Origin of the sequence: Anaerobacillus sp. MEB173, assembly GCF_052119505.1 — a bacterium.
Taxonomy (GTDB): domain Bacteria; phylum Bacillota; class Bacilli; order Bacillales; family JBJMAU01; genus JBJMAU01.
The window spans coordinates 1-115343 of the sequence record NZ_JBJMAU010000004.1 but is presented as its reverse complement, the minus strand read 5'-3'; the positions used below and the strand labels follow the sequence as shown (position 1 = coordinate 115343).

Below are 115343 nucleotides of genomic sequence, written 5' to 3'. Positions count from 1 at the left end.
TTCGATGAATATAGTCGTATTAGGGAATTTGATTCTCCTGGCTTTATTACAGGAAAACCGATTGTATTAGGTGGCTCACACGGTCGTGAATCCGCTACTGCAAAAGGAGTTACGATTTGTATTCGTGAAGCAGCAAAGAAAAAAGGAATTGATATCAATGGTGCTCGAGTTGTTGTTCAAGGTTTTGGAAATGCAGGCAGCTTCCTGGCAAAATTTATGCATGATGCTGGAGCCAAGGTAGTTGGAATTTCAGATGCATATGGTGCCCTGCATGATCCTGAGGGACTTGATATTGACTACCTGCTTGATCGTCGCGATAGCTTTGGAACGGTAACTAAGCTATTTAAAAATACGATTACAAATAAAGAACTACTCGAGTTGGATTGTGATATTATTGTTCCGGCAGCTATTGAGAATCAAATCACAAAAGAAAACGCACATAACATAAAAGCCAGTATCGTGGTCGAGGCTGCTAACGGTCCAACAACTCTTGAAGCAACTTCAATATTAACAGAGCGCGATATTCTAATAGTTCCAGACGTACTAGCAAGTGCCGGTGGTGTTACAGTCTCTTATTTTGAATGGGTACAGAATAACCAAGGATATTACTGGACTGAAGAAGAGGTTGAACAAAAGCTTGAAAAAGTAATGGTTAATGCATTTGAAAATATATATAATCTATCAAAGTCAAGACGAGTTAATATGCGTTTAGCAGCATATATGATCGGCGTTCGAAAAATGGCAGAGGCTTCTAGGTTCAGAGGGTGGATCTAATATTTAAACGTCAGAAAACAAGTGGAATGGTAAAATGATTTCACTTGTTTTTTTGTTGTAAATCACCATCTTCTTTGATTTTTTTAAAAGGGATGATTACTATAAAAGAGGGAGGCGAATTGGAATGGAAGAGGTAATTATTATTGGAGGAGGTCCATGTGGTTTAGCGGCTGCGATTGCTCTTAAAAGCCATGGGATAACACCATTAATTATTGAAAAAGGAAATGTCGTCAATGCATTGCATCGTTATCCAACACACCAGCAATTTTTTAGTACAAGCGAAAAATTAGAGATTGGCGGGGTTCCATTTTTAACTGTTGAAAGAAAACCAAAGCGAAATGATGCACTTACATATTATCGTGAAGTTGCCAAACGGGAAAAGCTCCGTATTCAAACATATGAAGAAGTTGTAAAGGTTGAAAAAGCGGAGAATAGATTTGTTGTCGAGACGTGGAATCGAAAGAAGGAACGTTGTACATACGATGCGCAATTTGTCATTGTCGCCACAGGTTATTATGATCATCCAAATCAATTGCATGTTCCCGGTGAAGATAAGGCACATGTATTTCATTACTTTAAAGAAGCGCATCCGTATTATGATCAGGATGTTGTTGTAATTGGAGGAAAAAATTCGGCTGTAGATGCAGCGCTTGAATTAGAGAAAGTCGGTGCACGTGTAACTGTACTTTATCGTGGCAATGAATTTTCTAGTAGTATTAAACCGTGGATATTGCCGGAATTTGTTTCATTAATCAATCATGAAAAAATAAAAATGGTGTTCCGTGCAAATGTGAAGGAAATTTCAGATGATACTGTCCTCTATAAGCACGATGGTCAAGAACATTATGCAAAGGCTGATTTTGTCTTTGCCATGATTGGGTATCATCCAGATCACATTTTTTTGAAAAACATGGGTGTCGGAATTGAAGCGGAAACAGGACGTCCATTATTTAATGAAAAAACGATGGAAACGAATATACAAGGAATATTTATAGCTGGCGTCATTGCAGCTGGTAATAATGCAAATGAGATTTTTATTGAAAATGGCCGGTTTCATGGAGATTTGATTGCAAAGGAAATCATGTTAAGAAAACTCGGTTAAAAGTTAAAAGTTAATTAAACATTATAAGAAAATTAACCCACCCCCCTTAAAGGAAGAAACACAGGTATCGCAACTGTTTGACACCTGTGTTTTCTTATTTAAACTTTAAACTTCACCGTTTTTAAACTTATTTTAGAAATAGTTCTTGGAGTTTGGCTTGTTCGTTTGTTTGTTCTAATGTGACCATCAGTTTCAGTCTTGCTTTTTGTCCATTTAATCCATTTGAAAAAATAATCCCCATATCCTTTAATTGTTTACCCCCGCCTTCATAACCATAAGTATCTTGCACAATGCCATTAAAACTTCGGGAGACGAGAACGATAGAGATTTTTTTATCCAACAGTTTTTTTAAATCAGGGACAACAGCCGGAGGTAAGTTTCCTTGGCCAAGAGCTTCAATCACTAACCCATCAATATTCAATTGGTTAACAGCCTGAAGTAGTTCTTTGTCCATACCTGCATAGGCTTTTAAAAGGATCACTTTTTTGGATAGTTGCTTAATTGTATAACGGTCCCTTGATTTTGGAACGTGATGGAAAAAGACACCGCGTTTTGTCACGATCCCAATTGGACCGTATTGTGGACTTTGAAACGTCGAGACATTACTTGTATGTGTCTTTGTTACATTCTTAGCTGTATGTATTTCATCATTAAAGACGACAAGAACCCCTTTACCATTCGCTTCATCATGGGCTGCAACTTTGACGGCAGTAATTAAGTTATGTGGACCATCTGATCCTAATTCATTACTTGAACGCATTGCTCCAGTCACGATCACAGGAACTTCAGTTGGTAACAGAAGATCAAGTAAGTACGCTGTCTCCTCTAATGTATCGGTCCCGTGAGTAACAACGACTCCATCGAAATGCTCAGTATCAATTCGTTTGGTGATACGTATCATTAATTTAAACATGTGATCAGGTGTCATATGCGGAGAGGGTAAATTAAGAAAATCCTCTTCCGTAATATAGGCAAAGTTAGCTAATGATTGTACAGTTATATGCAAAGGATTTTTTTCGCCCGGTTTTACAGCACCAGTTTCCTCATCTTCACTCATCGCAATCGTCCCGCCAGTATGAATGACTAAAATTTTTTTCATAATAGACCTCCAATGATTTGGTAATTCATAGATAGTTCGTAACAGTTGTACATTTTCATAATAAAAATTACATGATACCATTAGCATAGATGATGTTTTTATTTCATTATTCATACCATAATTTTCTACATACGACAATCAATAAATTCAATGAAAGCTAAGGGGAACGTTTACTCATGTTTGCTGTTATTTCCGCTGGGGTTGCACCTGGAGTTGCATTACTCTGCTATTTTTATTTGAAAGACCAATTTGAATCAGAGCCTATTGGTATGGTGATACGCAGTTTTATTATAGGGTCACTATTAGTATTTCCGATCATGGTTATTCAATATGCTTTTCAAGAAGAGGGTCTCTTAACATCTTCATTAGCTCAGGCTTTTATTATTGCTGGGTTTTTTGAGGAGTTTTTTAAATGGTTTATCCTATACTATACTGTATATAAGCATGTGAAATTTAGTCAGCATTATGATGGGATAGTATACAGTGTGGCGATTTCTTTAGGGTTTGCAAGTATAGAAAATATTTTTTACTTAGTTGCCTATGGACTTGAACAAGCGTTAGGACGTGCTTTATTACCAGTCTCAAGTCATGCTCTGTTCGGTGTGCTGATGGGTTATTATTTAGGAAAAGCAAAGTTTGATCAAAAAGGACACCGGAAAGGATTTTGGATTGGCTTATCCTTATTTATTCCTTGGCTTTTCCATGGCACATATGACTATATTCTGTTATCGTTTCATACGAATTGGATTTATATAATGATACCGTTTATGGTATTCCTCTGGTGGCTCGCACTGAAAAAAGTGAAAGCAGCAAATAGAGTGGAGAGTTTAGAGTGAAGAGTTTAGAGTTTAGAATATTGAAAGTTAATTCAACGAAGTTTACTTAAGAAGCGTCTTTGAAATAGCATGAAAATAACTCTAAACTCTACATTCGAAACTCTAAACTTGATTTTTAATTATAAATTCATCCGACTTTGGTCATTATGTTAATACGTACTAATATGAAGGGGAGATGTGTTTTATGGCCGCGGAGCGTTATCGAGTAGTCATTCGTTGTAATGAATGTGGAGAAAAGTTTATATTGAGAGGGCGACCTAACAAAGAGGGTGGGTATGACACGGGATTTAAACGATGTGTTTGTGGCAACGAGGAGAAACTGGAAATTGATGTTTCACCTGAATAAAGTATAAGCCGTTTCGCTTTCGTATATTAAAGCGTTTTCATGATAAAAACTTAGAAAAATGATGTAAATACTATTGCATTAATTCAAAATTTAGTGTAATTTAATTACAACATATTAATATTCAGAATTTAAAATTATTCTTATCAAGAGAGATGGAGGGAATGGCCCTATGATATCTCAGCAACCAGCCAATTTTTATATTGGTCAGGTGCTAATTCCACCAAGTTGCTGAAGCAACTTGAAAGATAAGAGGAGTGACGTAACAAAGTACGCCTTCTTCTTATTTTTTAGAAGAAGGCTTTTCTATTATAATTTTCGTTTATAACATACGAGGAACTACATAGGAGGAGAGCATAAATGAGTAAAGAGAATGTACAAACGACATTAGCGCAAATCGGCAATCGAAGTGAAACAAGAACAGGTACAATTAATCCTCCTGTTTATTTTTCTACTGCATACCGGCATGAAGGGATAGGTCAATCAACGGGATATGATTATCAGCGAACAGGTAATCCAACTCGTGAGATATTAGAGCAGGCAATTGCCAAATTGGAAGAAGGGGATAGAGGTTTTGCCTGCAGTTCAGGGATGGCTGCAATTCAAACCGTTCTATCATTATTTGAACAGGGAGACGAAATTTTAACATCCCAAGATCTTTATGGCGGTACATACCGCTTGTTTGAACAGGGGTGGACACGATGGGGACTATCGTTTACGTATGGTGACAGTAGAGACATAGAAGAGTTTGAAACCTTAATTAACGAAAAGACGAAAGCAATTTTTATTGAAACCCCAACAAATCCATTAATGCAATCTACAGACATTGCGGCAGTAAGTAAAGTCGCTAAGAAACATGGTCTATTACTCATTGTGGACAATACGTTTTATACCCCGTATATCCAAAAGCCAATCCTGGATGGAGCGGATATTGTGATTCATAGTGCAACAAAATATTTAGCTGGTCACAATGATGTTCTAGCTGGTCTTATCGTTGCAAAAGGGGAAGAACTTTGTGAGAAGATCTTCTTTTACCACAATGGAATTGGAGCGACGTTAGCACCTTTTGATTGTTGGCTTGTCATTAGAGGGATGAAGACATTAGCTCTTCGAATGGAACAGCACGAAAAGAATGCAAAAAAGATTGTTGACTACTTGTCTGAGCATGATTGCATTACAGATGTTCTTTATGCAGGTCGAGGCGGGATGATTTCCTTTAGAGTGAAAAATGAGAATTGGGTCAATCCATTTTTACAAAACTTGCAACTTATTTCTTTTGCTGAAAGTTTAGGTGGAGTTGAAAGTTTACTAACGTATCCCGCTACGCAGACTCACATGGATATTCCTGAGGAAGTTAGGATGTCATACGGGGTATGTAATCGACTTCTCCGTTTTTCAGTAGGAATTGAGCATTATGAGGATTTAATAGCAGATTTAAATCAAGCATTTGCGAAAGCAAAGGAAGCGGGTGGAGAGAATGAGTAACGAAACTTACAGTTTTCAAACGAGATTATTGCATAACAATCATAAATACGATGAACTAACCGGAGCAGTTAGTGTACCGATTCAGCATGCATCAACGTTTCATCAGAAAAGTGTTGAAGAATTTGGACCATATGATTACGGGCGTTCTGGTAACCCTACGAGGGAAGCTCTTGAGGAGACGATTGCCAGTCTTGAAGGAGGCAGCCACGGTTTTGCTTATTCTTCAGGAATGGCGGCTATTTCTCTTTCATTTATGATTCTATCACAAGGTGATCACGTCGTTTTAACGAAGGATGTATACGGCGGAACATTCCGTTTTGTAACCCAAGTTCTAACTAGACTCGGAATTGAACATACATTTGTTGATATGACTAACCTTGAAGAAGTCGCGGCTAATATTCAAGAAAATACAAAAGTTCTTTATGTGGAAACACCGTCAAATCCTACATTAAAGATTACCAATATTCAAGCAATTTCGAAGTTAGCCAAACAACACAATTGCTTAACATTTGTTGATAATACATTTATGACACCTGCCTTACAACGTCCATTAGAGCTTGGGGCAGACGTTGTCCTTCATAGTGCTACGAAGTTCATTGGTGGCCATAGTGATGTAATTGCTGGTTTGGCTGTAGTCAATGATGATGAATTAGCCAGTCAGTTTAAGTTTTTACAGAACTCGTTTGGGGCAGTGTTAGGTGTTCAAGATGCTTGGATTGTTCTGCGCGGGTTAAAGACATTACACATACGTATGGAGCACTCATCCAAGGCTGCTGACGTTCTTGCAAAATGGCTAAATGAAGTACCTGAAGTAAAGAATGTCTATTATTCCGGGCTTCCAACTCATCCGGGCTATCAGCTTCAAGCAGAGCAGGCAACCGGGCATGGAGCGGTATTTTCATTTGAATTAGAAGACTATGAAGCTGTTAAGAGGTTTGTAGAATATGTAAAAATTCCTGTTTTTGCTGTTAGTCTTGGTGCAGTTGAATCCATTCTTTCGTATCCGGCTACAATGTCACACGGTTCAATGCCGAAAGATGAGCGTGAAAAAAGAGGCATCAGTGATGGATTATTACGTATTTCAGTCGGTTTAGAAAAGGTTGACGATTTAATTGCAGATTTTGATCAGGCATTTGCAAAATTGCGTCAAAAAGAGCAAGTTTAATGGTTAAAAAGTTGTATGATAGATTAGGATGAGACGTCTTTTCATATGGGAGAGGGTAAAAATATGGGACTGTTAGAAGATTTAAAAAGTAAGGTATTGATCGGGGACGGAGCAATGGGGACGCTCTTGTACTCAAAGCAAATTGACCGCTGTTTTGAAGAGTTGAACCTTTCCCATGGTCAACAAATTAAAGAGATCCACCAAGCTTATGTTAAAGCTGGGGCTCAAGTAATACAAACAAATACGTATGCAGCAAATACCATTAAATTAGCTCGCTATGGTTTGGAGAAAGTTGTAAAAGATATCAATAAAGCTTCTGTAAAGTTAGCAAAAGAAGCGGTTGGTGACGAAGCTTATATACTCGGTACCATAGGTGGAATTCGGGGTTTTCAGAAGGAAGCAATTGATTTAGAAGAAATTAAACAAAGCTTTCGGGAGCAGTTCTTTTCATTAGCTGAAGAAGATATTGATGGTGTTCTTTTGGAAACATACTATGATTATCATGAGCTCAAAGCAGTATTGGAAATCGCTCGTAGTGAAACGAATTTACCCATTATTGCTCAACTTTCACTTCAAGAGGTTGGGGTGCTCCAAAATGGTGTAGAACTTTCTAAAGCCTTTGATTCCTTAATTGATCTCGGTGCGGATATTGTCGGGTTGAATTGTCGAATGGGCCCGTATCATATGATTCGTTCACTCGAACAAGTGCCACTGCCGGATCGTGCTTTTTTATCAGCCTACCCAAATGCGAGCTTGCCTGATTATCGTGATGGGCGATTTGTTTATCAATCAAATCCGGATTATTTTGCCGAAAGTGCATTGAGTCTGCGTGAACAGGGAGTCCGATTAATCGGTGGTTGTTGTGGAACGACGCCAGCCCATATTGAAGCAATGGCAAATGCTGTGAAGGGATTAGCTCCTGTTACACATAAAGTCGTAAAACGACATAGTGTTCCTAAAGAGTCAATTACTATTTTGGAGCAGCGTGAAAAGCCGCTTCATGCAATTGTGAAGCAGCGCTCTTCTGTTATCGTTGAATTAGATCCTCCGAAAACTCTGGATACATCACAATTTATCGAGGGTGCAAAACAACTGAATGCTGCAGGCGTAGATGCTGTGACAATGGCTGATAACTCATTAGCATCACCAAGAATTAGTAATATGGCATTAGGTTCAATTATAAAAAATGAGTTAAATGCAAGGCCACTTGTCCATGTTACTTGTCGTGACCGTAATTTAATTGGATTACAATCCCATTTACTTGGACTTCATACGCTTGGTATTGATCAAGTATTAGCGGTTACAGGAGATCCAACAAAGGTTGGAGACTTTCCGGGAGCAACATCAGTATATGATTTGTCATCGTTTGATTTGATCCATTTGATGAAGCAAATGAATGAAGGAATATCATTTTCCGGGAAATCGTTAGGGCAGAAGACTTCCTTTTCAATAGCGGCTGCTTTCAATCCGAACGTCCGTCATCTCGACCGAGCAGTTAAACGTTTAGAGAAGAAGATTGAATGTGGTGCGGATTATTTTATGAGTCAACCAGTCTACAGTGAAAAGCAAATAGTTGAGATTTATGAAGCGACTAAGCATTTAAATGCACCGATTTATTTAGGGATAATGCCATTAACAGGTACTAGAAATGCGGAGTTCCTTCATAATGAAGTACCTGGCATTAAACTAACGGATGAGATTCGCCAAACAATGGCAGCATGCGGGGAAGATCGACAAAAAGGTGAACAAGAAGGTTTGGCCATTGCCAAATCATTAATCGATGTTGCCTTTGAATATTTTAACGGATTATATATTATTACTCCGTTTTTCCGCTACAATATGACAGTTGAGCTTACAAAATATGTAAAAGAGAAAGAGGAAGCTAGAGCGAAGAGTCGAGTTAGAAGCTTAAAGTAAATGTATAATTTATAATTTACATTATAAATTATAAATTGTTTTTTAATGAAGGGACGATCATCAATGGATGTTACTAAATTTGAACAACAATTAAAGAAGAAAATTCTTGTTTTAGACGGTGCGATGGGAACTATGCTTCAGCAAGCCAATTTATCTGCAGATGATTTTGGCGGAGAAGAGTATGAAGGCTGTAATGAATACTTAAACATAACAGCACCTGATGTGATCGAAACGATACATCGTGCTTATTTTGAAGCAGGTGCGGATGTCGTTGAAACGAATACGTTTGGGGCGACAAATATTGTTCTTGCAGATTATGATCTTCAGCATCTCGCAGAAGAAATCAATATTAAATCAGCACAAATAGCTCGAAAGGTTGCAGATGAGTTTTCGACACCTGACTGGCCTCGTTTTGTTGCGGGGGCAATGGGACCAACAACGAAATCACTGTCAGTTACTGGAGGTACAACTTTTGAGGAACTAATTGCTGCTTATGAAGAACAGGCAATCGGGTTAATTAAAGGCGAAGTTGATGTCCTTCTTCTAGAGACAAGTCAAGATATGCGTAATGTAAAAGCAGCGTTCATCGGTATTGATCAAGCCTTTACTAAATTAAAGAAAAAGCTTCCGATCATGGTCTCTGGGACGATTGAGCCAATGGGGACAACTTTGGCCGGTCAAAATATTGAAGCATTTTATGTTTCGCTTGAGCACATGAAGCCAGTTGTTGTTGGTTTAAACTGTGCAACTGGACCAGAGTTTATGAGAGATCATGTTCGTTCACTATCTGAGCTGGCAACAACTGCAGTTAGCTGTTATCCTAATGCAGGTCTACCTGATGAGGAAGGGAACTATCATGAGTCACCTGAATCACTGGCAACAAAGCTTGCTGGTTTTGCTGAAAAAGGCTGGTTAAACCTTGTTGGTGGATGTTGTGGAACGACGCCAGAGCATATTAAAGCGATCGTTGAAACAATGAAAAATTATCAACCAAGACAGCTTAAGGAGAGTCATCTCCCTGCTGTAGCTGGAATTGAACCGTTACTTTATGATGATAGCATGCGTCCATTATTTGTTGGGGAACGTACAAATGTTATCGGTTCAAAAAAATTCAGAACACTTATTGCTGAAGGCAAATATGAAGAAGCTTCGGAAATTGCTAGAGTTCAGGTGAAGCGTGGTGCTCATGTCATTGATATTTGCTTGGCAGATCCAGATCGTGATGAACTTAAGGATATGGAAGAATTTTTAAAATTCGTCATCAATAAAGTTAAAGTTCCTCTCATGATTGATTCTACAGATGATGTTGTCATTGAAAAAGCATTAACGTATTCGCAAGGAAAGGCGATTATTAATTCAATTAACTTAGAAGACGGTGAAGAGCGATTTGAAAAAGTAGTACCGCTTATTCATAAATTTGGTGCTGCTGTTGTTGTAGGTACAATTGATGAAGAAGGAATGGCTGTTACTGCAGAGCGAAAATTGGAAGTTGCCAAGCGTTCGTATGACCTGCTCGTGAACAAATATCATATAAATCCTCAGGATATTATTTTTGACCCGCTTGTTTTTCCGGTTGGAACGGGTGATGAACAATATATTGGTTCTGCAAAAGCGACGGTGGAAGGAATCCGCTTAATTAAAGAGGCGATGCCAGAATGTCTGACAATACTCGGTGTTAGTAATGTTTCCTTTGGATTGCCACCAGTTGGCAGAGAGATTTTAAATGCAGTTTATCTGTATCACTGTACACAAGCCGGACTTGATTATGCAATTGTTAATACTGAAAAACTGGAGCGCTATGCCTCCATTTCTGATAAAGAAAAGGACATGGCTAAACAGCTTTTATTTGAAACAACGGATGAGATATTAGCTGAATTCACTGCTTTTTACCGTGGAAAAAAAGCAGTTGATAAAACACCAAAAACAAATATGACACTTGATGAGCGCCTTGCTAATTATGTTGTTGAAGGATCAAAGGACGGTTTAATTGATGATTTAGCTAAGGCATTAGAGGTATACGAAGCACCACTTGACATCATTAATGGGCCATTGATGACCGGAATGGAAGAAGTGGGACGACTATTTAACAATAATGAGCTGATTGTTGCTGAAGTTCTGCAAAGTGCGGAAGTAATGAAAGCCTCAGTTTCATATTTGGAAACATTTATGGAGAAAAAAGAAGATGCTGACGACAGTGGTAAAGGAAAAATTTTACTTGCTACTGTTAAAGGTGATGTTCACGATATCGGGAAAAACCTCGTTGAAATTATCCTTGGTAATAATGGATTTAAAGTTGTCAATTTAGGGATCAAAGTAACATCAAATGAATTAATTGAAGCAATTAAACGAGAAAAACCTGACGCAGTTGGTCTTTCAGGGTTACTTGTGAAATCGGCACAGCAAATGGTCTTAACCGCACAAGACTTACGTCAGCAGAATATCTCAATTCCAATTCTTGTTGGTGGTGCTGCGTTAACTAGGAAGTTTACCGACACAAAAATTGCCGCTGAATACGAAGGTCTTGTCCTATATGCAAAAGATGCAATGAATGGTTTGGATATCGCCAACCGTCTCTATAAGGAAGAAGAACGTGCAAAATTAATGCAAGAAATGAAAGAGAAAAAAGAACAACAAAGTATGAATGTACAAACTGAAGTTCTTCCATCATCTAACACAGCAACAGCAGTTGCAGTTCGATCTGATGTGTCAACTGCAGTCGCTGTTCATACACCTCCAGACTTGAAACGTCATGTATTACGTGATTATAAACTTACTCATTTGAAACCGTACATTAATTTACAAACGTTACTTGGAAAGCATTTGGGCTTACAAGGAAAAGTAAGTCGTCTCTTAGCTGAAGGTAATGAAAAGGCCGTAGATTTAAAAGAAAAAGTAGATGAACTGCTAGTTGAAGCAAATGAAACTGGTCTACTTTCGGCAAGTGGGATGTATCAATTTTTCCCTGCGCAAAGCGAAGGAAACGATATTCTTATTTATGATCCTAATGACGCCAAAACAGTGATTGAGCGATTCTCATTCCCTCGGCAAGAGAAAGCGCCGTATCTTTGCTTAGCTGATTATCTTCGTTCAGTTTCAAGTGGAGAAATGGATTATGTTGGTTTTCTTTCAGTTACGGCAGGGAAAGGTGTACGCCAGAAAGCAACAGAAGCGAAAGAGAGTGGCGACTTTTTACGAAGTCATTTAATTCAGGCTGTTGCATTAGAGCTGGCAGAAGGGTTTGCTGAACGTACGCATCAGCTTATGCGTGATAAATGGAGCTTTCCAGATTCGCCTGATTTAACAACGCAAGACCTGTTCTCAGCAAAATATCAGGGCATTCGAGTGTCATTTGGTTATCCAGCATGTCCTAACTTAGAAGATCAAGAAAAGCTTTTCCGTTTAATTCATCCAGAGGATATTGGTGTGAAATTAACTGAAGGATTTATGATGGAGCCGGAAGCATCCGTTACCGCGATGGTCTTCGCCCACCCAGAAGGGCGATATTTTAACGTCGGTCAATTTGAATAGGAAATTGTTAAAGAGTTATTGCTGAATGGAGCAATAACTCTTTTTTTGTTTTGCAACCAGAGTAAGCAAAATAATTCTAAATTCTACATTTTAAATTCTAAATTGCAATTCTCGGTTAACTTGTATAAAAATTGGTTGGATACAAACACTATCCATATCATTTTTTACTAGCATAAAAAAGCAAATAAAAAAGATTAGGGAGGCTATGCAGCATGAGCAAGACATGTCAATTTATAAAGTTCCCCCTTATTTGCCTAATGCTTGTTGTACCGTTATTTGTTTTGGCTGAACAACACCCAGCTGAAGCATTCACAGACCAGGTGATACAGCAGGGGGCAACAGGAGATGATGTTGTTGAATTGCAAGCGAGGCTTCAGTATATCGGTTTCTATAATGGAACGATTAATGGAGTTTTTGGTTGGCAGACGTATTGGGCAGTAAGAAACTATCAGCATGAGTTTGGCCTTGAAGTTGATGGACTTGTCGGGCCTAAAATGAAAGATATGCTAATGCGTTCAACGAAGTATGACAAGGAATTTGTTCATAAGGCATTGAATGAAGGGCGCAAGTTTACTCATTATGGCGGGGTGCCAAACCATATTCAGAAAGGTGAAAAAGGAAGTAAAGATCGTGCGAAAGGTCAAGGTGGGGTGAGATCGCCACAGAAAGGACAACAAGGAGGTCAAACACCTCAAACGGGTCAAACGCCACCACAACAGGGTCAAGCACCACAACAAGGTCAAACGCCACCACAACAGGGTCAAGCACCACAAGGAGGTGGTCAAACACCTCAACAAGGCCAAGCACCACAGGGAGGTCAAGCGGATCAAGCGCCGCCACAGCAAGACCAGCCACCACAAGGAGGTCAGACGCCTGCAGGGGAAACACCGCCACAAGAAGAAACACCAGCACCGGCACCTGAACAAGCTGAACCTCAGGATAATGAGGCGAATATTCAAAAAGCAATTAATGTACCTCAAGGTTTTTCGGAAAATGATATTCAGATTATGGCAAACGCTGTTTATGGGGAAGCAAGAGGTGAACCTTACATTGGACAAGTGGCAGTAGCAGCTGTTATTTTAAATCGCGTAAATAGTCCTACATTTCCAAATACAGTACATGGTGTCATTTTTGAGCCGAGAGCATTTACAGCAGTAGCAGACGGTCAAATTTGGTTAACTCCAAATGATACAGCTAGACGCGCCGTTTTAGATGCGATAAACGGTCAAGATCCAACTGGTCATGCTTTGTATTATTTTAACCCGGATACGGCAACATCAGGATGGATATGGACAAGACCGCAAATTAAAAAAATCGGGAAACATATTTTCTGTAAATAATGGAGGTGAAAAAGAATGATACGATCAATCTTAATTGGTATTTTAGCAGTAGCGATCGTTTCTACAGGGTACTGGGGTTATCAAGAGCACCAAGAAAAAAACCAAATACTAATTAATGCCGAAAATAATTATCAGCGGGCTTTTGGTGAACTTACATATCATATTGACCAGCTGCATGATGAAATCGGTTCAACATTAGCGATGAATTCGAGAAACCATCTATCAAGCTCGTTAGCAGATGTATGGAGAATAACATCACAGGCGCAAAGTGAATTAGGGCAACTTCCACTTGCATTGATGCCATTTAATAAAACAGAAGAGTTTCTTCATAATATAGGAAACTTTGCTTATCGTACAGCAGTACGTGATTTAAATGATGAACCATTATCCGACGCCGAATATAAAACATTACAACAGCTTTATAAAAATTCAGGAGAGATTCAAAATGAACTTCGTAATGTTCAATCGCTAGCACTAAAAAATAATTTGCGTTGGATGGATGTAGAGTTAGCGCTGGCGTCATCAGAAGAACCTCTTGACAATGAAATCATCAACGGGTTTAAGTTAGTCGATGAAAAAGTAGAAGGATTCAGTGAAGTAGACTGGGGTGCAGATATGGCTGCAATGCTTGAAAATGATGAGGATCTAAGTAAAAACTTAAAAGGTGAAGACATCAATGAAGAACGTGCAAAACAAATCGCAATGGATTTCTTTAATCTAGATGATCATGTAAAGATTGATGTAAATGAAACAGGTGATGGATTAGAGTACAAAGCTTATAGTTTATCGGTCGATGATCCAGAGACTAAGGCCAATATGTTTCTCGATATTACAAAGAAAGGTGGACACCCAGTTTGGGCACTCCAACATCGTGATGTTAAAGAGCAGCAGATTAGTTTAAACGAAGCATCTGAAAAAGCGAAATCTTTCCTCGAACAACGAGGGATTGAAAATATGCAATTAGTTGATAGTAAACAGTATGACAAAATCGGTGTCTTTAATTTTGTATACTTGGAAAACAACGTAAGGGTTTATTCCGATTCAGTCGTTTTAGAAGTTGCTCTTGACAATGGTGATATAGTGGGATATGAAGCAATGAGTTATTTATCCAATCATAGGGATCGGGATCTTAATTCACCAAAAATAGACATTGAAGAAGCAAAAACAAAGGTTAATCCAAATTTAGAGGTAATGGAAGATCATATTGCTTTAATTAAAAACGATATTGGTGAAGAAGTTCTTTGTTATGAATTATTCGGTACAATCAACAATGATACCTATCGTATATTTATAAATGCCGAAGATGGCAGTGAGGAACAAGTAGAAAAGTTACGAAATGCTGAGCCGGTATACGATAATGAGAACGCCGCATAAGATGAGTTGATATACCTAATAATTAAACGGTTAATACCATATTTATCATTCGAATGACCTATTTATGATAAGGGGATGTAGTGAAGAAGCCAACTTTTGGCTTCTTCTTTTATTAGAAACATGAGATAATAGATACAGATAGAGTGTTTACCTATATGATGAGGGGAAGTTTTTTAATTGTTAAAAGTGGGAGATACGATTTTTCTTGAGGTGCTTGAATCAGAATCTGAAGACAAAAAACGTTTTAGATGTAGGCTTGTAGATCGAATAAATGAGAAACTATTAGTTGATTATCCCATAAATGAGAAAACAAAAAAAATAGGTTTTTTTAATAATGGAACAAAATTTAAGGCATGGTTTATTAGTAAGGATCGTTCGATCTATTTATTTGAAACTGAGGTGGAAGGTAGAAGGCACGATAATATTCCGATGCTAATTTTAAAGGATCCTGGCAGCAGCACATATAGACGTATACAACGCAGACAATATGTAAGAGTTAAGACAAGTATTGATGTAGCAGTTCACCCGAAAAATGATGAGTTTTCACCATTTACAACAATCACAATAGATATTAGTGGTGGAGGTCTAGCTATTGTTTTACCAGCAAACCGGCAGTTATATCCGAACTCTGCAATTTATTGCTGGTTAGTACTACATACGCAATCAGGGGAAATTCATTATATTCATAGTGAATGCAAAGTAATTCGGGTATACAAAGATAAAAGTGGGGACATGGAGAGGGCCTCCCTGCAATTCGTAACTATTTCTGAACAGGATAGACAAACTGTTATTCGCTATTGTTTTGAAAGACAATTACAACTTAAAAGGAAAAAGAATAAAGAAGATTTTTAGAATATTATGCCTAAAAGTGACAAAAACTAACAAAAAATCTTTGCAAAAAGAGGAATGTTTAATGAAGAAGCAAGAATATATAAATAAAATAGAAAAATTCATCCTAAAGCTACTTATTATTCATTTGCTTTTTTTAGTCTTATCTCAATTTCTCGTACAAGAAGAGGATATTAAACCATATGTAAGTAAAACAGTGCAATATGAAGGGGTGTTTAATCAATCTTTGGAAAAGCATTGGAAACATTAGACCATCTTTCATGAATATGGTATGATTACTATTAACTTACTAGATTTTTAACATTGAGTTACAATAATTAAGTGTGCAGTTCGTTGATAGACGAGATCAGTTTTGATTTTTAATTTGAAGTGAAAATCGTAAATCAACACAATTTTCTCGTACTTATACCCTTTAGGATAGGGTTAGAACTTGTAACTCACATAGGGGTGTATCATGAAGAAAATTAACATTGCCATAGATGGGCCTGCTGGCGCTGGGAAAAGTACTGTAGCGAGATTAGTTGCACAACGCTTATCCTACTTATATATTGACACGGGTGCGATGTACCGTGCATTAGCTTATAAAGCTCTACAGCATCAAGTGGATTTGAATGATGGTGTGAAATTAAAAGAATTATTAGATCAAACAAAAATTGAGCTTTATCCTCTAGGTACTGGTAAAAGTCTTGAACTAGATAACATTGATGTCTCACATGAAATACGTTCCCAGGAAGTGACAAATAACGTCTCCATTGTGGCAAGTCATGCAGCTGTTCGTCATGAAATGTTGCGAAGACAACAACAATTGGCAAAAGCTGGCGGCACAGTAATGGATGGACGGGATATTGGAACAGCAGTATTACCAGAGGCTGAGGTAAAAGTTTTTTTAACTGCATCAGTTGATATACGTGCGAAGAGGCGTCATGAGGAAAATATTGCTAAGGGGTTTGATTCTAACCTGCAGCAATTAAAAGAAGAAATTGCATTAAGGGATAAGAGAGATTCTGAGCGAGCAGTGGCCCCATTGCGAAAAGCGGCTGATGCTGTTGAAATTAATACGACTGAGATGTCGATTGACCAAGTGGTTGAGGATATTTTAGCTCTCGTTAAGGAGAGGGCATGATGCTATGAATCTATATGAAATTGGTCGGACGATTTTCCGGGGCTATTTTAATGTAATGTCCCGTGTAGAAATTATTGGTGCTGATAATGTCCCTGCAGATGGTGGGGTCATCCTTTGCTGTAACCATATTAATAATTTGGACCCGACATTACTTGGGACGTTTTGTAAACGTAAGGTTTTGTTTATGGCCAAAGCTGAACTGTTTTCAATCCCAGTATTAAAAACGGTGCTAACAAAGATCGGAACGTTTCCAGTAAAGCGGGGTATGAGTGATAAGCAAGCTTTACGACATGCTATAAAAGTTTTGAAAGAAGGTCATGTTCTCGGTATCTATCCTGAAGGAACGAGAAGTAAAACCGGGGAGTTAGGGAAAGGATTAGCCGGAGTTGGTTTTTTCGCCTTAAAAACCGATGCTGCAGTCGTGCCTTGTGCTATTGTTGGTGATTATAAACCATTTAAAAAGCTTAAGATGATCTACGGTAAGCCGTTAGATTTTTCAGCGTACCGTGAGCAGAAAATTTCTGCAGAGGAAGCAACTGAATATATTATGTCAGAAATAAAAAAGTTAATTGAGCAACATAAAAGCGAGATATAATTCTCGATTTGCTAGAAATACATATAATTTTATAGTAAACAACAGTTGAGAGCAGATTTAGGTAAATCTCTTTCGCAGATAGTGAAAGTTATTTATAAAATTAGTTGATGTTCCCGATCAAACGGGTCTTTGAAGGAGGCAAATTGGAATGGTGGAAGAAATGAATAATGAAATGACAGAAGTGAAATCTTTTTCTGTAGGAGATGTAGTAACAGGGAAGGTTACTAAAGTAGAAGATAAACAAGCTTTCGTTGATGTTGGTTATAAAGTCGATGGTGTGATCCCGATCAGTGAACTTTCTAGTCTTCATGTTGAAAAAGTCAGCGATGTTGTGTCAGATGGTGAGGAGTTAGAATTAAAAATCTTAAAGGTATCAGACGAAGAGCTTGTTTTATCAAAACGTGCTGTACAGGCTGAAAAGGCCTGGGCTGAATTACAGGAAAAATTGGAAACAGGTGAAATTATCGAAGCAGTTGTTGCTGATGTTGTAAAAGGTGGTTTAGTTGTTGATCTGGGTGTTCGCGGATTTATTCCAGCATCACTTGTTGAGCGTCATTTTGTTGAAGATTTCAGTGAGTATAAAGGACGTACTCTTCGTTTGAAAGTTGTTGAACTAGACCGTGAAAATAACAAACTTATCCTTTCTCAACGCGCTGTTCTTGACCAAGAGGCAAAAGAAGCAAAACAAAAAACATTAAGTGAATTAACACCAGGTGAGGTTGTTGAAGGTACAGTTCAACGCTTAACGAACTTTGGAGCGTTTGTTGATATTGGTGGAGTTGATGGGCTTGTACATATCTCACAATTGGCTCACCATCATGTTGAAACCCCTTCAGAGGTCGTCAAAGAAGGAGATAAAGTAAAAGTAAAAGTCCTTTCAGTTGATGTGGAGAATGACCGAATCTCTTTATCAATTAAAGAAACATTACCAGGACCATGGGAATCTGTAGCATCTACAATTTCCCAAGGCGATGTTGTTGAAGGGGTTGTAAAACGCCTTGTGTCATTTGGTGCTTTCGTAGAGGTAGCTCCAGGGGTTGAAGGACTTGTTCATATTTCCCAAATCGCTAACCGTCATATCGGTACTCCTGGCGAAGTTTTAAAAGAAGGTGAATCAGTTAAAGCGAAAGTTCTTGATGTGAATATTAGTGAAAAGCGCATTTCATTAAGTATTCGTGAACTATTAGAAGAAGAGACGGTTGTTGAATCTAATGAATACCAGCGTGAAGAGGAAAGTACTGGTTTCTCTTTAGGTGACATGATTGGTGACCAACTGAAAAAGTATAAATAAAATTGTAAATAGGTGATGACGTGTGAATCGGACAGTACGAAAAATTGACCATCTTGAACATGCATTAGCAGTCGGACAAGAGCGGGCTCATGGGTTTAATGATGTACAGTTCGTTCACCAAAGCATGCCAAATTGCTCTGTGGATGAAATCCAGTTATCTACAAAAATCGGTGAACTCGATCTTAGTTCACCGATTTTTATTAATGCAATGACTGGCGGTGGTGGTGAGCGAACGAAAGAGATCAATGGTCAATTAGCTCAAGTGGCTGCAAAATGTAACATTGGAATTGCTGTTGGTTCGCAAATGAGTGCAATTAAAGACCATACACAGCGAGAAACGTATGAAATCGTTAGAAAAATGAATCCAAATGGGCTTGTACTTGCTAACTTAGGAAGTGAAGCAACCGTTGAACAAGCGAAACAGGCAGTTGATATGCTTGAAGCAAATGGATTACAAATTCATTTAAATGTCATACAGGAGCTTGTTATGCCTGAGGGAGATCGTGACTTTACAGATGCACTTAAACGGATCGAACAAATTGTTACTGCATTATCGGTGCCAGTAATTGTGAAAGAAGTCGGATTTGGGATGAGTAAAGAAACCGCTCAACAATTAGCAAACGCTGGCGTAACGATAATGGATGTTGGTGGATTTGGGGGAACCAATTTTTCAAAAGTTGAAAATTGCCGTCGTGAAACACCACTTTCATTTTTTGATGACTGGGGAATTAAAACAACTTGTTCAATTGTTGAAGTGAAGTCAAATCAACCGTTTGCTTCGGTTATAGGTTCAGGCGGGATCCAAACAAGTCTGGATATCGCCAAATCAATTGCTCTAGGTGCCTCGGCCGTTGGATTAGCCGGATATATACTAAAAGTATTAACGGATAAAGGGAGCGACGGGGTATTAGCAGTTTTGGACGAACTTCATAAGGACTTAAAATTAATCATGACGGCATTAGGTGTAACAACAATACCCCAACTCCAAAAAGTCCCATTAGTCATAAGTGGAGATACGTACCACTGGCTCGAACAAAGAGGATTCAATACAAAGATATTTGGCATGAGAGGGCAGAAGAAGTAACAAAAACAAAATTTAGAATTGAATATGTAGAATTTAGAATTAAATCCTCTTTGGTGAATTCTAAGTTGACATAAATGAAAAAGATTCCAACAAATTTGTTGGAATCTTTTTTTAGTTCTTCAAAGAAAGTGCAGGCGAAGGTTTTAATTCTAAATTATACATTGATCTTTAACGGTCTCTCTGTCTTTTTCTCGCCTCTTCTGGGCTTTCCATTTTTGCGGCTCCTGGATAGTGCAGGCTTTGGTCACGGTCTGATTCATACTTTCGTGATTGTTTTGATTTTTTTACTTGACGATCTTGTCCCATAGAAAAGCCTCCTTTCTTTAAAAGTATTCGTAGTTGTTAAAGTGTCTATGCAATCGATCATGTTGAAAGAAAAATTCTGAAATAAGATTATTTTTCATGAAATGTAACCATAATGGAAATGATAGGAGGTGAGTGTTCATGGATGGGATTTATTTTTATTGGATTGGATGGGGTGCATGGGTTATTGCAACATTTTTTATGGCAAAAACAAAAAGCCGAATGTATACAGCAATCGTTATTCTCGTAACCATTGCCCTTTCAATAACAGAACTTAGAATATTTGGATACGAAGTAAGTGCAGCATTTGTTTTTAGTGTTATTATTGGATATTTCTTACTATCGAAGCTGGCTTTTCTGAAGTTACTATATTACTTCATAACTTGTATTATTTTAGCGTTTGCCTATGTAAGTTTTTCATTGTTTGCACTGTATGACCCCGTATGGGTAATTTTCGATTATTCGTTAATGTTGGCAACTACTTTAGTTGTTTTGACATTATTCTTAGTTAAAGACCAATACTTGAGGGTTGTTTCCCTTACAGTTGGTGCTATCCAAGGTGAAGTGGTTTATTCTGTCGTGTTACATTCCATTTATTATCAAAAGCCGATCGGAACACTAGCTTTCTTTGATATGCTTGCAATCGCTATAATCTTCACTTACTTATGGTATTCCTTTGAGCTATTTGTTGAGTACACAGATTCATACTTCAAAAAAAAACAAAGGAAGAAGGACGTGGTTATTAATGGATGAATACACATACCCGATCATTTTTGGAATTGTAGTAGGCTTTATTTCTCGAATTGACATGCTAAAGACAGATTACCGACAATATCCTACATATCCACACGGAAGGGTCATTCATTTGGCTTTAGGCTTTTTAGCAGCAGCTCTTGGTACGATTGCAGTACCGTCAATTATGGAAAGGGAATTTACCGCTGTGACATTTTTGACGATTGCTGCATCACAATTTCGAGATGTCCGTAACATGGAGCGAAATACATTAGAAAAATTAGATGAACAGGAACTTGTGCCAAGAGGTAAAACATATATTGAGGGAATCGCTATGGCTTTTGAAGGGCGAAATTATCTCGTTATATTTACCTCACTTACGACAACGATCGCCTATGTTGTCTTTAATTTTTGGGCAGCGGTAGTTGTTGGAATTATTACGATTCTAATATCTAAAAAGTTTATGTCAGGGAAAAAACTGAAGGAAATCGCTGATATCAGAGCTGGTGAATTAAGGTTTGATGGTCCTAACCTTTATGTTGAAGATATTCACATTATGAACATTGGTTTAGAGAATAAGCAAAAGGATATTATGAAGTATGGAATGGGGTTCATTGTTGAACCGAAGAATTTTAATGTGCGAGCGACACTTGCCAACGTTGGTCAACGTCAAGCGATTCTACATGACATGTCTGTTTCGCTCGGTGTATTTAAAGATGATGGTACACCTTCATTAGTGCCATTAGTCCGGCGTGATTTAGATGACGGAAGAATAGGTGTTTTTACACTGCCGCAAGTTAGAGATACCGAAAAAGCAATCGCAGTTATTGGGGAGGTTCCAGTCCTTGAGAATGCAATCCGTATACCGTCCGAGTCAAAGGCAAATCAGAAAGGGCGTGAATTAAAGTAATTATGGAATTAGATAAGTTTATTCTTGCCGTTGTTACGACAAAAAGAGAGAAAGTGTCAGGAAGTGTAGTGACCTTCCATTGTGATACAAAGGATGAAATGGAAGTAATGTTATCAACACTTGAAGCAATTACAGACGGCATTGCCCATGAAATAAGTGAAGAATTGTTTATTGTCGTAAAGCATTAAATGATCAGTGTTGGCGAAGCTTGCTTATTTTTGGTAAAATAGATTAGCTATGCCCTTCTGAATTACAGGAAGGGTTTCTTTTATAAAAGTTTGTATGTGTAAAGTAGAAAGGTAGTGAATGTATGCCAAAACCAGTTGTGGCAATAGTTGGCCGACCAAATGTAGGGAAATCAACAATTTTTAACAGAATCGTTGGTGAGAGGATCGCCATTGTTGAAGATATGCCTGGAGTAACCCGTGACAGACTTTATAGTTCTGCGGAATGGTTAAACAAAGATTTTAATCTTATTGATACAGGTGGAATTGAAATTAGTGATGAACCGTTGTTGGAACAGATGAGGGAACAAGCAGAATTAGCGATTTCAGAAGCTGATGTTATTATCTTTATTGTCAATGGTCGGGAAGGAATTACCTCTGCCGATGAAGAAGTAGCTAAGATCCTGTTTCGATCAAAAAAACCAATCGTGTTAGGTGTTAATAAAATTGATAACCCTGAAATGAGAGATCAATTATATGAATTTTATTCCTTAGGAATGGGGGATCCAATTGCAATTTCAGGATCTCACGGTTTAGGGATAGGAGATTTATTAGACGGAGTGTGTAAACATTTTCCTAATGATGATGATGAAGATTATGATCAAGATACAATTCGTATATCTTTAATTGGTCGACCGAATGTAGGGAAGTCTTCGCTCGTAAATTCTCTTCTAGGGGAAGAAAGAGTTATTGTCAGTGACATAGCTGGAACAACACGTGATGCTATTGATACACCGTTCACGAAGGATGGACAAGACTATGTACTGATTGATACAGCGGGAATGAGAAAACGCGGGAAGGTATATGAGAGTACGGAAAAGTACAGTGTTTTGAGGGCGTTAAAAGCAATTGAGCGTTCTGATGTTGTTCTTGTTGTGTTAAATGCTGAAGAGGGTATTATTGAGCAAGATAAAAAAATTGCCGGATATGCTCATGAGGCAGGACGAGCACTTGTTATTGTGGTCAACAAATGGGATACGATTGAAAAAGATGATAAAACAATGCGCGAATTTGAGCAGAAAATTCGTGATCACTTCCAATATTTATCGTATGCACCGATTCTCTTCCTTTCAGCAAAAACGAAACAAAGATTACAGCACGTGTTACCGACAGTGAAGTTGGTATCAGAAAATCATTCTTTACGAGTACCGACAAATGTATTAAATGATTTGGTGATGGATGCAGTAGCCATGAATCCGACACCGACAGATAAAGGGCGCAGATTAAAAATTAATTATACAACTCAAGTGGCTGTTAAACCGCCTACTTTTGTTTTCTTTGTAAATGAACCTGAGTTAATGCATTTTTCCTATGAACGCTTTTTGGAAAATCGCCTTCGGGACACATTTGAGTTTCAAGGAACGCCAATTAAGATTATTGCAAGAAAGAAAAATGATTAGTAGATATGGAGGTGGGTTCCATGGGGCTCGTTTTATCTATCATTATCGCCTATCTCCTAGGTTCGATCAGCTTTAGTTATATTATTGCTAAAAAGATTAAAAAGGTCGACATCAGGCAACATGGGAGTGGGAATGCCGGTGCTACAAATACTTTACGAGTATTGGGGGTTGGACCGGCAATTACAGTTTTATTGCTTGATGCAGGAAAAGGGGTAGCAGCAGTATTTATTGCCTATTGGATTACTGGATCACAATTCGTTTCATCCTCTTCAATATTGGTAGAGACTGGTATGATTGCTGCTTCTGCAGGATTAGCAGCAATCATTGGTCATAATTGGCCAATTTATTATGGTTTTCGTGGTGGCAAAGGAGTAGCTACAACAATTGGTGTAGTTGCAAGCTTAACATTTTTTCCGGCATTAATATCAGGAATTATTACGATTATTATTATCGCAACAACTCGATATGTTTCATTAGGATCGCTTGCTTTTATGACATTAACACCAATATTGTCGGTTACTTTATTTGATCATTATCCTATTGGTTATTTTTATTTATTATGTATTGTGGCTTTACTTTCTTATTGGCGCCACCGTTCAAATATACAGAGGCTATTAACAGGGAAAGAAAGTAAAATTGGGGAAAAGAAAACCGTTTGATCTATCACGTTTCATAATCATTTACTAAAGGATGTGATTATATGGCCAAGATTGCTGTAATTGGAGCAGGAAGTTGGGGGAGTGCACTGGCGCTTGTTTTGGCAGATAATGGGCATGCTATTCGAATTTGGGGAAGAAATAAAGAGCAAATTGAAGAAATTAATGAAAAACATACAAATCATAAATATTTGCCAGAAGTCACCTTGCCAGCTACAATTGTTGGCTATACAGATATTGCGAAGGCGGTTGACCAGGCCGATACAATTCTTCTTGTTGTTCCGACAAAGGCGATGCGTGAAGTCTTACCACTTATTCGTGAGAAAATAACAAAAGAAGTAATGATTGTTCATGCAAGTAAAGGGATCGAACCAGACAGCTTAAAACGGGTTTCAGAGGTCATTGAAGAGGAAATACCAGATGAATACCGGGGACCGATTGTTGTCCTGTCTGGGCCAAGTCATGCTGAAGAGGTAAGCCTTAGACAGCCGACGACTGTGACCGTGTCTTCTACTGACGTTGATGCAGCAAATCGTACACAAGATTTGTTTATGAATCAAAACTTTCGCGTGTATACAAACGATGATCTGATTGGTGTTGAAATTGGCGGTGCACTCAAAAATATTATTGCACTTGGTGCCGGCTTAACGAATGGATTAGGATATGGAGACAATGCGAAGGCAGCTTTAATGACAAGGGGATTAGCAGAGATCTCTAGGTTAGGTATTAAATTGGGTGCAAATCCATTAACATTTGCCGGTCTTTCTGGTTTAGGTGATCTTATTGTTACTTGTACAAGTGTTCACAGCCGTAATTGGAGGGCTGGAAACTTACTGGGACAAGGGAAATCCATTGATGAAGTGTTAGAAAGCATGGGTATGGTCGTTGAGGGAATCCGTACTACAAAAGCAGCTTATCAATTAGCAGCCCGTGAACAAGTGGAGATGCCGATTACGAATGTATTATATGATGTATTGTTTAACGGGAAGGAACCGAAACAAGCAGTAGAAGAATTAATGGGGCGAGTAAAAACTCATGAGGTAGAAGATTTAACTGGATTATTGTCTAATTAAGTGCCTAGGTGTATTTGTGGCAAAAGCCTTAGACAGGCACAAAGTCCTTTTCCTTGCATACGATATTCTGATCACAGTATGAAGGAGGACTTCACTTGCAAAATAAAAACAACCCGTTTTTTGATGATCTTCAGAAAAAAACGAATGTTAATCCGAATGATCTATTAAATCTGGCAAATTCAGTAAGTCAAGCTGATCTAAAAAATGAAAAAGCTGTTCGGCAATTAATCGCACAAGTAGCAAGGTTAGCTGGAAAACCCGTTTCTAAAGAAAAAGAAGATCAGCTAGTAAAGGCTATTGTTAATAATAATATTCCGATGGATTTTTCTACTCTTGCAAAGATGTTTGGGCAAAAATAAATGCGAAATTAGGCTGATGCTCGATACTCTATTCATTCCTAAAGCATATACTGAAACGAACCGACATCAAACTAGGGCTGTTTGAGTACGGAAGTATTTAGTTAAGTTGGAGATAGATGCCCCCTCTTCTCCAGCTTTTTTATTTTTGACGTTCGAACATAGGACAACCCTATAGCAATATGCTATAATATCAACGGAAATGAAAAAAATGTAGAATTTAGAATGTAGAATGTAGAATTATTTTGAGGTTATTCTTTGATGTTTTTATACATCTTAGAATCACTACCGCTTATTCTAAATTCTACATTCTAAATTGTTTTTGGAGGTTTTTTATGTCACCTGGAATGCTGAAGATGTATATTTCTTTTGTTGCAATGGCTCTTATGTTTGTATCTGTTATTGCAGCTATTTTTGGTCGAGAGAAGTTAAAGGGCTTTTGGAAAAATCTTGTATTAACGATTTCGTTTATATGTATGGTTATTTCCGGTCTTATTGTGTTCTTAGTTGTGTTTAGTGGGCCGATTGAAGGATAAAAACAGTAGCAGGGTTTAGGAATACTTATTTTATTGAAGTTGAAGGATGATTTTAATGAAAAACAGCATGATAGTAGTATTATCAACAGTTGCTCTTCTTCTTTTATCTGGATGTTTTTATCCGAGTGAACAAAGGGCAGAAAATCAAATTCCATATGAGGATCAAATTGTATCGGTTCAATCAGCAGTTAATCAGTTTCGAAAAGATACGGGTGTATTGCCAATAAAGACTCGCGACATGGAGACACCAATCTATCAAAAGTATCCAATTGATTTTGGACAACTTGTTCCTCGCTATATGCAAAATGCTCCAGGAAATTCTTTTGAGAATGGAGGAGTGTTTCAATATGTATTGATCAATGTAGAAACTGATCCGGAGGTAAAGTTAATTGACCTTGTAACATTACGTTATATTCAAGAGTTACAAATGAAAGTCAATCAGTATCGAAGTCAGCATCAATTTGCTCCTGTAGCTGAAGTTCTTGATGTCGGTATCTTTGCACTTGATGTAGAACAATTAGGATACAAAGAACCACCGACTGTTAGGAGTCCGTTTTTTCCAGATCACCAACTTCCGTTAATTATCGATAACCGAGGAACGGTCGTCGTTGATTATACAATTGATCTATTACAAGCACTAGAAAACTATGATCATAGTTTTGATTCAGGTGATGATATTCGTTCGATTTTAGTAGATAACTCTCATTTTGTCCCCGTGTTTTCGTTATCATACACAATTGAAGATGGAAGGCCCACTTTCTTGAGAGATTAGGAAAAAAAGTGATGTTCAATAAAATTTACTAGTTATATTCCCCCCTTCTTTTCATATAAATACAGAAAAGAAGGGGGTCTTTTTTATGTTTTTAAGGCAATTGAATAAATTGGAGTATATAAAAGTCCATCACAAAAGGTGAGCGATGTAAGAAGGTGATGCTTTTTTTGAGGCCCCGTTTTTCTACTTATCCGCTTAAGTTCGCTTTTGATCAAGAACTTTTCTTTAAAGCAGAAGTCATATTTGGTGGACAACATCATAAGTATATACTGTCAAAGTTAATAGGTGTTTCGAGGAGTATATCCCAAACAATAAATTGATCGGGAGGGGATCACGTGGAAAAGATTGATATTTTTAAAGATATCGCTGAACGAACTGGAGGCGATATTTATTTAGGGGTGGTAGGTTCAGTCCGAACCGGAAAATCCACATTTATTAAAAAGTTTATGGAGTTAGTCGTCATTCCAAACATTGAAAATGAATCAGATAGAGCTCGTGCACAGGATGAATTACCTCAAAGTGCTGCAGGTCGAACAATCATGACAACTGAGCCGAAGTTTGTACCGAATAATGCCGTTTCTCTGCAGGTTGATGAAGGAATAGATGTGAATATCCGCTTAGTTGACTGTGTCGGCTATGCTGTTCCAGGGGCTAAGGGATATGAGGATGAAAATGGCCCTAGAATGATTAATACTCCATGGTATGAGGAGCCGATTCCATTTCAAGAGGCAGCAGAGATTGGTACAAGAAAAGTAATTCAAGAACATTCGACTTTAGGTGTTGTTATCACAACGGATGGAACAATTGGGGAAATTCCACGAGCCGATTACGTAGATTCTGAAGAACGTGTAATAGATGAACTTAAAGAGGTAGGAAAACCCTTTATTGTGGTCATTAACTCGGTTCGTCCGCAACACCCTGAAACAGAACAACTGCGAAATCAGTTAACGGAAAAATACGATGTCCCTGTGTTAGCGCTAAGTATTGAAAGTATGACTGAACATGATATTAATAGTGTTCTGCGTGAAGTATTATTTGAATTTCCAGTTCATGAGGTCAATGTGAACTTACCAAGTTGGGTTATGGTACTCCGTGAAGATCATTGGTTACGCCAAAGTTATGAGGATTCTGTAAGAGAAACTGTTCAAGATATTAAGCGATTACGAGATGTAGACCGCGTTGTCGGCCAGTTTAGTGATTATGAATTTATTGAACGAGCTGGCCTAGCTGGTATTGAAATGGGGCAGGGTGTAGCTGAAATTGACCTCTATGCGCCAGACGATCTTTATGATCAAATCTTAAAAGAAGTAGTTGGAGTTGAAATTCGTGGAAAAGACCACTTATTGCAGCTGATGCAAGACTTTGCTTATGCAAAGGCAGAATATGATCAAGTTGCTGAAGCACTTAAGATGGTGAAACAAACAGGGTATGGTATAGCAGCTCCGTCTATTACAGATATGAGCCTTGATGAACCTGAGATTATCCGTCAAGGATCACGTTTTGGTGTTAGATTAAAAGCAGTTGCACCTTCCATTCATATGATTAAAGTTGATGTAGAGTCTGAATTTGCCCCGATTATCGGTACTGAAAAGCAAAGTGAAGAGTTAGTGAGGTACTTAATGCAAGATTTTGAGGAAAATCCTCTTTCAATTTGGAATTCCGACATTTTTGGTCGCTCATTAAACTCAATTGTCCGAGAAGGTATCTCAGCGAAATTATCTCTAATGCCAGAAAATGCCAGGTATAAACTAAAGGAAACCCTTGAAAGAATTATTAATGAAGGCTCAGGCGGTCTTATTGCAATAATCCTATAATCTTTAAACTCCCTCTCCCGGGAGTTTTTATTTTTGTTAAAGTTTGCTAACGAATAAAGATTATGATACGATTCATTGAGGATTTTTGAAGTGAAAAATAAGAAAAACATGTAAAAAGCGGGGAAAATGTCTTAAAAAACCACTTTTTTCTTCAAAAGTTGTTGAATTATTACTTATCATCGTTTAATATAAGCGTTGTTATCCAATATTTTATTAGATACGTATAAAAAATGTGTATTTGGCTAAGAAAATGAATAACAGTTTTTATACTATCACTGGATTAACGAAAGGATAGTATAAATATCGCTAACCATAAAGGTTTTTTATATTTGGGAGGAGGTGAATGGCATGAATAAAACAGATCTTATTAATGCTGTTGCAGAAGCAACTGAGCTTTCAAAAAAAGACGCGACTAGCGCTGTTGATGCAGTATTTGAAGCTATTACAAATACTCTTCAAGAAGGTGACAAAGTTCAACTAATCGGATTTGGAAATTTTGAAGTTCGTGAACGTGCTGCTCGTAAAGGACGTAATCCACAAACAGGTGAAGAAATTGAAATCGCTGCAAGTAAAGTTCCAGCGTTCAAACCGGGAAAAGCCCTAAAGGATGCAGTTAAGTAAGGATACATATAGGGCCTAAGAGTCGCTTTTACGTAAAGCGGCTCTTTCTTTTTGTTTATGATTTTATATGCACGTTTTTAGTGGAAAGAACATGATTTTTTATTAGCTGGATACGCTAGTATGTAAGGGAGTGCCATTTTCTTTACTTTTAACTTTTACATGTGCTAGAATTTTTTGACGAGTAATGATTTTACTATAGATAATGGATGATGTTGAATGGAGGAGCAAATGTTGAGTAATGTCAATCATGATAAAATTGAACAAGCTGTTCGTATGATTCTTGAAGCGATTGGTGAAGATCCTAACCGAGAGGGATTGTTAGATACACCGAAACGGGTAGCGAAAATGTATGCTGAGGTTTTTGAAGGGTTAAATCAAGATCCAAAAGAGCATTTTGCTACAGTATTTGGAGAGGAGCATGAGGAACTCGTACTAGTGAAAGATATCCCATTCTTTTCGATGTGTGAGCATCATCTTGTGCCCTTTTTCGGTAAAGCACATGTAGGCTATATTCCTAGAGGTGGCAAAGTGACTGGGTTAAGTAAATTAGCTCGTGCAGTTGAAGCGGTTGCTAAACGTCCGCAACTGCAAGAGAGAATAACATCGACTATTGCGGATTCCTTACTGGAAACGTTAGACCCCCATGGTGTGATTGTTGTTGTTGAGGCAGAGCATATGTGCATGACGATGCGCGGGGTAAAGAAACCTGGAGCTCAAACAGTAACATCAGCTGTTCGAGGAGTATTTGCTGAAGATGCATCAGCGAGAGCTGAAGTGCTTTCTTTTATTAAAGGATAATGAACTAAGGCATTTTGCCTTAGTTTTTTTTGCGACTATTGTTCAAATATTCTTCTTTCTTTTGGTTACCCTACTAACGAGGTGAAGGTGATGAATAATAATGTCAGATCACAATTGTTTACTTGGTTATTTCCGATTGCCCTTATCATACTTGGGGTGATCGTTGCTTATGTAATTATCATGTAGGATGGTTGTCTTAAAAGGTTGGTAATTGTATTGACAACGGTTGCCTTTTGGGCCATATTAGAAGAATAGCAAGTTGCGTAGAGTACTTCTTATAGCTCAACATAGAGGGAGGGGTTACCGTGAGTTCAAATGATTTTATAGTAATAAAGGCAAAGGAAAATGGTGTAAATGTCATTGGCTTAACGAGAGGTTCAGATACAAGGTTTCACCATTCTGAAAAATTAGATAAAGGTGAGGTCATGATTGCTCAATTTACTGAGCATACTTCAGCAGTTAAAATTAGAGGGAAAGCAATTATACAGACAAGCCATGGTGAAATGGATACTGAAGTTTAATTAAAGCAGGATAACCTGCTTTTATTTGTTATGTTAATAATCACTTTCATGTGATTTTAATTACAGCAGTAAAGTTTCTCCTTTTTTATACTGGACTTATTGACACAAAATAATTGTGTTATAATAAACGTTGTTGAAAAAAATCAACATAGAAAAAGTACTCTAGTTGAGATACTGTCTGATTTGGTTTGTTACCTATTTCACGTTATTTCAAAGAGAGAAGGATGAGAAACAATGGAGAAACAAATATTGGGGGATTAATGTATGACCACAGTAAAAGACTACAGTAATGAGATTATACAATTAAAAGATAGACTTTATAAGCGATTACAACACCCTTATTTGATGAAGTTTATTGATCCTCCATTTGTGGATGATGATAAATTCTTTTTTTTGTATACGATGTTGCAAGACAATGAAGAATCGAAAGAATGCATAAAAGAATATGTTTTGACTACGATGCTCGTGCAGGCAGCATTAGATACCCACGAAAAAGTTTCCCTCAGTACAATTTCTACTAATGTAATCAAGAAACATCGACAATTAACGGTTCTTGCAGGAGATTATTATAGTAGTCTATACTATTATCTTCTTTCAAAAATTGATGATATAACAATGATTCGTATATTAGCGTTATCAATTAAAGAAATTAATGAAAGTAAGATGAGCTTTTATAAAAATGACCAGTCTCTTCATGAAAGCTTTAATAATATCCGAATGATTGAGACCGATCTATTGCAAAAGGTTGCTGATCATTATAATATTTCAAATTGGAAATCGATTTTGGGAGAGTTCTTTTTACTAAAGCGATTACTTGGAGAAAGAAAACAATTAGCAATCGGGCACTATGGTCCACTTATGTCAAAAATTTCTCAGGAACATTTTGGCCAGCAACGTCGTAAGAAAACTCATTTATTTCAACAAGAGCAATTCGATCAGCTACTGCAAATGTGTGATGTCTATATTGAGCGTTCAAGAGAAACCTTACTCAATCAATTACATCCGTATCAGTCATTGCATTCATATATTCACGAACGAGTCGAGCAATTATTTGTCGAAGCAGGCTTAATAAAGGAAAAAGTAGCGGAAGAAGGGTAAGAGGATGGCACAATCAAAAGAAGAACGAGTACATCAAGTATTTGAATCGATTTATAAAAAATATGACATGATGAATTCCGTCATTAGCTTTCAGCGGCATAAGGCATGGCGTAAAGATACAATGAAACGAATGGATGTCCGAAAAGGTGCAAGTGCTCTTGATGTCTGCTGCGGGACAGCTGATTGGACAATTGCTTTGGCAAAGGCTGTAGGACCTAGTGGAAATGTGAAAGGTCTTGATTTCAGCCAAAATATGCTCAAAATAGGTGAGCGAAAGGTTACTCATGAGAATCTCGGTAATACAGAGCTTATTCATGGAAATGCAATGGAGCTGCCATTTGCTGACAATTCCTTCGATTATGTTACGATTGGATTTGGACTTCGAAACGTACCTGACTATATGCAGGTATTAAAAGAGATGAACCGGGTCGTTAAGCCAGGTGGAAAAGTGATCTGTTTAGAAACATCGAAACCTACGATTCCTGGATTTAAACAGCTTTATTATTTTTATTTTCAACGAATTATGCCTGTATTCGGAAGAATGTTTGCAAAGAGTTATGAGGAATATTCATGGTTGCAGGAATCAACAATGAACTTTCCAGGAAGAGAAGAGTTAGCTCAATTATTTAGGGACGCTGGGTTTGTAAATATTGAAGTGAAACCATATTCTGGTGGAGTAGCTTGCATGCATTTAGGATATAAACGAGGAGAAAATAATAAATAGAACTGGAGTCATCGTTGTGATTAGAAAGTTAAAAATTATTCTGGAAATGATTAAATTTGAACATACTATTTTTGCGTTGCCATTCGCCTTCTTGGGAGCCATACTTGGGAGCATTGTCATAAATGATACATGGCCTACAATGCAACAGTGGTTATGGATCACATTAGCAATGGTTGGTGCAAGGAGTGCAGCAATGTCTCTAAATCGTGTTATCGATGCTAAAATTGACAAAGCAAATGCGAGAACTGCTGGCAGAGCAATTCCTGCTGGTCTTATTTCACAAGTAGAGGTTATTTTGTTTATTATTGTTTCTTTTGCCTTATTACTTTATTCATCTTATCAATTAAATTTACTTGCAGTTTATTTATTACCCGTAGCTGTATTCTTTTTAGTGATTTACTCCTATACGAAACGCTTCACATGGGCTTGTCACCTCGTGCTAGGGATTACAATTGGACTTGCACCACTCGGTGGATGGGTAGGGACAACGGGAACGTTAACGTGGGAAGCATTTTTATTATTCATTGGTGTGGCCTTATGGACGGCAGGGTTTGATGTTATCTATGCAACCCAAGATGCGGACTATGACCGTAGTGTTGGATTGTATTCAATCCCAAGTCGTTTTGGACTTGCAAAGGCGTTACAATTAGCTAAGTTATTTCATGTGATTAGTTTTATTGCTTTATTATCGCTATTTTTCATTACAAATTTAGGGTATGTCTACTTATTTGGGGTATTGGTTTCAGGTGTAATTATGTGGTATCAGCATTCCTTAGTATCACCTCAAGATTTATCAAAAGTTGATGTTGCCTTCTTTACAATGAATGGAATTTTAAGTATCGTAATGTTAGTGTTCACGATAGGAGATATGCTTTTATAAATAAAAGCAATTGCAGACTGTATTGATATAAAGGAATTAATCAGCAACCGGTACGTGTACGCGCCTGCATTGGTTAAAATTCAATCGGATAGTTGAAACATAATTATTTACCCATTGGGGGGAAGACATATGTCCTTAGTAGTTGGTGAAATTAGCTATACAAACATTTTACCGTTATTCTTCTATTTAGATCGAAAAAAATTGAATAATGAGGGATGTTCTTTCGTTCCTCAAATACCGGCTAAGTTAAATGAAGCAATGGAAAATGGGACTGTTAGTTTAGGAGGTATCTCTTCTTTTGCCTATGCCCAAAATGCTGACAAGTTTAGCTTAATGCCAAATTTATCGGTTTCATCTTACGGCGCTGTAGGTTCAATTTTTCTTTTTTCGAAACTTCCTATTGAGCAATTAAACGGAAAAAAAATAGCGTTAACTTCAACCTCAGCTACTTCTGTAAATTTATTAAAAATTATTTTAGGGAAATTTAATAATCTTTCCGTAACGTATAAGGTAATGAGCCCAAACTATAAAGAAATGATGTCTGATCACGATGCATGTCTGCTTATAGGTGACGATGCCATTTTAACAAGCTGGGAAAATGACAAGAATATTTATCGCTATGATTTAGGTGAACTTTGGCATCGCTATACCGGTTATCCTATGACATTTGCTGTATTGGCAGTACGAAATGAAGTGCTAACTGAAAACGATAAACTCATTTCATTGTTATATGAGGGACTATTAGCAAGTAAAAAGCAGAGTATCGAAGAAAAGTTTCAACCGATGATCACACACATCAAATCTATAATTGGTGGATCATCTGTATTTTGGGAAAACTATTTTAGCGGATTATGCTATGACTTTAGTAAGAAACAACAAGAAGGACTGATTTATTACTATCGATTAGCATATGAATTAGGATTAATACCAAAAGAGGTCAAGAAACTTTCAATTTGCAATATGTATGACCTCAGTCACTCAATATAAAATGTATAACAATTAAAAATAAAGATATCTAGCTTCTAGTGCCAGGCATTTTGAGGTGTGTAGGGACCGGGGGCTTATGCTTTTCAATATAAGGTGGACGAAATGAAACTGACAGATATTTATTGGTTTTTACGATCAGATATAGCAAAAATTGAAAAAGAATTAGAAGCAACAATACAAGCTAAGCACCCAATTTTAAAACAGGCGTCTACCCACCTTCTTAAAGCCGGAGGAAAACGAATACGGCCAGTTTTTGTTCTTCTAGCTGCGAAATTTGGGAACTATGATCTTGAGAAGATCAAAAAAGTAGCTGTGCCTCTTGAACTGATTCATACAGCATCATTAGTTCATGATGATGTCATTGATGAAGCGGATTTAAGAAGAGGGAAAAAAACGATTAAAGCGAAGTGGGACAATCGTGTAGCAATGTATACTGGCGACTATATTTTTGCGATTGCTCTCGATATGATCACATTATTTGATAATCCGAAGGCTCACCGTACGTTATCAAGTGCGATTTATGAAATGACAATTGGGGAAATCGAACAAATTCGTTATCAATATAATTGGGATCAAAATTTGCGTATTTATTTACGACGAATTAAAAGAAAAACAGCATTACTCATTGCGATGAGTTGTGAACTGGGAGCATTAGTATCAGAAGCATCAAATCGTGATCAGCAGTTACTTTACTCTTTTGGCTATAATGTTGGAATGGCATTTCAGATCACTGATGATATTCTTGACTTTACAGGGACAGAGAAAGAGTTAGGAAAGCCTGCTGGAAGTGATTTGCGACAAGGGAATGTAACGTTACCCGCACTGTATGCTATGAAGAAAGATCCAAGTATTAAAGAGATGATTGCAGTTACAGTAAAGCAGGATGAAGCTGAATTGATAAATATGAACTCAATTATTACACGTATTAAAGAATCCGGCGGGATTGAATATTCGAAATCATTAAGTGATAAATACTTGGACCGGGCATTAGCTTCATTAGAACAGTTACCTGATATCCAAGCGAAATCAGCGCTGTATGAAATTGCGCAATATATTGGCAGACGCAAATTCTAACCGAAAAATAGTTTAGAGTTTAGAATTTAGAGTTTAGAGTTAAGTTGTTCTTAGTTAGATCTTTCGAGGATGACATCTTAGTAAAATCCATCAAATAACTTTAAACTCTACACTCTAAACTCTAAACTATTTCCGCTTTTCTTATCTATTGCGATTTTTTTGAACTTTTGTTACAATCAAAAAGTCTGCTAATGACAAAAAATACATACTAACAGCAATGTTTGTGGAGGTTATACAAATGGAAAAAACATTTTTAATGGTTAAACCTGATGGTGTACAACGTAATTTAATCGGGGAGATTGTATCTCGCTTTGAGAAAAAGGGATTCAATTTAGTAGGTGCAAAATTGATGACGGTTTCAAAAGAGCTTGCTGAAAATCATTATGGTGAGCATAAAGAGCGTCCTTTCTTTGGAGAACTTGTTGACTTTATTACTTCTGGACCAGTCTTTGCAATGGTTTGGGAAGGTGAAAACGTAATTTCTACAGCTCGTACAATGATGGGAGCAACAAACCCTGCTGATGCTGCACCAGGAACAATCCGTGGTGATTATGGTGTTCAAGTGGCTATGAACGTGATTCACGGTTCTGACTCTCCTGAAAGTGCAGAGCGTGAAATTGGTATCTTCTTTAAACAAGAAGAGCTTAACACGTATGAAAAAACAATTAGTACGTGGGTGTAAGATAAATATGCAAAAAAGCCATCACTTGGTGGCTTTTTTTTTGTGAAATTTTTTTGCCCAGTCCCATTTTGTTATTGATTATTTGCTATGTTTATCGATACACTCTACATATTGATTAATAGTTGAAAGTTGAAAGTTAATAGTCGTTGAAGATGAGGAGAACAGTAAATATGGATCGTGATTATGAGCAGTTTATAACAAATATTAAACGAAAAACAGGGATTGATTTAGCTCAATATAAAGAGGCACAAATGAAACGTCGTTTATCATCATTACGTGAAAAAAGAGGCTATAAAGATTTTCTAACTTATTTCGAAGGTTTGCTAAAAGATGAGGAAATGTTTGAGGAATTTCTAGAAAGAATGACGATCAATGTTTCTGAATTTTATCGCAACCCTAAACGGTGGGAAGTGCTCGAAAAGAAGATTCTTCCAACGCTTCTGTCGCGTAACAAACGTTTAAAAGTATGGAGTGCAGCTTGTTCTACAGGTGAAGAACCGTATACATTAGCAATGATCTTATCGAAATTTTTACCCATTCGTGAAATTTCCATATTAGCGACTGATTTAGATCGTGCCATTATCGAGCGAGCAAAAGTTGGTTTTTATACAGACCGTTCACTGAAAGAAGTTCCGGATGAAATGAAAAAAAAGTACTTTAAAAAAGATCAAATGGGCTATAAAATTAGCGACGATATTAAGAAGACAGTGACGTTCAAACAGCATAATTTATTGGCGGATCGTTTCGACATAAACTACGACCTTATTGTCTGTCGTAATGTTATGATTTATTTTACTGAGGATGCGAAACATGAACTTTACCAAAAATTTAGTAGTGCATTACGACCAGATGGTATTTTCTTTGTTGGCAGTACGGAACAAATCTTTAATCCACAGAGCTATCAATTTTTTACGGAAGATACGTTTTTTTATCGAAAAAGCAATTAATTTCGGAAAATTCTTGCACACTTTCATTGACGAAGCAGTTATTTTTCGTAATAATAGGATAAATAGTTTTTTAGGAATGAATGTAATGAAATAATTAGCAGATGTTAGTGAAGAAATGGTTTAAAGCACTTGACGCGAACATAGTTCTCTTCGGTTGAATTTGTGAAAGACAAATAAAAAGAGGTATGTTATAATTTAGTGCATAAAAGCGTTAAAGACACGAGGAGGAGTGGAGATCATTGAGATACTTAACTGCAGGAGAATCACACGGACCACAATTAACAACAATTTTAGAAGGAATCCCTGCTCATCTTGAACTAGAGCAAAAAGATATAAATGAAGAGTTAGCTAGACGTCAAAAAGGTTATGGACGTGGCCGCCGAATGCAAATTGAAAAAGACCAAGTTCAAATTCTAAGCGGTGTTCGACATGGAAAAACAACAGGAGCACCAATAGCGCTCGTAGTTGAAAATAATGATTGGAAAAACTGGCAGAAAATTATGGGTGCTGATCCAATTCCAGAGGAAGAAAAAGACGAAGTGAAACGTCAAGTAACTCGTCCGCGTCCTGGTCACGCTGATCTGAATGGTGCAATTAAGTACGATCATAGAGATATGCGTAATATTTTAGAGCGTTCTTCGGCTCGTGAGACAACAGTAAGGGTAGCTGCCGGAGCGGTTGCAAAGAAACTTCTTAAAGCATTTGGTATTAAAGTGGCAGGACAAGTGTTAGAAATTGGTGGCGTCCAAGCAAAAAATACCAAATATTCAACAATAGAGGAATTACAGGAACGTGCAGAGGCTTCTCCAGTTCGTTGTTTAGACGAACAGGCTGGCGAAGAAATGATGAGAGCCATTGATAAGGCGAAGGAAGATGGAGATTCTATCGGCGGCGTTGTTGAAGTTGTTGTTGAAGGAGTACCGATTGGTCTTGGCAGTCATGTTCATTATGATCGTAAATTAGATGGAAAACTGGCTGCAGCTGTTATGAGCATTAATGCGTTTAAAGGTGTGGAAATTGGAATCGGTTTTGAAGCTGCAAGAAGACCTGGAAGCCAAGTGCATGATGAAATCCTTTGGGATAAGGAACATGGGTATACAAGAAAAACAAATAATTTAGGTGGTCTTGAAGGCGGGATGACAAACGGGATGCCGATTGTTATTAAAGGTGTAATGAAACCAATCCCAACTTTATATAAGCCGCTTCAAAGTGTTGATATTGAAACTAAAGAACCATTTGCTGCGAGTATCGAGCGTTCAGACAGCTGCGCCGTACCAGCTGCGTGTGTTGTAGCTGAAGCTGTTGTTGCTTGGGAAATCGCGAATGCAATACTTGAAAAGTTCGGTCATGATCAAATTACAGAGATTGCTGAAAATATTCAGAAGCATAATGAGCGCGCGAGGCAGTTCTAATGGAAAAGTTAACAATTACAACATCAACAAAACAATATCCGCTCTATATTGGTGAAGGACTTCGTTTTCAATTAAAGCAATTACTAGATGAAGTGCAATTGACTCCTTCATCAGTGCTAGTAATTACAGACGATGTCGTTGCTCCCCTTTATTTGAATGAAATTAAAGGGGGACTATCTGACATTTATACAGTATATGAATATATCATTCCTAGTGGTGAAGCAGCAAAATCCTTTCAAAATTATTATGAAATCCAGACATTTGCATTAAGTAAGGGGTTAGATCGCCATTCGTTAATTATCGCCTTAGGTGGTGGAGTTGTTGGAGATTTAGCAGGATTTGTCGCTGCGACATTTATGAGGGGGATCCCTTTCATTCAAGTACCGACAACATTACTTGCCCATGATAGTTCAGTTGGTGGAAAGGTGGCTGTGAACCATCCTTTAGGAAAAAATATGATCGGTGCATTTTATCAACCTGAAATGGTCGTCTATGATATCGAAACGTTAAAGTCCCTTCCGGAAAAAGAATGGCGGTCAGGCTTTGCTGAAGTGATGAAACATGCTTTCATCTGGGATGCAAAATTTTATGAGTGGTTACAAGAAAATATTATTTCGCTTGAGATGATCGAAGGAAAAATAGCTGAAGAACTCTTAAAGAGATCAATCTCAGTTAAGGCCGAAGTTGTTCATGAAGATGAAAAGGAAACTGGCATCCGTGCATACTTAAACTTTGGTCACACACTTGCTCATGCAATAGAAACTGAATTAGGCTATGGGAAAATCAGTCATGGTGAAGCAGTAGCGATTGGGATGATCTTTGCGATGAAACTTAGCGAAAGAATTTTCGGAATTGACTTACACGTAAAAAAGATTGAAGACTGGTTTATGAAATATGGCTATAAGACAACCATTCCAAATGAATTGTCACCATCCCGATTACTCTCAACGATGAAAAAGGATAAAAAAGCACAAAGTGGAGCAATCCGGATGGTTTTGATCAAGCAAATTGGAACTGTTGAAATGGTTACAGTTGCTGAAAAAGAGCTATTGGCACTGTTAACTGAAGAAACAGGAGGGGATTTAGAATGATTCGAGGAATTAGAGGAGCTATTACAGTTCCAAAAAACGAAGAGAATGTAATTTTAGAGGCGACAAAACGATTGTTCGATGAAATAATTAAAGAAAATCATGTGAAAGCAGAAGCGGTTGCTCAAGTATTAATCACTGTTACACATGATCTAGATGCTACATTTCCAGCCAAGGCAATGCGAGGATTAGAAGGATGGCAGTATGTTCCTGTTATGTGTGCACAGGAAATACCCGTTCCTAACAGCTTGCCAAACTGTATCCGTGTCATGTTAACTGTGAATTCAGAACAAGCTCAATCTGAAATTAAGCATGTTTATTTAGAAGACGCTACAAAATTACGACCAGATTTACAATTGACAAAAGATAGGTAATCAAGGTAACATAGGTTTATCATAAGTAAAGTTTTTAGAAAATATAGTGAATTCATGACTTATTTTTGATTACAGTGTATTTAGTTAAGAGTTAGAGTTTAGAAGAGTTGAGAATGTAAGAGTTGAGTTGAGGAGAGTAGAGTAGAGCTGAGCTGAGGAAGTAGAGGATGTAAACGGTCTTTTCTACCCTAAGGCTTATTTGGTCTTAGGGTTTTTTATATTTAATAATGCATACTTCGGCCCATACTAGATGCTGTTATTTCTATTTCTGAATAGCTACCTTATTCCTTCATATTTTTTTCCTTCAATTCTTTCTTCATTCTCACAATCCATATGGAGAGGTGAGAATTACATGAATCAAACTACATTACCTTCATTTTTAGCTGATGCAAAAATGTATCATACAATTCCTGTTGTCAGCCATTTCTTTGCTGATACATTAACCCCTATACAGATTTTCCAACAACTCGAAGGCGAAGCTTCTTTTATACTGGAGAGTAAAGATGAGCAATCACCATGGTCACGTTATTCATTTATTGGGCTGGATCCATTTTTATCATTGGAAGAACATGATGATCAATATGTCTTAAAAGACAATCAAGGCCGTGATTTGTTTGCAAAGGAAAGCTTCCAACAAGCTTTTGATGGTGCCATTTCCTACTTGAATGTGAAGCCTGTAAATACACCGATTCCATTTCGTGGTGGAGCTGTTGGTTATATTGCTTACGACGCAGTTAGTAAGTTTGAGCCTGTACTGAGAAAACAACAAAAAGGAGCGCAAAAATCAACCCATCATTTTATCTTTTGTGAGACGATTATTTCATATGACCATACAAAAAAGGAATTATATATGATTCATCATGCACGTGTTCAAAATAAAGATGAGCAACAGCGTGAAAGTATTTATCATCGTGCAATCGCAAGAATTGAAGCAATTGTAAGTAAGATAACTTCTATGAAGAAAGAGACGAAACTGTTTAGTCCGCCATCTGAGGTGACCGATGTTGACTTTACATCCGTAAAATCAAACTATGAACGAAGCAAATTTTTGCAAGACGTTGAAAAAATTAAAGAATACATTCGGTCAGGCGATATTTTTCAAGCGGTCCTTTCACAACGATTTGAAAAAGAAATTACAGTAACAGGATTAGAGCTGTATCGAGTTCTTAGAATGATTAATCCTTCTCCTTATCTGTTTTATTTAAAAATAGGTGATCAGGAGGTAGTTGGTAGCTCTCCTGAGAGGCTGGTTCAAATCCAGGACGGTCATGTTGAAATTCATCCAATTGCGGGTACTAGAAGGCGTGGTCAAACAAAGGAAGAAGATCAACAGTTGGCAGAAGAATTATTAGCTGACGAAAAAGAGAGAGCAGAACATTATATGCTTGTCGATTTAGCAAGAAATGATGTAGGCAGAGTTGCTGAATATGGATCTGTTCAAGTTCCGGTACTAATGGAGATAGGAAAGTTCTCTCACGTTATGCACATCATTTCCAAGGTAACCGGGCAATTAGCCAAAAATGTTCATCCAATTGAGGCGCTGCGAGCATCGTTTCCAGCAGGGACTGTTTCAGGAGCGCCGAAAATAAGGGCAATGGAAATTTTACAAGAAATTGAGCCAACGGAACGGAATATTTATGCCGGGGCTATTGGCTATCTTGGTTATGATGGGAACGTCGATTCGTGTATTGCAATTAGAACGATGGTGATCAAAGACAACAAAGCTTACGTGCAAGCAGGGGCTGGAATTGTTGCTGATTCTGTTCCAGAACTGGAATATGAAGAAACGTGCAATAAGGCAAAAGCGTTACTTAAAGCGATCGAAACAGCTGAAAACATGTTCGGAAAAAAGGGGGCAAATACTCATGCTTAAATCAGTGTTAAAAAAATGTGTTGAAGGAGCTACATTATCTGAAAATGAAGCAAAACAAGTGATGGATGAAATTATGAGCGGGGAAACAACACCTAGTCAAATTTCAAGTCTTTTATCAATTTTACGCTTTCGCGGCGAGACGGTTGATGAAATGGTTGGCTTTGCTCGTTCGATGCAAGAGCATGTTATTACAATCCCTCATAACGAAACGAACATTATTGATACGTGTGGTACAGGCGGGGATGGAAGTGGGACATTTAATGTATCTACAACAACGGCAATCGTCTTATCGGCAAACGGAGTAAAAGTAGCTAAGCACGGTAATCGTGCCGTTTCCTCGAAGAGTGGAAGTGCGGATGTTTTAGAGCAGTTAGAGATTGATATTCAAGGTTCACCGAAAGAAGCTGTAACAGCCCTAAAAGAAAAGGGAATGTGCTTTTTATTTGCCCCACTCTATCATGTGGCGATGAAGCATGCAGTTACACCTAGGCGAGAAATTGGATTTCGAACGATATTTAATTTACTTGGACCATTAACGAATCCAGCTAGAGCAAAACATCAGCTTATTGGTGTATTTGATACAAAATTTGCTGAAAAAATGGCACATACATTGAATCGACTGGGGACTAAGCGTGCATTATTTGTTACTGGTGGAGAAGGGATTGACGAATGTTCGATAACGACGCATACCGATGTCGTTGAGTTAAACGATGGCATAGTTAACCGATATGTGATAACCCCTGAGCAGTTTGGTTTACCAAGGGGGAATATGGCAGACATTCAAGTGAAGAATAGCAGTGAAAGCGCGAAGTTAATTCATTCGATATTAAGAGGAGAGAGTAACGAAAGCGCTCGTAATATTATCATTTTAAATGCTGCATGTGGACTGTATGTTTCTGAAAGAGTAGAATCAATTCAAGAAGGTATCGACCAGGTTAAACACTCATTAGAATCAGGGCAAGTGTTACAGCAGTTTCAGAAATTACAAAAGACTGGAGAGAATCAAAGCTATGCTTAATCAAATTATTGCGACAAAAATAGATGAGCTTGAAGTGCTATCCCTTCCTGAGGAAAAAGAATTTTCACATGTATCTTTATATGAAGCTATTAAACAACCGAACCGACAGATTGGTTTAATTGCCGAAATAAAAAAAGCTTCGCCATCAAAGGGAATCATCAAAGAAGATTTCCGACCGCTAGAGATCGCCAATGGCTATGAAAAAGGTGGCGCGGATGCGATTTCAATATTAACTGATCAAATATACTTTAAAGGTCATCGTGATTATCTGACTGCTGTAAAGCAGGCAGTTAATCTACCGATTTTGAGAAAGGATTTTATAATTAGTCCTCTGCAAATAGAAGAGAGCGTTAGAATTGGAGCAGATGCGATTTTACTTATTGGTGGTATTTTTGAAGCGGAACGGTTACATGAGTTGTATGAATTGGCCTACGAGAAAGGACTCGAGTGCCTTGTTGAAGTCCATTCCGAAGCAGAATTAGAAGAGTTGTTGAGTGTATTTACACCAAAGATCATTGGTGTAAATAATAGAAATTTAAAAACATTTACGACAAGTCTAGAACAAACGAAGAAGATGGCTGACCTTCTTCCTAAAGATAGTCTGTATATAAGTGAAAGCGGAATCCATACGAAAAAAGATGTCGATTTTATTACCAAAGCCGGAGCTAACGGGATGTTAGTTGGGGAGTCGTTGATGAGAGCATCTACACCGGAACAAGGCATTGTTGACTTATTTGGAGGGAATGCTGTTGACACGCCCACTGCTTAAATATTGCGGGAATCATTCATTAGAAGATATACAAGTGACTGTGGACAGCGGTGCCGATTATATTGGGGTTGTATTTGCGAAAAGTAAACGGCAAGTTGAAGCAAAACAGTTACAGGAATGGCTCAAAGCAACAGCACTAAGAGAAAACCAAAAGCTAGTCGGTGTATTTGTGAATCCTACCTTGAAGGAATTAGATAAGGTATTTGCTTCTGTATCCTTAGACATCCTTCAATTACATGGACATGAGTCGATTCAATTTCTGAAAAGCGTGAAAGAACGATATTCATGTCCAGTTTGGAAAGTCATTCATCATACCGAAGAAAGCTTTGAATTAATGAGATCATTTGCCGGGGTTGCTGATGGTTATGTGATTGACAAAAAAACAAGCAGCCAGTGGGGTGGAACGGGAATTCGCTTTGATTGGTCATATGTTCCGGCCTATATAGAAGAAGCGCAAAAGCAAAGTGTACCGATCATGATTGCTGGAGGAATTAATCCTGAGAATATTGGTGACTTGTTACCGTATAAACCAATTGGGATTGATCTATCAAGTGGAATTGAACAAGACGGACGAAAAAACAGGCAGAAGATTGAACAATTAGAAAAGAGGTTGACATAAATGATGAACTATCCGGATGAATTTGGGCGCTTTGGGCAATTTGGTGGAAAGTATGTTCCAGAAACATTAATGAATGCCCTTGATGAGCTAGAACAAGCGCTGGAACTGGCAATGAATGATGAAAGTTTTATTGCAGAATACCATGAGCATTTACGTAAATATTCAGGACGTCCTACTGCATTAACATTTGCTGAAAACCTTACTGAGAAGTTTGGCGGAGCAAAGATTTATCTAAAGCGTGAAGACTTAAACCATACTGGTGCCCACAAAATCAATAATGCAATTGGGCAAGCGCTATTGGCAAAAAGAATGGGAAAGAAAAAAATTATCGCTGAAACGGGTGCCGGACAGCATGGTGTTGCTTCTGCAACGGTAGCTGCAAGGTTCGGGCTGGAATGTAAAGTATTTATGGGAGAAGAGGATATTGAAAGACAGGCGTTAAATGTTTTTCGCATGGAATTGTTAGGTGCAGAAGTGATTCCCGTCTCTTCAGGCAGTAAAACATTGAAAGATGCAACAAACGAAGCGATTCGTTACTGGGTTAGTCACGTTGAAGATACATTTTATTTAATTGGTTCTGTTGTTGGACCGCATCCATATCCAAAAATGGTCCGTGATTTTCAACGGATTATCGGAGATGAAGCAAGGAAGCAGTTTTTAGAGCTTGAAGGTCAGCTACCGACTGAAGTTGTTGCTTGTGTAGGAGGGGGAAGTAATGCGATCGGGATGTTCTATCCTTTTTTACAAGATGATGTGAAATTAATCGGGGTTGAAGCAGCAGGACTTGGTGTTGATACTGACAAGCATGCGGCTACCATTACAAAAGGACGTTTGGGGGTTATTCACGGTTCATTGACGTACTTAATCCAAGATGAAGTTGGTCAAATTATCGAGCCTTATTCGATCTCTGCCGGCCTTGATTATCCTGGTGTTGGTCCAGAGCATGCGTATTTGGCAAGTATTGAACGGGTTAAATATGAAAGTGTAACGGATCAACAAGCGCTAGAAGCACTTTCACTGCTTTCAAAGACTGAAGGAATTATTCCTGCCATTGAAAGCGCTCATGCATTAGCGAAAGCTTTCGAGCGAGCGCAGCAATTGACACCTGATGATGGCGTACTTGTTTGTCTTTCAGGGAGAGGCGATAAAGATGTTCATACGCTAATGAAACGGATAGGAGGAGAAGCTGGTGAGTAGTAATGAACGTTTTCAACACTATGTACAAGACGAAAAAAATCTATTTATTCCATTTATCATGGCCGGTGACCCTCATCCTGAGGTATCGATAGAACTAGGTTTAACTATGGAAGAGGCGGGTGCTCATGTATTAGAGTTAGGAATTCCTTATTCTGATCCATTAGCTGATGGGCCTGTGATTCAGGAATCTGCTAAACGGGCGCTCGCTCAGGGGATGACACTTGAAAAAGGAATCGAACTTGTTTCGCAAATGCGTGAGCGAGGTTTGAAAATTCCGGTCGTTATTTTTACTTATTATAATCCGCTATTACAAATGGGCATCGAAAAATTCTTTGGATTAGCGAAAAAGAATGGAGTAGATGGATTGCTTGTCCCTGACTTGCCATATGAAGAAAGTCGTGAGCTAGCAGTTCGATGCCGTGAAGAACACATTGCATATATATCCCTTGTTGCACCTACATCTGATCAAAGGATTGAGAAGATTGCCAGAGAAGCAGAGGGGTTTCTCTATTGTGTTTCCTCACTTGGGGTCACAGGAGTTAGAAAAGAATTTGACCCGAGAGTAAACTTGTTTTTAGAAAAAGTTAAAACACATAGTAAGATACCAGTAGCTGTAGGCTTTGGTGTTTCTAATCGAAGTCAGGTTGAGGCCCTTGAGCCTTATTGCGATGGAGTTATTGTCGGAAGTGCAATTATTAAGCAGGTCGAAGCACATCAAGATCAGCTGCTTGATAAAAATTGTCGAGATGAAGCGCTTTCACGTATAAAAAGGTTTGTAGTCTCGCTCATTTCATCGTAACATAGAGATAATAAAAGAAAATTTAAAATTTAGAAATTATAATGTATAATTAAAAAAACTTTAGGCGGATTCATAGTATATGCTGAATCCGCCGTCTCGCTATATGGAAAAGCTTATTTCCATAAAAAGTATGGAAGATGAATGATGAGAGAGGTGCAAGGAATGAAAGCGAAACAACAAATAATTGGCTTACCATCGTACAAGCCTGGGAAGCCTATGGATGAAGTGAAACAAGAACTAGGATTAACAAAAGTAATCAAGCTGGCTTCCAATGAAAATCCGTTTGGATCATCAAAAAAAGCTCAGAATGCAATCTGTGAGGCGGTTAGCGGCCTAGCAATTTATCCTGATGGTTATGCGAGAACATTAAGGGAAAAGGTTGCTGCCCATTTAGGTGTGAATGGAGAACAGCTGATTTTTGGTAACGGTTCGGATGAAGTGATCCAAATTTTATGTCGAACATTTTTAACTCCTGAGACAAATACAGTCACAGCAACACCAACTTTTTCCCAATATGGCCATAATGCTATCATCGAAGGTGCGGAGATTCGTGAAATTCCTTTGAAAGATGGAGTTCATGATTTGGAAGCAATGCTTGCGGCCATTGATGAGAATACACGTATTGTATGGGTATGTAATCCGAATAATCCTTCTGGAACATATAATAATGAAACAGACTTTCTCTCTTTTCTAAAAAGAGTACCGAAAGATGTTCTTGTCGTTTCTGATGAAGCTTACTATGAATATGCAGTTGCTGATGATTATCCAAATACGATTCCATTACTTGAGCAATATGGAAATTTAATGGTGCTCCGAACTTTTTCAAAAGCTTATGGACTAGCTGCACTGCGTGTTGGTTATGGGGTAGCATCAAAAGAGTTAATTTCTTTACTGGATCCTGCGCGACCACCATTTAATACAACATCATTGGCTCATGTGGCTGCATGTGCTGCACTTGATGATCAAGAATTTATTAATGAATGCAAAAAGAAAAATCGTGAAGGATTGGAACAATATTATCAGTTCTGTCAAAATTTTAATTTATCTTATTTTCCTTCTCAAGGGAACTTTATTTTAATTGATTTCAACCATCCAGGTAATGAATTATTTGATTATTTATTACGACGTGGTTACATTGTCCGCTCAGGTGAAGCACTTGGATTCCCGACATATATCCGTATAACGGTTGGAAGTACAGAAGAAAATGACGGAATCATTCAAGAATTAACGGCATTTATAGAAGAGAAAAAGAAAAGCTAGGTGGTGCTACCGTGAAGCGAACTGTATTTTTAATTGGGCTTGGCTTAATCGGCGGGTCAATAGCGCTAGCGATTCGAAAAGAGCACGATGTTCATATGATTGGCTATGATGTCAATGAACAGCAATTGCAAATAGCAAGCTCATTGAAAATCATTGATGAAACAGTAAATTCGATTGAGGAAGGCATTAAAGAAGCTGATCTTGTTGTATTGGCAACACCAGTAAAGATTACAACAGACATTCTTTGTGAAATCGCAAAGTATGACCTGAAAAAAGATGTAATTATTACGGATGTCGGAAGCACAAAACAGCAAATCTTTGAGAAGGCGGCAATTCTTAAAGAAAAGGGTGTGACATTTATAGGCGGGCATCCAATGGCTGGTTCGCATAAAAGTGGGGTAGAGGCAGCCAGACCACACCTATTTGAAAATGCCTTTTATATTCTTACTCCAATGGAGAATACGAATATTAATAAAGTCATTCAATTACAGAATTGGCTTAAAGGAACAAAAGCAAAATTTATTGAGCTTACACCAAAACAGCATGATATGCTTGCTGGAGCGATTAGTCATTTTCCTCACATTATTGCAGCAAGTCTTGTTCATCAGGTTGCCAAAATTGAAAACGATGATCCATTAGTCTCACAATTAGCAGCCGGCGGTTTTCGTGATATTACTCGAATTGCTTCAGGAAGTCCGGTGATGTGGCGGGATATTTTATTACATAATAAAGACTGTTTGTTAGACATGCTTGATAAATGGCAAACAGAAATGGAATATGTAAAGTCGCTTATCAAAGATTCAAAGGAAGAAGAGATTCAACAATATTTTTCCGAAGCAAAGCAATTTCGTGATGATTTACCAGTACGTAAAAAAGGTGCGATTCCTTCATTTTATGATCTTTATGTCGATGTTCCAGATCATCCAGGGGTTATTTCTGATGTTACAGGAATATTAGCGAATGAGAGTATCAGTATTACAAATATACGAATCATCGAAACAAGAGAAGACATTATGGGGGCATTACGGCTAAGTTTCCGTTCGGATGCTGATCGCGAAAATGCGAAGCAAACCCTCGAAGGTCAGCTTTATGAAACATATTTGTCGTCTTAGGAGGTGTAACTGTGTCAAAAAAAACAGTTGAACGAGTAAGCAAAGGTTTATCAGGGACGATCCGTGTTCCTGGTGATAAATCTATATCGCATCGTAGTGTTATGTTTGGGTCAATTGCCAATGGTACGACAACGGTTGAAGGGTTCTTACCAGGCGAGGATTGTTTGAGTACGATTTCCTGCTTTCAAAAGTTAGGTGTTTCAATCAAGCAAAATCAAGATACGGTTACGATTGAAGGAAATGGCTGGGATGGATTAACTGAACCGGCTGAAATCCTTGATGTAGGAAATTCAGGAACAACAACCCGGCTTATGCTTGGCATATTAGCGACACGACCATTTCATTCTGTTCTTATTGGTGATGAGTCAATTGCGAAGCGACCAATGTCAAGAGTAACTGTACCATTACGAGAGATGGGGTCACAAATCGATGGTCGTGATCACGGTAACCTGACACCGCTATCCATTCGTGGTGGTCATACGAAGGGGATACGATTTCAGTCCAAAGTTGCAAGTGCACAAGTGAAATCTGCGATTCTTTTAGCAGGACTGCAAAGCGAAGGAGAAACATCTGTAACGGAGCCGGAGAAATCCCGTGACCATACTGAGCGAATGCTGGAGGCATTTGGTGTAGAAGTTACCTATGATGGATTAACGGTTTCGGTTACTGGGGGACAACAGCTAAAAGGACGTCATATCGTTGTTCCTGGAGATATTTCTTCTGCTGCTTTCTTTTTAGTCGCTGGAGCCATTATCCCAAATAGTAAAATTACACTTACGAATGTTGGGATGAACCCAACGCGTACGGGTATTATTGACGTAATGCTAGAAATGGGTGCAACACTAACGATTGAGAATGAAAAAGATGTTAACAATGAACCAGTAGCAGATCTAACAATTGAAACATCCACTCTAAAAGGGATTGAAATAGGCGGAGGGATTATCCCGAGATTAATTGATGAAATTCCAATTATTGCATTATTAGCAACGCAGGCGAGTGGTGAAACGATTATTAAAGATGCTGAAGAATTAAAAGTTAAAGAAACGAATCGGATTGATACAGTTGTTTCTCAGCTTAAAATACTCGGTGCAAACATTGAAGCGACTGAAGATGGAATGATCATCCGAGGTGGTAACGCACTGCATGGCGGTGAAACAGACAGTTTTGGTGATCACCGGATTGGTATGACAATGGCGATTGCTGGATGCATTACATCTGAACCGGTAACGGTTAAGCAATCTGAAGCCATCGCGGTATCTTATCCAACATTTTTTGAACATCTCAAGAGTTTACGTAAAGAATAGCAATAGAAAGAAAAGTAGGTGCCTAAGTCACTTACTTTTCTTTCTTTATTTTAACTTCATGGAATACAATCAATAATTCTAAATTCTAAATTCTAAATTCTACATTCAACATTCTACATTTTAAATTTTTAATTATATTTACATTCTAATTTTTCGGAAAATGGTATTGACTATTTTTTCTACTTCGATATAATTAAATCAGCGTATGGTTTCTCTCCACTCCTATCCATACTACTATTTTTAGCATATTATATGCTAACCCTGATTGAAAGCGCTTACTGTGTTCGATCAGGGTATTTTTTTGTTTTAGCTCCATTAAAGTTTGATCTTGTTTGGGTTCGTTTTTCTTGATTACCTTTGCATAGTCTTCGTTTTTCAATCATAGCTTGTCTATAAGAAGAATGAAGGGAGCAGGGGAAATGAAGTATATTATTGATAACGTTATGAAAGCCGAAGAGGATCGATTTGTCAAAAAAGCTTTTCTAGTAACAGACGATAAAGTGTCATACTTTTCTGATCGCATGCCCCGTTTAAAATACATGCGGCTAAATATGTCGGGTTTTCTATTAACACCAGGTCATATTATAGTAGATTCACAACTGTTAGAAATGGATTCTTACTGCAATTATAAAGAAGAAATGAAAACATTAGTTAAGAATGGATGTACAACAGTGATTGTTTGTTGTAAAAATGACACTGAAAAAGATTTGAAAGCCGATATCAAACGGGCCAGGCATAAGATGATTAATAGTCCAATTGATTATGTTCTCAGTCTCTCTGTATCACTACGTAACTTAACGCCAAATCTAATTAGAATTTGTAAAAAGGAGCGAATTCCAATTATTTTTGTCTCCTTTTCTGAATTAGAGGAGATTGATCTTGTTCAATGGGAACGAATACGTGAAGCAATGTTCCCTCTGCAAATTTTAATTATTCCTCAATATGAAGAACACTCTTCGTTAAATGAAAACCCTAAAAAGGTTTATAACTATTGGAAAGTAATCATGAATAGACAAAGAATCTCTACGACACTTTCATTTCCAGAAGATTATGTACCATTATCAAAACTGCTCATGAAAATGATTGGATTATATCCCAGAAAAGGGGAATTGCTCGTTGGCAGTGATATAGATTATCTGCTCTATCATGATTCATCTGTTGATCATTTTGAAAATTTTCGATATGATAGGGGCAATCCTACGTTAGTTGTCCTGCGTGGTGTGGTTTTAAAAGCTGGAGAACAAGTTTTTATTCGTCCTGGATTTGGTAAAGAAATACAAATAAAAGTACCAGGTCACTTTGTCCCCATATCAGAGGCGCATTATTATGGTGTTGATTCATGACTTCATTTGAATGTCACATAAGGATGTAAAAACAATTTTTAGTACGTTCTCCATTTCAAAATGGAGTTTTTTTCTTTTTTGATTAACAGTTACCGTTTGCTTATATTTTTACATAGAGGAAAAGGATATTGAGGAGGGATAGAGTTAATGACGACTACAACGTTAAATCAAGCGATTCAATATGTTGAAAATGGTGATGTAGATAAAGGGCTCTCATTGATAGAAAGTATTGAGGCTACAGCTGACCATGAAACAAAATATACAATTGCAGAATTGTATTATAACTGGGGCTTAGTAGATAAGGCTAAAACAATTATTGATGAGCTTATTATGTTATACCCTGATGAAGGTGAGCTGTATGTGTTTTCAGCAGAATTATTGATCGATCTTGATGAAGAGGATGAAGCCATTGAAATGTTATTAGAAATTAAGAGTAATGATCGTGAATATTTGAGGGCACAGTTATTATTAGCCGATCTCTATCAATTACAAGGGTTAGACGAAGTGGCAGAACAGAAGCTGCAACTCGCTAAACATCACGCTCCAGAAGAACCAATTATTTCATTTGGATTAGGGGAATTTTACCTTGACCGTGGTGATTTTTTGAAAAGTATTCCTTATTATAAACAGGCACTATCGAAACGAGAGCAATTACCGGACTGTAACATTGAGCTTCGATTAGCAGAGGCATATAGTGCAAGTGGACAATTCGAGGATGCAATTACCTACTATGAACAGGGGTTAGAAGACCAAGTTGACGTGTCATCTTTATTTGGTTATGGTTATACTGCCTATCAGCTTGAGCAACATAAAGTTGCAATTGAACAATTTCAACGGTTGAAAGGAATTGATCCAGATTATAGTAGTTTATACCCGTATCTAGCAAAAGCCTATGAGGCAGAGCATCTATTTGACAAAGCATTACAAACGTTGGAAGACGGTATGAAGATTGATGACTATAATGAAGCACTGTTACTGGCTGCTGCTAAGTTAAGTTTAAAAATGAAGGATCCAGAAAAAGCTGAAGACTATTTACGTCGTTTACTGGCATTGAATCCTTCTCATTTCGAAGGGATTCAAACATTGTCAGCATTATTAAAGCATGAAGAAAGGTATTCTGAGTTGATTGACTTGATCGAACATTGTCAACAATACGGAGAAGAAGACCCGTTATTTGATTGGTACTTGGCGAATGCAAAGTATGAAGAGGATCAATTGGATGAAGCGAGCACATTATATAAAAAAGCATATTCTCATTTTCAGGAAGATGTTGAGTTTTTAGAAGAATATAGTTATGTTCTACTAGAAATTGGCAATCGAAAAGAAGCAGTAGAAATGTTGAAAAAGGCGTATAAGCTTGATCCGGCACGTATAGATATAGAAGAGAGAATTATTGACCTTGACTCTGCATTCAATGAATAAAAGATTGAAATATCCGTTCATACTAATAGAAAAAAGAACGGTGGGGTTTTATGGATTTAATGGAAACATTGCTTTTTCAAGACCGAAATCAGCTCGTACAATTATTAAATACATATGATACTACTTGTAATCGAAACTCAAAGAGAGAGGTCATTGAAGAGCTTTACCCTAAGCTGTTAGATGAAGGTGCAGCACAATCGATCTTCATGCATTTATCAGAGAGTGCAAAGTCACTTATTATGCAATGTTGTTTTCACGAAAAGTTTGTGTTTTCAAAAGTGGAATTATCCGCAATGGTGACTAGTACCGGAAAGTCCAATTATAAGAAAGTCTTAAATGAATTAATAACTGTTGGGTGGCTGTTTCCGACAGTCATTGATTCCTATGTTATTCCTGCACAAGTAAAGAAACGTTTAAAAGAAGTTTCTTTACTTCCGGTGTTACAGTCAGCACTCTTTGTCCCGCAAGAGGACGGAATGGATAATATGTTTAGTTTTTGTAATGACCTTCTCACTTTTATTGATTATATTAGTGAAAGCTCCTTACCATTAACAAAGACGGGAATTCTTCATAAGAGAGATTTTCATATAATAATTAATCAATTTGATAAGAAGGAAGAGATGCCAAATGAGCAGTGGAGATTTGGTTATGGCAGACATTTCCACCACTATCCAAGCCGTTTTTCATTAATATATGATTATTGCTACATGAAGGGCTGGATTCAGGAATCACCTGAACAGCTGCTTGTAACAACTGACAAAATTAAGGAACTTGATCGAATGACACCGTCAGCATTAATGCAAGACGTTGTTCGTTATTGGTTGAAGCTATACAAGCAGGCAGTTCCGCAATTTCCATTTTTGTATTCTTATTTGAAAGCTTGCTTACAGGAAGGGAAAGCCGTATCTACAGAAATGGTTATCAACATATTACGGCCGTGTATTAGTCAATACTATTTTGATTCAGAAAACGATATCATCACTAAGCGTCTTTTTGGTATGCTTAACCACCTCGAAATTATTCGTTTTATCGATGTGAGTGGTGAAGTTTATGTTACACCCTCAAAAGCATATCCAATGTTAACAACTCTGTAAAAAACAAAACTTTCTCAATGAAATGATTAGAAAAAGCAGGATTTATTGACTGCAATATTGAATTATATATTAAGAATTACATGTCATAGTCTTTTCTTGTTTTTACTAATCAATCGTTGCTTATCCCAAATGAATACTAAAAGGTGTTATTAAAAAAACATTGACATATGGGGAGGGATTGGAATGAGTTTCATCATTTCTGTAGTAGAAAAGAAGGATTTTCTTAATTGGTTTCTTAATAAGCACCAATTAAAAAGACGGGAATGTGCATGGTTGTTAAATTACTTATTAAGTGATGATGCACTTATGGAAAAAGTTCATTTTGTAGAGCATGCAGAATACTGTCCTAAAGGGTTAATTATTTCTGCAAATGATGTTGATAGCATTCCATTTACATACCATAAAGAGCAGCATGTAACAATGGATGCTGAGAAATGTTTTCATGACATTCGCTTGAATAGTGACGAAGATGTTTATATTCAACTGAATTTTTCAGGTGCAAAAACAAATCCGCAATATGCGGCTGTTTTGGAAGAAAACCCATTTTTGCCAGTTAATGATGAATCGAACCAAGTCAATAGTGTTTTAGCTGAGATTATCCTTGATAAGGTTATGATGGATTTTCAAAGAAGACAGCTATTAGAGGCGATTGATGAAGCGTTGGAACGAAATGATAGAGAAAGGTTTATAGAGTTATCAAACCAGTTAAACCAACTGAAATAAATGGCAAATGGCTTAGGGAATGTCTCTAAGCCATTTTTTGATGCCTGTTTTTAGGCATTCGCTTAATTCGGACACATAATTGACATATTTTTAATAAGTTAGCATGTTTTTTTCAAATTGAGATAATTTAAGAAAGAAATCTTTTTCAAATGTGTTAAAATTGATCAATGTGAGATACTAAAAAGAAAGGAAGAAAATGATGAAATGGCAAGCTGAAGAAATTGATACATATTTACAATCAAAAGAGTATGTTGATACGGCAGTAATACCGTTATTACCAATATCATGGAAAAGTGATGTGAAATTAACGGTTTCAATGGGTGAGTTTATTTCAATCATAACTGATGAATTGGAGAGGCAGTTCAAAGGACGAATCTTTATGTTCCCGCCATTTACATACTTAAAAGATGAACCGATCAGATCTAAAGTAGAACGATTAACAAGCTGGGAAAAAGAATTAACAGGAAATGGGTTTGCTCATATAGTTTATATTACTTCTGATGTTGAGTGGAAAAGCGTTGAAACGGACTTGTCCGATACTTTGATTTGGCTGCCTTCTATTCCATTGGAGCATATGGATGAAAAGTATCGAATGCAAACAGTGTCGGATCAAATTAAGCAGTTAATCCCTATTATTACATCCAAGTGGCAAAATGGGCCAAAAGATAGCAGAGACTGACAAATTTACTCATCATCATATTGACAGTATATGAGATCTTGAGCTATCATTGGTATGTCCTAGTATATATGTAAATTGTCCGGATGGACTTAATCCATAATGTTGGGGGGGAAAGAGAAGATGAGTGAAAAAGAACACAAAGTATCACGTCGTCAATTTTTAACTTATACCTTAACTGGTGTTGGTGGTTTTATGGCGGCTGGTATGTTAATGCCTATGGTGCGTTTTGCGATTGATCCAGCTCTTAAAGCAGGAGCAGATCAAGAAATGATTCCAGTAATGTCAGTAGCGGATATTACTACTGAGCCACAACGTAAAGACTTTAAATTTGAGCAAGTCGATGGTTGGTATACTTCTGAAGTAACACGATCAGCTTGGATTTATAAAGAAGGCGATCAAATTATTGCTTTATCGCCAATTTGTACACACTTAGGCTGTACAGTTAACTGGGATACGGATGCAGCAAATCCTGACCATTTCTTCTGTCCATGTCACTTTGGTTTATTTACAAAAGATGGTACGAACGTACCTGGTACACCACCAACAGCTCCGTTATCTGTATATGAGCAGGAAGTTATTGATGGTACACTTTATTTAGGAAAACCAATCGCACGATAAGGAGGGGCGTAATTCATGTTACAAAAAATCTATGATTGGGTAGACGAACGACTGGATATTACGCCTGTCTGGCGCGATATAGCTGACCATGAAGTGCCTGAGCATGTTAACCCGGCACATCACTTTTCAGCGTTCGTTTATTGTTTCGGTGGTTTAACATTTTTTATCACCGTCATTCAAGTTTTATCAGGAATGTTTTTAACGATGTATTATGTTCCTGATATCATTAATGCATATCAATCCGTTTATTATTTACAAAACGAAGTAGCATTTGGAGTAATTGTACGCGGAATGCACCACTGGGGAGCAAGTTTAGTAATCGTAATGATGTTCCTTCATACGCTTCGTGTATTCTTCACAGGTTCATATAAGAAACCTCGTGAATTAAACTGGATGGTTGGAGTTCTTATTTTCTTCGTCATGTTAGGCTTAGGATTCACAGGGTACTTATTACCATGGGATATGAAAGCTTACTTTGCAACTGTTGTAGGTCTGCAAATTGCTGAAGCTGTACCAGTAATTGGTGGCGTTGCCAAGACATTACTAGCAGGTGGAGAAATTATTGGGGCGCAAACATTAACACGTTTCTTTGCGATTCATGTGTTCTTCCTACCAGCAGCTTTATTCGGACTTCTAGGTGCTCACTTTGTAATGATTCGTAAACAAGGTATTTCTGGTCCTCTATAAAATTAATTGTTCTTTGAAAATAATATAAAAGGAGGGAAAACAATGCATAAGGGTAAAGGGATGAAGTTTGTCGGTGATTCTCGTGTTCCAGCTGAGAGAATGCCGAATATTCCAAAAGATTACTCTGAATATCCAGGGAAAACGGAAGCGTTTTGGCCAAACTTCCTATTAAAAGAATGGATGGTTGGTGCGGTATTTTTAGTTGGGTATCTTTGTTTAACAATTGCCCATCCATCGCCATTAGAACGCGTTGCAGATCCTACGGATACAGGATACATACCACTTCCTGACTGGTATTTCTTATTCTTATATCAATTATTGAAGTATAAATACGTTTCTGGTGATTTCACTGTTATTGGTGCAGTGATTATGCCTGGACTAGCATTTGGTGCATTACTACTTGCTCCATTCCTAGATACAGGAAAGGAACGTCGTTTCTATCGTCGTCCAATTGCTTCTGGATTAATGATTTTAGCATTACTTTCTTCAATTTATCTTACTTGGGAATCAGTAGCTCAACACGATTGGGAAGCTGCAGCTGAGTATGGAAAAATTGTAGAAGAAGTTGAAGTTGATACGGATGCAGAAGGATATCAAATCTATTCGACTCAAGGGTCTTGTATTGGCTGTCATGGTGATAACATGATGGGTGGTGCAGCAGCACCATCAATGTTTGAGCATGACTACACACCTGAAGAAATCATTGAGATTATTACGAATGGTAAAGGTGCAATGCCTGGCGGATTATTTGATGGTACTGAAGAAGAACTTCAAATTTTAGCTGAGTTTATTTCAGCAGATGGACAACCTGAATAATGATGAAAGCTGACTATTTAATTAGTCAGCTTTTTTTTGAAGGAATAAGGGATATAATAAGAGTTCAACTATCCTAATACATAGCATTTAAATATAAAAGGAGATAAATTTTTTAATGAACACTATTTTATTACTATTTCGACAACGTTGGGTTCTGCTTGCGTTAATTGTTGTTAACTTTTTTGGAACAATCTATGGGTATTGGTGGTATAAAGATCAGTTAGCGATCACTCCCAGTCAATTTTTATTGTTTGTTCCTGATAGTCCTACGGCTAGTTTGTTTTTTTTGATCGTCCTCATCCTGTTCTTTATGAAGAAAAATTGGCCATTAATGGAAGCTTTTGCAGCGGTTACCCTAATTAAATACGGAATTTGGGCAGTCGTGATGAATATAGCTGCTGGGGTTACTGGAGATCAATTGACGTGGCAAAATTATATGTTAATATTTTCTCATTTAGGAATGGCAGTACAAGCTGTACTTTATGCTCCTTTTTTCCGAATAAAAATTGGTCATCTTATTATAGCGGCACTTTGGACATTACATAATGATGTGATTGATTATGTCTTCATGATGCATCCATGGGTATCGCGCAGTTTACACGAATACGTTCCGCATATCGGCTACTTCACATTTTGGTTAAGTATCTTTTCAATCGCCATCGTTTACCTATTCGGTGTACGGGAAAGAAGACTCAAGCTTAAATTGTAATTTAAAATTTAGAATTTAGAATGTAGAATTAGTGTAAGTTTTTCTTTGAAGCCATCGTGAAAAAACCAAAAAAACTCTAAACTCTACATTCTAAACTCTAAACTAAATCTTATCCTGAATATTCCCTCACAATTCTACATTTTAAATTTTCAATTCTAAATTCGTATGTCTTGTCCTTTTTCTTGGTCTACTCTTGTCCTACTTCTCATAGGATAAATTAGAAGAAAGAGGGGGGACATTGATGCGTGCTTTAGTCATTTTACTAATAAGTGTAATTATTATAGCTAATCCTATTGGAACACCTAGTTATGCTGATCAGCACAATCAGCAAAAATGGCTGGAATTAAATCAGACAGCCGATCGGGTATTACAGCTTGTCAAAGAGGAAAAATATAGTGATGCGAAACAGTTGCTAAATTATTTTTCAGAGCAATTTTTAAAAATCCGTGATGAAGATCAAGAGATTACAATGTCACAATTGCGTGTTGTAACAACAAGCTATGAAAAGGCAATGGGAGCAGTGACAAGTGTTTCAGACAGTCCTACAGATCGAATCAATGCAGTTATGCAGTTTCGTTTAGTGGTTGATGCTTTAGTGTCTGAACATCATCCATTATGGAAAAACACTGAAAAATCAGTGATAGCGTCGTTTAGTGAGTTGAAAGCAGCAGCCGAAAAGGGAGATGGCCAAGCTTTCCAGCACCGTCTGAATGAATTTTTAAGTAAATATCAAATGATACGTCCAGCTATTATGATTAATCTTGAACCACAGTACTTTGAGAGAGTGGAATCCCAAATTCGTTTTTTAGAAAATTATCGCACACAGATTATCGGTGATCCCAATAAAGTGAAACATCTAGATATGATTGAAAAAGACTTACACTCACTTTATAAAGGGTTTGAACAAGATTCCGCAGATCCTTCACTTTGGTGGGTAATAATTTCGGTTGGTGGAATGATAGTTGTATCACTAACCTATGTCGGATGGAAGAAATATCAGGCAGAAAAAAATAAAGTAAAAGTAAAACAGTAAACTAAGTGCAGATTTATTGACAGTATTCACATGTATGACTAAAATTGATATTAGAAAAATAATAACTTCGGAGGTATGCAAACAATGGGTATGGGTGCGTTTATCGTTTATTTTGCCCTTCTTATCTTAATACCTATATGGGCACAAATGAAGGTAAAAAGTGCTTATAAAAAGTATTCACAAGTAGCAAATTCTTCTGGAATGAGTGGTGCCCAGGTAGCACGTAAAATATTAGATGATAATGGCTTGTTTAATGTTTCTGTTGAACCAGTAAAAGGTCATTTAACAGATCATTATGATCCACGTGCAAAAGCTGTTCGTTTATCTGAAGAAAATTATTATGGTCATTCAGTAGCAGGTGCTGCAGTTGCAGCTCATGAAGTCGGACACGCAATTCAGGACGCTGAGGACTATGCATTTCTGCGTTTTCGCCATGCATTAGTGCCTGTAGCAAATTTTGGTTCTAACTTCTCATTCTTTTTAATTTTGGCTGGTATTTTATTATCCTGGAGTGGAGCATTATTATTGGGGATTATTTTTATGGCGGGTGCCGTATTGTTCCAGTTAGTCACATTACCAGTTGAGTTTAACGCCTCAAATCGGGCGATGGAACAAATTGTATCCGTAGGTGTTATCCGTAATGACGAAGAACGTGAAACAAGAAAAGTATTAAATGCCGCAGCCTTAACATATGTCGCTGCCGCATTAGTAGCAGTATTAGAACTAGTAAGATTTATTCTGATGTACATTGGGATGAATCAAAACGATTAATAAAAAAATGAAGGGGCTCTGAACAAAATGACTGTTCAGAGCCCCTTCATTTTAAATTTAGAATTAAGAATTTAGAATGTAGAATTATTTTTAAGTTCTTTATTGTGTATTCGCCTTCATTCACTCTACACTCTACATTCTAAACTCTAAACTAAAGTTTCAGTACTCCCTCAGTAATTCTAAACTCTAAACTCGCCCTTAAACGTTTATCGGTTTTTTATTCTCATCCAATGTAAAGCCTTCGCCAATGACGTCTTGAACATCATTTACGGTAACAAAAGCATGGGGATCTATTTTTTCAATTAATGTTTTTAAGCGAATGAGCTCATTGCGACCAACAACACAATAAAGGATTTCTTTATCGGTTCCAGTAAAACTCCCTTTTCCTTTAAGAATAGTTGCTCCTCGGTCCATTTCTTTCAAAATTGTCGCTGCAATTTCATTTGTTTTCTCTGATACGATCATGGCTGATTTTGCCGAGTAAGCTCCTTGCTGAATAAAGTCAATGACTTTTGCCCCGATAAACACAGCGACTAATGTATACATTGCTTCACGGTAATTCAAGTAAATTAGTGAAGAAGCAATCACTGCTGCGTCGAACAAAAACATTGTTTTTCCCATACTCCAACCTAAATATTTAAAACCAAGTTTTGCAATAATGTCAACTCCCCCAGTTGTTCCACCATAGCGAAAGACAATCCCTAGTCCTACGCCCACGAACACCCCAGCAAATAAAGCGGCAAGCGTCATATCATCATTGAGTGGAATCGAAATTACGCGATAACGTTGAAATATATATAAAAAAATAGAAACACTTATTGTTCCGATCAATGTGTAAATAAAGGCATTGCGTCCTAATATTTTGTAACCAATTAAAAACAAAGGAATATTTAAGATAAGGTTTGTTATCGCAGGATCAAAATTGAAAATAAAAAACAAAATAAGGGTGATCCCAGTAAAACCACCTTCAGCTAAATTATTTTCCATATTAAAATAAACGATACCAAACGACATGATTGCTGCTCCAATTAAGATAAAGAGAACATTTTTTATTTTTATCGCCTGAATCATATGTACACCCCATTTTAAATTAATGAAGTTATTATATCGAATTGGAAAATTAACAGCAACGTGAAGAGAAATATTTGTCAAATTGCTTCGATTTAGCTAACATGAGAGATAGGAAGAAAATGAGGTGAATAAATGGAACAAAAGTCAGTAAAAGACATTCAAAATGAGGTCGATCAATACATAAGTCAGTTTAAAGAAGGTTATTTTAGTCCGTTAGCAATGTTAGCAAGAATGACAGAGGAGTTGGGTGAATTAGCGCGGGAGGTTAATCATTATTACGGTGAGAAACCGAAAAAAAACGATGAAGAAGAGCGAACAATGGAGCAGGAGATGGGTGATCTTTTGTTTGTTCTCATTTGTTTTGCCAATTCATTAAATATTGATCTGCAGGAAGCCTTTGACCTTGTTATGGAGAAATTTCGAACAAGAGATAAAGATCGTTGGACAAGAATAGAAGATGCTGAGGAGGAAATGGAATGAGTGAACAAATTGTTAAAATTGTAATTGCAGGGCCAAGAGGAAAAATGGGAAGTGAAGCTGTCAAAATGGTGACTGAAACAGAGCATTTTGAATTAGTAGCGGTTGTCGATTCAAAATATAATGGTCAAACACTTGCTGATGTTGATGGTTTTGGACCGTTAGACGTACCGATATATGAAAATATGGATCAATGTTTTACCGAGCAAGAGCCAGATGTACTTGTTGATTTAACGAACCCAAAGGTTGGGCGTAAACATATGGAAATCGCTTTCCAACATGGAGTAAGACCAGTCGTTGGGACAACTGGATTTACGGATAGTGACATTGAAGAACTTTCAAACATAGCTGAAGAGAAGCAATTAGGGGCAATCATAGCTCCGAACTTTGCTATCGGTGCAATATTAATGATGAAGTTTTCGCAAATGGCTGCTAAATATTTACCTGATGTTGAAATTATTGAACATCATCATGACCAAAAGCTTGATGCACCGTCAGGAACAGCTTTAAAAACTGCACAGCTCATTTCAGAGGTCCGTACTAAAAAGGAACAAGGTCATCCTGAAGAGAAAGAGGAATTAGAAGGTGCTAGAGGCTCGAATTTTGAGGGAATGCATATTCATAGTATTCGCTTACCTGGACTTGTTGCTCATCAAGAGGTCATTTTTGGCGGAGTAGGTCAAACGTTAAAGATTCGTCATGACTCAATTCATCGATCTTCATTTATGCCTGGCATTCGTTTAGCAGTTGATACTGTTATGAAGCTAAACGTATTGGTCTATGGACTAGAAAATATTATTGAATAATGAAGACGGGTCTCGTTATGTGAGTAGCAATACTCATTTTCGTATCATGTTAGAGGAGGGAAAGAATGAAAATTGCACTCATTGCTCATGACAAAAAGAAAGACGATATGGTTCAGTTTGCGACCGCGTATGAACCGGTATTAAATCAACATCAGTTATACAGTACAGGTACAACAGGGAAACGGATAATGGAAGCAACGAATTTGCAAATTACTCGTTTTTGTTCGGGTCCATTAGGCGGAGATCAACAAGTCGGTGCGCTTGTAGCAACAAATGAAATAGATCTTGTTCTATTTTTTCGTGATCCATTAACAGCTCAACCTCATGAACCTGATATTACAGCCCTGATTCGCCTTTGTGATGTATATCGAATCCCGCTTGCAACAAACATCGCTACTGCTGAAATTTTAGTAAAAGGGTTAAAGCGCGGGGATTTTGAATGGCGTAACATTATTCATGAAAGGGATAGTAGTGAATGAGTAAAGACATTGATAAATTAGATATACTTGCGATTGGAGCTCACCCGGACGATATAGAGATTGGTATGGGGGGAACAATAGCGAAATACGTGAACGAGGGATATAACGTTGGAATTTGTTCTTTAACAAAAGCTGAATTGTCCTCAAATGGAACAGTAGAAACAAGACAATTAGAAGCAGAGCGATCTGCTTCTATATTAGGGGTTTCAACGAGATTGCAGCTCGATTTTCCTGACAGGGGATTAAGAGCAGAGAATCACGAGCAAATTGAACAAGTTGTGAAACTAATTAGAACGTATAAGCCCAACATCGTTTTTGCACCATACTTTGTTGATCGCCACCCGGATCATGGGCATTGTTCAGCCCTTGTAAAGGAAGCAGTTTTCTCAGCAGGGATTGGAAAATTCAAAGAGTGTGATCTGCTGCCAGCACACCGAGTTGATAGTTTTTATTACTATCTTATCAATGGTTTTCATAAGCCAGATTTTATTATTGATATTAGTGAGGAAATAGAAAAAAAGGTACAAGCTCTATCTGCATATGAGAGCCAGTTTATTAAAACTGAGCATTCAGTAGAGACACCGCTGACAAATGATTATATCCAAGCGGTAGAAAATCGTGAAAGACTGTTTGGAAAAGAAGTAGGCGTATGCTATGGGGAAGGTTTTATTTGTGAGAAACCTATCTTAGTACATAATTTATTAGGTGGGAGAAAATGAAATTAAAAATAGGTATCACCTGCTATCCGACGGTTGGAGGTTCAGGAGTGGTGGCAACTGAGCTAGGAAAACTATTAGCAGAAAAAGGACATGACGTTCATTTTATTACGTCTAGTATGCCATTTCGATTAGGGAAAATATATCCTAATATTTATTATCATGAAGTTGAGGTAAACCAATATTCTGTTTTTCGCTATCCTCCGTATGATCTTGCTTTAGCAAATAAAATGGCGGAAATAGCAAAAAGAGAACAGCTGGATATTCTTCATGTTCATTATGCAATTCCACATGCGATCAGTGCTTATTTAGCAAAACAGATGGTTGGTCACCATTTAAAAATTGTAACAACACTGCATGGTACAGATATTACAGTTCTTGGTCAAGATCTTTCTTTAATCGATATGATTCGGTTTGGCATTGAGCAATCAGATGCGGTTACCGCAGTATCATATGATCTTGCAAAACAAACAAATGAGATCATCGGCACAGAGAAGGAGATCGATGTCGTCTATAATTTTGTTGATGAACGAGTCTATTATCGTAATCAGGATAAAGATTTACGTAAACAATACCTTATTCAAGATAATGAAAAGGTAATTATTCATATTTCAAATTTCAGACCAGTGAAACGTGTAGATGACGTTATTAGAAGTTTCTCAAAAATAAATGAACAAGTTGAGTCAAAACTATTACTTATAGGTGATGGTCCTGATAAATCGAAAGCTTGTAAATTAGTTAGAGAGCTTCGACTAGAAAGAAAAGTGATTTTTTTAGGTAATCAAGATAAACTTTCGGAATTATTGTCAATTAGTGATTTAATGTTATTGTTATCAGAGAAAGAAAGTTTTGGGCTTGTTATTCTCGAAGCAATGGCTTGCGGAGTACCTGTGATAGGGACAAATACAGGTGGAATTCCAGAGGTGATTGTAGATAAGGAAACAGGGTTTATCACGAATGTTGGAGATATTAACGATGTTGCCAAGAAAGCGTTATTACTTTTAAAAAATGAAACACTTCAATCTGAATTGTCCGAAAAAGCTGTTATGAGAGTGCGAGATGTTTTTCATTCTAATCTTATTGTGGAACAATATGAAGCCATATATAAACGATTAATTCATGACAAATAAGAGAAAGGAAATAAAGGGAATGCGAGAGCCATTTTATCAAGCGAAGGATATCTTATTAGAGTTGAAAAAACATGGTCATAAAGCCTTCTTTGTAGGTGGAGCAGTCCGTGATGCTTTGCTTGGGAAAGAAGTTGACGATGTTGATATCACAACATCAGCTACACCGGAAGAAGTGTTGAGAATTTTTCCGAAAACAATTCCAGTTGGTATTGAACACGGCACAGTGATTGTTAGACATAATGGCTGTTCCTATGAGGTAACAACATTTCGTACAGAGGCTGAATATGAAGATTTTCGTAGGCCGGCATCGGTTTCCTTTATTACTTCGTTAGAATCTGATTTGAGTCGACGCGACTTCACAATGAATGCAATAGCTATGACAGAAGAAGGGGAAATGGTTGATCCGTTTTCAGGACAAAAAGATCTTACAATGAAAATGATTAGGACGGTTGGGAACCCGAAAGAACGTTTTCAAGAGGATCCTTTACGGATGATGCGGGCGATTCGTTTTCTTAGTCAACTTTCTTTTCAATTAGATAATGGTGTTGAAGAGGCAATTACTGCTCAAGCTCCTCTTCTTAGACATATTTCAATTGAACGGATTGCAGCTGAATTTGAAAAGTTAATAAAAGGAAGAGCAGTAAGTTATGCATTAGAAAAGTTTATTGAAACGGGTTTGTATCAATATGTACCGGTATTTAACGAAAAAAAAGATGCCTTAGTATTACTTATGGACAATGATATTCGATCGCTTAAAGAGGATCGAGAGTATTGGGCGTTACTCATTTTCTATATGAATGAAGATCCCGAACTTGTACTGCGTCAGTGGAAGAGACCGAGCCGTTTAATTAAAGAGGTTAAGCAAATTCTAGCAAGTAATATGCTTGATTCTTATACTCTATATCAACTTGGATTAGAATTAAGTATTTCTAAAGCTAGAGTACTTGCTGTTGGAACAAAACGAACAATAAGTGAAGAAGAAATTAAAGATAGCTATCAATCCTTGCCTATACATGACCGGAAAGAGTTACAGGTATCTGCAGCGGACTTGATTCAATACAGAAACAAAAAGCCGGGCCCTTGGTTAGGTAATTGTTTAGCGAAAATTGAGCAAGCTGTTGTTGAGAGAAAGGTAAAAAACAGCAAAGCGGAGTTACTATCTTGGCTTGGGGAGGAAAATGAATGAGAGGTAAATTGTTACAAATGTTACTTGAACATGAAGGACAATATGTATCGGGTGAGAAAATTAGTCAGCATTTAGGTTGTTCTCGAACAGCAGTATGGAAGCATATCGAGGAATTACGTAAATCTGGTTATGAGCTTGAAGCTGCTCCGCGCAGAGGTTATCGAATTGTCTATAAACCAAATACGATTTCAGAACATGAGATTAAAGCAGAATTAAAGACAAAAGCGTTAGGACAAGAAATTGTTTACAAAGATTCTCTTGTAACAACTCAGGAAGTGGCCCATCGGTTAGCTGGTGAAGGAGCGATTGAAGGGACTGTTGTTGTAGCTGATGAGCAGACGGGCGGAAAAGGACGATTAGGCCGGGAATGGTATTCGCCAAAAGGTAGCGGATTATGGATGAGCATCATCTTGAAGCCGGAGATCCCGCCTCAACAAGCTCCGCAATTAACATTGCTGGCAGCGGCTGGTGTTGTCAGAGGTATACAGAAGGCAACTGGACTTGATTGTGAGATCAAATGGCCGAATGATATTTTATTTAATGGCAAGAAAATCGTTGGAATATTAACGGAAATGCAATCTGAACCAGATCGTATTCATTCTGTCATTGTTGGGATCGGTATTAATGTCAATCAACGGATTGAGCATTTTCCAGAAGAATTACAGCAAATTGCAACATCACTAGCAATCGAAACAGGACAAGAAGTAAGTCGAACGAATGTAATGAAACAAATCCTTGAAGAAATTGAAGGGTTATATTATACCTATTTAAAAAAAGGCTTTACTCCAATTAAAGAAATTTGGGAGAGTTTTGCTGTCAGCTTAGGAAAGTTAGTACGTGCCAGAACGATCCAGGGTGTTATTGAAGGCGTAGCAAAGGGAATTACAGATGATGGAGTTTTATTATTAGAGGATGAAAAAGGGGAAGTGCACAAAATTTATTCGGCAGATATCGAAATAAATATTACAAAATCGTGAAAATTTGATATACTTTTGCTAAGGGTAGTATCCACTTGGAACTACACCACCAAAAATGTTATATATTCGCAAAATTTGTTTGTCTGCCTTGATCCGCGAGGACTAGGACAGAGGGATTGTAGAAACCGTTAGTACTTGATTTGATAACAAATCCTTCTTTCCTTGCAGCGTGCAATGTGAAGAAGGATTTTTTTAATAATATTCGGTTATCCATTCCCCTCTGAGGTGGTGATCTTAACATGTGGTATCCACAAAGCATAAGAGAGGATGAGGAGAAATTGAAAAAGACATCAGATTTCAAAAAGATGAAAGTTATGAATGAACGGATTGCGATGTTAACGGCTTATGATGCCCCGTCTGCACGTTTTGCTGAACAAGCTGGAGTTGACATGATTTTAGTGGGAGATTCTCTTGGAATGGTCGTCCTAGGATATGACTCAACTGTTCCCGTTACGCTAGATGATATGATTCTCCATACGAAAGCAGTATTACGAGGTGCAAAAGAAACGTTTGTCGTGACGGATATGCCTTTTTTAACCTATCACAGCACTGTAAGCGAAACTTTGACAAATGCAAAAAGACTGATGCAAGAAGGCGGTGCACATGCCATAAAGGTAGAAGGAAATGGCAATGTAATTACGATGATTGAGCATTTAACACATGCCGGCGTTCCTGTTGTTGCCCATTTAGGTTTAACTCCTCAATCTGTCGGGGTGTTAGGGGGCTATTCAGTGCAAGGAAAAGATGCAGAAAGTGCAAAACAGTTGATCGAAGACGCCAAAAAAGTCGAAGCAGCTGGTGCTTTTGCTCTTGTTCTTGAATGTGTTCCAAAACAAATTGCTGAATCCATTTCAAAAGAGTTGCAAATACCAACAATCGGTATTGGTGCTGGGGTTGATACTGATGGTCAAGTGCTTGTCTATCATGATCTGATTGGTTATGGCAGTCATCGTGTCCCTAAATTTGTCAAAAAATATACAGATGTCACTCCGCAAATTGTCTCTGCAATTGAAATGTATGTAAATGAAGTAAAGAATGCAAAATTTCCAGAGGATGCACATTCTTTTTCAATGAAAGAGGAAGAATTGTTTCATTTGTATGGAGGAGTTAAATAAAATGAAAATCGTAAAAACCATAACTGAAATGCAAGAGCTCGTACAATCTTACAAACAAGATGGGAAGAGTGTTGGCTTTGTGCCAACGATGGGCTATTTGCATGAGGGGCATCTCAGTTTGATGAACAAAGCAAGAAGTGAAAATGATATTCTTGTCGTAAGTATATTTGTTAACCCGCTGCAATTTGGACCAAACGAGGATTTCGATCGTTATCCAAGAGATTTTGATCGTGATGAAGCATTGGCGAAAAATGCAAGCGTAGACATTATTTTTTATCCGGATGTAAAAGAAATGTACCCTAAAGAAATGGCAATGACAATCCATGTTCAACAAGGTATCGATGTTCTATGCGGAAGAAGTCGTCCGGGACATTTCGATGGTGTTGCGACAGTAGTCTTAAAATTATTTAATATTGTAATGCCAACAAATGTCTATTTTGGTATGAAAGATGCACAACAAGTTGCTGTCATTACTCAGCTGATTGAGAATTTTAATTTACCAATTAACCTTGTTCCATGTGACACATTAAGAGAAGAAGATGGACTAGCCAAAAGCTCACGTAATGTCTATTTATCAAGTGAAGAACGAAAGCAGGCAAGTGCTATTTATCAAAGTTTACAAAAAAGCATTGAGCGTATAAAGACAGGCGAACGTAACCCGCTAGTAATACGTGAATTTATTACCAGTTATCTAACTGACTATACAGATGGTATGATAGATTATGCAGAAATCCTCAGTTATCCAGAATTAAAGGAAATTGAGCATCTCAATGGAAACATCATTATTGCCATTGCTTTGAAATTTGAAAAAGCACGCTTGATTGATAACGTTACACTTACAGTTGAAAGTTAAAAGCGAATGTAAAATGTAAAATTTTTCGAGTGTCACGCGGATGAAAAAACATCAAGAGTAAGCTAATTAATTCTATATTCTAAATTCTTAATTATAAATTAAAAAAAGTTGGGAGAGGTCATTTATGTTTCGTACGATGATGAAGGGGAAAATCCACCGTGCACGTGTAACGGAGGCTAATTTAAATTATGTTGGAAGTATTACGATTGATGAAGATATACTTGATGCTGTAGATATGGTAGCAAATGAAAAAGTACAAATTGTCAATAATAACAATGGTGCTCGCTTTGAGACGTATATTATCCCCGGTAAAAGAGGGAGTGGTGTCTTCTGTCTAAATGGGGCTGCAGCACGTCTTGTACAAGAAGGTGATGTCATCATTGTGATCTCTTATGCATTAGTGGCAGAAGATCAAGTAAAAACTCATCAGCCAAGAGTGGCGATTATGGATGAAAGAAACACAATTGTAGAAATGTTAGGGACTGAGCCAGCTTCTACCGTACTATAGACTGCATATTTTCCTCCTTGAAGATGAACACTTACGAATAAATAGTTGTAAGAGGCCATCATAAGGGGGAATTTTTGTGGATAAATGGCTTAATGAATGGCAAAGTCAATTTGAACATGTAAAAAAGCAATGGAAAAAAAATAATCAAATCAATAAGACTCAATTAAACAAATTAATTGATGATACAGAGTTTGTCCTTGAAACATGGATGGAAATGGAAGATAAAATTGCTGATTTGAAAGAAGCAGTTGAAGAGGAAGAAACCGTTCCAAGAACGAAACTTTATAGTAAAACATATCAATCCGTTGGTACCGTTTATTTTAGTATCGATATGTTTGAGCGATCGATTAAAGAATTTGAAAAAGATTTACTAAATGGATGTGGTGAGCCGGAAATCCATTTATATCTGGGCTATGCTTATCTATATACAAGAAATTATGATAAAGCAAAGGAGCATTTTCTATTCCTGCTTCAATTGCCCCAAAGTAAAAGGGAAAAGCATTTTGCCTATGTTGGGCTAGGATTATTATATGGTCAACAGCAAGAGGTTGAACAAGCGATTCATTTTTTTGAAAAAGCTTTATCTGTTACTGGAAATGTCGATGTAGTGTATAATTTAGGGATATGTTATTTATTACTACAACGTCCACAATTATCTTTACCATATTTCAAAAAAGTTATTGAACTTTTACCAGAAGATGCTGAAGGATATTATTTTTTAGGGCATTGCTACATGAAGATCGGGGAAGAAGCAAAAGCATTTGAAGTGTGGTATACAGCGTTACAGCTAATCGAATATAAAGACTTACTAGTAACGCTTGCATATGAGTTTGAACAGTATGGTCATTATTTAGTAGCAGTCCATTGTTATAAGCGTTTATTAGCACTAGGTTTCAATGATATATGGGTACAACACGGGATTGCCTGGAATTATGGCTTGTTGGATGAAAAAGATAAAGCGCTGGATTTGTTTAAAAATTTGCTAAATAGGGAGCCGTACAATCAGAACCTTTGGATTTCATTTCTTTGGCTCCTCTCAAAGTGGAATGAGCAACGTGAACTTACTACCTCTATTGCAAAAATAAAGGAACAAGAGCTGTCACACCCGTTAATTGATAAAATTTTAGCGTGTACACATTAGTTCAAGGGAATATACCTTGAACTTTTCACCTTACATAAAAAACAAAATCGTAGTAATGAAATATAACATAAATAAAAGGAGGTGAGGATGTTGAAAGGGCGTTTTGTAGTTATGGACTTAGAAACAACAGGAAATTCACCGAAAAATGGAGATCGTATTATTCAAATTGGCGCTGTAGTCATTGAAAATGGTGAATTAACTGAAAGATTTAGTACATTTATATATCCTAACCGATCTATCCCGCTCTTTATTCAACAATTTACGGGGATCAATGATGAGATGGTTGAGTCAGCTCCTACTTTTGAAGAAGCAGCGCCAATGCTATTGAGACTATTAGATAATGCGTATTTTGTCGCTCATAATGTAAATTTTGATTTGTCCTTTTTAGATGCTGAGCTTCAAAATTGTGGTTATGAAGCTTTTTCAGGACCATCAATTGACACAGTTGAATTATCGAGGTTATTACTTCCATCGGAGAATAGCTACAAGCTTGGCCAACTGGCCGAAAAACTTAATGTTGATCATGATCGACCGCATCAAGCCGACAGTGATGCTGAAGTGACAGCTCAGTTGTTGTTATATTTATTTTCTAAATTAAATAAATTGCCGTTACTAACATTACAAAAACTCCAACCGTTACTAAAAAAATTTCATAGTGATCTTGACCGGATTATTGAAAATATTATACAAACAAAGCTATTAATGGTAAATAATGATGATGTGGATTATGATATTTATCGTCAACTTGTCTTAAAGAAACGATCCTCGATCGATAAAAACGAAGATACCTTTGATCATGACCAATTTAATGCTTCTAACCATGAATTATTAGATGGAACAGGTACATTGTCTGAAGTAATGGCCTCATATGAAATTAGAGAAGGACAACAGGAAATGATGAAAATCATTAATGATGCCCTTGAAGCGAATCAGCACCTGTTAATAGAAGCTGGAACGGGTACAGGCAAAACGTTGGCTTATTTGTTTCCAAGTGTCTATTATGCAAAAAAATATAAAGAGAAAGTGGTAATCAGTACACATACGATCCAACTTCAGGAACAATTGATTGAAAGAGATATCCCGATCTTGAAAAAAGCAGTACCATTTGATTTTTCGACTGCCATCTTGAAAGGGAGAAACCATTATTTATGCCTTCGTAAATTCGAATATTCACTATCAAATACATATGATGACCATTACGATGACGTATTAACAAAAGGTCAAATTCTCATTTGGTTAACCGAAACGGATACAGGTGATGTTGAAGAGTTAAATTTACCATCTGGCGGTATGCGATTATGGCATGAATTGAAAAGTGATGCAAAATCGTGCCTAGGCTCAAAATGTCCGTGGTTTACTCGCTGCTTTTATCACCAGGCCAGGCGTCGTGCTCTTGAGGCAGAACTAATCATTACAAATCATGCCCTGCTTTTTACAGATTTAGTTGTAGATCATCAACTTCTTCCAACTTATAAATATGCAGTCATTGATGAGGCTCATCATATCGAGGATGTAGCAAGTGATTATCTGGGATTACAAAGTGATTATTTTGCCTTTGCACATTCCTTTAACCGCCTTGGAACTGTGGATGGTCATGATTTAATTGCTAAATTATCTGAAATCGCAAAAACCTATTCACCAAAAGCAAATGATCTTTTTACCAAAATTGATAAAGAAAGTATTAATTGTAAAATTGAGCTTGATGAATTATTTAGAATGATTCATGACTATGTTGTTAATCAAAAAACAAGCAATAGTGAAGTAGGTCGAGTAAGCTATCGCTATGAAGCCCATAAGGAAAAAGGGAAACATTGGTCTGCGGTAATGGAAGCAACACTCAGAGTAAACAGCCAATTAAAAGATATAATGAGGGATATGAAAAAGATCGCTCACTTACTTCATGAAGCAGAGACCGAGTTCACATTTGTTGAGAAAGGCTACTTATCCAGTTTCAATAGTGTTATGGCAACAATGGAAGAAGAGAGAAGTAAGTTAGAGCAATTGTTACTGCAGTATGATCCGGAATATGTCTATTGGATAGAAGCAGATGCCAAAGGTGCAAAAAATGCGATCTATATGTACAGTAAGCCAATTGATGTTTCAGACCGTTTGGCAGATGAATTTTTTGCCAAAAAACATAGTGTTATTATGACATCTGCAACATTGACGGTAAAAGATTCGTTTTCGTATCTTATTGACCGACTTGGACTTATTGACTTTGGACCACAAACAGCGATCATCAAATCACCATTCACATACGATCACCAAGTGCAAATGATGATTCCAACAACTGTCCCTAATATTAAAGATGTTGCTGAAAATGAATATGTCGCTTCAATAACTGAGCATCTATACGAATTAGCAAAAACAACTGATGGCAGAATGCTTGTTTTATTTACATCATATGAAATGCTGCGAAAAACATATTACAGTTTAAAAGATATTAATAATGATCAGTTTGTCTTAATAGGTCAAGGGATTAATAGCGGGAGCAGGGCCAAACTCACGAAAAGCTTCAAACAATATGAACAAGCGATTTTGTTTGGTACATCAAGCTTCTGGGAAGGTGTCGATATCCCTGGGGAGGATCTTACTTGCTTAGTTATAGTTCGTTTACCTTTTTCTCCACCTGATAATCCAATTATTGAGGCTAAATCTGAACGATTAAAAGAATTAGGAAAAAGTCCCTTTATGGAACTATCACTTCCGCAAGCCATTATTCGCTTTAAACAAGGGTTTGGGCGGTTAATTCGGACGAGAAAGGACCGTGGCGTCATCGTCGTTTTTGATCGGCGGTTAACAACAACAAGATATGGAAAATCATTTATTAAGTCTTTACCACCGCTTAACGTAATTGAAAAGCCTTTGGATGAACTTCTTATACACTTGAAACAATGGTTATAAAATTGTGAATTAGGATATAGTAATAGTTCGGATGCAAACTTTATAAAATGTCCTCAGGGTATCCAACATCAATATAATCATTTATTACTAGTGCGGAGGGAATCGGTGTGCGTTTTTTTGTGTCTATGATTGGAATTGCAATCATGTTATTTATTGGTGGATGTCAAGCTGTGGAACCGGCAGCAACGACGATTGATCAGGTTGAAGGTGTTCATCTTAACTTATTAGAGACTGAAATTGCGCTAACGTTTTTCAGTTTGACAAGTGGGGAGTCGACACTTATTCAAAATGGAATGAACGGGACAGTGTTAATCAATACGGGAGATGTCATATCGAAACAGGAATTAGAGGATCGTTTGGCAATGTACCATGTTGAGCGCATTGATACGATACTGATTACAAATGGGAATCCCGAATATATAGGAAACCTGCCTTCGATAATTCAAAAATACAATGTAAATAAAATCATTGTCCCTAATGTCATTAGGGACAAATTAGTGTCTGCTTATCACCTGGATCCCCAAACAGTAGAAGGCTGGGATGTTGGTAAACAAAATGATATCTTACCTGGCATCCTCACTGAAGTTTTTTATGTAGAGGAGAAAGATGAGGATAGTCAAGGAGCAATGGTTGTCTCATTTGTTTATGAAAACTACCGTACATTATATATGGGAATCGCTAATGAAGATGTAGAACGAAAACTGACTGAAAAGTACCCGCTAAAGTCAGCCATTTTGAAGGTTGCAGATTTTGGAAGTGAAAAAGGTACATCACAGGTTTTTCTTGAAGAAGTTGACCCTCAAGTTGCTATTTTGTTTAAGAAGAAGTCACGAATGGTAAGTGAGCTCGTCATTGAGCGTTTACAGGAAACGTGGATTGATATCTATCAGACGTATCGGCACGGAAATGTATCGATCAAATGTAATGGTGATGATTATGAAATATTGACAGTTCGTTCTGATGAAGAGGATTTATCCGGTGTAACACCGAAATAATTTAAGCTTTATGATATAAGGGGAATTTGGTGTATGAAACTACTTTTTTATAATGCAGTAATCATTACGGGAAATCGGAATGCTGAAGTAATTAATCATGGTTACTTTACTGTTCACGATGGAAAAATTCACTCAATAGCAAGTGGAATACCAGAGTTTAGCGAGTACGATAATTATACGAAAATGAATCTAAAAGGAAAATGGGTTATGCCTGGCTTAGTAAATACGCATAGCCATTCAGGAATGACGCTCTTAAGAGGGTTTGGTGACGATCTGCCTCTGCAACAATGGCTTCAAACAAAAATGTGGCCAATGGAAGCAAAATTTACAAGAGAAACAATTCAAAAAGCAAGCTCGTTAGCCATTCTTGAAATGTTAAAATCAGGGACGACTACTTATTTAGACATGTATATTCATATGGACGAGGTTGCTCAGATTGTTAAACGTACAGGGATCCGTGCTGTTTTAACAAGAGGAATCATTGGTTTATGTCCAAAGGCAGAGCAAGAAGAAAAATTACTGGAAGCACTTACTTTTGCAAAGAAATGGAATCATCAAGCAGAGGGACGAATTACAACGATGCTGTCACCGCATAGTCCATATACATGCCCACCTGAATTTATCGCTGATATTGTTACTGAAGCAAGAGCGGCAAATCTTCCTGTTCATACGCATATGTCTGAGACAAGGCGTGAAGTTGAGGAAAATATTGTACGTTATAACAAACGTCCAGTTGAACATTTGGCTTCCCTAGGCTTTTTTGATGGTCCTGCGCTCGTTGCACATGCTGTTCATCTTACTGATGAAGAAATAACATATTTGGCACAGCAAAATGTTGCCATCTCACATAATCCGGCTAGTAACCTAAAGCTCGGATCAGGGATTGCCAATATAAGCAAGATGATCGATCAAGGGCTGAAAGTGTCAGTAGGGACGGATAGTGTTGCATCAAATAACAATCTAGATTTATTTCAGGAAGTACGTTTAGCGGCACTTATTCAAAAAGGAAATACACATAATCCAACTGTCCTTCCGGCAAGGGAAGCAATGAAATTGGTAACGATCAATGGGGCAGATTCGTTATTTCTTACTAACATAGGCAGTTTAGAAGTGGGAAAAGCTGCAGATTTTATAACGATTGACGCGAGCAAACCGCATTTACAACCCTATGGAGAGAAACAAATCATTTCCCATCTTATCTATTCGGTCTCTGGCTCTGATGTGTCAGATGTGTTTGTCGATGGAGATTGCTTAGTAAAAAGTGGAGAATGTGTAACAATTGATGAGGAAAAGGTTGTATTTGAGGCGAATGAAGAACTTAAAGCATTAATGAATCGCATTTAATTTTAGATGTTAAGGTAAGTTAAAGGGGAAAACTGAAAAAAAGACCTGTATCAAGGCGGATACAGGCGTCAATATTGGAAGTGTAGGCAGGAGGAAAATTTTTTTATTCATTGCTTTCTATACTTGGAAATTTCGTTTGCCTAAAGTTTAATGAAAGTTTCTTCTCCATTTGAGGCCTGTCCGGTGAAGAGAGGGCAAACTGTTCTTTTTCTAGTTGGAACCAATCATCGGTTGTGAATCGTGATTGGTCAAAGGTTGCTGATAGTCGTTCCACGCTCATTCCTCCTTTGTTTGAGCGGTATTTATATTGTGGCCATTTTCATATATGATATGTTAGTAATTGTTTCGCTGAGAGGAAGAACTTTATTGAGGAGGAAAATTTCTAGATGAAAAGCAATATTGAGGTATTATCAACTGTTAACATTACGAGCACACCTGATTTATACAAAATTGTCGATTCACTAAATCGAACATTAAAAGAGAGAGATGTAATGTTTGGTCTTGCATTGGATGAAAAAGATAAGAATAAAATGGTGTTTACCATTTATCAAACATAATTTGGTGCTTTCATGAAAAAGTGGATTCTAATCATTGCTCTGTTTTTAATGACCCTAATTATTTGGCAATTCTCTCTTTTTTATCAGTCAATACAAGAAACTAAACTCGTGACTCAAGACGAAGCGCTCGCGATAATGAATGAAAAACTTAACATAAGCGAGGTGGATGATGTTGATTTTTATCATGGTACTGAAGCATATCAAATCATCCATGCAAAAAACGATCATGGTGAAGAAATTATCGTATGGGTTTCTGAGGATGGGGAACAAATTATAAAGAAAAAAGTTGAAGATGGCTTACGTATAGAAGAAGTTGAACAATTTATTCAAGATGAGCTTTCCCCACAAAAAATTATTAGTATACGATTAGGTATGGAAAATCATTTACCAGTATATGAAATTGTTTATATTCATGAAGATGGTCGCTATTCTTTTCATTATGTTACGTTTGAGGACGGATCATTTGTGAAGCGGTATCATTTACAAAATGCATAAATAATCTGATAAAAAGGCTTGAATCCATGTTTCACAACACGTATAGTTATATAATAAACCTTAGTGGGAGGAAATTTAACGATGAAGTTAGCAAAACGCGTATCAACATTGACACCATCAAGTACTTTAGCAATTACTGCAAAAGCAAAGGAACTAAAAGAAGCTGGCCATGATGTTATTGGTTTAGGTGCCGGAGAACCAGACTTCAATACTCCACAATATATTATTGATGCAGCTATGAAAGCAACGGAAGCCGGAAATACGAAATATACACCAGCTGGCGGTTTACAACCGTTGAAAGAAAGCATTATTAAAAAGTTTCAAAACGATCAAAATATTACATATAAAGCAAGTGAAATTATTGTTTGCAGTGGTGCTAAGCATGCACTATATACATTATTTCAAGCATTACTTGACGAAGGGGATGAAGTTATCATTCCAACCCCATATTGGGTAAGTTATCCTGAACAGGTAAAGTTAGCAGAAGGAACACCGGTTTATGTTGAAGGTAAAGAGAGCAATGATTTTAAAATTACACCAGAGCAATTGGAAGCAACAATCACTGCGAAAACAAAAGCATTTATTTTAAACTCACCTAGTAACCCTACGGGATCTCTTTATACGAAGGAAGAGCTAAAAGCATTAGGTGATGTTTGTCTTAAGCATGATATTTTGATTGTATCTGATGAAATTTATGAAAAATTAGTTTATGGCGGGGCGAAGCATGTTTCAGTAGCTGAACTTTCACCAGAATTAAAGGAACAGACAATCATTATTAATGGTGTATCCAAATCTCACTCAATGACTGGCTGGAGAATTGGTTATGCAGCAGGAAATGAAGCCATTATTAAGGCAATGACAAATTTGGCAAGTCATAGCACTTCAAATCCAACGACAATGGCTCAATATGGATCGATTGCAGCATACAATGAAGATGACGGTTCAGTTGAAAAAATGCGTGCAGCTTTTGAGGAGCGTTTGGATAAAGTATATGAGCAGTTAATTAAAATTCCAGGCTTTTCGTGTGTAAAACCAAAAGGTGCTTTCTACCTTTTCCCAAATGCAAAGGAAGCAGCAACAATGTGCGGCTATGACAATGTTGATGATTGGGTAACTGATGTACTAGAAGAGGCCAAAGTTGCCTTAGTTCCTGGTTCAGGCTTCGGTGCTCCAGACAACGTCCGTCTATCATACGCAACATCACTTGATCTTCTAGAAGAAGCGATCAGACGTATTGATACGTTTGTACGAAATAAATCGAAATAATTAAATACAAGATGTGAGTCCAAGTAGGGCTTGCATCTTTTTAAATTTAGAATTTAGAATTTTATAATTAAAACCTTCGTATGGTATTTCCAAGAAGAGCTTCTTCGAATAACGTAAGACAATCCTCTCTTCATTGTTTTTACCTTTTAGAGATTGTATAATGAAGGTTAGCGCATAGATACATACATAACGTGCAAAATTGTTTATTTTGGAGGGAAAAAAGTGAAAACGACAATTTCTCAAGTTGGTAAATATGTCGATCAAGAGGTCACAATTGGGGCATGGCTCGCAAATAAACGTTCCAGCGGAAAAATTGCTTTTTTACAATTACGAGATGGAACTGGATTTATTCAAGGTGTTGTTGTAAAAGCAGAAGTTGGTGAAGATCTGTTTGCTACTGCAAAAAACCTGACCCAGGAAAGTTCATTATATGTAAAAGGACATGTTCGGGCAGACGAGAGAGCACCTTCGGGGTATGAACTGACGGTAACTGGCGTTGAGGTCATTCATGAAGCTGTAGATTACCCAATTACACCAAAAGAGCATGGAACTGAGTTTTTAATGGATCATCGTCATTTATGGCTTCGTTCGAAACGACAGTATGCCATTATGAAGGTGCGAAACGAAATTATTAGAGCTACGTACGAATTCTTTAATGAACAGGGGTTTGTAAAGGTAGATCCGCCAATATTAACGGGTAGTTCTGCTGAAGGAACAACAAACCTTTTCCATACAAAATACTTTGATGAAGATGCTTATTTGTCCCAAAGCGGTCAATTATATATGGAAGCAGCTGCGATGGCATTAGGAAAGGTATTCTCTTTTGGACCAACATTCCGTGCTGAGAAATCGAAGACACGTCGCCATCTGATTGAGTTTTGGATGATTGAACCAGAAATGGCATTTGTAGAACATGAAGAAAGTCTTCAAATTCAGGAACAATACGTTTCTTATGTTGTTCAATCAGTTTTGAAAAATTGTAAGCTCGAATTACAAACATTAAATCGTGATACAGAAAAATTAGAGAAGATTGTTGCACCTTTTCCAAGAATTTCGTATGATGATGCTATTAAATTTTTACAAGAAAAAGGGCATGACATTAAGTGGGGCGAAGACTTCGGTGCTCCTGATGAAACAGCGATTGCAGAAAGCTATGAAAAGCCTGTATTTATTACCAATTATCCTGCTGAAATTAAGGCCTTCTATATGAAGCCGGACCCTAATCGCGAGGATGTTGTTCTCTGTGCTGATTTAATTGCTCCAGAAGGATATGGGGAGATTATTGGCGGCAGTCAGCGAATTGATGATCTTGAATTATTACAACAACGCTATGATGAACATAACTTATCAGAAGAGGCATATAAATGGTATATGGATTTAAGAAGGTACGGCTCTGTACCTCATTCGGGCTTTGGCTTAGGCCTTGAAAGAACAGTTGCATGGTTATGCGGAGTCGAGCATGTTCGTGAAACTATTCCATTCCCACGATTACTTAACCGTTTGTATCCATAATAAATAATAGAAAAACCTCCAGTGTGAGGTTTTTTCTCTTTCTAGCTCCGGAGGCGCTTTTCTAATTTCCTGAAAGTGATAAGTTCACCATCAAAAAAATAATTTTCTGTTTATATGTAGAACGCTAACCTATCTAAATAGGACATGATATAATAACGTGTGAGGTGTTCAGCTATGGACAAACAAATAATGAAAAAATGGATAACAGCAGGACATGTTTCAATCCCAAAGTTGTTATTTCAATATTATGTTAAACTAAAACTAGATGAGAAGGAATTAATGGGTTTACTTCATATTCATACGTATATAGAAAGTGGTAATTATTTTCCAACTCCTGATGTTATTTCTGAAAGAATGACATTATCACAGGCTGAATGTGCTGAATTAATGCGTTGCCTAGTGAAAAAAGGCTATTTGGAATTAAAGCAATATCAAGACGAAAATCAGGTGATGTATGAGACTTTTTCGATTGAACCACTTTGGGAAAGTCTTCTTCTTTTATTGCAAAATGAAAAACAAGAGGCTGAGAAAAAGTCGCATGAGCAAGAAGAAACAAATTTATATTCAATCTTTGAAAAAGAGTTTAGCCGACCATTATCACCGATGGAATGCGAAACGCTATCAATGTGGATCGATCAAGATGGGCACTCATCTACAATGATTATCGCAGCACTTCGAGAAGGAGTTATCTCAGGAAAATTAAATTTCAGGTATATAGATCGGATTCTATTTGAGTGGAAGAAAAATGGGATTCAAACTGTCGAACAAGCAAAGCAATATGGTGAAAAGATTAGAAAACATTATCAACGGCCTCGTCGAAGTGAAGAGAAAGAAAAAACAGCACACTCTTTTCCAAATTATAATTGGTTAGAACAGTGATGAACGAGAGGACCATTCCTCTCGTTTTTTCTATAATTAAATGAATCGTAATGATTGGGAGTGAAAGAATGTTAACAAAGAAACAAATTACTGAAGTTCTCGATGTAATGGGGGAAATGTTTCCAGATGCACATTGTGAATTACATCATTCTAATCCATTTGAGTTAACGATTGCAGTGCTTTTATCTGCGCAGTGTACAGATGCACTTGTCAACAAAGTGACACCCGCACTGTTTGAAAAATATAAAACTCCAGAAGATTACCTTGCTGTTCCGTTAGAGGAATTAGAACAGGATATTCGAAAAATAGGTTTGTTTCGAACAAAAGCAAAAAATATAAAAAAACTGTGTCAAACATTGCTTGAACATTATAATGGTGAAATTCCTAAAGAACGACAAGAATTAGAGAAATTAGCTGGAGTAGGGCGGAAAACAGCGAATGTTGTGATGTCTGTAGCTTATGGAATCCCGGCAATTGCGGTGGACACTCATGTAGAAAGAGTAAGCAAGCGGTTAGGGATATGTCGCTGGAAGGACTCTGTTTTGGAAGTTGAAAAGACGTTAATGAGAAAAATCCCTGAGGAACTCTGGTCAGACACCCATCACCGATTAATCTTTTTTGGGCGATATCATTGTAAAGCACAATCACCACAATGTGAACAATGTCCATTGCTTACGATTTGCCGAGAAGGGAAAAAGCGAATGAAGGTGAGGTCATAAAATGATCCATGAATTAGCTGTTCCAAAAGAATTACAGTCCACACCGTTTTATAGTGAGAAATCTGTTATCGTTTTTAATGAAAACTTTTCATTTGAAAAAAATATTCAAGAGCAGCCATTTCTTTATGAATTATTGGCACAGCAAAAAATTGAAGCGTACAAGCCATGGGCAGATCACGAACAGTCAATTGAGATATTATTTCAAAATTGGACAGGAGCAGAACAAGTCCTTAATGATTATTATAAAGTACGTGACCGTAAAAAAGCACGAAAACCAATGATCGAGCAGCTTAGTGGATTAATTCAAATCATTTATTGGGGAAATGGGTTACCCGTACCTATTTTAGATGATTGGCAAAAGAAAACGGATGATTTATCGATTAAACCAGTAAACATTACTGAACGGATTTCTTTTATTAACGATACGCCCGATCACTATCATTCTTTTATTCAACTCAGCCAATTATTTGCAGAGTTTATTAAGCAATATAAGGTAACCATTTCTCTTGAAAAAAATAGGAAAAGAATTTTCGAGTAAAGGTTCTTTTCATTTTTTTGAAAATTCGGTATAGTGATGGTACGTAGATAAGGAAGGTGCATAATTATGTCAATAGCTCAGCAAACAAAACTAGATATCGAATCTGTTGTTCAACTTAATGAGGAAGAACAGCATCGGATAAAGTTACTAAAAGAAAAGAGAAAACAGGAAACATTTGAAGTTGCATTTTGTGGCCATTTCTCTGCCGGTAAGTCAACAATTCTAAATACATTGTTAGGGGCAGAGGTATTGCCAACAAGTCCAATCCCAACGAGTGCCAATATTATTTCGATCAAAAATGGTCCACTCGCATTAAGTGTTACGAGTCATGATGGAAGTGAAAAGATATGGAAAGGTGAAATTCCATGGCATCAAGTTCGTGAATGGGGGATGGATGGTCATGAAATTTCTACAATGACGATAACAGCACCACTTGCTTTTCTAGGTGAGCATAGTGCTATTTTAGATACTCCCGGGGTTGATTCAACTGATGATTCACATCAGGCTGTAACGGTTGAACAGCTGTATACAACTGATTTTATTGTTTATGTAATGGATTATAATCATGTTCAGTCTGAAACAAATTTATACTTTCTTAAGCAATTATCAAAAGAGAAGAAACCTTTATTTATTATTATCAATCAAATTGATAAACATAATGAGGCAGAGTTATCAGTAACAGCTTTTAATCAATCGATTGAGGAAGTATTCAGACGGTGGGAAATTAATTATCTTGAATTATTTTATACGTCGATGAAAAAGAAAGACCATCACTTAAATGAATTTAAACAGTTCGAGAAGAAAATAAAGGGACTACTCTACCACAGTAAACAGTTAATTGATCATTCGAATCACCGTTTATATGAAGGAGTATACCAGGCTGTTGAAAGCCGTTTACACCAAGAAATGCTTGAAAATGTTGATGAAGTCGTTGCTGAAATGGAGGAGCAAGGGTATGAAGGGAGTCAACTGAATGAACGAGAGCAATTGCAACAGCAACTTACAACGATTATAAATGAACCGAATCGAATCGAGCACGCATATGGAAAGGAACTGGATCACCTTTTTAAGAACGTTACATTGTTCCCGTATACAACGACTGAATTAACGAGAGAGTGGCTAGAAAGTATACAACCTGGGTTTAAAGTGGGATTGTTTTTTACAAAAAAGAAAACCGAAGAAGAACAAAGTCAACGCCTTAACAAACTTGTAACAGAGTTGAATGATAAAATAAAGTCACAGCTGTTATTTCATCTTCAAGCGTTATTTCAACAGTCTGACAGAACGAGATTGTCTAACCGGGAAAAGTTTGAAACCGCAGTTGATGCACTGCACTATGAAGTGGATGGTCAGTTCATCCAAAGTCGCGTCAAAATAGGTAATGCCAGTCGCGATTATGTTTATACGTTTACAAAGGAACTGACAGCGGTTATTGTTAGTGAATTAAAACGGAAATGCCAAGACGTTATTGCAATTGAAAAAGAAGGAGTAATTCCTTATCTGCAGTCAGAAAAAAATAACATTGAAATGAAATTAGCGCAACTTGAGAAAGTTCATTCATTTGTTGAGAAAGTCGAGCAAGTGAAGGGGGAGTATGAAGCGGTTTCGCAAAATGTTAAAACATTGCTGCAGGAATTAGATGATCATCAAACATTTGAAAATGAAATTCGTGCTACATTTTCGTTATCTTATCAAGAACAAGAGGACAATTGTTTTGGTTCAGTTACATTACCAGAAGACAATGTAATTGAAACAAATTGGACTGGTGAACATGAAGCAAAGAAAGACAAAGACAGTGCATTTTCTGAGGAAGAGACGAAAAAGTGGCTAGGGAAGTTAGAAGAATCACTTCATCCGTTTCGAAATAAAAAGATACTTCAGCACGAACGAAATCAATTAATCGAACGAATTGAACGATACAATAAACAAACCTTTGTTATTTCGTTATTCGGTGCCTTCAGTGCTGGAAAGTCTAGTTTTGCGAATGCCCTTATTGGTGAATTTATTTTACCTGTTTCACCAAATCCAACAACAGCAACAGTGAATACGGTTCGCAGATCAGATGAAGAGCACGAACATGGTACAGCTGTTGTGTTTGTAAAATCAAAAGAACAGCTAGAAAAAGAAGTGGCTACAGTAGGAAAGCAATTAGATGTTGAATTAACGTTAGACACGTTGTTAACATGGAAGCCAAAGAACAATCAAATTATCTCGACTTGGCAAAAGACGTATGCTGATTATTTATTAACAATTAAAGGCAGTCTGAAAGAAACAACGTGGGAATTGGGCGGACAATTTACAGTAACAATAGAGGATTTAAAAGAGCTCATTGCCGAGGAAGATAAAGCTTGTTTGTTAGAGGAAGTAACGATTTATTATGATTGCCCAATTACGAAAAAAGGCATTATTCTAGTTGATACACCAGGTGTTAACTCGATTCATGGCCGTCATACAAATGTTGCGTTCAGGCAGCTTCGCCGATCAGATGCGATTTTCTACTTGACCTATTATAATCATGCCTTTTCAAAAGCCGATCAATATTTCTTACAACAAATGGGTAAAGTGAATGAAAGCTTTAGTCATGACAAACTTTACTTTGTCATCAATGCAGCTGATTTAGCAGGAAGTGAACGTGAGCTCAATGGGGTACGGAAGCATGTCTATGATCAATTGCTGCGAAATGGGATCACATCACCACGACTGCATCACGTTTCAAGTAAACAAGGATTGGAAGCAAAACAAGGGAAAAGTGATGATACAAGTTTTGCGGCATTTGAAACAGTCTTCTATCGTGATACAATTTCTGAATTAAAGCAATTGAGCAGTGACCTAATAAAAGAAGATTTCAACCAATTTGTTCAGAAAATCGATGACAGTCTCTCATTTATGACGGAAGCGAAGGAAAAACAGCAGGAACGGTTTGAACAGCTGAAACAACTCGTTACCGAAAAGAAGGAGACTGTAAAAGACTTATCATTCCAGCATGTGCTCCGTGATATAAAAGGAGAGCAAGCACAGCTTCTTCTTTACTTAAAGGATCGATTGAGTTTTGTATTAAATGATTATTATCCGTCTGCGATTAATAGTTCGGTTATCACTGGAACGAGTAAAAAAGCAGGACAGGACCAATTATTGGCTGCCATTAAAGAATGGCGTACGTTAGGTGAATATTTCTTAAAACAGGAAATTGAAGCGACAATGATCCGTATCGAAGAAAAAGTGAAGGTAAGGATCAAAGACTGGCTATTGGAAGAAGTGAAAGTGCTGCAACAAGGATTGCCACATTTATATTGTGAGGCTGAATTTGATCTTGCCTCATTGAACTTGCCAGAAGAGACTCAGCTTATTCCTGTTGAAGGCTCTGAGTTTGTCTCGGTATTTAAATCGAAAAAAGACTTTTTTGAAAATGGAGTAATCAGGGAATTAAAGGAAAAGCTTGTTGCAAAGGGAAGTGAATTAGGTTCTCACACTTTACAACATGTTGCTGATCATTTAAATCATGAGTTAATGGCTCTCATTCATCGTGCAGAGGATGAGTTAAAAGGGAGATTAGCGCAGGCATTAGATGAAGAGGTTAATCGCTTTGCGGCATTGTTTGATGAGTCAGAACAGGATGCATTAATAACTGAAAAGAAAACGTATCAAGAATTAGTAGTATAACAATGAAAACGCCCTGTACAGTTCCTTTAACTGTACAGGGCGTTTTTAGATGTTAGCTCTGTCGCCTTTGCTTTTCTTATTAGTTTGTTGTTAAATCAACGACATCTTCAATAATCGAGGAATCACCCTCGTCACGGTTTTCATTGTCGTTTTCTCGATCTCTGCCTCTGTCGCGCTCATTTTCTCGATTACGTTCTTCATCACGGCGCTCGTCTTCATCGCGTTGTTGATCTTCATCTTCTTCTGGAGGAGGAAGTTCTTCAACAGGGTCAGGAATTTCTTCTTCTTGAATTCCTGGTACCGAGACTTGAACGGTGGCTGGATTACTCTCCATATCATTATGGACGGCGATAACACTGAATTGATAAGTTGAACCAGCTGTTGGACTAAAGATAATATGCTGCATTTCACTTGATACTGTCAGAACAGTGGACTCACCTCCATCAATCGTTTGGACAATTTTAAACGATGTTCCTGAAAGTTCAGTTGGCGGATAACCCCAGCTTAGCATAATTTGATCTGTATCCTCATTATACCCAGCAACCAAATCCTGTGGAGTCGTAGGTTTGTTATACACTTGAGAAACTCTTTGCGGTTCTGTTCCTCTAACAAACAATTCGTACATGATTTGGCTTGATGGTGTATGTGCACTAGGTAAAAGTCCTGTACCTCTTTCAATACCGACTCTAACAACTGAATCAGGTTGTTTAAAGTCAGGGGTCGTTACATTGCTGGAAACATCCTCCATTACATGCTTGAAGATAAGCTGTGCGATATTCCGGTTGTTTCCAGTAATAAAATGGTTCTCACCTAACTTGCTGTACCCCGTCCATACTGCAGCAGTATATTTCGTTGTGTAACCGGCAAACCAAACGTCACGAACAGCACCATTTGGAATACGGAAATCTTGTTTTTCCTTATCTGTGAAGTTGGTCGATCCTGTTTTCCCTGCAACTGGGAGACCAGAAATTCGTGCTTGTGTACCTGTTCCGTTATTAACAACAGTTTTGAGCATATCGCTAATCATATAAGCGGTATAATCACTCATGGCAATAACTGATTCAGGTTGGTTGTTTATTTCTCTTCCATCAGGGAAAACAACCTTACGAACTGTATGAGGCTTGTGGTAAACACCTTCATTTCCAAAGGCAGCATATGCTCCTGCTAAATCAAGAGAAGACACTCCTGTTCGAAACCCGCCAATGGCATAGGCTTCTGTTACTGGTTCATCAAAAGGGATGCCCAATTTGGATGCGAATTGCTCAGCACGCTCAGTACCAACTTCTTGAATTGCTTTCACTGCTGGTATATTCCAGGACATACGTAATGCTTCACGCATTGAAACATTTCCTTGGTATTGATTATTCCAGTTTCTAAGTGGCGTCCCATTACTATACGTATGTGGCTCATCTTTAATTTGATGATGAGTGGACCATTTATTATCTTCAATCACTGGTCCATAGGCTAGTATCGGTTTACTTGTTGAGCCTGGTTGCCGTTTAATGCCAGTGGCATAATTTAGAGCCCTGGCGACATTGTTATTTTGACGACTGCCTCCAATAGCTTTAATTTCACCAGTTTCAGTATCTAATAATGTGATTCCTGCTTGGAAATCATCGTCCGGATAATTAATATAGTTATTTGTTTGCAACACTTCTTCAACATGAGTTTGTGCTTCTGGGTCCAATGTTGTATAAACCTTTAGCCCGCCATAATAGATTTCTTGTGATGTGATCCCATCAATGGTCTCAAGTTCTTCAATCACTTGATCGAGAAATGACTCATATGGATAAGATTCCCGTTCAACGACGTTCAATTGACTTTCAACAGGAACAGCACGTGCAGCCTCTGCCTGTTCTGGTGTGATTTTCTCATATTTCTCCATTAATGAGATAACAATATTACGTCGTTTTTCTGCAGCTTCAGGATTTTTAATTGGGTTGTATCCATTCGGTCTTTGTGGCAAACCAGCCAAAAGGGCAGCATCCTCTATTGTTAGCTCATCTAAAGTTTTATTAAAGTATGTCTCTGCAGCCATTACAACTCCATAAGAGCGCTCAGAAAAAAACGTTTGATTCAAATACATTTCTAGGATTTGATCCTTTGAATACATTCGTTCCAGCTTAATCGCTAAATACTGTTCCTGAATTTTCCGTTTAATTGTTTTATCAGGAGTCAGATAAAAGTTTTTAATTACCTGTTGAGTAATTGTACTTGCTCCTTCAGCAAAATAACCACTTGTAATGTTTGCCCGTAATGCCCCAAACATACGGCGGATATCAATTCCGAAATGTTCCCGAAACCGAATATCCTCAGTTGCCAAAAAGGCATCCTCGACAAGCTGCGGAACCTCACTAATACTTACATTAATACGATTCTCATGAGTTTCTAAGCGGGATACTAATTCACCGCTCTGATCATAGATATGTGAGGTTTGGGCAATCTTGAGTTGATCTGGATCTAAAGAAGGAGCATCTTTGATCATTGCAAAGACTGTAATTCCTCCTGCAACAATAGCAATTGCGCATACCGCAACAAATATAATTACGATTTTTTTCAATAGCCCTTTATTTTGTTTGTTCTTTTCTTTTCTTTTTTTTCTTTCAAGCTCTTTTTGTTTACGTCGACCTTCTCGAGTAGTCATATCATCTGACATCGAAGTTCCCCCTTTCACTTGCATAAGAGCGATCGATCATTACATCTGTAGACAAGCTCAATCAACATTATGCAAAACGACTACTATATAGACGTTAAATGTATGAATTTGTTACATATTAATCAAAATAAATATCATCAATAACTTTTAGATAGTCAATTCTTGGATGAATACCAATGGGTATATAATGACCGTATTGTTCGATTGTTGTTTTCGGTATTGATTTCCTGCCTTTCTCCTGTTTCTCCCAATATTCAATTAGATAGGAAGCATCAAACAAATAATTTTCATCGGATAATGCAAATCTTAATAGTACAAAACAAATACCACCATGCTTGCATACTTGTGTCATATGATCAATTTGGTGCTGATGGAAGTTTTTTAATGGAAAAGATGTTTTGTTTCGAGATTCTTTTGCTTCGAAATCCATATATTTTCCACGGTACACACCATTATAATCCGTTGTCGATGGTTGTTTGAAATAAGCTTCTTTTACTACGGCTGCACTTCGTTTAGGGTATTCCACTTTTACAATTTGGAGTGGTGTCGGTTTTTTATGAATAACGGCAGTTCCATTGGCTAAATAATAATCATTTGTAACATTGATATCCTCTTCAAGAGACATCCCTCTATTACTATAGTTTGCTTTTTTGAGAGAGGGATTAGTCAATTTCTGTGCAGAAGGAACATATTTTTTGCCGTTTGGATACCGAACAGCCATCATTACTTCACCGTCCTATCAATGATTTCATAATTATAACTAAAAGATTGTAGGCTTCCATCACAATATCCTATCATACTTTTTCGAAAGCGAATAGTTTTTTATTAGTATGAGAACGTAAGGTAAATCAATTCTAACAGTTAATAAACAGTTTTAAATGAAGAGTTTCGGTGAGGGGGATTCTCTTGGTTTTTAAGAAGTATGACCAACAGCATCTTTTAAAAATGATAAAAAGGAAAGTGGAAAAAGGTAACCTCGATAATATTTCACGTACCGTATTTTATCAGCAGTTTTATTTTAAACACCAAGAAATAAAATGGGCATTTTTAGCAAGTATGGTTTCTAGAAATGCAGGTTGGAATATGACAGATCTTGAGGGGGAGTTATTTCAACGAAGCCTACCAAAACAGTACCGGGACATTCTTTTTTATACATATGAGCGAGCAAACTGGCTAATTTTTGAAGATGCTTATCCGCAATTATTGATCTATGAAGAATCGAAAAAACGGCAGCAACCATTGTTTTTTTTACTAAAGGATTTTCATGTATCCGCGTTTATGGAGAAGGAATGGATTTACTTTTGGACGCATCATGATGTTTGGCGACTTTGTTATGCATTAATCATTAATGAGCAACATGTTATCCAAAAGCCTGTGATTGAGCATCCTTTCTATAAGAAGCATGTATTTCATTCTTTGCCATTCTATTTTGAAGACCGTTTTCATTTTAGTACAGTGTTATTTCCAACTGTACACGGAGAACTTTATGGATTTTCAGTTCATCATTTTACAAATGTAAAGAGTAGAATTAAACTAGGGAAAAAGTTGACATGGCTATTGTTTTTCTCGCCTGTTGCTCATCAATTTATTTGTTTTGCCAAGCGTACTGAGCATACTGGGTCAAGATGTGACTATGAGCAATACTTAGGAAGTAAGAGATGGAGGAAAACCCCTTTTTTAAGATTAACGTTTCCAGTCATTGAACACCATCGTGAAAGAAGTACGGATTGGTACAATAAATGGGGGAATATTAACAAACTGTTCAAGCCGGTAAAAGAACAAAAAAAGTACCGTTTGACTGCCTGGTATTTTAAAAAGGAACAACAGTTACAGGCAGGTGTAGAGATATATGAATTTTTTTTCGGTAAAAACAACCTCTAGGGATGTGTCCGCTCCATAGAGGTTGTTTATGATTTCGTTATGTTGACGGGCGATTAGGGCCTTCTAATTTCTTATCGCCAAAACCGGGTTTGTTTTCATTCTGGCGTTGTTTGTTTTCTTCTTTTTGTCTTTGTTCAATACTGCGATTGTCATTACGGACCATATGAGATCACCTCCACTTTCTCATAGTGTTTGCAAAACGGAGGCAAAAATGTAGAATTATAAATTCTACATTTTACATTTTAATGATCCTTTTTTTTGCTGTTTTTCCACTTTCTTTGACGAACAAATACTAGTTTTGTCAGTCGTGCAGGGAGATGAAAATGAATGAAGAATGACTTAATAGCAAAGAAACAAATGGAGGGATTAATCATGGATAATGTATTAAAAACGAAGGCCGTTTCTGAATTATTAGATGTTAATCCAACTACTGTTCAACGATGGGTAAAATATTTTAATATTCCTTGCAAAACAAATGACAAAGGACATTATTTATTTGAAAGTAATCATATAGATCTATTGAAAGAAGTTAAAAGCCAATTGAATTCTGGATTGCAGATGAGAGAAATTATTATTGATACGTTAGATAAGTCAAATAAAAAAGAAGAACCGATTGCTGTAGCAATATACGAAAGACAGTCAGATGAAATGATTGGAAAAATTGAAGAATTAGAATCAAAAATTTCTGGAAAAGCCGATGAGGTTGTAAGTTATCAAGTATTACAGCATCGTGCTGAAATTGACCAAATGATGCAGACAATAAAAGAAATGAAAGAGCGGATTCACTTTTTAGAAGAAAAACTTGCAGATAATCCGAATAACGTCGTTGAACTACCGACGGAAACAAAAAAATCAAAAAAAAATTGGCTCGTTAGCATGTTTTCACTCTAAGAAGTGAGCCAAAATAAAAAAACAACCTTTATAAAGTGACCCCAATTGTTTCTTGTGCCTAACAATTGGGGTTACTTTATTATATTGGTTGTTTTTCTTTATCGTTATCGTTTAATACCCGTCGTGGAAGACGCCAGTTATAATGAACAGACATCATTCGTAAAACGACGATAGTGGTTAATAATAATAGAAGACTGATGGTTCCACTTACAAGATTAAGCCCTACAATTAAACCGGCTAGCATTGCCCAAACAATGTATATTTCTTGTTTAAGAAATAAAGGTTTACGACCGGCAAGAAGGTCACGAATCATTCCGCCACCTGTACCTGTTAATGCTGCAGCTACGATCACAGCACTAAGTGGATGGTTCATGCCAGTTGCGTATAGTGCCCCTTGAATTGCAAAAGCAGCTAGACCAATTGCATCAAAGAATAGTCCCCATCGCATCCAAGTGTTAATCCAGAGCTTTGGTAATAAAAAGGCTAGAGTCATTACTACAATAGCAATGAAAAACAATTCACCTTGTTCCCATAATGCTGAAACAGGAACACCTATCAGCAGGTTACGAATAGCACCGCCGCCAAAGGCAGTTACAAAACCCAAAATATAGACTCCTAAAAGATCATAATCCTCTTCCATTGCTACAATAACACCACTCAGAGCAAAAGCAATCGTTCCAATGATATTGAATATATCCCAAGTCATATGTTTTTACTCCCTAAATAATATAATGTAAAATTTCTAGATGAATAGTGCTATTTTCCAAGAACTAAGTGTTTCTGTCAAGAAAAAAGTTATAGTGTTTGTATTTGATGTATTTGATGTGAATGCTATGATTATTAATTACCACCTGGACCACAAAGTAAAAGGGGAGATTGAAGGGATGTTAACGGTTGTCATTATCGCTGTTTTAGTTATGTTATTAATTCTGGTGTTATCAATAGCTGCGATCTCTAAAGGTTATTCTTATCAAGAAAAAGTTGATGAAATTGATGAAAGAAAACCATCACAGTTTAATCAAAATAAAGACAATAATTGAATGGGTATTTAAAGAAGCACAAGGAATAATGATCCTTGTGTTTTTTTCTGCTTTTTACCACCTATACTTTCGGGTGAAAAAGAAAAAATAAAAAGGTAAAAACAACATAAATTTTAGAGGGAGGCTTTAACGCATGAGGAAAGAAATTATTGTCCTATTTATAACTGGTTTCCTATTGCTTTTTATTGCTGCATGTAATGGTAATAATAACGCAGCAATGGATAATGGAAATTTTGGATTAAATGCTCAGGGAAATCAATATAATCAAGGACAACAAAGACAGGAAGAAGTAGTAATTGATGAAGAAAGCGGGAAACCATATGGATCAACGATTTCCAGTTATCGAACAAAACTGACAAGTCAAACGTATCCACATACGAAACCAGTTCAAATTCAGCAAGCAAAATACTATTTTAAACTCGACCAGATACCTGAAGGGGTAAAACAGCAGTTGCCAAAAGAAATCGCAAATCAATTACAAAATGCTGAACAGCTTTCTATAGAACAGCTTGAACGTTACTTATCAACCGAACAAATTCAACAAATGGTACCAGATACAGCACCAGCACCACAACAAGGAGCTGCACCTCAACCGGCAGCACCTCAGCAACCAGCTACACAAGCACCAGCACAGGAGCCAAAGCAGGAGCAAGCTAAACAACCACAACAGTCAGCTGAGGGGATTAGCAGCATCGAACAAAAAGTAATTGAGCTAACAAACGCTGAAAGAAGAAAAGCCGGCTTATCAAATTTACAAGCTGATGCAGCGTTAAGTAACGTGGCTAGAGAAAAGTCGAGAGATATGCAAGCAAATAATTATTTCTCACATACAAGTCCTACGTATGGATCACCTTTTGATATGATTAGGGACGCTGGTGTGTCGTATAATGCAGCAGCTGAAAATATTGCTATGGGACAATCGACAGCGGAACAAGTTGTGCAAGAATGGATGAACAGTGAGGGTCACCGAAGAAATATTTTAAGTGGAGAATATACACATATCGGTGTAGGCTATAATGAAAAAGGTCATTATTGGACCCAAATGTTTATCAGTAAATAACATAAAGAAAACAGAGAAGGGGAAAAACTCCTAACTCTGTTTTTTTATTTTACTTTTGAGGTGAAAAGGAAAATAAGAACGTTTTTAAATTTTTTTTTAGACAAAAAGAAAACAATATGACCAAAAATAGGTGCTGGAAATATTTTTGCTAAAATAACGTTGTAGGAATTAGATGTATTAAATCATTCTGGTTAGGAGAGGAGTTAATATGGATATGAGTAAACAATGGAAAAGACGCACATCTTATTGTTTCTTATTATTTAGTATAATGTTCCTGTTAATGATTTTCCTAACAGGATGTATAAATAAAGATAAGACAGGGAGAATTGAAATTTCTTCATTTCAATCCTATGAAGGCGAAATAAAAAAAGGGAAACCACATGGTTATGGAAGTATGTATACTGTAGCGGTTGATGGAGCTCCGTATCTATTGTATGAAGGACAATTTGAAGAAGGGGCATTTGCTGGAAGTGGGACAAGGTACCACCCTAATGGAAGGATCCAATATGAAGGAGAATGGGATGATTTTGTTTACCATGGTAATGGCAAATTATTCTCAGAAGAGGGAACACTTTTATACGAAGGTGGATTCAAATATGGTTTTGAGTATGCTGATAAAGGGAAAATCTATGATTATTCTGGAAATCTAATCTATGAAGGGTCTTTTACAGATGAACAATGGCATGAGGGTGTGGATGGTCTTTCTATTTTCTTAAGATTAGGCCATATTGATAAAATTTATAAGGGTGATTGGGACAACGGAATTCCAAATGGATCTGGTAGAGAGTACTACCGAGATGGAAGTATAAAATATGAAGGACAATTTAAAAACGGAGAATGGCATGGAACTGGTGTTCATTATGAAAATGATGGATCCATCATATATGAAGGAATTTGGATAGAGGGTAATCCGAAGTAATAAAAAGGTACTATCAATTGAATGGTAGTACCTTTTGTAGTTCATTTGCAATGTATATTTTTTAAACTTTCTAAAATAGTCTTGAAGAACTGTAAATTGATAGTAAAATTAAACTACAGAGAATAAAATGGAGGAGAATAACCTTGGACAACAACCATCTTAATGCCATAACAAGAGCAACAAAATCAATATTAAATAGCCATTTAGGTGTTGAAGCATCACCACTGCAGCCTATTCTTGCAAATAAAGCCATTCCATCTAACGATATTTCAGTCATTTTAGGAATTAATGGGGAGTTTGAAGGTCAAATTATTTATTCAATGGGAAAGTCAACTGCGATGTCAATTGTCAGTGCTATGATGGGTGGGATGTCAGTTGAAACAATTGATGACATGGGGTGGAGTGCCATACAGGAGTTTGGAAATTGGATGGCTGGCACTACTGCTACGGAATTATCTGCTGAAAATTGTACGATAAATGTGACTCCGCCTGTTGTCAATGAAGGTGCATCCGTCTTTCGTACGAATGATTCATTTATGACGATGCCAGTGCAAAGTAGTATTGGTGAAATAGATGTACATATAACCGTTGAAAAGGTAATGAATATGAAATAAAGCGATTTTTATCGATTATAAAAGTCCTGGGTATAAGGGTGTCCTCTAGGGCGTTTCATAAACAATGAATAATACGGAAATAGGGATATCTCAGAAGTAACAGCTCCACGAACATTTACAAAATACAGAGGTTACATCACGAATTAACTTCTAAATTTTGTAGTCGAAGGTGACTGTTACTTTGCTTTTGAGACATCCCTTTATCATGATTAAGTTTCTATATCATTGGCTGGGTTTGCTTCTACTGCAATTTGATAAGCTTCGAGAATTGCCTCGCGCTCATTCTCATCAGTAATTCCAATTAAGTATTGCTCATCTTCCTCATCTTCAACCCGCATAAGAACAGTCTCATTGTTAGAAGATAATAGGGCATATGATTGGTCATCCATATCAAATAATGCTTCGACTGAGTATTTGAATTCATTACCGCTTTGATCTTGAACAGTAATTTGATCACGTAATGGATTATCCTGATTTCTCATTATTAATCTCTACCTTCAAAATGGTTGCCGATTTTTGAAATAGTGATTCTTTCCTCACCATTTTTTGGTTGAACAGCATCTTTTCCTTTTTGAGTGTTACGTTTCGATTTTGAACGTTTACCCATAGCTCAAACCCTCCTTGTAAATTAACTTTCGTCGTTATTTTGACCGTAATATGATAAATTATGTCTAAGATTATAGATAGGAAAGGGTGTTGAGTATGAAAAATAATGGAAAGTCTCGTTTTGAACGTAAGCGTCGAATACAATGGTGGATATTCATTGTCCCTTTTTTGGCATTAGTATGGCTTATTGTTCATTTCTTTCCTATTGCAGAACGTAAAGCAAAACCATTTTTTAAAAAGGACCGACCGTTGGTTATTGCCCATCGAGGGGGTGCGGGGTTAGCTCCGGAAAATACATTGGCTGCTTTTGAAAATGCAAAGAAATTAGGGGCAGATGCAATCGAATTTGATATTCATATGACAAAGGATGGACATTTAGTGGTGATTCATGACCCTACTGTTGATCGAACAACGAATGGAACGGGGCGAGTAGAGGAATTAACCTTTAAGGAACTCCGAGAGTTAGATGCAGGACACAACTTTAAAGGAGAAGACGGAACATACAGCTTCCGAAATCAAGGAGTGAATATTCCTACTGTAGAGGAAGTGTTTGATCAATTTTCTACAATGAAAATGGTTATAGAAATTAAAGATACGAATTCGTCTGCATTTATTCCATCAATTGCACAGAATTTATGGACATTGATTCAAGAGTATGATCTTAGTGAGCAGGTAATTATTGGTTCTTTTGATCAGAGAATTATTAACACATTTGTTACGATTAGCAATGGGGAAGTGGCCGTCAGCAGTGGCAGAAGTGAAGTGGCAAGTCTTGTTTTTTCTCAGAAGTTTTACTTGAATGGTTTGTATGCACCTTCTGTAGATGCGTTCCAAATCCCTGCGAAAGTAAGCATTCTTAATCTTGCTGATACAAAACTCATTAATGCTGCAAAACGCAGAGGAATGGATATACACTATTGGACAATTAATGAGAAAACATTAATGAGAGAGTTACTGGATAAGGGAGCAAACGGTATTATTACTGATTATCCTAATTTGTTACTTGAAGTATTACATGAAGAAAAAGGGTAATTCTTTATTATATGACAATTGGACTAAACTGATATGTAGATAAAAAACTAAGCTTGTAGTCGTAAAAGGGTGCAACTTACATAAGATAGAGATGTATAGTTAGATGAAGGGGGTTATGTTTATTTATAATCAATGGTTTCCTCCAAATTTCTATTACATGAACAGACCAATAGTTTACCCATTGTCAAACTTTTCCGGACAATGTTTTTCACAACATCAACATTGTACACAAAGTTATGTCAGTTGCAGTCCAAGGATGATCTGGAGACAACAACTACCACCTGTTGATCCAGCTATCTTTATGGGATCTGCTACAATTTGTCAGTCATTATTGGGAGATGCAAGTCGTATAGTCAACAATATTTCAGGCAATGAAAGCTTTGCCCTTGAAGTAATGGAAGCTGCCCGTCGATCGGATACAGCGGAACTGAATCGGTTAATTGCAAATACTGGTGTATCAAGGCAAGTTGAAAAGGTCGTTAATCCTGATATGCTTCGGCTAGAGATATCTGAGGAAAATAATCCCCATATGAGCAGTATAACGATTTCACTTCGTTGGCAAGTCCCACCTTATGTTTGAAAAAGAAAGGGAATGTCTCAAATTAAAGTAACAGTCACCTCGAATACAAAATATAGAAGTTGATCCATGATGTAACCTCTTTATTTTGGATACGTTCGAGGAGAGCTGTAACTTATAAGACATCCCCTTTCTTTTTATTTTGGAATTGTCATTTCTACAACGGTTCCAGTCCCAGGTGTTGAGGAAATGGAAAATTCACCACCGATACCTCGTGCTCTTTCTTCCATACTGAATAATCCGACACCTTTTGTATTACTTTGACGAATAAATCCTTTTCCTTTATCAATAATTGATACATCAACTGTAGTTTCTGATTCTAATAACGTTACCTTAGCTTCTGATACACCAGCATACTTTCCGATATTCTTCAGAGCTTCTTGAATGACTCGATAAATCGTTGTTTCTTTTTGTATATCAAGTCTTTTTTTCATGTTACATTCAAATTCAACCTCAATTCCATAGTGTTGCGAGAAATTCTCAATATAACGCCGAATAGCTGGAACGACTCCAAGGTCATCTAAGACAGAAGGGCGGAGTTCCCATGCTAATCCACGAACATCCTCAATGATAAATGTGACCTCTTCACGCAATTTCTCTAACGCATCAATGCTATGGTTATTGATGAGTTGATCCATTTGAATTAGTAATGAGAATAAACTTTGACCGATACCGTCATGGAGCTCGCGTGAAAAGCGTTTACGTTCTTCTTCCTGAATCATAATGACGCGATTCATCATCACCTTTAGCTCTTCTTCTACCTTCTTTAATTGTGTTACTTCATTGCGGATTGCAAGGTATTGGTAAGGTTTACCGTGTTCATCTATGAAAGGAACAATGGTCGTATTCACCCAGTAATACGATCCGTCTTTTGCTTTATTTTTAATTTCCCCATGCCATACTTTACCAGACGAGATCGTCGACCATAGATCCTTCATAAATTCTTTATTATGATATTCAGCATTGATAATGCGATGATCTTGCCCAATAAGTTCTTCACGTGAATATTTGGAGATCTCACAAAACTTATCATTTACATATTGAATCCGTCCACGATGATCTGTTACAGCTACAATTGACGATTCATCTAAAGCAAACTTCAGATCCGTAAGTTCTTTTAATGATTTTTTTAAGTTATTGCGAAACTGGGAATCATTTATCTTTTCGTCTAGTTGATTCAAGAGATCTGTCTCATTTAAGCCAAACATATTCGATTGAATCGTAGAGCGATTATTAATCAAAGTTAAGCAGCCCCTTTTTTAAAGCGTATCTTACTAACTCAGGTCGTGTTTTTAATCCGAGCTTTTCCATTAGATTACTTTTATGTGATTCAACGGTCTTCACACTAATCACTAAGCTCTCAGCAATTTCTTTGTTTGAAAACCCTTTTGCGACTAATTCAAGTACTTGTTTTTCTCGATCGGATAGAGATTCAAAAGAGCTCGATTCTCCACCATTTTTTAGTTTATCCATGTATTCACTCATCAGCTTTTTAGTTGCAGTTGGATTTAAATATGCGTTACCAGTTGATACACTAATAATAGCTGAAAGCAATTCCTCATGTGGCGCACTTTTTAAAATATATCCAGATGCACCGACATGAATGGCACGAAATAGGTATTCTTCATCATCATGCATCGTAAGAATTAAAATAGCCGTTTCAGGCAAAAGTTTCTTAAGTTCTTCCGTCGCAGTTAATCCATTCTTCCCGTGAGGCATACTTAGGTCCATTAATACAACATCAGGATGTAGCTCTAATGCTTTTTTGATAGCTTCATCGCCTTCTGAGGCTTCCCCAATTACTTCCATTTGGTTTTTACCATTAAGTAGTGTCTTAAGTCCAGAGCGGACTACGACATGGTCATCGACAACAAGTATTTTAATCATTGGTTATTTCTCCCTTCGACCGTAGCCCTTATAGTGTGATTTTTATCACACTTTTTAAATATACTATAATAATATAAAAAAAAATGAATCCTATCAATGAAAGATTCATTCTTTAGTGTGTGTAAATATTTTCTTTTTCATGAGTGAGCCGATATACTCTGATGTTTCCATGAGAATATCGATATCATTTTCAGTATATTCACGATCAGAACGATGACCAACAAGAAGAACGGCACTAATTTTATTGTTAACCATAACAGGTACGGCTACGACAGAACATAGCTCTTCTGCCAGCATAATCGGGGAATTAAGACGCTGATTGTCTAAATCAGGAACATTCTTATCTATGACGATAGTATGTCCAAAGCGAATAACTTTCCCTGCTATCCCTACGCCGGGTTTAAGCATCATTTTCTTATATCGCTCATTTTTATTACCGGAAACAAAGATCCAGCGGATTTCACGTTTTACTTTATCGAAACTGGCCAAAGCTGAAAAATCACTAGAAGTTTGATTCCTTAGGGAAGTCAATGTAGTTTCGAATTCTGTTCCCATTTATACTCTCTCCCCTCGGTTATCTTCTAGATTTATTGTAAATGAAATTCCTCTCTCTGTAACTCAGTGAATTCCCTGATTCTATGTTTAAGAGATTGCAAAAATGTGAACAAATGTCAAAGTTTAACTAGGAAAAGTAGAAAAAGGAGAATTCATATTCTTAATAGAAAGAATAAAGATAATAAAGTCGAAAAAAGCATCGGAATGACTCGAAAATTTTACAAAATTGTCAAATACAACGAACAATAAGCAACAACGATGTATTACTATGAATATACAAATATTCTATTTTCTTCACCAATAAACATAGTCAATAATATTAATGAAGGAAGAAAGAGATGGAACATACAAAAAATAATATACATACCTTTTTGAAGCAAAATGGTTTTCTAATTGTTATTCCTTTACTTACAGTTCTTACTGCTATCGTTTTCAGTGATCTTCTTTATTCAATAATTAAAGACGATAATTATGTAGTTACCCATCTAATATTGGAATTTTTTATTATTATCGTTTCGGCAACAATTGCTCTTCAAGCATGGATGATTTTTCCGCATACATTATCGAATCATCGATTGTGGTTAGGAGGGCTATTTTCGACAATCACGTTTATTGAAATCTTTCATGCTATTTTACCTATAAAGGGATGCCATTCTTCTTTGTGGATAGCTCATCGTATCATGCGACTTGGTTTTATATGTCAAATCGACTGATCTTAGCGTTTGCACTGCTAATCATCGTGATCATAAAGGAAAGGCAAGTTTCTCAACAAAGCCGCTGGCTCGTATATGGTTTAGGGTTACTAATGGCAAGTATATGGGTATTCATTATATACTTCCCTGGGAATATGCTGCCACAGCTTGTTATCGATGGTGTAGGGACAACAGCATTAAAGAATAATCTTCAATATTTTGCTCTAACCATTCAATTTATTGTAATTCTTTTTATTCTTTTTAAACATAAGGCAAAAAGCACCTTTCATATCCTGATTCTTGTTGCATCGATTTATACAATTTGCAGTGATTTAATGTTTACTCTCTATATCACTGTTTATGGTATCGAAAATTTTCTTGGTCATATTTTTCAATTGGCTGGCTTTTATTTTTTATTAAGAGCACTTTATTATACTTCTGTAGAGGAACCTTTTCAAAAACAAAAGGAAGCAGAGGGAAATTTAAAGCAGAGCGAACAGTTTCTTCAAACAGTAACATCTCATATGGGGGAGGGGTTAATGGTGTTAGACTCTAATGGGATGCTAAAGTTTATGAATCGTGAAGCTGAGAGGATTCTTCAATGGTCAAATGAGGAGTTACAAGGAAAATTCATACATAATTATATCCATTATCTACATAAAGATGGATCGGTCAAAACAAATTCAAAATGTAACATTTTGAATGCTATGGAAATGAATGAGGCCATTTTTCGAACAACGGAGGATTATTTCACAAAAAAAGATAAATCGGTTTTCCCTGTTTCATATGTGATTACCCCTTATCAAGAACTTGGGAAAGTAACCGGATCAATCATTGTATTTCAGGACATTAGTCAACAGAAGAAAGACAAACAGCTGATCGAATATATGGCATATTATGATGAATTAACGGGACTTCCGAACCGACGTTATTTTAAAGAAAGGTTGCGTGACCAGCTTCAACAGCATTCTGATGAAAAAGTAGCTGTATTATTACTCGATATTGAGCGCTTTACAAACATTAATGAGTCATTAGGTTATAATTTTGGAGATAAATTATTACAAGCTTTAACAGAGAAACTTCGAACATCATTACCACCTTCAATGATCTTAGCAAGATTAAGTGGAGATGAATTTACTCTGTGTATACCCTCTGTAGAATCAATTAAAGTTGTAACTGATGTTTGCCAACACATTCAAAATATTTTACAAGAACCAATACAAGTTCAACATCTGCAATTGAAAGTATCTGTAAATATTGGAATCGCTATGTATCCAGATCATGGTGAAACTGATGATGAGTTGTTGAAAAATGCCAATAACGCAATGGTCCAGGCAAAAGAGAATGTGGACCGGTACAAGGTATATAATTCAGCAATGGCTAAAGAACTGTTAACTCAATTAGTTTTAGAAAATGATTTACATCAGGCGGTAAGTAACGGGGAACTGTTCCTGCAATACCAACCGCAAATAAATGTAGAAACTGGTGAAATTTTCGCGGTGGAAGCTTTAGTTCGATGGAATCACCCGATACGTGGTTTTATTTCACCGGCGCAGTTCATACCAATGGCTGAAAAAAATGGTCTCATCATTCCAATTGGCGAGTGGGTGTTAAGGACGGCTTGTAAACAAGTAAAACAATGGCATCATGAAGGCTTTTCAGAGCTTGGCATTTCAGTAAATTTGTCAACACGCCAATTTTATCAGGATAATTTGATTAATGTTGTTGAAGAAGTATTAGAGGAAAATGAATTGCTGCCATCCTATTTAGAATTGGAAATTACTGAGAGTATGGCGATGATGAACATTGAACATTCGATGGAAATTCTTCAGCAGTTGAAAAAACTAGGTGTTCGAATTGCGATTGATGATTTTGGTACAGGTTATTCCTCACTAAATTATTTAAAGCACCTTCCATTCGACAGGCTGAAAATTGATCAGTCGTTTGTTCGTGAATTAAGCATTGATAAACAAGGGGATGCAACAATTGTTTCGATGATTGTTTCAATGGCCCATCATTTAAAAATGGATGTGATTGCAGAAGGAGTCGAAAATGTAGAACAGCTCGATTTTCTCAGGCAAAAGAGATGCACGAAAGTACAGGGTTATCTATTTAGTAAGCCGCTTGCACCAGAACAGCTAACAGCTTCATTTTATTCTTTAAAAGAAGGTGTGAAATCATTAATTCACTAACTTTCTAGAAAGATATTCAGCTTTAACGATCTACAAAAGCCTTCGAGGCCAGGGTAAATGGTTTCATGAGTAATATTCATTTGCCTTAATTTAAACCAATAGTCTTGAAGGTCTTCTGTATGAAAAATTAGCTTATACATCACATCTTTGCCATTTAGCTTCCCATCAACAATGTTATATACATGTAAGATTTGTTCTAGTGTTTTATTAATCACACTAGGGACTAAAAATAACCCTTGTTGAATTCGTAACCGTTCATTTTTTTGATAAGGTTCATAGCGGTAAACGAATAGCTCAGATGGATAATCAGGAGAAAAAACATCCTTTTTTAAATCTAGATACGCACTGCCATACCTTGTTTGATCAAACGATTCTAGTTGTTGTACATTCAGTGCATAGATACAAAAATCATCAACTGCTCCATCTAAAGCAAAGAAGATTGCAATATACGGTGATTTTGTCCAGTCTACTAATCTTGTCGGAGTTCCATAATCCTGCATGACAGATAATGGCTCAAGTCGATATTTCATCCAATCCTTTTGATCGCCATTGATTGGCTCATTAAATTCTAATGAAGAATAGAGATGAGAAGAAGAGTAGAATTCTTTAATCATCTTATCCTCAATTTTTACACATTCAATGTTTTTCGGTTGCTCGTAGTGAGTTTTTATTTCACGATAAAAGGATGATTGCAGTTCCCATACGGAATCTCTTTGACCACGAAACACCCACTCATTATAGTGTAAATTAGAGATCACATCATTAAACTGCTGCCAACTTTCGATATGTATTTCCTTCCACATTATAGATCCTCCGCGTAAATGATTTTATTAGCTAGTATGTAACAAGTGGGCATAAAAAATAAGGAGAGAACAGGATTTGCTGTTCTCTCCTTTTAAAAAGATAAGCAAAATTCGCAGATGTCTAGCTCCATCGCCTAGCCGCTCGAGGTTACTTCGGTCCGTCAAACGTGTCCAAAGGGCGAGACACTTTTTGTCGGCCCTACAGTGAAGCGACTGGTTGTGAAGCTCCCTTGTAGCTTTGCTCCTGCGATTACTCGTCGCATGCCAGCATCGAAGTAATACAAGTAGTGGGCAGGCTGAGCAAGGCGCTTGCGCTTTTCTAAATTACCAAAGATAATCTGTAATTTCTCCTCGAAACCAATTCGTATCGATATTACACGTTTCAGAGTCAAGTCCGTATTGCCAGCCCCAATCAAGGGACCCTTCGGGAGCAGATACATCATATTCAGGGGCATTACTTTTTGTTGTTATCCCAATTTGTGGCTGGTTACTCCATATGACTGTATTTTCTATTATTTCTTCATTTTCTTCTGTAGCTTGAACGAATGCCGTATTTAGCTCACTATCATCCGAAAAGACACCATAGATACCAGATTCATAGGATGAAGCCATGATCGTATCGTGCCATCCTTGAATGAACGCTGTATCAACAGGATACATTGGTTCTATATCAGCAAAAAGTGCCACACCTTCAGGGATTCCGTATTCCTTGGCAAACTGAATTGCTTGCTCAGCTTGGGCCACACCATTTTTATATGTTGTGGCATCTTCAAAGTGATTATAGATTGGCAGGATCATAATGTTATTATTGTGTAAAAGAGTAATTTCTTCATCTGTTAATCCGTAGGAAACGCCTTCCTTATCAACCATATAACGTCCCCAAATTTGTGGCTCACCAAAGTTATCGACAACACATCGGTAAAATTCATCTGTAGTTAAACTGGCAGAATCCACACCCCAAATAAATTCAGTTTAATTACTCTGATTGTTTATTTCGTCTTTTTGTTTGGAATTAGCGCCATTATTATCACCATTATTATTTTCGTTTTCCTGTTTATTGTCGTTGCTGTATTCTGCATCATGATCAATGTTAGTTACTTTTTCAGGTGGTTGATAGTCCTGAATGACGAAAAAGTAAAACGTGGAAAAAACCCCTATATATGTTAGTATTAGAATCCAAAATTGTATAGATCGATCTAACATATGCCTAGTCCCCCTAGTTTTTTGTCATCGCTATATCCTATTGGGGGAGATGGGTTACCGTGTAGGCGATTGCATAGGGTAGTTCGCTATTGGGCATTTATTAAAATAAAACATTAACTGAACGAAATAAAAAAGTGGATTGGGCGTATCCAATCCACTTCTCTGCAATCGTATTTAGTTTAATTTTGAATTATGTCTTTTTGGGATGAGATTTTTTTCTTTCAATTTTTAAAGATTTTAATAACGAAAAACACATGATGATCAATATTACAGTAAAGGGTAACGCTGAAATGAGCGAGGCTGTCTGTAAGCCTTCAAGTCCGCTACTTAGGAGGAGAATAGCAGCGATTGCAGCCATTAACACCCCCCAAACGATTTTTACGAAGATGGGAGGATTAATGTTCCCATCAGTAGTTAACATACCAAGAACAAATGTCGCTGAATCTGCTGAAGTAATTAGAAATGTAAGGATTAAAAAAATAGATAACAGTGATAGCAATAACTTGAATGGCAACTGTTCAAATGTGACAAAGAGGGCGCTTGTAATATCATTGTCAACGGCAAGCGCAATATTTGTTTGTTGAAAAAGATCAAAATTTACAGCTGCACCTCCAAATACAGCGATCCAAATTATTGCAATAAGTGGAGGAATGATGAGCACTCCTAAAACAAATTCTCTTATTGTTCGTCCGCGGGAAACACGGGCAATAAATGCTCCAACGAAAGGAGACCAAGCTATTGCCCAAGCCCAATAGAAGATCGTCCAATCTCGTACCCATGTTCCACCGTGGTACGGCTGAAGACGTAAGCTCATTTCGACAAACCTTTGTAAATAATCACCTAGTCCCAAAGTAAAACTATTTAGCATAAAAACAGAAGGGCCAGTAATAAAAACAAACAATAACAAGACTAGAGCTAGCCCTAAGTTAAGATTACTTAAATATTTTATCCCGCGATTGAGGCCAGTTGAGGACGACGTTAAATAAAGAGCTAACAAAATGAGTATGATGACTAATTGAACCATTGTTGATTGCGGCAAGTTAAATACTGATTGAAGACCTCCATTTATTTGTAAGATCCCCAATCCCAATGAAGTTGCTACCCCCATAACAGTAGCAATGACTGCTAATATATCAATTGTACTACGTAAGACCTTTTTATTTTCTTTCCCAATAAGAGGATTTAATGTTGTTGATATTAATGCACTATCCTTTTTCCGAAATTGAAAATAACCAATGGCTAAACCAACAATGGCAAAGACTGACCACTGACTTACCCCCCAATGGAAAAAGGAGTATCTCATTGCTACGCGTGCAGCATCTGGTGTTAGTGGCTCGACTCCTGAAGTAGGAGGAGTCAAGAAATGGCTCATCGGTTCAGCGATACCCCAAAACACTAAACCAACCCCGAAGCCCGCACTGAACAACATTCCAACCCAAGTAAAAAAAGGGAAATCAGGCTTATCTTCATCACTTCCTAATTTTATTCGGCCATATTTACTAATCGCTAAAAACAAGCAAAAAATCACAAAGAAAAAGACTGAAATAAGGTAAAACCAACCAAAAGCATATGTAGTAAAATCAAGACCACGGCTCGCCACATCAGCAAAACGTAATGGGAATACAGCACCTATAATAACGAGAACCAAAATAAATAGAGCTGAGATCCAAAATACATTGTTCATACGTCGCAGATTCATAAAATTCCCACCTTATTTTTCAATTGCTATTTATTTTTTGTAATTTATCTTTCTATATGCAATAACGCAGGTTTTTCTTTTATAGGGATCTTTTTTTATTTGTGTACAATTGGTAAACACTAGCAATGTTTTTGGTAATTCAGTACAATTAAATTGAAAAGAAGAACGATTTTTTCCTCGAAGGGAGTTTATAAAATGGGAATTGAATTTAAAAAAAATGAAGAATGGTTTACCTTTTTTGATGGGGAAGGAAAAACAATCGAAAGAAAAACTGAAATTCGCTTTGACCCATTAACCGGCGATTCATCAAGACTAGTCTTTGACCCTGGCATGACTTTTACTGCCCCAGACTATAGTAAAGAAGCAGAAAAAACAGGTGGAAAGAATTGCCCGTTTTGTTCCGAAAATGTCTTAAAGATGACACCTGTGTTTCCAAAAGAAGTGGCAGAAGATGGCCGTATTACGGTAGGAGAAGCAATATTGTTTCCTAATCTATTTCCATACAGCAAACATAACGGGGTAGTTATCTTTTCAGATGCTCACTACGTACGCTTGGAGCAATTTACTGAAACGATGATGAAAGATGCTTTCATGGCAGCTCAAACGTATATTCAACGTGTCATGGAACAGGATGAAAAAGCAAAATATGCTTCAATTAACTGGAATTATCTACCTTACTCTGGTGGAAGTATTCTTCATCCGCATATGCATATCATTATTTCTGAAACGCCAACAACATATCAGCACCGTGTCAAAACATTAGTAAACGATTACATAGAAAAACACGGATCGAGCTATTTTGTAGATTTATGTAATAAAGAAAAAGAACTGGGTGACAGATGGATTGGAGAGAAGGGGAATGTAGCTTGGATGCATGCATTTGCACCAAAAACACATAATGACTTCCTTACAGTTCTTCCAAACATCACTTCACTAGAGCAAATTAGTGAACAGGATTGGATCGATTTTGCTAGAAGCTTAAAAGCAATCTTCGCTACTATGTCAGAGCAAGGGTTGGCAAGTTTTAATATGCTCTTAAATGTTTCAAAAACAGATGGAAAACAGCCAATACATGGACAACTTATACCGCGTCTTACTATTGGGCAATTAGGAACAAGTGATATTAATTATTTCCAATCGTTACATCAAGAAGCACTTTCGTATAAAATACCAGAAGAAATTGCGAAGAAGGCTCGCGAACAATTTAACAAACAATAAAGCAGAAAAAAGGTGAGGATGTCTCAAAAGACATCCTCATTAAAATTGGCATTCGTATGTAATATTCTCCATAAGACTAGATCCTAATGAGATCTATTAAATATGTCACCTCTGTTGGCTTACTTACTCTTTTATAAAATGTGTTGATTTTATCGCTTTTTTCGCTCGGGAGTAACTATAAAATCCAATAATCAAAAAAAGTGCTCCTACAGGAAGTAGAGAGTAACCTGTTAATACTAATTTTTGGCTTTCAAAAAATTGAATTAGAGATGCAGATGCTGCAAAAAAAGCCAACGATGTACGAATATAAGCCAATAGTGTTCGTTCATTTGCAAGTTTCGACTGTTCTATTGTTAATTTTGATCGTTGCATGGAGAACAAATCACTTGGAGTCATCCCATTCTCAACAGGTGGGTTTCCGCTTTTATAGTCAGATTCAAGAGGAACATTTTGATTCGTTTTCTCGGTTTGGTGAATCGTTTTCTGAATTTGCAGAACTTCTTGAATCGCATGTTGTAATAGTTCTTGATCTCGTTTCATCAGAAAAACTATACCCTCCTTACGTTCATGCCCTGTACCTTACTTTGTTAATAATTAGGATGTGAAGAACTTGTAAGGATATTACACCGAAGTAAAGTTTTTTAAATTAAATTGCTTATCAAAAGATGTTGTCCAGATTACACCAAGTGTACTCCAAATAGGGGAACATTGGGCTCGTCTTGTAGGCATGCCAAATGGACCAATCTATGGGGTTGAGCAAGGAAAGCTTGTTTTCATTGAACAAATGCCAGCCAAATAATTTTTTGTTAAAGGTGAGAGTTTAGTAGATTTGGATGGAATGAGAGGTTTACCTTCTCCTTTGATCAATCATACGAATATCGAGTTTCTACCTGAAGGACATGAGGGATTTGAAGTTCCTCACTATGATATCCATCATTATTTTGTAACGCCAAGTGAACGTGACGCGATTGAAGGTGACCCAATCTTTCATGGCGCACATTAATTGGCATTAGGGACCGTTTTTCAGGAAATAGAAATAGCCCTCTACTATCTATGCACTTGCTGTAAAGCAGTGCTTTTTTGTTTGTAGAGAAGATTTCAGGGTACGCTAAAACTGTAAAAACGGACGTAAACCTTTAAATAGTAAATGATGAAATAATATAAGGAAAAGGAGATGTGTAGTGTTGCAATCATACCTAGAAGAAGACCGCCATTCAGCCGATTACAACTGGCTCATCCAATCAAAAAGTCCCTACTTAAAACAACATGAAACTAACCCGGTCAATTGGCTCGAATGGTCACCGGAAGCATTTGAGAAAGCAAAACGGGAAGGAAAGCCGGTATTTTTATCAATCGGCTATAGTACTTGTCCTTTGAGTCAAGACATGACTCAAGAATGCTTTGAAGTTGATGAGATCGCAACAATACTAAATGAAAAATTTATTTGTATAAAAGTAGACCGTGATGAACGTCCAGAAATTAGTTCAAAATATATGACGTTATTTAAAAAGATGTCAGGACAAGATAAATGGCCGTTAAGTGTTTTTTTGACACCTGACCAAGAGGTGTTCTATGCAGGTACTTATTTTCCGAAAGAAGGTAATGATGGGCAACCAGGGTTTATTGATACCATTATCCAGTTATATGAACAATACAAAGCGGACCCGGGAAATAATAAAAAGTAATTGTTTAATGTGTAAAGAATGGTACGCAGCCATTCTTTTTTTACTTGTATATAATTGAACAGTTTTTTTAAAACTAATAAGAGAGGTGATACTTGTGAGTAGAGGTGTGTTTACAGCATTATTAGCAATAATACTGGCGCAGTTTTTAAAAATACCATTAAAACAACGGGAAACGAAACAATGGAAATGGCAAACTTTTTTTGAATCGGGCGGCATGCCAAGTTCTCATTCGGCTGCTGTGACATCTTTAGCTACATATATTGGTTTAAAGTTAGGGGTTCGGTCCCTAGATTTTGCATTATCAGTCATTTTTGGCTTAATCGTCATGTATGATGCCCAAGGTGTTCGCCGCTATGCCGGAGAAACGTCAGTAAGAGTGAATGAACTTGATGAAAAAGTCGAGGCTTTGGCAGGAGAGAATCCTGGCGTTTATCATGAGAAAAAAGAAAAGGAACTAAAAGAAAAAATTGGTCATCAACCTGAAGAAGTAGCTGGTGGTGCATTACTTGGGTTAACTGTAGGTTTCATGAGCTATTTATTTGATCGTAATAAACGTAGATATTAAATTACTGGCTGCTTAGTGAAATATTGATACTAAGTAGTCTTTTTTATATGCAAAAAATGGATGTAATATCAATAACATGAAACGTTGTATTTTTGAAGTTTTTGTGACATAATTATTACAAAGTTGTGAACGAAATGTGAACATTGAGAATATTGAAGGGAGGAATATGGCATGATATGGGTTGCGAGCCAAATTTGTTTCGGATTACTAACGATTGTTCTGCCATTTTTTATGCTTTTATTTTGGGGATTAAGAAGAAATGCATTATTTAGTAGCTTTTTAGTTGCTGGACTCTCTTTTGCAAGCGTATGTTTTACAATTCAATTGATCTACAATGGTACACATTCAATTATTTTAAATAGCCTGTGCGCTTTCATTTCTATTGTAGGTGGAATCGTAGTTTATAAGATTTATAGATCCGTTTCAAAGGACGTTGCAGTGAATAAAGGTGAGTTTATGACTACTGCATAATTGAATGATTGTAAAGCAGCAGAGCGAATTGTTCTGTTGTTTCTTTTTGGAAAAGGAAGAGAATGGTGAAGTACATATAAAAAACAGGTGCCTCTTTGGATGAGACACCTGTTCTTTTATTCTTATAGGAACGGACTTTCGTGTTTTGCTTTTAGCTTTCTCCAGCGACGTTCTACTTCATCTTCATATTCTTTTAATAAATGAGCATTTTCTTCTTTTAATAGATGCTTTGTTTTACCCATTAATTTCAGCCATTCAGTTACATGAACACGTTTGTTCTTCGCTTCTGGGTCAACAGTGATCGTTGTTTCACCTTGCTCGATTTCATAAAGAGGGAAGAAGCAAGAATCAACGGCAGCTTTAATAATTTTCTCTCCCATACGATCTTCTGATTTCCAGTTTAGTGGACAAGTAATTAATAGCTTACCATATACAGTACCAACGTTTTGGGCATACCATTGAGCTTTTGCTGCTTTTTTCACAAGATCTTGTGGATATGCTTCCGTTGCTGTAAACACATATGGAATGTTTGTTGATGCCATAATTTGTGCTGTATCTTTATGGTGGAACGTTTTCCCTTTTTGTGCTTTCCCAACTCCAGACGTACTTGTCATATGACCAAGTGGAGTAGAGTAAGACATTTGCGAACCAGTATTCATATAACCTTCATTATCATACTCAAGCATGATTAATTTATGGCCGCGAAGAGCAGTACCAATTGCTGAACCCATACCGATATCCATACCACCATCACCTGTAATCATGACAAAAGTGAAATCATCGTCTACTTGAATTTCGCCACGGTCTTTCATTTCAAAGAATGCTTCGACCGTACCTGATAATGTTGCTGGACCACTTTGGAACAGGTTGTGAATAAATGTTTGCTTATGTGAGCTGTGCGGATATCCTGTTGTTGTAACATAAGCACAACCCGTTTGGAATAGAGTAACAACGTCACCTTCAATCCCTTTAAAGAACAATTCAAGTCCAGGGAAGATACCACAGCCTGGACAAGCACCATGTCCAGAAGATAAGCGCTTCGGTTTCGTTGTTAAATTACGAAGTGGTGGAATTTTGACATTTAATTTTCCAGTTTCTTCGTTTTGTGTTACTGTTATTAAACCGGTCTTAAATGCATCACCATGCATAGGTTTGATGACTTTCTCCATTTTAACTTCGGGATTTCCAGGAACATGTCCATAATAATCAAATGGTTTTTCAGCATATCCTTTTTCCATTGCATCAATTGCCATTTGGAAGAATGCTTCTGCATCATCTGCATAGTAGTCTTTACCACCAACACCAAATACGCGGCTTAAAACGATTGTTTTGTTTTCTTTATCATCTTGAAGAGCTGATTTAATTTCGTGAGTTAAGTTAGCGCCATTTGCACCGTATGAGTCTGCACGTTCACCAACAAGGACAGCCTTCACGTTTTTCAGTGCCCTGCGAATATCTTCAGATGGGAACGGGCGAATGATGTTCGGGCTAATAACACCAGCTTTAATTCCTTTTGCACGTAATTTATCAACAACGTCTTTTGAAGATTCTGCTGCAGAGTTTAGTAAGAATAGGGCAACATCTGCATCTTCCATACCGTAAAGATCAAGAGTAGGGTACTCACGTCCAGAAATCTTTGCATATTCTTCTTGAATTTCCTGGAATACTTCTCCTGCACGGTAAAGTGCTTCTGATTGTTGGAAGTTGTTGTTAATTAAGTCGTCACCAGCCATATGCGCTCCAATTGTTACTGGGTTTTCAGGATCACAGGCACGCGGGAAGTTCTTAGGTGCTTCACCAACAAATTGTTGAACAACCTTACGATCTGCGAAGTAATCTACTTTACGCTTTTGGTGTGATGTAAAGAATCCATCATAAGCAACGATTACCGGCAAACGAACTTCGCTGTGTTCAGCAAGCTTAAGAGCCATAATGTTCATATCATATACAGCTTGAGGTGTGCGAGCAGTTAGGATAACCCAACCTGTATTTAGTCCGTAGTAAAGGTCTGAGTGATCACCGCGAATATCTAAAGGACCACTTACTGCACGAGTAACAAGGTTCATTACCATTGGAAAGCGAGTTCCAGATTGAACAGGTAATTGTTCGATCATATATAGGAAACCATTCGCACTCGTTGCGTTAAATACACGAGCACCCGTAACAGCAGCACCGTAACAGATTCCTGCAGATCCATGCTCACCATCAGCCGGGATTAATTTAATATCATGTTCCCCGCGAGCTTTCATTTGGTCTAAATATTGCGCAACCTCAGTTGACGGAGTAATTGGGAAGTATCCCATCACATGATAATTAATTTGAGCCGCTGCCATGGCAGCCATTTCGTTTCCAGATTCAAACGTTGTAATTTGTTCCGGTCTATTTTTAACTGTTAATTTTTCTTCTAAAGTCGCCATTAATTAACCCCTCCTGCTAATAATGGAAATTTTTGTTTAACACTATTGTCATCAGCGTAGCCGATCATTTCACGTAAGTCAGATAATGCTTCAGTTGGACATGCTTCAACACACTTTAAACAGCCTTTGCAATATTGATAGTCAATTCCTTGTAAGAACATTTGTGGACGTCCTTTTTTGTCTTCACCTTGTTCCCAAACGAAGCAAAGATCAGGACAAACCGTATCACAGGCTGCACAGTTAATACATTTATCTTGAGCGAATTCTGGTAGAAATCCTCCGCGAGAACCGCTTAAATCCTTTTGAATACTGTTGGCTTGAGCCGTCATAACACCACCGATTTCTTGTGTTAAATAACCAAGCTTAGGTAATGGACGACTGAATTCTTTGCCTTTTGCTCCTGCTGGAACTTCATATGTTTTAAATTGAACTTCATTAAATCCGCGGTCAAATGTACGAATGTTCGGTTCAACAAATTGCGGATATTTCTTTTCAAATGTTTTTGTAATAACGCTGCGCATTTCATCTGGGTTTAAGAATTCACAGACACGGAATAATGCGCCTAACATTGCTGTGTTTACTTTTGTTTTTTCTTCAACCGCAATTTTTAGGGCGTCAACAACAGCAAGTGTACCGTACTCTAAACCTAAATCATTTTTTATGTCATCAAAGTTACGAGTTGAATTGACTAGAATAATTCCATCAGAATGTAAGCCACTTACAACATCAACAGTTTTATATAATGCTTCATGGAAAACACCGACTACATGTGGTTGTTCAATTGGACTATGGTCACGGATTTCTACGTCCGGATCACAGAAGCGAACGAAGCTTTTTACAGGTGACCCTTTTTTCTCAGAGCCGTATGATGAGAAGTTTGAGCCGTTTAAACCATGACCAAGAACTCCAGATTCTGCAAGCATTTTCCCAGCCAGGTTAGCTCCTAATCCCCCAATAGATTCTAAACGAATTTCAAAAAATCCTAAATCATTCTTTTTAGGTAAAATAGACATGATATCCCCCTCCGATTAAAAAAACAATCTAAAAAACAAATAATCAATATGTCGTCATTATATGAAAAATACATTGCTTATGATGTGATAAATATCACACTTGTGGTGAAAGTTGGTAATTTATATTACTGATACACATTATATAATATTCTGAAAACGTTGTTAAATAGCTATTTTGTGAACTTTTTAGTTATAATACAGAATACTTCATGTTATAGAACAGTTTATATAAACAATTCTGAATATTTAGATTTTTATATATGAAAGCGTTAAGACTTGTATAAATATAGAGGGAAATATCATAATATGTAAATTGGTATCTATTTATGTTTCGAGTGCAAAGGAGGGGTCGACAATGTATGATAATATTCTTGGTAAAGCTGAACTGTTTGTGAAAGAACAATTAGAAGGTGATTCAAGTGGACATGATTGGTGGCATATTTACCGTGTGACAAAATTAGCAACTACCATTGCCCAAAAAGAAGGAGCAAATCAATACATTTGTACATTAGCAGCATTGCTGCATGATGTTGCCGATGAAAAGCTTAATGAAAGTGAAGAGGCTGGTTTGAAGAAGGTATCCAATTGGTTAATGGAAAATGGTGTAGCAGAAGAGGATCATGACGTTATAATGGAAATAATTGAAATGATTTCATTTAAAGGTGGGAATCAAAGCGCAATGAGGACACTTGAGGGTAAGGTTGTTCAAGATGCGGATCGCCTTGATGCGATTGGTGCAATTGGTGCCGCGAGGACGTTTGCCTATGCTGGTTGGAAGGGACAACCAATGTATGATCCGGAAATTATACCTCGTCAGAAGATGACGAAGGAGGAATATCGTACAGGGAAAAGTACGGCAATCAATCACTTTTATGAAAAATTATTTACATTAAAAGAGACGATGAATACGGATTATGCAAAACAGCTTGCAGAAGAGCGTCATCGGAGAATGGAGCAGTTTGTTGAAGAATTTATGGAGGAATGGGAAGGAAAATCGTAAAGTTAAGTAAATATTAACAAAGGGGGAATTAAAGTTGGAATTACATTTCCTTGGAACAGGTGCTGGTGTACCTTCTACAAAACGAAATGTAAGTGCGATTGCCTTACGTTTTCTACAAAATAATGGAAGGACATGGCTGTTTGACTGTGGTGAAGCAACACAGCAGCAAATCTTACGGTCGCCAATTAAATTAAGTAAAATGGATCGAATTTTTATTACACATTTACATGGAGACCATATATTTGGGTTGCCGGGATTATTGGGAAGCCGCTCATTTCAAGGTGGTGAGTCACCGCTGCATATCTATGGTCCAAAAGGTCTGAAAGATTTTATTACTTGTTCAATTACTGTATCAGGTACGCATATTAAATACTCCTTGCATATTCATGAGATCGAGGAGGGGACGATTATTGATACTGATCATTACACTGTAAAGGCATACAAGTTAGATCATGGTCTTGAAAGCTTTGGCTACCGAATTGTTGAAAGAGACCAACCAGGTCAATTAGATGTAAAAAGACTGCAAGAAATAGGTATTTCTCCTGGACCGATTTATAAACAAATAAAAAACGGAGAAACGATCCATTTAGAAAATGGGCAATGTATAGATGGTAACGATTTTATTGGACAACCTAAGAAAGGAAGGGTTATTGCTATAGCTGGAGATACTCGTCCAACTGAAGCGAGTCATTTATTAGCGCAAAATGCTGATGTATTTGTCCATGAAGCAACGTTTAGCATGGAGGAAGAAGAACTTGCTTATACATACTACCATTCAACAACGAAACAAGCAGCAACGATTGCTTTTGAAGCAAATGCAGCTGCGCTTATACTCACTCATATTAGTGCGAGATATGAAGGAAGAGAAGATCAACTATTGAGTGAAGCGAGAGAGACCTTTCAAAATACGTCGATTGCGAAAGATTATTTTGTATATCCGATTCCCCGCCGCGAAACAAAATAGAATAAAATTGAACAAAAAAAGCCAAATTACCCTTGATCACACTTTTTAGGAGGGATTGGTTTGGCTACTCATGAACAGGTCAATCAACAATTAGAAAAAGTACAACAGGTTGTCAAAATGGCAGAAGAGCAATATAAAAATTCAAAGAGGGTCCAGCAAGGTGATCCAGTTAAGTACAGCGAAGCTCAATTACAGCTAGAAGAAATGAGTCAAGAGTTAGCGAGTGTTCTAAGAAGTGCTACACCAGAGCAGCGTGAGCAACTATTAAGGGCGCAACAACGAATTCATCAAGTGCAAAATGAAATGATTTTAGGAATGTAAATATATGAAAAAAGCGAAGACAATAATTGTCCTCGCTTTTTATTTGGTTAGTTGAGCATATAGTGATTTTTACCAAGTGTAAGCAGAACCTACAATAACTAACAAAATGAACAGCACTACGATTAACACAAATCCTCCACCTTGATATCCTGACATAATCGAATCCCTCCTATAGAATTTGTGGTGTAGAACACCTTACAATAACTAACATATTAATCAAGCTAAAAACTGTGCTGGTAAATCATATAGGCAAAAGTGGATTTCCTGACTAAAAAAGTGAACAACCTTTACATTTTTCAGCATTGCTTGTACGATATACAA

120 protein-coding genes and 1 riboswitch (1 of these 121 running past the window's edge) are annotated in these 115343 nt (G+C 37.1%); of the genes, 99 read left to right on the top strand and 21 right to left on the bottom strand.

Annotation, left to right across the window (positions count from 1 at the left end; all coding sequences use genetic code 11):
* A protein-coding gene (locus tag ACJ2A9_RS10385; RefSeq protein WP_441421580.1) for a Glu/Leu/Phe/Val family dehydrogenase crosses the window boundary here: on the top strand, positions 1-774 show its 3' portion. It extends 501 nt beyond the left edge of the window; 774 of the gene's 1275 nt are visible here — the last part of the coding sequence; its start codon lies off the left edge, out of view; it ends in the stop codon at positions 772-774.
* 124 nt (positions 775-898) lie between these two features.
* Positions 899-1876, top strand: a complete 978-nt coding sequence (locus tag ACJ2A9_RS10380; protein ID WP_441421579.1) for a YpdA family putative bacillithiol disulfide reductase — start codon at positions 899-901, stop codon at positions 1874-1876.
* A gap of 127 nt (positions 1877-2003) precedes the next feature.
* On the opposite strand, the gene ACJ2A9_RS10375 is transcribed toward ACJ2A9_RS10380, so the two are convergent.
* Positions 2004-2975, bottom strand: coding sequence for an asparaginase (locus tag ACJ2A9_RS10375; protein WP_441421578.1), 972 nt, complete (start codon positions 2973-2975; stop codon positions 2004-2006).
* A 176-nt stretch (positions 2976-3151) separates the two neighbouring features.
* Between ACJ2A9_RS10375 and prsW the strand changes: the two genes are divergently transcribed.
* From prsW to fni, 14 genes are all read left to right on the top strand, one after another.
* Entirely contained in the window at positions 3152-3811 is a 660-nt protein-coding gene (gene prsW / locus ACJ2A9_RS10370; protein ID WP_441421577.1) for a glutamic-type intramembrane protease PrsW, read from the top strand.
* 184 nt (positions 3812-3995) lie between these two features.
* Complete coding sequence (locus ACJ2A9_RS10365) at positions 3996-4157, top strand: hypothetical protein (protein ID WP_441421576.1); 162 nt, start codon at positions 3996-3998, stop codon at positions 4155-4157.
* A 137-nt stretch (positions 4158-4294) separates the two neighbouring features.
* A riboswitch (SAM riboswitch) is annotated at positions 4295-4409 on the top strand.
* Positions 4410-4514: 105 nt separating this feature from the next.
* Positions 4515-5639, top strand: a complete 1125-nt coding sequence (locus ACJ2A9_RS10360; protein ID WP_441421575.1) for a methionine biosynthesis PLP-dependent protein — start codon at positions 4515-4517, stop codon at positions 5637-5639.
* On the top strand, positions 5632-6804 hold the full coding sequence (gene metC, locus ACJ2A9_RS10355) for a cystathionine beta-lyase (protein ID WP_441421574.1): 1173 nt from the start codon (positions 5632-5634) through the stop codon (positions 6802-6804). The genes ACJ2A9_RS10360 and metC overlap by 8 nt, the downstream gene beginning before the upstream one ends.
* A gap of 63 nt (positions 6805-6867) precedes the next feature.
* The gene (locus tag ACJ2A9_RS10350) at positions 6868-8721 is read left to right on the top strand and encodes a bifunctional homocysteine S-methyltransferase/methylenetetrahydrofolate reductase (protein ID WP_441421573.1); all 1854 of its coding nucleotides are present in this window, start codon (positions 6868-6870) and stop codon (positions 8719-8721) included.
* A gap of 63 nt (positions 8722-8784) precedes the next feature.
* Complete coding sequence (gene metH, locus ACJ2A9_RS10345; RefSeq protein WP_441421572.1) at positions 8785-12249, top strand: methionine synthase; 3465 nt, start codon at positions 8785-8787, stop codon at positions 12247-12249.
* Between the two features lie 212 nt (positions 12250-12461).
* On the top strand, positions 12462-13589 hold the full coding sequence (locus tag ACJ2A9_RS10340; RefSeq protein ID WP_441421571.1) for a cell wall hydrolase: 1128 nt from the start codon (positions 12462-12464) through the stop codon (positions 13587-13589).
* Between the two features lie 15 nt (positions 13590-13604).
* Positions 13605-14963, top strand: coding sequence for a germination protein YpeB (ypeB, locus tag ACJ2A9_RS10335; protein WP_441421570.1), 1359 nt, complete (start codon positions 13605-13607; stop codon positions 14961-14963).
* Between the two features lie 186 nt (positions 14964-15149).
* Positions 15150-15815 carry a flagellar brake protein gene (locus ACJ2A9_RS10330; RefSeq protein WP_441421854.1) on the top strand — a complete coding sequence of 222 codons (666 nt, stop codon included), beginning with the start codon at positions 15150-15152 and terminating at the stop codon, positions 15813-15815.
* Between the two features lie 61 nt (positions 15816-15876).
* Complete coding sequence (locus tag ACJ2A9_RS10325) at positions 15877-16062, top strand: DUF5359 family protein (protein ID WP_441421569.1); 186 nt, start codon at positions 15877-15879, stop codon at positions 16060-16062.
* 201 nt (positions 16063-16263) lie between these two features.
* Positions 16264-16935 (top strand): (d)CMP kinase, encoded by a 672-nt coding sequence (gene cmk, locus ACJ2A9_RS10320; protein WP_441421853.1) that lies wholly within the window; start codon positions 16264-16266, stop codon positions 16933-16935.
* A gap of 4 nt (positions 16936-16939) precedes the next feature.
* Entirely contained in the window at positions 16940-17530 is a 591-nt protein-coding gene (locus ACJ2A9_RS10315) for a lysophospholipid acyltransferase family protein (protein ID WP_441421568.1), read from the top strand.
* 148 nt (positions 17531-17678) lie between these two features.
* Complete coding sequence (gene rpsA, locus ACJ2A9_RS10310) at positions 17679-18821, top strand: 30S ribosomal protein S1 (protein WP_441421567.1); 1143 nt, start codon at positions 17679-17681, stop codon at positions 18819-18821.
* A 22-nt stretch (positions 18822-18843) separates the two neighbouring features.
* Entirely contained in the window at positions 18844-19905 is a 1062-nt protein-coding gene (gene fni, locus ACJ2A9_RS10305) for a type 2 isopentenyl-diphosphate Delta-isomerase (protein ID WP_441421566.1), read from the top strand.
* Between the two features lie 168 nt (positions 19906-20073).
* Here the strand turns inward: fni and ACJ2A9_RS10300 are convergent, their stop codons facing one another.
* The gene (locus ACJ2A9_RS10300; RefSeq protein ID WP_441421565.1) at positions 20074-20211 is read right to left on the bottom strand and encodes a YpzI family protein; all 138 of its coding nucleotides are present in this window, start codon (positions 20209-20211) and stop codon (positions 20074-20076) included.
* A gap of 138 nt (positions 20212-20349) precedes the next feature.
* Between ACJ2A9_RS10300 and ACJ2A9_RS10295 the strand changes: the two genes are divergently transcribed.
* The 43 genes from ACJ2A9_RS10295 (at position 20350) to ACJ2A9_RS10085 (ending at position 59733) form a co-directional block, all read left to right on the top strand.
* Positions 20350-20961 carry a YphA family membrane protein gene (locus ACJ2A9_RS10295; RefSeq protein ID WP_441421564.1) on the top strand — a complete coding sequence of 204 codons (612 nt, stop codon included), beginning with the start codon at positions 20350-20352 and terminating at the stop codon, positions 20959-20961.
* The gene (locus ACJ2A9_RS10290; RefSeq protein ID WP_441421563.1) at positions 20954-21850 is read left to right on the top strand and encodes a YIEGIA family protein; all 897 of its coding nucleotides are present in this window, start codon (positions 20954-20956) and stop codon (positions 21848-21850) included. Before ACJ2A9_RS10295 ends, ACJ2A9_RS10290 begins: the two co-directional genes overlap by 8 nt.
* 2 nt (positions 21851-21852) lie before the next feature.
* Positions 21853-22038, top strand: coding sequence for a capping complex subunit for YIEGIA (locus ACJ2A9_RS10285; protein ID WP_441421562.1), 186 nt, complete (start codon positions 21853-21855; stop codon positions 22036-22038).
* A gap of 122 nt (positions 22039-22160) precedes the next feature.
* Positions 22161-23474: a ribosome biogenesis GTPase Der gene (gene der, locus ACJ2A9_RS10280; protein ID WP_441421561.1), complete on the top strand. Its 1314-nt coding sequence runs from the start codon at positions 22161-22163 to the stop codon at positions 23472-23474.
* Positions 23475-23494: 20 nt separating this feature from the next.
* The gene (plsY, locus tag ACJ2A9_RS10275; protein ID WP_441421560.1) at positions 23495-24133 is read left to right on the top strand and encodes a glycerol-3-phosphate 1-O-acyltransferase PlsY; all 639 of its coding nucleotides are present in this window, start codon (positions 23495-23497) and stop codon (positions 24131-24133) included.
* A 41-nt stretch (positions 24134-24174) separates the two neighbouring features.
* A complete protein-coding gene (locus tag ACJ2A9_RS10270) occupies positions 24175-25203 on the top strand; it encodes an NAD(P)H-dependent glycerol-3-phosphate dehydrogenase (protein WP_441421559.1) in 1029 nt (342 codons plus the stop codon).
* A 95-nt stretch (positions 25204-25298) separates the two neighbouring features.
* Positions 25299-25562, top strand: coding sequence for a stage VI sporulation protein F (locus ACJ2A9_RS10265; RefSeq protein ID WP_441421558.1), 264 nt, complete (start codon positions 25299-25301; stop codon positions 25560-25562).
* Between the two features lie 332 nt (positions 25563-25894).
* Positions 25895-26095: a DUF2768 domain-containing protein gene (locus ACJ2A9_RS10260; protein WP_441421557.1), complete on the top strand. Its 201-nt coding sequence runs from the start codon at positions 25895-25897 to the stop codon at positions 26093-26095.
* Positions 26096-26150: 55 nt separating this feature from the next.
* Positions 26151-26867: a hypothetical protein gene (locus tag ACJ2A9_RS10255; RefSeq protein ID WP_441421556.1), complete on the top strand. Its 717-nt coding sequence runs from the start codon at positions 26151-26153 to the stop codon at positions 26865-26867.
* Positions 26868-27202: 335 nt separating this feature from the next.
* Positions 27203-28681, top strand: coding sequence for a stage IV sporulation protein A (gene spoIVA / locus ACJ2A9_RS10250; protein ID WP_441421555.1), 1479 nt, complete (start codon positions 27203-27205; stop codon positions 28679-28681).
* Positions 28682-29029: 348 nt separating this feature from the next.
* Positions 29030-29302, top strand: a complete 273-nt coding sequence (locus ACJ2A9_RS10245; protein WP_441421554.1) for an HU family DNA-binding protein — start codon at positions 29030-29032, stop codon at positions 29300-29302.
* 231 nt (positions 29303-29533) lie between these two features.
* Positions 29534-30100, top strand: coding sequence for a GTP cyclohydrolase I FolE (gene folE / locus ACJ2A9_RS10240; protein WP_441421553.1), 567 nt, complete (start codon positions 29534-29536; stop codon positions 30098-30100).
* 305 nt (positions 30101-30405) lie between these two features.
* On the top strand, positions 30406-30621 hold the full coding sequence (mtrB, locus tag ACJ2A9_RS10235) for a trp RNA-binding attenuation protein MtrB (protein WP_441421552.1): 216 nt from the start codon (positions 30406-30408) through the stop codon (positions 30619-30621).
* A gap of 264 nt (positions 30622-30885) precedes the next feature.
* Positions 30886-31719: a heptaprenyl diphosphate synthase component 1 gene (locus ACJ2A9_RS10230; protein WP_441421551.1), complete on the top strand. Its 834-nt coding sequence runs from the start codon at positions 30886-30888 to the stop codon at positions 31717-31719.
* A 4-nt stretch (positions 31720-31723) separates the two neighbouring features.
* Complete coding sequence (locus tag ACJ2A9_RS10225; RefSeq protein ID WP_441421550.1) at positions 31724-32443, top strand: demethylmenaquinone methyltransferase; 720 nt, start codon at positions 31724-31726, stop codon at positions 32441-32443.
* A 16-nt stretch (positions 32444-32459) separates the two neighbouring features.
* Positions 32460-33323: a UbiA-like polyprenyltransferase gene (locus tag ACJ2A9_RS10220; RefSeq protein WP_441421549.1), complete on the top strand. Its 864-nt coding sequence runs from the start codon at positions 32460-32462 to the stop codon at positions 33321-33323.
* 129 nt (positions 33324-33452) lie between these two features.
* Positions 33453-34310, top strand: a complete 858-nt coding sequence (locus tag ACJ2A9_RS10215; RefSeq protein ID WP_441421548.1) for a menaquinone biosynthesis protein — start codon at positions 33453-33455, stop codon at positions 34308-34310.
* A gap of 102 nt (positions 34311-34412) precedes the next feature.
* The gene (gene hepT, locus ACJ2A9_RS10210) at positions 34413-35384 is read left to right on the top strand and encodes a heptaprenyl diphosphate synthase component II (RefSeq protein WP_441421547.1); all 972 of its coding nucleotides are present in this window, start codon (positions 34413-34415) and stop codon (positions 35382-35384) included.
* A 238-nt stretch (positions 35385-35622) separates the two neighbouring features.
* Positions 35623-36066, top strand: a complete 444-nt coding sequence (gene ndk, locus ACJ2A9_RS10205; RefSeq protein ID WP_441421546.1) for a nucleoside-diphosphate kinase — start codon at positions 35623-35625, stop codon at positions 36064-36066.
* Positions 36067-36236: 170 nt separating this feature from the next.
* Entirely contained in the window at positions 36237-37013 is a 777-nt protein-coding gene (locus tag ACJ2A9_RS10200) for a CheR family methyltransferase (RefSeq protein ID WP_441421545.1), read from the top strand.
* Positions 37014-37252: 239 nt separating this feature from the next.
* The gene (aroC, locus tag ACJ2A9_RS10195; protein WP_441421544.1) at positions 37253-38425 is read left to right on the top strand and encodes a chorismate synthase; all 1173 of its coding nucleotides are present in this window, start codon (positions 37253-37255) and stop codon (positions 38423-38425) included.
* Positions 38425-39516, top strand: a complete 1092-nt coding sequence (aroB, locus tag ACJ2A9_RS10190; protein ID WP_441421543.1) for a 3-dehydroquinate synthase — start codon at positions 38425-38427, stop codon at positions 39514-39516. The genes aroC and aroB overlap by 1 nt, the downstream gene beginning before the upstream one ends.
* Complete coding sequence (gene aroH, locus ACJ2A9_RS10185) at positions 39513-39887, top strand: chorismate mutase (protein WP_441421542.1); 375 nt, start codon at positions 39513-39515, stop codon at positions 39885-39887. The genes aroB and aroH overlap by 4 nt, the downstream gene beginning before the upstream one ends.
* A 352-nt stretch (positions 39888-40239) precedes the next feature.
* Complete coding sequence (trpE, locus tag ACJ2A9_RS10180) at positions 40240-41760, top strand: anthranilate synthase component I (protein ID WP_441421541.1); 1521 nt, start codon at positions 40240-40242, stop codon at positions 41758-41760.
* Positions 41753-42778 carry an anthranilate phosphoribosyltransferase gene (gene trpD, locus ACJ2A9_RS10175; RefSeq protein WP_441421540.1) on the top strand — a complete coding sequence of 342 codons (1026 nt, stop codon included), beginning with the start codon at positions 41753-41755 and terminating at the stop codon, positions 42776-42778. The genes trpE and trpD overlap by 8 nt, the downstream gene beginning before the upstream one ends.
* Positions 42771-43547: an indole-3-glycerol phosphate synthase TrpC gene (trpC, locus tag ACJ2A9_RS10170; protein WP_441421539.1), complete on the top strand. Its 777-nt coding sequence runs from the start codon at positions 42771-42773 to the stop codon at positions 43545-43547. The genes trpD and trpC overlap by 8 nt, the downstream gene beginning before the upstream one ends.
* Positions 43522-44166, top strand: a complete 645-nt coding sequence (locus tag ACJ2A9_RS10165) for a phosphoribosylanthranilate isomerase (protein WP_441421538.1) — start codon at positions 43522-43524, stop codon at positions 44164-44166. Before trpC ends, ACJ2A9_RS10165 begins: the two co-directional genes overlap by 26 nt.
* Complete coding sequence (gene trpB / locus ACJ2A9_RS10160) at positions 44167-45363, top strand: tryptophan synthase subunit beta (RefSeq protein ID WP_441421537.1); 1197 nt, start codon at positions 44167-44169, stop codon at positions 45361-45363. It abuts the gene before it with no gap.
* Positions 45356-46162 (top strand): tryptophan synthase subunit alpha, encoded by an 807-nt coding sequence (gene trpA / locus ACJ2A9_RS10155; protein WP_441421536.1) that lies wholly within the window; start codon positions 45356-45358, stop codon positions 46160-46162. Before trpB ends, trpA begins: the two co-directional genes overlap by 8 nt.
* Before the next feature lie 162 nt (positions 46163-46324).
* Complete coding sequence (gene hisC, locus ACJ2A9_RS10150; RefSeq protein ID WP_441421535.1) at positions 46325-47422, top strand: histidinol-phosphate transaminase; 1098 nt, start codon at positions 46325-46327, stop codon at positions 47420-47422.
* 11 nt (positions 47423-47433) lie between these two features.
* On the top strand, positions 47434-48534 hold the full coding sequence (locus ACJ2A9_RS10145) for a prephenate dehydrogenase (RefSeq protein ID WP_441421534.1): 1101 nt from the start codon (positions 47434-47436) through the stop codon (positions 48532-48534).
* A gap of 11 nt (positions 48535-48545) precedes the next feature.
* Positions 48546-49838, top strand: a complete 1293-nt coding sequence (gene aroA / locus ACJ2A9_RS10140) for a 3-phosphoshikimate 1-carboxyvinyltransferase (protein ID WP_441421533.1) — start codon at positions 48546-48548, stop codon at positions 49836-49838.
* A gap of 419 nt (positions 49839-50257) precedes the next feature.
* Positions 50258-51181 (top strand): hypothetical protein, encoded by a 924-nt coding sequence (locus tag ACJ2A9_RS10135; RefSeq protein ID WP_441421532.1) that lies wholly within the window; start codon positions 50258-50260, stop codon positions 51179-51181.
* Between the two features lie 147 nt (positions 51182-51328).
* Complete coding sequence (locus tag ACJ2A9_RS10130; protein ID WP_441421531.1) at positions 51329-52603, top strand: tetratricopeptide repeat protein; 1275 nt, start codon at positions 51329-51331, stop codon at positions 52601-52603.
* Between the two features lie 50 nt (positions 52604-52653).
* Positions 52654-53697 (top strand): hypothetical protein, encoded by a 1044-nt coding sequence (locus tag ACJ2A9_RS10125; protein WP_441421530.1) that lies wholly within the window; start codon positions 52654-52656, stop codon positions 53695-53697.
* A 183-nt stretch (positions 53698-53880) separates the two neighbouring features.
* The gene (locus ACJ2A9_RS10120; protein ID WP_441421529.1) at positions 53881-54420 is read left to right on the top strand and encodes a ReoY family proteolytic degradation factor; all 540 of its coding nucleotides are present in this window, start codon (positions 53881-53883) and stop codon (positions 54418-54420) included.
* 199 nt (positions 54421-54619) lie between these two features.
* A complete protein-coding gene (locus ACJ2A9_RS10115; RefSeq protein ID WP_441421528.1) occupies positions 54620-55099 on the top strand; it encodes a YpiF family protein in 480 nt (159 codons plus the stop codon).
* A gap of 120 nt (positions 55100-55219) precedes the next feature.
* Positions 55220-55717: a ubiquinol-cytochrome c reductase iron-sulfur subunit gene (locus ACJ2A9_RS10110; RefSeq protein WP_441421527.1), complete on the top strand. Its 498-nt coding sequence runs from the start codon at positions 55220-55222 to the stop codon at positions 55715-55717.
* A gap of 15 nt (positions 55718-55732) precedes the next feature.
* On the top strand, positions 55733-56404 hold the full coding sequence (gene qcrB / locus ACJ2A9_RS10105) for a menaquinol-cytochrome c reductase cytochrome b subunit (protein WP_441421526.1): 672 nt from the start codon (positions 55733-55735) through the stop codon (positions 56402-56404).
* Between the two features lie 42 nt (positions 56405-56446).
* Entirely contained in the window at positions 56447-57220 is a 774-nt protein-coding gene (locus tag ACJ2A9_RS10100) for a c-type cytochrome (RefSeq protein ID WP_441421525.1), read from the top strand.
* Positions 57221-57335: 115 nt separating this feature from the next.
* Positions 57336-57929 (top strand): DUF1405 domain-containing protein, encoded by a 594-nt coding sequence (locus ACJ2A9_RS10095; protein ID WP_441421524.1) that lies wholly within the window; start codon positions 57336-57338, stop codon positions 57927-57929.
* A gap of 241 nt (positions 57930-58170) precedes the next feature.
* On the top strand, positions 58171-58962 hold the full coding sequence (gene ypjB, locus ACJ2A9_RS10090) for a sporulation protein YpjB (RefSeq protein ID WP_441421523.1): 792 nt from the start codon (positions 58171-58173) through the stop codon (positions 58960-58962).
* A 90-nt stretch (positions 58963-59052) separates the two neighbouring features.
* Positions 59053-59733, top strand: a complete 681-nt coding sequence (locus ACJ2A9_RS10085; RefSeq protein WP_441421852.1) for a zinc metallopeptidase — start codon at positions 59053-59055, stop codon at positions 59731-59733.
* Between the two features lie 198 nt (positions 59734-59931).
* Here ACJ2A9_RS10085 and ACJ2A9_RS10080 read toward each other — a convergent pair whose 3' ends face one another.
* Positions 59932-60804, bottom strand: coding sequence for a YitT family protein (locus ACJ2A9_RS10080; protein WP_441421522.1), 873 nt, complete (start codon positions 60802-60804; stop codon positions 59932-59934).
* Between the two features lie 132 nt (positions 60805-60936).
* Here ACJ2A9_RS10080 and ACJ2A9_RS10075 point away from each other — a divergent pair, with 132 nt between their 5' ends.
* From ACJ2A9_RS10075 to ACJ2A9_RS10010, 14 genes are all read left to right on the top strand, one after another.
* Positions 60937-61284, top strand: coding sequence for a nucleotide pyrophosphohydrolase (locus ACJ2A9_RS10075; protein ID WP_441421521.1), 348 nt, complete (start codon positions 60937-60939; stop codon positions 61282-61284).
* Positions 61281-62087: a 4-hydroxy-tetrahydrodipicolinate reductase gene (gene dapB, locus ACJ2A9_RS10070; protein WP_441421520.1), complete on the top strand. Its 807-nt coding sequence runs from the start codon at positions 61281-61283 to the stop codon at positions 62085-62087. Before ACJ2A9_RS10075 ends, dapB begins: the two co-directional genes overlap by 4 nt.
* A gap of 65 nt (positions 62088-62152) precedes the next feature.
* The gene (gene mgsA / locus ACJ2A9_RS10065; RefSeq protein ID WP_441421519.1) at positions 62153-62566 is read left to right on the top strand and encodes a methylglyoxal synthase; all 414 of its coding nucleotides are present in this window, start codon (positions 62153-62155) and stop codon (positions 62564-62566) included.
* Positions 62563-63285 carry a bacillithiol biosynthesis deacetylase BshB1 gene (gene bshB1, locus ACJ2A9_RS10060; RefSeq protein WP_441421518.1) on the top strand — a complete coding sequence of 241 codons (723 nt, stop codon included), beginning with the start codon at positions 62563-62565 and terminating at the stop codon, positions 63283-63285. Before mgsA ends, bshB1 begins: the two co-directional genes overlap by 4 nt.
* Complete coding sequence (gene bshA / locus ACJ2A9_RS10055) at positions 63282-64412, top strand: N-acetyl-alpha-D-glucosaminyl L-malate synthase BshA (protein ID WP_441421517.1); 1131 nt, start codon at positions 63282-63284, stop codon at positions 64410-64412. The genes bshB1 and bshA overlap by 4 nt, the downstream gene beginning before the upstream one ends.
* A 19-nt stretch (positions 64413-64431) precedes the next feature.
* Positions 64432-65598, top strand: a complete 1167-nt coding sequence (locus ACJ2A9_RS10050) for a CCA tRNA nucleotidyltransferase (RefSeq protein ID WP_441421516.1) — start codon at positions 64432-64434, stop codon at positions 65596-65598.
* Entirely contained in the window at positions 65595-66575 is a 981-nt protein-coding gene (locus ACJ2A9_RS10045; RefSeq protein WP_441421515.1) for a biotin--[acetyl-CoA-carboxylase] ligase, read from the top strand. The genes ACJ2A9_RS10050 and ACJ2A9_RS10045 overlap by 4 nt, the downstream gene beginning before the upstream one ends.
* Positions 66576-66853: 278 nt before the next feature.
* Positions 66854-67690: a 3-methyl-2-oxobutanoate hydroxymethyltransferase gene (gene panB / locus ACJ2A9_RS10040; RefSeq protein WP_441421851.1), complete on the top strand. Its 837-nt coding sequence runs from the start codon at positions 66854-66856 to the stop codon at positions 67688-67690.
* Position 67691: 1 nt separating this feature from the next.
* Complete coding sequence (panC, locus tag ACJ2A9_RS10035; protein WP_441421514.1) at positions 67692-68543, top strand: pantoate--beta-alanine ligase; 852 nt, start codon at positions 67692-67694, stop codon at positions 68541-68543.
* Between the two features lie 124 nt (positions 68544-68667).
* Complete coding sequence (gene panD / locus ACJ2A9_RS10030; protein WP_441421513.1) at positions 68668-69051, top strand: aspartate 1-decarboxylase; 384 nt, start codon at positions 68668-68670, stop codon at positions 69049-69051.
* 76 nt (positions 69052-69127) lie between these two features.
* Positions 69128-70192, top strand: coding sequence for a tetratricopeptide repeat protein (locus ACJ2A9_RS10025; RefSeq protein ID WP_441421512.1), 1065 nt, complete (start codon positions 69128-69130; stop codon positions 70190-70192).
* Between the two features lie 87 nt (positions 70193-70279).
* A complete protein-coding gene (gene dinG / locus ACJ2A9_RS10020; protein ID WP_441421511.1) occupies positions 70280-73096 on the top strand; it encodes an ATP-dependent DNA helicase DinG in 2817 nt (938 codons plus the stop codon).
* 107 nt (positions 73097-73203) lie between these two features.
* Entirely contained in the window at positions 73204-74091 is an 888-nt protein-coding gene (locus tag ACJ2A9_RS10015; RefSeq protein WP_441421510.1) for a ComEC/Rec2 family competence protein, read from the top strand.
* A gap of 33 nt (positions 74092-74124) precedes the next feature.
* On the top strand, positions 74125-75435 hold the full coding sequence (locus tag ACJ2A9_RS10010) for an amidohydrolase (protein ID WP_441421509.1): 1311 nt from the start codon (positions 74125-74127) through the stop codon (positions 75433-75435).
* A gap of 103 nt (positions 75436-75538) precedes the next feature.
* Here the strand turns inward: ACJ2A9_RS10010 and ACJ2A9_RS10005 are convergent, their stop codons facing one another.
* The gene (locus tag ACJ2A9_RS10005; protein ID WP_441421508.1) at positions 75539-75709 is read right to left on the bottom strand and encodes a hypothetical protein; all 171 of its coding nucleotides are present in this window, start codon (positions 75707-75709) and stop codon (positions 75539-75541) included.
* 112 nt (positions 75710-75821) lie between these two features.
* On the opposite strand from ACJ2A9_RS10005, the gene ACJ2A9_RS10000 reads away from it, so the two are divergent.
* From ACJ2A9_RS10000 to ACJ2A9_RS09965, 8 genes are all read left to right on the top strand, one after another.
* Complete coding sequence (locus ACJ2A9_RS10000) at positions 75822-75992, top strand: YpmA family protein (RefSeq protein WP_441421507.1); 171 nt, start codon at positions 75822-75824, stop codon at positions 75990-75992.
* A gap of 12 nt (positions 75993-76004) precedes the next feature.
* Positions 76005-76487 (top strand): cell wall elongation regulator TseB-like domain-containing protein, encoded by a 483-nt coding sequence (locus tag ACJ2A9_RS09995; protein ID WP_441421506.1) that lies wholly within the window; start codon positions 76005-76007, stop codon positions 76485-76487.
* Between the two features lie 81 nt (positions 76488-76568).
* Entirely contained in the window at positions 76569-77753 is a 1185-nt protein-coding gene (locus ACJ2A9_RS09990; RefSeq protein ID WP_441421505.1) for a pyridoxal phosphate-dependent aminotransferase, read from the top strand.
* 222 nt (positions 77754-77975) lie between these two features.
* Positions 77976-79265, top strand: a complete 1290-nt coding sequence (gene asnS, locus ACJ2A9_RS09985) for an asparagine--tRNA ligase (protein WP_441421504.1) — start codon at positions 77976-77978, stop codon at positions 79263-79265.
* A 174-nt stretch (positions 79266-79439) separates the two neighbouring features.
* On the top strand, positions 79440-80144 hold the full coding sequence (locus tag ACJ2A9_RS09980) for a DnaD domain-containing protein (RefSeq protein WP_441421503.1): 705 nt from the start codon (positions 79440-79442) through the stop codon (positions 80142-80144).
* 68 nt (positions 80145-80212) lie between these two features.
* Positions 80213-80863: an endonuclease III gene (gene nth / locus ACJ2A9_RS09975; protein ID WP_441421502.1), complete on the top strand. Its 651-nt coding sequence runs from the start codon at positions 80213-80215 to the stop codon at positions 80861-80863.
* 1 nt (position 80864) lies between these two features.
* Positions 80865-81401, top strand: coding sequence for a YpoC family protein (locus tag ACJ2A9_RS09970; protein ID WP_441421501.1), 537 nt, complete (start codon positions 80865-80867; stop codon positions 81399-81401).
* Between the two features lie 66 nt (positions 81402-81467).
* Positions 81468-85061, top strand: coding sequence for a dynamin family protein (locus ACJ2A9_RS09965; protein WP_441421500.1), 3594 nt, complete (start codon positions 81468-81470; stop codon positions 85059-85061).
* 79 nt (positions 85062-85140) lie between these two features.
* On the opposite strand, the gene ACJ2A9_RS09960 is transcribed toward ACJ2A9_RS09965, so the two are convergent.
* Together ACJ2A9_RS09960 and recU are read right to left on the bottom strand one after the other, a co-directional pair.
* On the bottom strand, positions 85141-87717 hold the full coding sequence (locus tag ACJ2A9_RS09960; protein WP_441421499.1) for a PBP1A family penicillin-binding protein: 2577 nt from the start codon (positions 87715-87717) through the stop codon (positions 85141-85143).
* A 118-nt stretch (positions 87718-87835) separates the two neighbouring features.
* Entirely contained in the window at positions 87836-88438 is a 603-nt protein-coding gene (recU, locus tag ACJ2A9_RS09955; RefSeq protein ID WP_441421850.1) for a Holliday junction resolvase RecU, read from the bottom strand.
* Between the two features lie 185 nt (positions 88439-88623).
* On the opposite strand from recU, the gene ACJ2A9_RS09950 reads away from it, so the two are divergent.
* Positions 88624-89598, top strand: a complete 975-nt coding sequence (locus ACJ2A9_RS09950) for a DUF2515 domain-containing protein (protein WP_441421498.1) — start codon at positions 88624-88626, stop codon at positions 89596-89598.
* Between the two features lie 37 nt (positions 89599-89635).
* Here the strand turns inward: ACJ2A9_RS09950 and ACJ2A9_RS09945 are convergent, their stop codons facing one another.
* The gene (locus ACJ2A9_RS09945) at positions 89636-89761 is read right to left on the bottom strand and encodes a hypothetical protein (RefSeq protein ID WP_441421497.1); all 126 of its coding nucleotides are present in this window, start codon (positions 89759-89761) and stop codon (positions 89636-89638) included.
* A gap of 164 nt (positions 89762-89925) precedes the next feature.
* Here ACJ2A9_RS09945 and racA point away from each other — a divergent pair, with 164 nt between their 5' ends.
* The gene (gene racA, locus ACJ2A9_RS09940; protein WP_441421496.1) at positions 89926-90489 is read left to right on the top strand and encodes a chromosome-anchoring protein RacA; all 564 of its coding nucleotides are present in this window, start codon (positions 89926-89928) and stop codon (positions 90487-90489) included.
* 79 nt (positions 90490-90568) lie between these two features.
* On the opposite strand, the gene ACJ2A9_RS09935 is transcribed toward racA, so the two are convergent.
* On the bottom strand, positions 90569-91195 hold the full coding sequence (locus ACJ2A9_RS09935) for a trimeric intracellular cation channel family protein (protein ID WP_441421495.1): 627 nt from the start codon (positions 91193-91195) through the stop codon (positions 90569-90571).
* A gap of 40 nt (positions 91196-91235) precedes the next feature.
* Here ACJ2A9_RS09935 and ytzI point away from each other — a divergent pair, with 40 nt between their 5' ends.
* The 4 genes from ytzI to ACJ2A9_RS09915 all read left to right on the top strand — a co-directional run bounded on the left by ytzI (position 91236) and on the right by ACJ2A9_RS09915 (position 94122).
* Positions 91236-91529: a YtzI protein gene (gene ytzI / locus ACJ2A9_RS09930; protein ID WP_441421494.1), complete on the top strand. Its 294-nt coding sequence runs from the start codon at positions 91236-91238 to the stop codon at positions 91527-91529.
* 133 nt (positions 91530-91662) lie between these two features.
* Positions 91663-92589 (top strand): CAP domain-containing protein, encoded by a 927-nt coding sequence (locus ACJ2A9_RS09925; RefSeq protein WP_441421493.1) that lies wholly within the window; start codon positions 91663-91665, stop codon positions 92587-92589.
* A 208-nt stretch (positions 92590-92797) separates the two neighbouring features.
* Positions 92798-93508 (top strand): hypothetical protein, encoded by a 711-nt coding sequence (locus ACJ2A9_RS09920; protein ID WP_441421492.1) that lies wholly within the window; start codon positions 92798-92800, stop codon positions 93506-93508.
* Positions 93509-93651: 143 nt separating this feature from the next.
* Complete coding sequence (locus ACJ2A9_RS09915; protein ID WP_441421491.1) at positions 93652-94122, top strand: chemotaxis protein CheX; 471 nt, start codon at positions 93652-93654, stop codon at positions 94120-94122.
* A 209-nt stretch (positions 94123-94331) separates the two neighbouring features.
* Here ACJ2A9_RS09915 and ACJ2A9_RS09910 read toward each other — a convergent pair whose 3' ends face one another.
* On the bottom strand, positions 94332-94604 hold the full coding sequence (locus ACJ2A9_RS09910; RefSeq protein WP_441421490.1) for a DUF1292 domain-containing protein: 273 nt from the start codon (positions 94602-94604) through the stop codon (positions 94332-94334).
* A gap of 2 nt (positions 94605-94606) precedes the next feature.
* Positions 94607-94729: a hypothetical protein gene (locus ACJ2A9_RS09905; protein ID WP_441421489.1), complete on the bottom strand. Its 123-nt coding sequence runs from the start codon at positions 94727-94729 to the stop codon at positions 94607-94609.
* Positions 94730-94824: 95 nt separating this feature from the next.
* Between ACJ2A9_RS09905 and ACJ2A9_RS09900 the strand changes: the two genes are divergently transcribed.
* A complete protein-coding gene (locus ACJ2A9_RS09900; protein ID WP_441421488.1) occupies positions 94825-95760 on the top strand; it encodes a glycerophosphodiester phosphodiesterase in 936 nt (311 codons plus the stop codon).
* Positions 95761-95875: 115 nt separating this feature from the next.
* Complete coding sequence (locus ACJ2A9_RS09895) at positions 95876-96340, top strand: hypothetical protein (RefSeq protein ID WP_441421487.1); 465 nt, start codon at positions 95876-95878, stop codon at positions 96338-96340.
* A gap of 134 nt (positions 96341-96474) precedes the next feature.
* Here ACJ2A9_RS09895 and ACJ2A9_RS09890 read toward each other — a convergent pair whose 3' ends face one another.
* The 3 genes from ACJ2A9_RS09890 to ACJ2A9_RS09880 form a co-directional block, all read right to left on the bottom strand.
* Positions 96475-97545: a PAS domain-containing sensor histidine kinase gene (locus ACJ2A9_RS09890; RefSeq protein ID WP_441421849.1), complete on the bottom strand. Its 1071-nt coding sequence runs from the start codon at positions 97543-97545 to the stop codon at positions 96475-96477.
* A gap of 25 nt (positions 97546-97570) precedes the next feature.
* Positions 97571-98224, bottom strand: coding sequence for a response regulator (locus ACJ2A9_RS09885; protein ID WP_441421486.1), 654 nt, complete (start codon positions 98222-98224; stop codon positions 97571-97573).
* Between the two features lie 105 nt (positions 98225-98329).
* Positions 98330-98779, bottom strand: coding sequence for a GAF domain-containing protein (locus tag ACJ2A9_RS09880; RefSeq protein ID WP_441421485.1), 450 nt, complete (start codon positions 98777-98779; stop codon positions 98330-98332).
* A gap of 338 nt (positions 98780-99117) precedes the next feature.
* Here ACJ2A9_RS09880 and ACJ2A9_RS09875 point away from each other — a divergent pair, with 338 nt between their 5' ends.
* Entirely contained in the window at positions 99118-99492 is a 375-nt protein-coding gene (locus tag ACJ2A9_RS09875; protein ID WP_441421484.1) for an MASE3 domain-containing protein, read from the top strand.
* Entirely contained in the window at positions 99441-101663 is a 2223-nt protein-coding gene (locus ACJ2A9_RS09870; protein ID WP_441421483.1) for an EAL domain-containing protein, read from the top strand. The genes ACJ2A9_RS09875 and ACJ2A9_RS09870 overlap by 52 nt, the downstream gene beginning before the upstream one ends.
* On the opposite strand, the gene ACJ2A9_RS09865 is transcribed toward ACJ2A9_RS09870, so the two are convergent.
* From ACJ2A9_RS09865 to ACJ2A9_RS09850, 4 genes are all read right to left on the bottom strand, one after another.
* Positions 101660-102466 carry an FRG domain-containing protein gene (locus ACJ2A9_RS09865; protein WP_441421482.1) on the bottom strand — a complete coding sequence of 269 codons (807 nt, stop codon included), beginning with the start codon at positions 102464-102466 and terminating at the stop codon, positions 101660-101662. The genes ACJ2A9_RS09870 and ACJ2A9_RS09865 overlap by 4 nt on opposite strands.
* Positions 102467-102790: 324 nt before the next feature.
* Positions 102791-103420 carry a glycoside hydrolase domain-containing protein gene (locus ACJ2A9_RS09860; RefSeq protein WP_441421481.1) on the bottom strand — a complete coding sequence of 210 codons (630 nt, stop codon included), beginning with the start codon at positions 103418-103420 and terminating at the stop codon, positions 102791-102793.
* Between the two features lie 18 nt (positions 103421-103438).
* Positions 103439-103669 (bottom strand): hypothetical protein, encoded by a 231-nt coding sequence (locus ACJ2A9_RS09855; RefSeq protein WP_441421480.1) that lies wholly within the window; start codon positions 103667-103669, stop codon positions 103439-103441.
* A 190-nt stretch (positions 103670-103859) separates the two neighbouring features.
* Positions 103860-105368 (bottom strand): BCCT family transporter, encoded by a 1509-nt coding sequence (locus tag ACJ2A9_RS09850; RefSeq protein ID WP_441421479.1) that lies wholly within the window; start codon positions 105366-105368, stop codon positions 103860-103862.
* A 195-nt stretch (positions 105369-105563) separates the two neighbouring features.
* Between ACJ2A9_RS09850 and ACJ2A9_RS09845 the strand changes: the two genes are divergently transcribed.
* Positions 105564-106586: a DUF4931 domain-containing protein gene (locus tag ACJ2A9_RS09845; RefSeq protein ID WP_441421478.1), complete on the top strand. Its 1023-nt coding sequence runs from the start codon at positions 105564-105566 to the stop codon at positions 106584-106586.
* A 123-nt stretch (positions 106587-106709) separates the two neighbouring features.
* Here ACJ2A9_RS09845 and ACJ2A9_RS09840 read toward each other — a convergent pair whose 3' ends face one another.
* Complete coding sequence (locus tag ACJ2A9_RS09840; RefSeq protein ID WP_441421477.1) at positions 106710-107126, bottom strand: DUF202 domain-containing protein; 417 nt, start codon at positions 107124-107126, stop codon at positions 106710-106712.
* Positions 107127-107415: 289 nt separating this feature from the next.
* Here ACJ2A9_RS09840 and ACJ2A9_RS09835 point away from each other — a divergent pair, with 289 nt between their 5' ends.
* From ACJ2A9_RS09835 to ACJ2A9_RS09820, 4 genes are all read left to right on the top strand, one after another.
* Positions 107416-107589 carry a hypothetical protein gene (locus ACJ2A9_RS09835; RefSeq protein ID WP_441421476.1) on the top strand — a complete coding sequence of 58 codons (174 nt, stop codon included), beginning with the start codon at positions 107416-107418 and terminating at the stop codon, positions 107587-107589.
* A 181-nt stretch (positions 107590-107770) separates the two neighbouring features.
* Positions 107771-108271 carry a thioredoxin domain-containing protein gene (locus ACJ2A9_RS09830; RefSeq protein WP_441421475.1) on the top strand — a complete coding sequence of 167 codons (501 nt, stop codon included), beginning with the start codon at positions 107771-107773 and terminating at the stop codon, positions 108269-108271.
* 94 nt (positions 108272-108365) lie between these two features.
* The gene (locus ACJ2A9_RS09825) at positions 108366-108836 is read left to right on the top strand and encodes a divergent PAP2 family protein (protein ID WP_441421474.1); all 471 of its coding nucleotides are present in this window, start codon (positions 108366-108368) and stop codon (positions 108834-108836) included.
* A gap of 171 nt (positions 108837-109007) precedes the next feature.
* Complete coding sequence (locus ACJ2A9_RS09820; protein WP_441421473.1) at positions 109008-109307, top strand: hypothetical protein; 300 nt, start codon at positions 109008-109010, stop codon at positions 109305-109307.
* Positions 109308-109429: 122 nt separating this feature from the next.
* Here ACJ2A9_RS09820 and ACJ2A9_RS09815 read toward each other — a convergent pair whose 3' ends face one another.
* Both ACJ2A9_RS09815 and ACJ2A9_RS09810 read right to left on the bottom strand, forming a co-directional pair.
* Entirely contained in the window at positions 109430-111724 is a 2295-nt protein-coding gene (locus ACJ2A9_RS09815) for a thiamine pyrophosphate-dependent enzyme (RefSeq protein WP_441421472.1), read from the bottom strand.
* Positions 111724-112737, bottom strand: coding sequence for a 2-oxoacid:acceptor oxidoreductase family protein (locus tag ACJ2A9_RS09810; RefSeq protein ID WP_441421471.1), 1014 nt, complete (start codon positions 112735-112737; stop codon positions 111724-111726). The genes ACJ2A9_RS09815 and ACJ2A9_RS09810 overlap by 1 nt, the downstream gene beginning before the upstream one ends.
* Positions 112738-113092: 355 nt before the next feature.
* On the opposite strand from ACJ2A9_RS09810, the gene ACJ2A9_RS09805 reads away from it, so the two are divergent.
* From ACJ2A9_RS09805 to ACJ2A9_RS09795, 3 genes are read left to right on the top strand one after another with little or no spacing between them, the layout of a single operon-like run.
* A complete protein-coding gene (locus ACJ2A9_RS09805) occupies positions 113093-113737 on the top strand; it encodes an HD domain-containing protein (protein WP_441421470.1) in 645 nt (214 codons plus the stop codon).
* A 34-nt stretch (positions 113738-113771) separates the two neighbouring features.
* Positions 113772-114701: a ribonuclease Z gene (gene rnz / locus ACJ2A9_RS09800; RefSeq protein WP_441421469.1), complete on the top strand. Its 930-nt coding sequence runs from the start codon at positions 113772-113774 to the stop codon at positions 114699-114701.
* Positions 114702-114761: 60 nt separating this feature from the next.
* A complete protein-coding gene (locus tag ACJ2A9_RS09795) occupies positions 114762-115022 on the top strand; it encodes a DUF2524 family protein (RefSeq protein ID WP_441421468.1) in 261 nt (86 codons plus the stop codon).
* Positions 115023-115091: 69 nt separating this feature from the next.
* Here ACJ2A9_RS09795 and ACJ2A9_RS09790 read toward each other — a convergent pair whose 3' ends face one another.
* The gene (locus tag ACJ2A9_RS09790) at positions 115092-115178 is read right to left on the bottom strand and encodes a YjcZ family sporulation protein (protein WP_441421848.1); all 87 of its coding nucleotides are present in this window, start codon (positions 115176-115178) and stop codon (positions 115092-115094) included.
* Positions 115179-115343: the final 165 nt, after the last annotated feature.

Bases quoted from the DNA above. Each gene is read 5' to 3' on its own strand.
- ndk (WP_441421546.1), top strand. From the start codon at position 35,623: ATGGAAAAAACATTTTTAATGGTTAAACCTGATGGTGTACAACGTAAT.
- ACJ2A9_RS09905 (WP_441421489.1), bottom strand. From the start codon at position 94,729: ATGGGTAAACGTTCAAAATCGAAACGTAACACTCAAAAAGGAAAAGAT.
- ACJ2A9_RS10375 (WP_441421578.1), bottom strand. From the start codon at position 2,975: ATGAAAAAAATTTTAGTCATTCATACTGGCGGGACGATTGCGATGAGT.
- panD (WP_441421513.1), top strand. From the start codon at position 68,668: ATGTTTCGTACGATGATGAAGGGGAAAATCCACCGTGCACGTGTAACG.
- hisC (WP_441421535.1), top strand. From the start codon at position 46,325: ATGAAAGCGAAACAACAAATAATTGGCTTACCATCGTACAAGCCTGGG.
- ACJ2A9_RS10340 (WP_441421571.1), top strand. From the start codon at position 12,462: ATGAGCAAGACATGTCAATTTATAAAGTTCCCCCTTATTTGCCTAATG.
- ACJ2A9_RS10230 (WP_441421551.1), top strand. From the start codon at position 30,886: ATGACCACAGTAAAAGACTACAGTAATGAGATTATACAATTAAAAGAT.
- ACJ2A9_RS09815 (WP_441421472.1), bottom strand. From the start codon at position 111,724: ATGGCGACTTTAGAAGAAAAATTAACAGTTAAAAATAGACCGGAACAA.
- hepT (WP_441421547.1), top strand. From the start codon at position 34,413: ATGAAACTGACAGATATTTATTGGTTTTTACGATCAGATATAGCAAAA.
- rpsA (WP_441421567.1), top strand. From the start codon at position 17,679: ATGGTGGAAGAAATGAATAATGAAATGACAGAAGTGAAATCTTTTTCT.
- recU (WP_441421850.1), bottom strand. From the start codon at position 88,438: ATGGCTGTTCGGTATCCAAACGGCAAAAAATATGTTCCTTCTGCACAG.
- ytzI (WP_441421494.1), top strand. From the start codon at position 91,236: ATGAATAGTGCTATTTTCCAAGAACTAAGTGTTTCTGTCAAGAAAAAA.
- ACJ2A9_RS09845 (WP_441421478.1), top strand. From the start codon at position 105,564: ATGGGAATTGAATTTAAAAAAAATGAAGAATGGTTTACCTTTTTTGAT.
- ACJ2A9_RS10270 (WP_441421559.1), top strand. From the start codon at position 24,175: ATGGCCAAGATTGCTGTAATTGGAGCAGGAAGTTGGGGGAGTGCACTG.
- ACJ2A9_RS10115 (WP_441421528.1), top strand. From the start codon at position 54,620: ATGAAATGGCAAGCTGAAGAAATTGATACATATTTACAATCAAAAGAG.
- ACJ2A9_RS09995 (WP_441421506.1), top strand. From the start codon at position 76,005: ATGAAAAAGTGGATTCTAATCATTGCTCTGTTTTTAATGACCCTAATT.
- ACJ2A9_RS09790 (WP_441421848.1), bottom strand. From the start codon at position 115,178: ATGTCAGGATATCAAGGTGGAGGATTTGTGTTAATCGTAGTGCTGTTC.
- ACJ2A9_RS10295 (WP_441421564.1), top strand. From the start codon at position 20,350: ATGGATGGGATTTATTTTTATTGGATTGGATGGGGTGCATGGGTTATT.
- ACJ2A9_RS10050 (WP_441421516.1), top strand. From the start codon at position 64,432: ATGCGAGAGCCATTTTATCAAGCGAAGGATATCTTATTAGAGTTGAAA.
- ACJ2A9_RS10315 (WP_441421568.1), top strand. From the start codon at position 16,940: ATGAATCTATATGAAATTGGTCGGACGATTTTCCGGGGCTATTTTAAT.
- ACJ2A9_RS10245 (WP_441421554.1), top strand. From the start codon at position 29,030: ATGAATAAAACAGATCTTATTAATGCTGTTGCAGAAGCAACTGAGCTT.
- ACJ2A9_RS09840 (WP_441421477.1), bottom strand. From the start codon at position 107,126: ATGAAACGAGATCAAGAACTATTACAACATGCGATTCAAGAAGTTCTG.
- metH (WP_441421572.1), top strand. From the start codon at position 8,785: ATGGATGTTACTAAATTTGAACAACAATTAAAGAAGAAAATTCTTGTT.
- ypeB (WP_441421570.1), top strand. From the start codon at position 13,605: ATGATACGATCAATCTTAATTGGTATTTTAGCAGTAGCGATCGTTTCT.
- qcrB (WP_441421526.1), top strand. From the start codon at position 55,733: ATGTTACAAAAAATCTATGATTGGGTAGACGAACGACTGGATATTACG.
- ACJ2A9_RS10095 (WP_441421524.1), top strand. From the start codon at position 57,336: ATGAACACTATTTTATTACTATTTCGACAACGTTGGGTTCTGCTTGCG.
- ACJ2A9_RS10000 (WP_441421507.1), top strand. From the start codon at position 75,822: ATGAAAAGCAATATTGAGGTATTATCAACTGTTAACATTACGAGCACA.
- ACJ2A9_RS10120 (WP_441421529.1), top strand. From the start codon at position 53,881: ATGAGTTTCATCATTTCTGTAGTAGAAAAGAAGGATTTTCTTAATTGG.
- der (WP_441421561.1), top strand. From the start codon at position 22,161: ATGCCAAAACCAGTTGTGGCAATAGTTGGCCGACCAAATGTAGGGAAA.
- ACJ2A9_RS09970 (WP_441421501.1), top strand. From the start codon at position 80,865: ATGATCCATGAATTAGCTGTTCCAAAAGAATTACAGTCCACACCGTTT.
- ACJ2A9_RS10215 (WP_441421548.1), top strand. From the start codon at position 33,453: ATGTCCTTAGTAGTTGGTGAAATTAGCTATACAAACATTTTACCGTTA.
- ACJ2A9_RS09900 (WP_441421488.1), top strand. From the start codon at position 94,825: ATGAAAAATAATGGAAAGTCTCGTTTTGAACGTAAGCGTCGAATACAA.
- ACJ2A9_RS10255 (WP_441421556.1), top strand. From the start codon at position 26,151: ATGAAAAACAGCATGATAGTAGTATTATCAACAGTTGCTCTTCTTCTT.
- trpE (WP_441421541.1), top strand. From the start codon at position 40,240: ATGAATCAAACTACATTACCTTCATTTTTAGCTGATGCAAAAATGTAT.
- trpD (WP_441421540.1), top strand. From the start codon at position 41,753: ATGCTTAAATCAGTGTTAAAAAAATGTGTTGAAGGAGCTACATTATCT.
- ACJ2A9_RS09820 (WP_441421473.1), top strand. From the start codon at position 109,008: ATGATATGGGTTGCGAGCCAAATTTGTTTCGGATTACTAACGATTGTT.
- metC (WP_441421574.1), top strand. From the start codon at position 5,632: ATGAGTAACGAAACTTACAGTTTTCAAACGAGATTATTGCATAACAAT.
- aroB (WP_441421543.1), top strand. From the start codon at position 38,425: ATGGAAAAGTTAACAATTACAACATCAACAAAACAATATCCGCTCTAT.
- ACJ2A9_RS10080 (WP_441421522.1), bottom strand. From the start codon at position 60,804: ATGATTCAGGCGATAAAAATAAAAAATGTTCTCTTTATCTTAATTGGA.
- ACJ2A9_RS10110 (WP_441421527.1), top strand. From the start codon at position 55,220: ATGAGTGAAAAAGAACACAAAGTATCACGTCGTCAATTTTTAACTTAT.
- ACJ2A9_RS09925 (WP_441421493.1), top strand. From the start codon at position 91,663: ATGAGGAAAGAAATTATTGTCCTATTTATAACTGGTTTCCTATTGCTT.
- ACJ2A9_RS10075 (WP_441421521.1), top strand. From the start codon at position 60,937: ATGGAACAAAAGTCAGTAAAAGACATTCAAAATGAGGTCGATCAATAC.
- ACJ2A9_RS09875 (WP_441421484.1), top strand. From the start codon at position 99,118: ATGGAACATACAAAAAATAATATACATACCTTTTTGAAGCAAAATGGT.
- ACJ2A9_RS10290 (WP_441421563.1), top strand. From the start codon at position 20,954: ATGGATGAATACACATACCCGATCATTTTTGGAATTGTAGTAGGCTTT.
- aroH (WP_441421542.1), top strand. From the start codon at position 39,513: ATGATTCGAGGAATTAGAGGAGCTATTACAGTTCCAAAAAACGAAGAG.
- ACJ2A9_RS09910 (WP_441421490.1), bottom strand. From the start codon at position 94,604: ATGAGAAATCAGGATAATCCATTACGTGATCAAATTACTGTTCAAGAT.
- ACJ2A9_RS10360 (WP_441421575.1), top strand. From the start codon at position 4,515: ATGAGTAAAGAGAATGTACAAACGACATTAGCGCAAATCGGCAATCGA.
- bshB1 (WP_441421518.1), top strand. From the start codon at position 62,563: ATGAGTAAAGACATTGATAAATTAGATATACTTGCGATTGGAGCTCAC.
- nth (WP_441421502.1), top strand. From the start codon at position 80,213: ATGTTAACAAAGAAACAAATTACTGAAGTTCTCGATGTAATGGGGGAA.
- ACJ2A9_RS09865 (WP_441421482.1), bottom strand. From the start codon at position 102,466: ATGTGGAAGGAAATACATATCGAAAGTTGGCAGCAGTTTAATGATGTG.
- ACJ2A9_RS10165 (WP_441421538.1), top strand. From the start codon at position 43,522: ATGCTGTTGACACGCCCACTGCTTAAATATTGCGGGAATCATTCATTA.
- ACJ2A9_RS09960 (WP_441421499.1), bottom strand. From the start codon at position 87,717: ATGTCAGATGATATGACTACTCGAGAAGGTCGACGTAAACAAAAAGAG.
- ACJ2A9_RS10285 (WP_441421562.1), top strand. From the start codon at position 21,853: ATGGAATTAGATAAGTTTATTCTTGCCGTTGTTACGACAAAAAGAGAG.
- dinG (WP_441421511.1), top strand. From the start codon at position 70,280: ATGTTGAAAGGGCGTTTTGTAGTTATGGACTTAGAAACAACAGGAAAT.
- plsY (WP_441421560.1), top strand. From the start codon at position 23,495: ATGGGGCTCGTTTTATCTATCATTATCGCCTATCTCCTAGGTTCGATC.
- ACJ2A9_RS09810 (WP_441421471.1), bottom strand. From the start codon at position 112,737: ATGTCTATTTTACCTAAAAAGAATGATTTAGGATTTTTTGAAATTCGT.
- trpC (WP_441421539.1), top strand. From the start codon at position 42,771: ATGCTTAATCAAATTATTGCGACAAAAATAGATGAGCTTGAAGTGCTA.
- ACJ2A9_RS09945 (WP_441421497.1), bottom strand. From the start codon at position 89,761: ATGGTCCGTAATGACAATCGCAGTATTGAACAAAGACAAAAAGAAGAA.
- ACJ2A9_RS09935 (WP_441421495.1), bottom strand. From the start codon at position 91,195: ATGACTTGGGATATATTCAATATCATTGGAACGATTGCTTTTGCTCTG.
- dapB (WP_441421520.1), top strand. From the start codon at position 61,281: ATGAGTGAACAAATTGTTAAAATTGTAATTGCAGGGCCAAGAGGAAAA.
- ACJ2A9_RS10225 (WP_441421550.1), top strand. From the start codon at position 31,724: ATGGCACAATCAAAAGAAGAACGAGTACATCAAGTATTTGAATCGATT.
- ACJ2A9_RS10365 (WP_441421576.1), top strand. From the start codon at position 3,996: ATGGCCGCGGAGCGTTATCGAGTAGTCATTCGTTGTAATGAATGTGGA.
- ACJ2A9_RS10200 (WP_441421545.1), top strand. From the start codon at position 36,237: ATGGATCGTGATTATGAGCAGTTTATAACAAATATTAAACGAAAAACA.
- ACJ2A9_RS10380 (WP_441421579.1), top strand. From the start codon at position 899: ATGGAAGAGGTAATTATTATTGGAGGAGGTCCATGTGGTTTAGCGGCT.
- ACJ2A9_RS10100 (WP_441421525.1), top strand. From the start codon at position 56,447: ATGCATAAGGGTAAAGGGATGAAGTTTGTCGGTGATTCTCGTGTTCCA.
- ACJ2A9_RS10010 (WP_441421509.1), top strand. From the start codon at position 74,125: ATGAAACTACTTTTTTATAATGCAGTAATCATTACGGGAAATCGGAAT.
- ACJ2A9_RS10260 (WP_441421557.1), top strand. From the start codon at position 25,895: ATGTCACCTGGAATGCTGAAGATGTATATTTCTTTTGTTGCAATGGCT.
- ACJ2A9_RS10325 (WP_441421569.1), top strand. From the start codon at position 15,877: ATGAAGAAGCAAGAATATATAAATAAAATAGAAAAATTCATCCTAAAG.
- ACJ2A9_RS10135 (WP_441421532.1), top strand. From the start codon at position 50,258: ATGAAGTATATTATTGATAACGTTATGAAAGCCGAAGAGGATCGATTT.
- ACJ2A9_RS10300 (WP_441421565.1), bottom strand. From the start codon at position 20,211: ATGGGACAAGATCGTCAAGTAAAAAAATCAAAACAATCACGAAAGTAT.
- trpB (WP_441421537.1), top strand. From the start codon at position 44,167: ATGATGAACTATCCGGATGAATTTGGGCGCTTTGGGCAATTTGGTGGA.
- ACJ2A9_RS09990 (WP_441421505.1), top strand. From the start codon at position 76,569: ATGAAGTTAGCAAAACGCGTATCAACATTGACACCATCAAGTACTTTA.
- ACJ2A9_RS09920 (WP_441421492.1), top strand. From the start codon at position 92,798: ATGGATATGAGTAAACAATGGAAAAGACGCACATCTTATTGTTTCTTA.
- ACJ2A9_RS09880 (WP_441421485.1), bottom strand. From the start codon at position 98,779: ATGGGAACAGAATTCGAAACTACATTGACTTCCCTAAGGAATCAAACT.
- ACJ2A9_RS10130 (WP_441421531.1), top strand. From the start codon at position 51,329: ATGACGACTACAACGTTAAATCAAGCGATTCAATATGTTGAAAATGGT.
- prsW (WP_441421577.1), top strand. From the start codon at position 3,152: ATGTTTGCTGTTATTTCCGCTGGGGTTGCACCTGGAGTTGCATTACTC.
- ACJ2A9_RS09855 (WP_441421480.1), bottom strand. From the start codon at position 103,669: ATGTTAGATCGATCTATACAATTTTGGATTCTAATACTAACATATATA.
- racA (WP_441421496.1), top strand. From the start codon at position 89,926: ATGAAGAATGACTTAATAGCAAAGAAACAAATGGAGGGATTAATCATG.
- ACJ2A9_RS09890 (WP_441421849.1), bottom strand. From the start codon at position 97,545: ATGTTTGGCTTAAATGAGACAGATCTCTTGAATCAACTAGACGAAAAG.
- bshA (WP_441421517.1), top strand. From the start codon at position 63,282: ATGAAATTAAAAATAGGTATCACCTGCTATCCGACGGTTGGAGGTTCA.
- ypjB (WP_441421523.1), top strand. From the start codon at position 58,171: ATGCGTGCTTTAGTCATTTTACTAATAAGTGTAATTATTATAGCTAAT.
- ACJ2A9_RS09805 (WP_441421470.1), top strand. From the start codon at position 113,093: ATGTATGATAATATTCTTGGTAAAGCTGAACTGTTTGTGAAAGAACAA.
- ACJ2A9_RS09850 (WP_441421479.1), bottom strand. From the start codon at position 105,368: ATGAATCTGCGACGTATGAACAATGTATTTTGGATCTCAGCTCTATTT.
- ACJ2A9_RS09885 (WP_441421486.1), bottom strand. From the start codon at position 98,224: ATGATTAAAATACTTGTTGTCGATGACCATGTCGTAGTCCGCTCTGGA.
- ACJ2A9_RS10085 (WP_441421852.1), top strand. From the start codon at position 59,053: ATGGGTGCGTTTATCGTTTATTTTGCCCTTCTTATCTTAATACCTATA.
- ACJ2A9_RS10045 (WP_441421515.1), top strand. From the start codon at position 65,595: ATGAGAGGTAAATTGTTACAAATGTTACTTGAACATGAAGGACAATAT.
- panC (WP_441421514.1), top strand. From the start codon at position 67,692: ATGAAAATCGTAAAAACCATAACTGAAATGCAAGAGCTCGTACAATCT.
- ACJ2A9_RS09895 (WP_441421487.1), top strand. From the start codon at position 95,876: ATGTTTATTTATAATCAATGGTTTCCTCCAAATTTCTATTACATGAAC.
- ACJ2A9_RS09980 (WP_441421503.1), top strand. From the start codon at position 79,440: ATGGACAAACAAATAATGAAAAAATGGATAACAGCAGGACATGTTTCA.
- ACJ2A9_RS09965 (WP_441421500.1), top strand. From the start codon at position 81,468: ATGTCAATAGCTCAGCAAACAAAACTAGATATCGAATCTGTTGTTCAA.
- mgsA (WP_441421519.1), top strand. From the start codon at position 62,153: ATGAAAATTGCACTCATTGCTCATGACAAAAAGAAAGACGATATGGTT.
- ACJ2A9_RS10350 (WP_441421573.1), top strand. From the start codon at position 6,868: ATGGGACTGTTAGAAGATTTAAAAAGTAAGGTATTGATCGGGGACGGA.
- ACJ2A9_RS10125 (WP_441421530.1), top strand. From the start codon at position 52,654: ATGGATTTAATGGAAACATTGCTTTTTCAAGACCGAAATCAGCTCGTA.